Consider the following 115343-nt stretch of genomic DNA (forward strand, 5'->3'; position numbering starts at 1 on the left):
CAAGCACAATTGAGTGGGAATAATCGTATAGAATGAAGTAACCCCTTAGGCATAGGCTTAAGGGATTGTTTTTGTGGATTTGAAATTATAAAAACCAAATTAAAATTTTCTGACCACGTATATATTACAAAAGTCGCTATCTAGCTAAAATATCCTATGTAAATAAGTAGTGACACAAATGATATGCCAGCTAATACAAAGAAGAATGCTTCGACGTAGATGCGTAGTTTAGACATCGGTTCTACATTATAATGTTTTCTTTTATGATTATGGTGTTTGAGTGTTAATTTCATACCGATATAAGTATAAAGAATAACAAAAATAATTCCCAAGACAATCGCAATTGGTATTGGTAAATGTATGAATAGTCACCTTTTTTATCTAAGCGTAGTATAAAGATAATATGTTGTTAACAATACAATGAACATCTGTTTAAAAAGTGATTAAGTAAAATTGTTGAAAAATAACCATTAAAATAGCCGTTTTCAAAAAACTATTATGGATAGTTTTAATGTTGAGTGCAATGTAAACGGATTAGAAATATGTTATTGTAAACTTAATAATTTGATAAGAGGGGTTGGCTGCTGTTATGAAAAAGACTATTATTGCTACATTTGCCGTGAGTCTATCAGTTCTATTAGCAAGTTGTAATAACGAAGCTTCAGAAAATAACGAACCTAAAGAAAAAAGTGAAAATACAGATAACACGAGCAACTCAGATAAAGACAAATCGGAAAAGAACAAAGACAACAGCAAACAAAATGAACAAAAAACAGAGCAACAAAATACCAATACAAACAATGATGGACGTAATCAGTCTGCTCAAGACAAGAATGAAACAACTGATGAAGACGAAGGTGCTTTAAATCAATACAATAATGAAGAAATTGAGTATGCTCGCGTGTGGAATCAACTAGGACCACTGAAAAATAATATGGATGGTATGGATTCATTAAATGTAGAAAAATTGCCAAAAGGTTCTAAAGTAAATCCACAAGCTGAGGACAGTGCTGTCTTTAAAGAAGACGTTGTAAAATTAAAAGCTCCTATGGGTGTAGGTGGTTCAGTGACATATAGTAGCAATGGTGATGGGTCAATCAATGTATATAAAAATGTTCCATATGATTGGCGTGATTCAAGGACTGATGCAAATATGAAAGAAGCAACAACAAAAGCGATTGAAGAGAATGTTGAAACGGTCACGATTAATCAAGGGGATGACCAGACAATCGCAGATTTAGCTGGAAAAATTAAGTACAGCAATTAATTTAAAATCGCTTTAGATGGGGTATACAGTTTTGTTTGGAAAAGTATAAATTTTAATGAGGTATGGCAAGAAAGCTTAACCATTAAGGTTATTAATTCAACGCGAGTGATTAATTAATAGTAAGTGGGTGTTTATATGAGTATATTAAAAATGATATTATACGTGGCATTGCTCGTTTCATTTTGTATTTTAATGTTCCAATCCATCTATTTTGTACTTGTATTTTGGAAATTGAAAAATAAGAAAATTAGCGAATATGATTATGAGCAATATAAACAAAAATATGAAAAACCAATGTTTATCAACTTAGGAGTTTTAATGGCTGTAACAGCGTTATTTAACTTATTAGAATGATGTACTTGGTGATTTCATTGAATGAGTAAAAAGCGTCTTTTCGAAATTAAAAAGCGCTTTTTGATTCATAGATTACAAGTGTTAATCAGTAGTCTTGTATTTTTTCTTAACAAACAAATAGTTCAAAACCCCAAGTATAATCAAGGCAATTAAGACCGTGATTAGGGGGTACTTAGATATTAAATCAAAGTTTGTGTTTGACGGCCCTAAATACCTTGTGAGAATTGAAATGACTAAAAAATAAATGAACCAAGTGCAAGTTCTAGACAATGTTTCTAAAATGATTAAACGCTGTTTTTCACTGTAACGTGTCTTATCACGTTTATTACCAGTTGCTGCATCCGGTAAATAGTTAATGATAATCATTGACCAAATCATTGAAAATACAAAAATTGTGACGAAGAATAATGCTGTTTTCAATATAAATACTCCTAAATATTTTATAAATGAAATTTAACGTATTTATATATAAAGTGTCAAACTGTGCAAAGGCATCATAATGAAGTGCGTCAAGAATCATTCAAGATCTATTTGTTTATTCACTTGATTAAAGATAGCAGATTTTATATCATCTGCAATTGGTTTGAGTTCTGGTAAATAATTATTAGCAAAGCCAATGATAATTTTATGTTTGATATGAAGTGATAAGTCTCGTGGCATCTTGTCTTCTATTAAAACTAGTAAATTCTTATATGAGATAGCTTCTCCTTTATGCCTGCTCACATATTGTATGAATGCTAGAAATAGTTTGTCAAAGTATTCATGTTCGATATCTAGATCTAAAAATATGAGATTAATAGATTTAGTTTCAAACTGATTATCTCCCATTTCTGCTGCAAGTTCACTAATAGCTTGATAGAGTAATGTAAAACTTTCTTTGTTTTCTATCAAGATACCCCTCCTTAAATATTTATACACTATATTTTAAAAATAACATATATTCAAAAGTAATTTAAATAACATCAAACCAACCATGTATATCATGAAATGAGGTAGCATGATTTTACAAAATCACGTTTATATTTATTCAATATTAGGCATTTAAATAAACAAATAAGCCTGAATTTTGATGATTATTTTATTACTGTTCACAAATTTGTTCACAATTAAAAAATGACCTTTAAAATACTTATATATGCGCAAATAACCTTTGGTGACAGGGTTTATCAGTTTATAATCCCTTTCAAAATAATTTATAAATTCTTAATTGAATGTCTGCATAAAATTAAAAATCATAAATAATTTTAAAAGCATGTAAATTTAATATATGAGTGGAATTTTGTTTATGATAAAATATATTTTGTAGAAAACTAGCATTTGGACAATGTTAGGTTGAAAAAGGGGATGAACAAGAGTGAAAGTTATCAAAAAAATAAACTTACCGACACAAATTATCATAGCATTAGTGCTAGGGATAATTTTAGGAAGTATATTACATGGAAATAAAGATGTAATTAATTATATACAACCTTTTGGCGATGTATTTATAAATTTAATTAAAATGTTAGTCGTACCTATCGTATTCTGTTCTTTAGCGTTATCGATCTCAAATGTAGGGGATACAAAAACGATTGGACGTTACGGTGGTAAGACATTATTATACTTTGTTATTATGACAAGTTTCGCGATATTTATGGGCTTGATTTTTGGTAATTTATTCAAACCAGGTGTTGGACTAAATCCTGATTTGCTTCCAAAAGGTGATATTTCTAAATATGAATCAACTGCAAAAGCTGCAGAACAATCTACATATGGCAATCACTTGATCGATACAATTGTAAATATTATACCAACGAATATCTTCGAGGCATTTGCTTCTGGAGAATTATTACCAGTTATATTCTTCTCAGTATTTTTTGGTTTAGCATTAGCGGCAATTGGACAAAAAGCACAACCGGTTAAAGACTTTTTAGGCGGTGCACTAGAAGCAGTATTCTGGATGATTGGAAAAGTATTATTATTAGCACCAATTGCAGTATTTGCATTTATTACTACAACGATTATTACTTTCGGATTATCTGCATTAATTCCATTGTTCAAATTGTGTTTAACTGTGGTAATTGCAATGCTATTCTTTATTTTCATTGTATTAGGCATTGTTTCAAGAGTTTGTGGTGTAAGAATTACACAAGTTATCAAACTATTAAAGAACGATTTAATGTTGGCATTCTCGACTGCAAGTTCAGAAGCAGTATTACCTACAGTAATGAAAAAAATGGAGCGTTTTGGTGTGCCGAGAGATATTGCATCTTTCGTACTACCAACCGGCTATTCATTTAACCTTGATGGTGCGGCCATGTACCAATCTATTGCGGCGCTATTTGTTGCTCAATTATATGGTGTTGATTTAAGTATTGGTGAACAGATCTTATTAATGATTACATTAATGTTAACGTCTAAAGGTATGGCGGGTGTACCAGGAGCCTCAATCGTAGTATTACTAACTACATTAGGATCTGTAGGATTAAACCCACAAGGTTTAGCATTGATTATCGGTGTAGATAGAATACTTGAAATGCTTAGAACATGTGTAAACGTATTAGGAAACTCAGTAGCTACAATCTTTATCGCTAAAACAGAAGGTGTTTATGATAAAAAACAAGGCGAAGAGTATCTGAAAACAATTTAACAAAATAATAAATCTACAAGCACGCCTTATAAATAAAAATAAGGTGTGCTTTTTTCTGTAAAAAATGGATGATATACTGCAATTATTAAACTCATTTTAAATAGGGTATACAAATAAAACGTTTATAAATTGGAGGAAGATAAAATAAGTAATATAAGAGGTATTAACCATATTGGCATGACAGTGCCTAATATTGAAGTAGCATTTAAATTTTTTGTAAGATGCCTTTGATGCGAAATATGCATATGATGGCTTAACTTACGATGATGAACCTAGAAAAGGTCCAGAAGTAGAGCGCATGTTAGGCCTATCTAAGGGGTCTGCTATTGTTAAACAACGTATGATTGTGATTGGCAATGGTCCGAATATTGAGATGTTTGAGATAGAAAGTGACGATAAAAGGGAACCACTTGAGTTGGAAGATAATGGGTATCATCATATTTCGTTATTTGTCGACGATATGGATCGTGCAATTCAACAAGCTGTTGATGCAGGAGCGAGCCCTTTATCTGAGAAACATGATAACTCTAGATATGAAGACAGTGAAGGTAGCAGTAGTGTATATTTAAAATCGCCATGGCATAGTCTGATAGAGTTACAATCAATTCCAAATGGTTATTATTATCCTGAGGATAGTGAAAGTAATGTATTTATTCCATAATTTCGAGTTGTTGTATGTACTTAAGCACTGAATTTTATACTTTTAATTAAAAAAGGTATGAACCAAAAGTAAATAAAAACCAGTAGACATCGTCACATTTAGAAAAAACATGAAACGAAACTGTTCCCCTGTCATTGGTTCAGTGCGATGTTTTTCAGCTTTTTTATTAACCTTCTGTCGTGTAGAAATGGTGTTGTTCCAAGAACTGATACTGACGAAAAGTATACCTAAAAGGATTTTTAATAGTAAGTTGATTTTCGAAACACCTTCCAGCATTTAATAACTTAAATAATATATGTTATTAAAAGTTATATTATGTTACTTTGTAAATAAGATAACATGCTGTTTTAAAATTGAAAAATGTTAAAATGAATGTCCTTGTACTGTAATAAGTGCGAGGATATTTTTAAATTAAGAAAACTAAAAGTATTAAATTAAGCACATAATTAAAATGATTTGGTATTGAGAAACATAATGTAACAACAATGAAAATGGAGTGGACTGAAATAATTATAGGGAGAGCAAATTAGTGAAACAAAAACTTAAGCATAACTTAAATAAATATGTAGAAAAAGTAAGTTAGAACAAGGCTAGTATAAAGTAAGTGATAAAATTAGAGACAAAAAAGGAAAAGATTATTCTAAGTATGTTAGCAAGATCATGAATTTTATAAGAAAAAAGTGTGATGATATAGGTTCTGGTTGTATCATTACAAATTAAACGAAAATAAATTGTGTAATTCGGAGTTAAAATACCACTATTTTATAGCTTATGTAATAATATGCAAAGCAAGTATAAATTAAACAATGGGGTGTCAGGATGACAACAATTTTTCCTTATTTGAATTTTGAAAATACAAAAGAAGCATTAGCATATTATGAAGAAGTATTTGGTGCTACAAATATTACAAGATTACCAGTTGGTAAAGATCAAGCAGCTCATTTTAATATGAGTGAAGCAGAAGCAGCTAATGCAACAATGCATGCGCAATTTGATATTGCTGGTACTACAGTGCTTGCATCTGATTCATTTGGTAGAGCAGAAAGAATTAACAATGGTATTTCATTATTAATAGACTATGATATTAATAATGAAGATGACACAAGAGAAGTTGAAGCGTTATATCGTCGTGTTAAAGAAGCGGTAGATGTTGAAATGCCTTTAGAAGAACAATTCTGGGGTGGTAAAATGGGCGCATTTACGGATAAGTACAATGTACGTTGGATGTTACACGGTCAGGATTATACAAAAATCAACAAATAGCGCTCAGGCGGTTACGGATTAAACTTAAGAAAGTGTGGACTTATAGATTAAGTTGCCTTTCTTTTTATATTGTGAACTCATAAATCATAAAAATTGTCTTGATCTTTAAATTAACTGAGAACAATGCATGAATCGTGTGAAAATTAAGTCGGTCAATACAATATAATGACGAGAATGATTAAATAATAAAAGTTATTTTCAATTAGGGGTGTACAAACGCAGAAGTAAACGCTATAATAGGTATTAAGTAATTTAGTTCGTGAAATTGATTTGTAGTTTTATTCTTTTGAATTTACTCCTTTTGATTTTTTAAGACAGATTACAAATATTCGTGCAAAAGCACATATGGAGGAATTTAATATGAATAACGGTACAGTTAAATGGTTTAATGCAGAAAAAGGTTTTGGTTTCATCGAAGTTGAAGGTGGAAACGACGTATTCGTACACTTCTCAGCAATCGCTCAAGAAGGCTACAAATCATTAGAAGAAGGACAAGCTGTTGAATTCGAAATCGTTGAAGGCGACCGCGGTCCTCAAGCAGCTAACGTTGTTAAACTATAATAACGGCTAAAAGACGAGTATAACTCGTCTTTTTTTATGCCCAAAATACAAATATTGAATAATTAACCCCTTCATGTAGTGAAAACATATGAAGGGGTTTTTGCTTTTTATGAAGTTATTTCAAACTGCTTAAGCTCCCTGTTTCTTAAGTAGATAAATAAAATATTTATCATACAGGCCAGTATGCCAATAAAGATAACAAAATTCGATCCTAAACTTGCAATAAATATGCCGCCAAAAAATGTACCTATGGTTGTACCAGAATTCACAGCAGATAGAAAAATACCATTTGATAAATCAGGTGCATCGGGCGCAACTGAGATAATGACATATTGTGTAATATTTGCTGAAATACCTGCGAGTATACCCCAAAGTACTGAAATCATCATCATTGGAATTAAAAATGAGCCAATACCAAACATGGCCACATAAATAATTATCAATGAAAAAGGTAAAAGAAAAATTGCTTTTTTGGGAATCGTTGTTAATAGCTTACCTGCAATGACATTGCCTAAAATATTAGAGGCACCATATAAAAAGAGAATAATAGATACTGCATGACTTGGCGCGTTAGTTACAATATTTAAAAAATCGGTCAAATAACTATAGACACCAAAAACTGCAGCATTAAACAATATAGATACAATAATGGATAGCCAAGTTAAAGGGCGTTTAAGTACACGTAACTGTGTTCCATATGTTACTGCTTTTTTAGCGGGCATTTTAGGTATAAAGATTATAGTGAGAATCAATACAATCATATTAATTAATGCGAAAAATGCTAACGCAGCATATAAATTGAATTGATTTGCCAAGAAATTAACGATAGGCACACCCACGACCATGCCAGCAGAGACACCAATAAATACTCTAGCTACTGCTTTTGGAGCATCTTTTGAATTAACGGAATCAGAAGCAACAGAAAATGCTAACGCAATGTATACAGGATGAAATATGGCCGGGATGATTCTTGCAATGAGTAATATGCTGAAGCTTGTTGTGAATAATGAGACAATGTTACTGATAATAAAGATAACAAGTACAGCAATCATTACTTTTTTACGTTCTATTTTTGAAAGTAATAAAGGCATAATAGGTCCAGATATCGCAATGCCTATAGCAAAAACGGAAACTAACCAACCAGCAGTAGATGTACTTACATTAAAATGTTCAGCAATCTGAGGGATTAATCCAATAAACCCCATTTCAGTATTTAATATACCGAAGACGCCAATAGTTAAGATGAATATGATTAATTTATTATTTTTCATCATTTGTCCCTCCCAAACTTTAATAATTTTAGTTTAGGCGGTAGAATGAGATATGACAAATACTTATTTTAAAGTTTTAGTTATGCTTATTTTGAATAACTCAAAGGAGATGCCTTATGGAACTAAAGACACTTCAATATTTTGTGAGAATAGCTAGGGAAGAAAGTATTACGCGTGCTGCGAATGCGTTACATATCACGCAACCAACATTATCTAGACAAATAAAAGAATTAGAGAAAGAGCTAAATGTGAAACTTTTTAAAAGAAGTAATCATAATATTCAACTAACGGATGAAGGACAACTATTAAAAAATAGAGCTGAAGAATTACTTGAAATGTCTAATAAAATACAAGAAGAATTCAAAGTAATTGATAGGAGTATTGAAGGTAATGTGTATATAGGATGTGGTGAAACAAAAGGTATGGAAGTTATCGCAAATATTTTTAAGGATATTCACAATGAACACCCTAATATTCAATTTCATATTTATAGTGGTAATGCGGACGATATCGCAAATAGGCTTGATAAGGGATTATTAGATTTTGGAATTCTGATTCAACCAGTAAGTTTAAATAAATATAAGACATTGTATTTACCTACTTCAGATCATTGGGGTGTTGTGGTTAAAAAAGGTGATCCATTGTCACAAAATAAATATATTACTAATAAGTATCTAGTAGATAAACCATTAATATGTTCAAGACAAGTATTAGATACAACATTGGATAAAAATGATTTTGCAGAATGGTTTGGTACACAATTTGACGATTTAAATATCGTTAGTACTTTTAATTTGGCTTACAATGTTGGGTGGATGGTAAAGGCTGGATTGGGTTATGCGATTACATTGGACAGTATTATTGATACGTCTACAGAAAGTGAACTTACTTTCATTCCATTGAAACCAAAATTAGTTTCGAAACATAATTTAGTATGGCGTAAGGATCATACATTTTCAAAAGCGGCACAATTATTTTTAGACAAAACCAAAGCAACATGTCAGTAAATACATCATAGACCAAATCAAATGAATCCCCTCACATTACTGATGTGAGGGGATTTTTTATATTAAATTTCACGGCTATTGATTGTTTCTTTTTTAGTGCGAATCATTAAGGTTAAGACGAAACCGATGATCATTAAAATTGCCGTGAAGGCAAATGCAGCATTGATACCAAGCACTGTAGCATGTTGCATGATTTCTGTTTTACTTTGCGAACCACTAACATGTTCAGTGTAATTAGATCTAACAATCGTTAATATTGTAATCATAACTGCTGTACCAATAGCGCCTGCAATGATTCTTAAAGAATTAATAATGGCAGTGCCGTGGGAAATATTTTTTGCTTCTAATGCGTTAATACCAATCGTATTTAACGGCATAATAATGAGTGCTACTGCAAACATTCTGATAGCGTAAATAATGACAACATACCAATAAGGTGTGTCTGTAGTTAAGAAACAATGTAAAATTGTCATAATAATTAATATGATGAATCCAGGTACGGCTAATATTTTCAAACCATATTTATCATAAATTTTGCCGGTATAAACGGACATAAATGCATTGACAATGGCTCCGGGCAAGATGACGAGTCCGGATAAGATAGCCGACAATCCTAGACCAGTTTGAATATACATGGGTATTAATAAAGCCGGACCTACGATACCGATAAATAGTACCATAGATGCGAATGCAGATAGTGAAAAGGTTCTATTTGCAAATACACGCATATTTAATAATGGGTTATCGATTCTAATTTGTCTCATGACAAAGATACCTACGATGATAATCCCAAGTATTAATGAAATGATAACAATGGGTGAAGAGAAACCAAGATTACCGGCACTACTAAAGCCGTAAAGCATTAATCCAAAACCAAATGTTGAATATATTACAGACGTTTTATCTAGTTCTGTACGTTTTGTTTCGTTATTACTTTCGACAAATATAATACCAATAATAAAGGCAATGATAGCAATTGCTGCAACTACGATAAAAGGAGCTCTCCAACTAAAGTTGTCTATGAGAAATCCAGTTAATGTAGGGCCAATTGCAGGTGCTGATTGCGCAACAATTCCTGTAAGACCCATGGCAAATCCTCGTTTTTCAGAAGGAAAGAGGGTGAAGACAGTGAATTGCATTAATGGTAGTAAAATACCTGCCCCAATAGCCTGAATCACTCGAGCAAACATAAGTAAACCAAATGATGGTGAAAAAGCAGCTATAATGGAACCGATTAAGAATGCACTCATTGAAAAAATATAAAGTGATCTTGTATGAAACCGATCCATAAGGAATGCAGTCATAGGAATCATAATTCCGTTAACAAGCATGAATCCTGTAATGAGCCATTGAGCAGTTGTTTCAGTGATTTCAAGACCTGAAATAATGGCAGGAAGTGCAGTGTTGAGCAATGTTTGGTTGAGCATCGCGACAAAAGCACTGCTGAGCATAACTAAAATAATAGTGTTTCGTTTCTTATTTGATATTGTAATTTCCGACATTACGATTACCTCTCCTTTTATAACATCCCAACGATAAATTTTATGCCTTTTAAGTTAGCAAAGCAAACCATTAAGGTTAAAAATCTAATATTTTTTACAATTATTTTTTAAAAAATAAGTATGGTATCAAGTTGTTCGGAATATATTTAAAAGGATATAAAATATAACGGATTGGTAAGCGAAGCATGATAGGGCAATGGTTGTTGATGTATACTATAAAAAAATAGGGAGGAAGTGTGCAATTATGAAAATAGAGGTTCAATCACATCAAAAGCAATGGGTAATGCAATTTGAAAATGAAAAGCAAAAAATCCTTTCGGTATGGGGTGATGAAATTATTGAAATATATCATATTGGTAGTACGTCAGTTCCTGGCTTAAAGGCAAAGCCTATTATAGATATAATGCCTGTTGTACAAGATATAAATAAAATAGATCATTTTAATGAAGCAATAGCAGATATAGGTTATAAAGCATTAGGAGAAAATGGAATAACAGGGAGACGCTTTTTTAAAAAAGGAGAAAATCCTCGAACGCATCATGTGCATGCATTTCAACAAGAAAATCGTTACGAAATTAATCGTCATTTGGCAGTTAGAGACTATTTAAGAACAAATGTGGCAGTGGCACGTGCATATGGAGAATTAAAAGTGGCGTTAGCACAACAGTTTCCATATGATATAGAAGGATATTGTGACGGAAAAGATGCATTTGTAAAACGGATGGAAAGCCAAGCACTTGAATGGTATCTTAAATAAAAGTGTCTGTGATTCAAATTAATAGTAGTAAGTGTGTGTATAAAGCACATGAACCCTCTTAAGTGTTATCTGGACTAATGCGAGTGGTTAGAAATCTGTTCAGAGAATAGAATGATTGTCATTTTAATAAGTCGTATGCGATTAACGACGTCAAAAATTTGTTGTATACTTACATCAGTATATAAGTATCAGTTTATTAAATGAAAATGAGAAAGTTGGTGGAGAATGGCTGAATTAACTCAGAACCATAAAGTTCAAAAAAATTGGATTGTCGTTATAGCAATCATTCTTATTGCATCAACTTTAAGAGCGCCATTAACTTCTGTAGGGCCTGTGATTCATGAAATTAAAGAAGCGATGTCAATCAACGATAGTGTCGCAGGTTTTCTAACAACAATTCCACTCATTATATTTGCAATTGTTTCACCCTTAGTATCTAAAGTTACAATACGTTTGACCATGTCCTATACATTACTTTACTCGACGTTATTGTTAATTGTAGCTTTAATATTACGTATTATGGGTGACTTTAATGTGTTTATTATCGGTACTATTTTATTAGGGGTTGCCATTGCATTTGGAAATGTTGTCCTACCGAGTTATGTAAAGTGGTACTTCCCAATGCAGATAGGACTTATGACTGGCATTTATAGTGGAACGATGAATTTTACTGCAGGATTGGGCGGAGGGTTGAGTCATCCTTTATCTGAAATGACGATATTAGGGTTCAGATTGTCGTTAGTGTTTTGGGTCATATTAGGACTGGCTGCCATAACACTTTGGCTATTAACCGTGCGCAGTGGATCGAATCTCGAAACAAGAACGATTGAAAATGCTGAATTAAACAAAAATAAAAAATTAAATATGATAAAATCCAAAATCGCATGGATGGTCGCTTTAACGATGGGATTTCAGTCAATGATTTTTTATACGATAGTCGCATGGGTGCCCTCTATTTTGATGGACAGAGGTATAGATCCTAATACTGCAGGTTATTTATTGATGTTGAATCAATTTGCACAAGTACCAATGACATTTATATTTCCAGTAATAGCTGCGAAATTAAAAAATCAACGTATTTTAGTGATTATTGTCACATTGCTCTTTTTAATAGGATTTGGATTATTTTTTGCACAATCCTTACCAGTACTTATTATGGGTATGGTTATTGTAGGTTTAGCAATGGGGGCATGTTTTAGCTTATGTATGACTTTCTTTTCAATACGTGCTCGTACTAGCAATGGTAGTATTTCGTTGTCTGGCTTTGGACAGTCTGTTGGTTATTTCATAGCTGCATTTGGTCCATTTTTGATTGGATTGCTTCATGACCTTACAAACAGCTGGGACATTGTCATTATTGCATTTATTATGATGTCTATTTTAGTTTTCATTTTTGGGTTTGCAGCCGCTAAAAATAGAGTGGTGGAAGAAGAAACTTAATACTTTTAAAAAGATATGAATCGAACACAGTGATGATATGAACAGTGACTGTGATTGATTCATATTTATTTTGCTTCAATCGTGTCCTTAAGGGCCTGAGTAAAATCATATAGGGTCATACTCCAATTACTTTGATCAGAACGCGAATTAAATGATAAATCTTGGTTATTAAAGAAAGATTGACGTAAACCTGTAGTCAATTCTAACTGTACACCTGCATTTTCAGCGTTCTTATTAGCAATGTTTTGGCTGGATTCCCCTTCTAGATGACTAGGAGATACCTCTACATTAAAGCCATTTTCAGTTAGTTCATTTTCAATTGAATCTTTAAGTGTTTCATCTTTGCCCCCAATGTATATTGTGGCATCATTACCATCTGCCCCGTGAATCATTACAGAACTGGAAACCTTTTGTTGCATTGATTCAATGATAGGTTCATCAAAATTTGTGGAAGTTACATGGAGATCAGAATTGTCTGATGGTCGAATACCTTCAAACGCATAGTAGCGATATGCGCCTTTATTCGCAGTTAATTTTGCGGCTTCAGAAGTTCCAGCTTCAATGTTACCACCGTGAATAGCACCGATAAGTGTGTCACTATTATTATCGTTATAACTGAGTTCCCAATCTGTACCTTCGTTTGTATTATCCATTAAGTCAGTCATAGACTGATAAGTATCTTCAGCTCTTAAATCTGGAGAGAAAATAATTAAAAGCAACATTAACAAGATAGTTATAACAGAGAGACGGAAATTGTAAATTTTGATGAATAAGCGTAATTTATTATTTTTAAAAGACATATATTGCTACTATAGATATTAATAAAAATTATATAAATATAATATTATCATTTTATAATGATAAAAATAAAATATTTATATAATTTAAGAGGAGAATGTATAGATGTTTTTAGTGAAATTGAAAAGACAATCAAAAATAATGGCTATGAATCAGATTTAAATGTAAAAATATCATATCAACATAATGTAAGTCGAAAAACACAAGTACTGTATTTAAATGGTATTATTGATAGCTTTAATGTTTATAATGATGAATCTATTTATGAATTACAGTTTTTCAGTAAGAATTAAGCATAGGAAATTGAATTTGTAGTACTTCCTTTTAAAGTGATATGTTGTGTCTATCATTTTGAAAGGAAGTTTTTTAATTGTATGATTAAAATGAAAGATTTTGTTGGACAAGTTCTTTTCAATTACAATACATAAGGAAACTAAAATTTGGAGTGACAAATAATGATAAATGTGAAGGCACCGAATCCAATATTTTTGGAACATGAAGCGTCTGAAAAGGCGATATTATTGCTTCATTCTTTTACAGGAACCGTACGAGATGTAAAACTATTAGCAACAAAATTACATGAAGCGGGATTTACCTGTTATGTACCGGCATACAAAGGACATGGTTTAATGCTTGATGAATTAATGGCATTTGATGTTGATGATTGGTTAGCAGATGCAACGGCCGGTTACCAATTTTTAAAAGATAAAGGATATTCAGAAATTAGTGTGTGCGGTATTTCGCTAGGTGGTATCTTGTCATTGAAATTGGCAGAAAGCAAAGAGATAAGTTCAATAGCGATTATGTCTACACCTTATAGAAAAAGTGATGCGGGTCTTTCCGGTAGACTTGAAGTTTATGGACAGCGTATGGGGAGTTTAGTTGGTCTTGAACAAGCAGATATTGACCAACAGTTGGCTGAAATTGAAAATTATAGTCCTCAGCTATATAAGTTTCAATTATTGGTAGAAAATGTCATGGCGGATTTAAAGGATATTACTGCACCGATTGCAATTAAATATGGCGAGCAAGATGATGATGCTTATGAAACGAGTGCACATTATATTTATGAGCGCATCCAACACGAAGACAAAGAAATGAAAGGCTATGGCCCCTCTAAACATTTGATGACTTATGGTGAGGGTCATCTGGAAGTAGAACAAGACATCATCGCATTTTTTGAAGATTATTAGATAAAATATTCAAAAGGGTGGTATGTGTCAATGAAACAAGTAGAGAGAAGACTTGATAAGTTCGATAAAATTGCACTTGTGATATCGGTAATACTTTTTATCGTGAACGGGGTGTTCATGTTTAATATCATATCTGTTCATAGAGGCGTCTCGTCACTTGTTTTAGCACTATCCATGATAGTACTTTATTATGTCATAGTTAAGAAACAATCGAAAAAACTAGGATACTTGTATCTAATCTGCGCTATTTTATTTTTAATATCTGGAATTATGGCTTTTATATAAAAATAGAACCTATAAACATTTGCTTTAGCCATTCAAAAAATATTTCCAATTTATTATTAAAATGATAGTGAAATATTTAAATAACTGATATGAAGTGATTTTACTGAATAAATAGAATCATGAACAGAACCCCCTCACTGGAAAACTAGCTGAGGGGGTCTTGTATGCGGTTTTCGTCTTTAGTGAATCAGCACAAAAAAGAAAGATGTATTTTTCAAATTATGGTCTCCAGAATGTATCACAATTGGATTTATCCTCTATATTGTATTGAATTATAGCTTTTAGTAATGCGTAATCTATGTCTTGGCTCCATTTTATTCGAAAAAGGTTATTGGTCTGCGAATAACCAGCTGCCTCAATTTGTTGTGCATATTCATTTAAGGCTTTAGCTTCAGGAGCGATTGAAAAATGTTGTTTCGCAACGCTAAATCCAATGATAAACGTGCCGTGATCCGTAAACATAGGCTGATTCCATTTTATCGTTGTTTCCAAGTTAGGAAATGTATCTGCAATCCAGTTCAGAACTTCAGACAATGTTGTTCTGTGTTTGTCGTTATCAATTGTTTCTAAAAATGTATTGAATGTATCCATGACAATGCTCCATTCTATATGTTTTATTAATCATATGACAATTGCATGTATTTGCTTATACTGATTATAACAAATGACAATAATATATATATCCTTGTAGCTAAAAAAGAGTATTCGTCTACCTCATTTAATCTAGGTAACGAATACTCAATGAATTTTAAATCATGTATTTAAGTATGGCATGTCAGACTATTTAGATGTCCTGACGGTTTTATTTTTTAAGAAATAATCAATGATTAATCCAATAAATAATAAAATAATGAATGGAAGCAACCAGCTTAATTGTATATCTGATAATGGTAGTACTTTATATAATGAAATTAATGGCTGGAACAGGTTAAAATCATTAAATATTTGTAACAACGAAATGAATAGTGTTATAAGTGTTGGTAATATAAATGCATATTTCATCTCAAATGGGATGAAAATACTTACCAATGATATAAGGACTAATACAATCGATGTTGGATAAATAAATGTTAAGAGTGGCACAGCGATTTGTAAAATCAATTCTAATCCTAATGTCGAAACTAAAAAGCCTAATAAAGAAAAAATTAAAACAAACATCTTATAGGATATTTTTGGTAATTTCTTCATAGCAAAAGCTGCGCAAGCATTAACTAAACCAATACATGTTGTTAAACATGCCAAGATAACAATAATGCCAAACAATAAGTTTCCAATTGAACCAAATACGCGTAACGAATTGAATGTTAATATACCAGTTCCATCTTTAAAGCCTTCATGACTTGTAGTCGCGCCCACATATGCCAGTGCAAAATAGATAATTAATAATAATATGGCTGAAATCAGTCCGGATTTAATTACATTTTTTACAAGCGTCTTATGATCGTTTACACCGCTCATTTTAAACATTTGAACGATGACTACAGAAAAGGCTAACGCCGCTACTAAATCCATGGTGAAGTAACCTTCTAAAATACCTGACACGATGGGTGTTTGAGCATATTCGCCACTCGCTTGTCCGATTGAACCCTCGGGATTAATAATTACTAAAATACATAAAACTGCAATAATAATAATTAATATCGGCGTTAAATATTTTCCAAGGTTATCAATAATACGATTTGGATAAAGCGCAATTAGATAAACAACTAGGAAAAAGATAAGCGAGAATATAATTAAAGTGAAATGATTATGTACCGGTAAAACATGGTTGGTTCCGATTTCATAGGCAACGTTAGCCGCCCTTGGAATACCATAAAGTGCTCCGATAGATAAATAAATACAGATAGCAAAAACAGTACCAAAGATTGGGTGTACTTTATTCCCAATACTTTCAACGCCACCGTTCATATATGCCACAACGATTACAGTTATGTAAGGAAGTAAAATACCTGTAATAGCGAATCCAGTCATAGAAACCCACATATTTTCTTGAGCTGTATAACCTAACATAGGTGGAAATATTAAATTTCCGGCCCCGAAGAAAAATGAAAATAACATAAGACCAGAAATTAGTATGAGTTTATTCATTCTTAATACCTCGATTTCAAGGAGATTGTCTTGTACAAAACACATGCTACTTTATCATAAATTGAATATATATTCAATGAAATGTCAGATAATTTATAATATTTAAAGTATTTTTCATATGAAAGTTCATGAAACATTCATATGTTATTATAGCTTGCTATGACTGGTGTCATGGTTTTAATAAGGAAATCATGTGTAAAAATATATTGAGTCAGTCGTAAAAAAATGTTATAGTAGATGCTATGTCACGCGAACGCTTTAACGCAATAAAGCTTTGTAAAATATAAAGGATGTAAAAATAATGAATAAACAATCACAATGGAAATCCTCGACAGGATTTATTTTAGCAAGTGCTGGCTCTGCTATCGGACTAGGAGCTATGTGGAAATTCCCATATATGGCTGGCATATATGGTGGTGGTGCGTTTTTACTAATGTTTCTAGTATTTACGATATTTGTAGGATTGCCACTACTTATAATGGAATTTACTGTAGGTAAAATGGGGAGAACCTACACAACTAAAATATATGAAAAATTAACGAAAAAGCGTTGGCTTAATGTCATTGGCTGGAACGGTAATTTAGCAGTATTTATATTATTTGGTTTTTATAGTGTCATTGGTGGCTGGATCGTTATATATATCATCAATGTAGCGTTTCAAATATTAACTTTTAGTAATGATCAATTAGGAAGTATAGCATTTGAGACGATTATAGGAAATCCTTGGTTAACCATTACGGGTCAAGGTATCTTTATTTTATTAACAATGATTATTGTTATGATGGGTGTCGAAAAAGGCTTAGAGAAAGCATCTAAATTTATGATGCCATTACTGTTTATCTTTTTAATTGTGATTGTGATTAAATCACTTTCTTTAGAGGGTTCAATGGAAGGCTTGAAGTTTATCTTAGAACCACGTTTAGAAGATATATCCATGGAAGGTGTCTTATTTGCACTTGGACAATCATTCTTCACTTTATCTTTAGGAACAACGGGCATGATTACTTATGCTAGTTATGCTTCGAAAGAAATGACTATTAAGACTTCTGCAGTTTCAATTGTTGCTATGAATATTTTGGTGTCGGTATTAGCAGGAATGGCGATATTCCCAGCAATCGCTGCATTTGGTTACAGTCCAACTGAAGGTCCTGGCTTATTATTCAAAGTATTACCAAAAGTATTTGATCAAATGGCTTTTGGACAAGGATTCTATTTAATTTTTCTAATTTTATTCTTGTTTGCAGCACTGACTTCTTCTATATCATTACTTGAATTAAACGTCTCAAACTTTACTAAAAATGATAATTCAAAACGTAAACCTGTTGCTTTTTATGCTAGTTTATTAGTGTTTATGATTAGTATACCTGCTACATTGTCATTTAGTAGTTTAAGTGGTATTCAATTTGGCGCAGGTTCAATATTTGATAATATGGATTTTTTAGTTATTAACATATTAATGCCTTTAGGTGCATTAGGGACAACGTTAGTGGTAGGCCAATTGCTAAACAAAGATGATTTAAAAGCCCATTTTGGAAAAGATAAATTTAAATTATTTATGCCGTGGTATTATCTAGTGAAATTTATTTTACCGGTCATCATCGTACTAATATTTATTGCTCAATTTATCTAAAATGTACTCGTCGTTATTTGGCGAGTGCTTTTTTGATTGCGCAAAATTAAATTGCACTCTATCATTGACTTGAGAGCAGTTTTTAGTAAAATCTAATTAAATTATTTATTAAAAGTTTTAATTTTTTAGATACGATGTATGGACTTAATATCTTAAATTATTCTTTTGATAAATAAAAATTTTCGAAAACGATGTAAGCGTTTTCTTTTAAAGGGGTTGAATCGTATGAAAGCTTTAATTGGTAAGTTTTTTGAACTGATACCACGTTTTATCGTTAATCTTTTCATATAGTTTTATTTGAATGTGTATAAAATCATTAACCAAGAGGTGTTGAACATGGATAAAAGACAAAACAAGTACAGTATACGTAAATTTACTTTCGGCGCTTCTTCAATTTTAATAGGTTCATTACTATTTTTAGGTGTAGGGACAGCTCAGGCTACTGAAGAAGACCATCATACTGAAACAAAGGTACAACAATTGAGTGGGAATCAATTGGGGAATGATAAATAAGAAAAATTAGTGAATGAAACATCAGCAATACCGGTTGAAAATGATCATACACAAGCGAATGATGAAAAAATACGAATAATACAAGCTTACATACTGAACAACAATCCGATCAAACAAAAGCAATTGATAATAAAAATACAGTAGATCCGAAATACAACGCAAAAGATAAAGTACAACAAGAGCAAGCAGACGAAGTAGACCCGGAATATAACCAAGCAGACAAAAATAAGCTGACGGAAAATACGGATACGTTATCAACTGAGCGCCCATCTCCTAACAAAGAAGCGGCTGTTACTACAGATAAGTCAGGACTATCGTTTGATAAATTAAATGGTGAAAAAGCGGCAAATACCAATTCAGATGACGAACGTAAAGATAATCAAGATAAATCACTAAAAGCATTAAAAGAAAGCGCGGTAGCAACACCGAAAAATCAAACTCAGCAAGCTGTTAACAAAACAGCTGAACAACCAAATAAAACTGCTAAACAAGGACAGTATAAAAACCAAGACCCAATCATTTTGGTTCATGGCTTTAATGGTTTCACAGATGATATCAATCCATCTGTTTTATCGCATTACTGGGGTGGCGACAAATTAGATATTCGCCAAGACTTAGAAAGTAATGGATATGAAACATATGAAGCAAGTATAGGTGCATTAAGCAGTAACTATGACCGTGCCGTTGAACTTTATTACTACATAAAAGGTGGTACTGTGGACTATGGTGCAGCACATGCTGAAAAATATGGACATAACCGATACGGAAAAACATATGAAGGTGTGTATAAAGATTGGCAGCCAGGACAAAAAGTACATCTAGTAGCGCATAGTATGGGTGGACAAACGGTAAGACAATTAGAAGAACTGTTGCGTAACGGCAACAAAGAAGAAATAGAATATCAAAAAGCGCATGGTGGTGAAATTTCACCATTATATCAAGGTACGAATGACAATATGATTAATTCTATTACGACTTTAGGTACGCCACATAATGGTACAATTGCCGCAGATAAATTGGGTAATGAAGCCTTTGTAAGACAGTTGGCCTTTGATTATGCGAAATTCAAAGGTAATAAAAACTCTAAAGTAGATTTTGGATTTGGACAATGGGGACTTAAACAAAGAGAAGGGGAATCATATGTTAAATATGTACAACGTGTACAAAATAGTGCACTTTGGACAACGCAAGATAATGGTTTCTATGATTTAACACGTGAAGGCGCAGAAAAGTTAAATAAAAAAACGTCCCTAAATCCTAATATTGTATATAAAACCTATACTGGTGAATCTACAAGACCGACATTATTAGGTAAGCAAAAATCTGATATCGGCATGTTCTTCCCATTCACTGTTACAGGTAATGTGAGTGGGAAAGCAGCAGAAAAAGAATGGCGTGAAAATGATGGTCTGATTTCTACAATTTCAGCACAACATCCATTTAATCAGCCATATACAGAAGCAACAGATCAAATTCAAAAAGGTATATGGCAAGTAACACCTATCAAACATGGTTGGGATCATGTAGATTTCGTTGGTCAAGATGCATCGGATTATAGCCATCCAACAGAAGAACTACAACAGTTTTGGCATGGTTTAGCCGATGATTTAGTACGTAACGAACAATTTGATGCATAATTTGTGCGATAAATTTTGCGAAGGAGGTTATGATGATGTCAGGTGACTTATTCGATTTATTAGGTTCTTTCTTCAGAGTAATAAAATCTTTATTCTTTTAATAAAATAGTAAAATATGATATCAGTTCGCTAAGATGATTTGAACATCTAAGCGTAAGTTAGTTATTTATGAGAGATTTATTAAGTAAAATTGCTTTTATAAGCTATATATCACAAGCTCTTTCTTAAAGTAGGCACGCAATATGTGTAAACTTTTTAGGAAGAGCTTTTTTATGGATGAAAGTATATTTATTAAATAATCATGCGTATAATACGTACTAATAGTTGGGAGGCGTTTCAATGATTCCATTTTCAAAAGGTGAATTAGTAGCCATAGACGATGCTATAATTGATGAAATTTATTATTGGAAGTATGAAGAAAAGCAACAAGCAGCTAAAAAATGGAATGGACTGTATATTAATGAACCCAAAATAGATAAATCTACATTTTTTGAGCGAACGAAACAAGGGCGTTACATTTATCCCAATGTAGAAAGTACGTTAGCTATTATGGCTGATGGTCAATTTATAGGTACAGTTGGATCGTACTGGGTGGATAAAAATACAAATTGGTTAGAAATAGGTATTGTCATCTATGATACAAAGTTTTGGGAAAGTGGTATTGGTTCTGAAGTATTTAAATTGTGGGTAGATTATTTATTTGAACAGAACTTTGTACATCGACTTGGTATTTCCACTTGGTCTGGTAATAAACGGATGATAAAACTTGCAAAGAAAGTTGGTATGAAAGAAGAAGCTTGTATTCGTCAAGCAAGAATTGTAGAAGGCCAATTATATGATGCGATTAAAATGGGCATACTGCGAGATGAATGGACATACTTAAATGATTAACATGGAAAAGGTTAAAAAGGAGTGAGCGCTTGCACCTATGTTCTAATAAAAAAGGGGCTTGAGACAACTATTTATGTCCCAAACCCATCAAATAATTTTTGAAAATTATTTACCTGTGAATAAACTAACGAATTTTTTAATGATATCAATGAAAAAGGTCATCTAACTCACCTCGCTTTGTTTTGTTACCCTTTCTTTAATATAATTGTGCTCAATTGTGTTGAGTAATCCCTAAGTAGTGAAAAAGCATTCGCAAATGGTATAGCGAGGAAAAATAAAAACAATTGCGCATGCTAAAGTGTCTTGAATGGAATTGTTTTATTTTTGAGCAAAATGAATAGGCCGAAACTTCATTTGGAGTTTCGGCCTATTCAATCATATACACAGTAGTTAGCTGTTTTTTAAATGTAAAAGACAAGTTCACGAAATAGATTGCTAGTATAACTAGAACATGACATTAAAATCATTTAGTCATGTTTCAAATGTGGTTCTAATGCTAGAAATAACTATTAATAACAAGCGACATTACGCTGCTACTTGCCTATAAAGAAAATTTAGTCTGTGATAGCTCCTTTTGAAGCGGAGGAAACAAGTTTAGCATACTTAGCTAGCGTACCTCGATTGGCTTTTAAAGGTGGTGCTTGCCATTGTTTGTTACGACGCTCAAGTTCTTCATCTGATACATCAAAACTAATTTCAAGTTTTTCTGCGTCAATGGTAATCGTGTCGTTTTCTTCTAATAATGCCATCGGACCGCCAACTTGTGATTCTGGCGCTGCGTGTCCGATAACAAGACCATGAGAACCGCCAGAGAAACGGCCATCTGTGAGTAACGCTACAGATTCACCTAATCCTTTACCAACAAGAATGGATGATGCAGATAGCATTTCAGGCATGCCAGGTGCACCTTTAGGGCCAGCATATCGAATAACGACCACGTCACCTGGTTTGATTTCGTCATTTAAGATGGCTTTGGTAGCCTTGGACTCGGAATCAAATACGCGTGCGGGTCCTTTGATATAAGTTACGCTTAGACCTGAGATTTTTGCAACGGCGCCTTCTGGAGCAAGGTTCCCTTTCAAGATGACAAGCGGTCCAGTAGCGTGTTTTGGATTGTCAAAATCAATGATAGATTTATTATCGGTTAGGTCAGGTTGTTGTTCAAGGTTTTCAGCAACAGTCTTGCCAGTTACGGTCAAGCAATCTCCATGGATTAAGCCTTTGTCATGTAATAATTTCATAACTGCTGGAATACCACCGACTTCATCAAGATGTGCCATGACGTATTTACCACTTGGTCTCAAGTCAGCGATATGTGGGACACGCTTACGAATTTTTTCGAAATCATCAAGTGTTAAATCGACTTCGATTGTATGTGCAATAGCAAGTAAATGTAAAATCGCATTGGTAGATCCTCCAAGTGCCATGACTACAGTAATTGCATTTTCAAATGCTTCTTTAGTCATAATATCTTTTGGATAGATGCCTTTTTCTAATAGTTTATAAACGGCTTTACCTGCTGCTCTGCTGTCTTTGGATTTATTTGTAGAAACTGCTGGATGCGAAGCACTTCCTGGTAAACTCATGCCCATGGCCTCAATAGCAGATGACATCGTATTGGCAGTGAACATACCGCCACAAGCACCTGCACCTGGACAAGCGGCACATTCTACTTTGTGAAGTGCCTCTTTATCTATTTCGCCATTATTATACTGTCCGACGCCTTCAAAGGCAGAAACAGCATCTAAATCTTTACCATCCAATTTCCCAGGCAATATTGTGCCGCCATAAACAAAGACGGCTGGTAAATTAAGACGAGCGATACCAATCATACATCCCGGCATGTTTTTGTCACAACCACCAATAGCGACAAGTGCATCTAAATTTTCAGCACTGACAACTGATTCTATAGAATCCGCGATAATTTCACGACTTGGTAAAGAGAAGCGCATACCGTCTGTTCCCATTGAAATACCATCTGATACTGTAATGGTATTGAAAATAAGTGGCGAAGCCCCTGCCTCACTAATGCCTTGTTTTGAAGCACGAGCTAAACCATCAATATGCATATTACATGGCGTGACTTCACTCCAAGTACTTGCAACACCAATCATTGGTTTTTGAAAATCTTCATCTTCAAAGCCGAGTGCCCGTAAATAAGCTCGATTGGGTGTACGACTGACACCCTCACTAATTACTTTGCTGCGAATACGTAAATCTTTTGGTTGTTCGCTGTGTTCTTTAGTCAAATAATTACCCCCATTAAAATAGTTTGATAGATATTGAAATATGAATTTAAAAGTTTGAAAAATCAGAAAAATTGAATTGATAACCTATAACAACTTTAAAAACATCGAATATACACCGTATCTCTTTATTAGTCTAGTGTCAAATCTATCAATACATATATGTATTGTCTTACCCGTTTTTGTTATTTGCAAATAATAAAAATTGAAAAAATCGATAAATGTGTAATGTATATAAATTGTATTAGTCTAGCAAAATTTATTAAAATGAATTGTATTAGGGAGTATTTTAAATTTAAAAAGGGTGAAGACAATGACGGATTTTAAATCATTAGAAGATTACTTAAATATTAATACAGAAAAGTATCGTGACAATGATTTAACAACACTAAATCATTATATATATCAATATGTTATTAATGTACCTTTTGAAAATATCAATGTGCAAAATAAGCAACCGATTGCTTTAGATGATGAGACGATGATTCATAAAATTGTTTCAGAACACAGAGGTGGTTATTGTTACGAACAGAATCGTTTGTTCCATAGTTGGATAACGTCCAAAGGGTTTGATGCTTATATGATATCAGCAACAATCAATACGGGTTATGGGTGGGCCATGGCCGGTTCTCATATGGCATTAATTGTACAAATAAATCAAGAAAAATATTTAGTGGATGTGGGTTATGCCGATGTACCTAAACAAGCGATGCCATTAAAAAATGAACCGGAAGTGATTGAGGATGTGAATGGATATTTTCAAGCGTCGTGGATTGATACGCAAACGATTGATATGAGTAAATATAAAGATGAGGCTTGGGAAATTCAATATCGCGCGATTGACAAAGCGCAAGCAATCATGGATTTCGATGAAGCGATTCATTTTAATCAGTATGATGCGCATTCTATATTTGTAAAAAAATTAATTGTTAGTAAAGCAAAGTTGTATGGACGCGTAACATTATCTAATAATCATTTAACGATTACGGATCATGGGGAAAAAGAAAAAATTCCTGTAACACAAAGTAATTATCAGACACTATTAAAAGCATATTTTGGTATAGAAAATATAAAATTACGACCTTTTGAATAAATCTTAGTTGTTTTGCGGTTTAATTTGAACGCAACCGAGTTGTTCTCTTTTGTAATGATAATGTCATATAATTAATATACTCATTTACAGGTCGAGGGTGTATAATGAACAGGTGAGTATAGAGATGAAGCGAAAAAAGAGAATATTTGGGAGGTTTACATAAATTGCGTAAAAAAATTATTGCAACTGTAATCGGGACAAGCGCATTAGCTGCAGTTACTTCGACAAACGCAGATGCTGTAACAACTTATAAAGTTAAGAGCGGCGATTCATTATGGTCTATAGCGAATAAATATAATATGTCAGTGGCTAAGTTAAAGTCGCTTAATAATTTAACGTCAAACGTTATTTTTCCGAATCAATCGTTAAAAGTATCTGGTTCAACAAGTTCTAGTACATCGTCAAATACATCTACAGGATCAACATACACGGTTAAATCGGGTGACACTTTATCAGGGATTGCTGCAAAATATGGCACAACGTATCAAAAAATTATGAGCCTAAATGGTTTATCAAATTTTAATATTTACCCGGGACAAAAATTAAAAGTATCAGGTACAGCGTCTTCAAGTAGCTCAAATACTTCAGGGAATACAAGTAGTGGCAGCACAACAACCTATACAGTTAAATCGGGTGACTCATTATCAGCGATTGCTGCAAAATATGGCACAACGTATCAAAAAATCATGAGTTTAAATGGTTTAACTAACTTTAATATTTATCCAGGTCAAAAATTAAAAGTATCAGGTAAAGCATCTACAGGTGGTTCAGGATCAAGTTCTACTGGATCTGCTGGGTATAAGACACCTGTCTTTAATCATTCAAATTTATATGACTGGGGTCAATGTACGTGGCATGTATTCAATAAACGTGCCCAAATTGGTAAAGGAATTAGTACATATTGGTGGAATGCCAATAACTGGGATACAGCTGCTGCAGCGGATGGTTATACAATAGACCGCAAAGCGACTGTTGGTTCTATCTTACAATCTGATATGGCATATTATGGTCATGTAGCATTTGTAGAATCTGTAAATGCTAACGGTAGTATAACGATTTCTGAAATGAACTATAGTGCATCACCAGGTATTGTGACTTATAGAACAATTCCTGCTTCACAAGTAAGTTCTTATGTATATATTCATTAATAATAAATTAAAAAAAAGACTCGAATCATGGTATGGATGTCCATATTGTGATTCGAGTTTTTTTAAATAGAACTTGGGTTGGTTTGTTGGTGACTAGATACTTACTTCACCTTTACGAACAGATTTTAAACGTTTTACTGTTGAAAATAGTGTGCTCGCAAGTGTGAAAGTTGAAAATACTTTTGCGAATTTACGTGGTGATTTTAAAGCTGTATAAAAGTCTAATACAGCCCCAACACTAGTGATGGCAATGCTTGCGTAAATTAATTTTTTATTTCTTGATTGATAGGCATACCAATTAAAGCCTTCTACAGCAATGCCTACAAAATTAAGTGTGTTGGAAATGCGATTTATTTTAGTTTTTTTAGCCATTTATCGTAAAGCCTCCATTTTTGAAAATAGTTATCTTGTTTCGTATTATACCATTAATATACATTCAATTAAGATTGTCTGAAATTTGATGTGTATGGATAATAAAATATGATAACATAAGCGTTGATGGTATAAAACCAGTTTGATTCATTAATATAAAGTTAGTATGGAACGGAAATTGATGCTGTGGGGTGTTGAGTAATGATTAAATGTGTGTGTTTAGTAATTGAAGAACAAGAGAAATTATTGCTTGTTCAGTCAAGGAATAGAGAAAAGTATTATTTTCCAGGCGGCAAGATTGATATAGGAGAGACGTATAAACAAGCGTTACAAAGAGAATTAAATGAAGAACTACAATTAGATATACCTGAGTCATCTTTAATTTATATGCATACCGTTGTTGGCGAAGCCTACCCACAAAAAATATGAAAACAGAACTCAATTGTTTTTATACGACGGCAGATATAGATTGGTCTACCTTGGTACCAAGTCAAGAAATCACTGATTTACAATGGATAGATAAAAAGGATGAACATAAAATTGCGCCTGCCGTTATTACATGGATAGAAGAACGGCAACATTTTGAAAATATAGAACGAGAGATACCTTTCGTTGAGCTTGTTCCCTATACTGAGAAATTGATAAGTGATGTGAAACATATAGCGTTAGACATTTCTGATCGTCAATTTACTAAAACACCTGTTGAAAATATCAAACTCGCGGTGGATGATAGCGAAAGGCATCCTACGCTCATTTATAACCATAAGCAACAATGTGTTGGCTTTTTTACTTTACATGAGGGGCAAGGCGTGGCGCCATATACTACAAATAAAGCCGCAATATTTTTTAGGTCATTTAGCATTGATAAAAACCAACGTGGGAAAGGTTACGCCAAAAAAGTCATGGATGCATTACCAGCCTACTTGAGTAAACAATTTTCAGATATAGATGAAATTTATCTCACTGTTAATAATGACAATATCGTAGCACAAGCATTGTATAAACAGGCCAATTATGAAAATGCGGGAACATCTACTTTAGAAGGTCGATCTGTTTATATTTTAAGGCGGACAATTAAATAGTTATGATATGGAATGCGTTAGAAAAGGTAACATAAAGTGTTATTTTTCCTGACGCATTTTTGCTATTTATATGGAATGGGTTTATGCTCCGGTATAAAGGAGTGAGTGCTATGAATATGAATGATACATTATTTTTGTTTCTTTGTACGTTACTAGTGTGGTTAATGACACCGGGGTTAAGTTTGTTTTATGGGGGATTGGTTCAATCTAAAAACGTATTGAATACAGTCATGCAAAGTATGTCGGCAATTGTTATAGTAACGTTTGCATGGATTTTATTTGGATTTAGCTTTAGTTTTGGATCTGGGAATTCATTTTTTGGAGATTTTACATATATAGGTTTAGCTCATGTTGGTTTTAGTACACAATCAGCAATTTCACCGCATATACCTTTAGCGCTGTTTATGCTATTTCAGTTGATGTTCTGTACCATTGCAGTTTCAATTTTATCAGGATCAATAGCTGAAAAAATGAAGTTTATACCTTATTTAATTTTTGTGTTTTTATGGGTTATCTGTGTATACAGTCCTGTTGCACATTGGGTATGGGGTGGAGGTTGGATTGATCAATTAGGTGCGATTGATTATGCAGGTGGAACAGTTGTGCATATAACGTCTGGTATATCTGGTTTGGTCTTAGCAATTATGATTGGTGCAGGGAAAAACTTTGATAAAAGACCGCCACATAACCTTATTATTACACTTATTGGCGCAATTTTCGTTTGGATTGGGTGGTATGGATTTAATGTAGGGAGCGCATTGTCGTTTAATAAAATAGCGATGATTTCATTTGTGAATACGGTGCTCGCAGCGAGTGCAGGTGCCTTAGGTTGGTCAATGATAGAGTATTGCATGAAGAAAACGACGAGTTTGATAGGTATGTTGTCGGGCATGCTTGCAGGATTAGTTGCTATTACACCGGCTGCCGGTTTCGTAGGATATATGAGTGCTGTGGTGATTGCGCTTATAGGCGGTGTGTGTTGTTACTTCGTCATTAATTACATTAAAGGGAAATTACATTATAATGATGCTTTAGATGCATTTGGCATACACGGTGTAGGGGGTGTGGTCGGTGCACTTTTAACTGGTGTATTTCAGTCACATCATATTAATGGCGATGTGGTAAATGGGCTTTTATTAGGCGGAGGTATGATGCCCGTAATCAATCAGTTGATAGCTGTAGCTATTACCATTGTATTTAGTGGGATCATGACTTTTATTATTGCGAAAGTGATTGCCCAATTTAGTGAACTAGGGACAGATACAGAAGAAGAGGCACAAGGCTTGGATTATGTTGTACATGGGGAGCGCGCTTATTTTAGTGGCGAATTAAATAAATTAAATAGACGTAAATAAATATAAAAAACCAGTCTGAAACAATCGTTGATGTTTCAGACTGGTTTTTAGTTAGTTATGAGATGGCAGCACTGAACATACAATTTATGACGTCTATGATTACATCCACAGTGCAACATAATATGAGGTAGGATGATGCTTTGAAACAATACAAAGAAGAACTGTGGATACGCTGTCCTTAAAATTAACGATGGGTGTCTGGTGCTTTTTGATTTTTGATTAATAATGCTGTTAACCATGCAGTAATTGGGATGCTTATAGCAACTGCGATACCGCCAAGAATAATAGAAATGAATTCTTGTGCGAAAATTTTAGAATTTATAATGTGCCCAAAGGAATAGTTAAGCTTGAAAAACCAGAAAAACAATGTCAATTGACCACCGAAATAAGCGAGATATATCGTATTGGCTGATGTTGCTAATATTTCACGACCGACCCGCATACCTGAATGAAATAATTCTTTTTGTGTTAAATTAGGATTTGTTTCGCTTAATTCATACATTGGAGAACTGATTGTAATAGCTAAATCAATAACAGCGGCGATCACAGCAAGTACGATGGTAAATACCATAAATTTCACCATATCTATACCGATATTCATAGAAAAGATATAAGTTTCGTCCTGTTGTTCGGTTGTAAACCCTTGTAAATGTCCGATTGAAACGGATAAATATATAGCTGCGATTAATATGACTGTCGTAACGATTGTAGCGTAAAATGCAGCTTTTGTTTTTGTATTATAGCTATTTAGTACAAACAAATTACAGGCTGCAATAACAATGCAGAATATAAGTGTAACTAGATAAATAGGTACACCGAATATGATGAGTATAATTGAAATAAATAAAATGACAAAATTTAAAAACAGTGTCAGATAAGAAATCAATCCCTTTTTCCCACCAAAGATCGACATTAATATAAATAATATGAGACCTAATAATGTTATCGCACTCATGATTTAACACCTCGCAATTTAAACCAAACTTGCATCAATAGAATGGTGATGGGAATTGTTAAGACAATGCCAATACCACCCGTGATTGCCCGGGAAATTTCCAATGACCAATTCATAGAAATTGTATACGTAATGGTGTTTGCATTTTTTAAGTAAATTAGGAGCATAGGCAAACTTCCGGATAAATATGAAAATAGTAATATATTTGTCATTGTTCCCATAATGTCTTGTCCGATGTTACGTCCTGCAAGTGCCCAACGTCTCATACTGATATCAGGTGTACGACGTAGAATTTCAGCCATACCACTGGCAATTGTAATAGCAACATCCATGACAGCGCCTAGTGAACCAATCATGACAGAAGCTAAGAATACTTCCTTTGGTGGCAAGGTTAGAAAACTCATAGTTTCGAATTTTAAACCAGAGCCATCAGTTATTTGAATGATGCATTGCGTAATACCTACGCATAAGAATGTGCCAAGTAAAGTGCTGATAATGGTGATGAGTGTCCGCCATTGCCAGCCTGTGACGAGGACTAGCGTTAATGTCGTAGAAATGAAGATGCCGATGCTCATTAGGCCGAACAGACTGATATTTGGCGATTGATTATGAATATAAATCGCTAATAATACAATACATGTATTGAGCGCAAGAGATAGAATCGATTGTAAACCTATTTTTTTACCTACTAGTAACACGGTTAATAAAAATATACCAGTTATCGCAACGACTAAACTATCGCGTTTCTTTTCCGTTATATAGGCGGTGCTGAGATTTTTGTCAACGTGCAATAAGACTTTATCATTTTTTGAAAATGCTTCACTGTCTGCTTGTGACTCGGTATATTCATGTGTGATTGTAGTTGTTTTACCTTCGAATTTACCATTTAAAATATGAATATGTAATGTTTCTTTATGCTTAGTATCTTTGTTGTGATGTTCATCTGACACTTGTGTTGATTGAGTATTGTTTATTTGTGTAATTTGCCCAATCGGTGTGTCATAGAATTTAGCATTAAAAAAAGTGAATATGAATAATCCAACAAAAATAATGCAAAAGGTAAGTACAACCCAATTGAAGGGGCGTGTTAATAATGTTTTAACAGACTTCAAAATATATTCAGTCCTCTCTTTATAGACAATGCGATTATACGCGCATCGAGAACTGAACTCAAAGATTTATGAAAAAGTATTTAATGATATGTGGCGCTACGACTTAGTAACTGGTCAATCGTAGATAACATGAGTTGAATATCATTTTTTCTATTATCACGACGAATGATGCTACATATGGTACGTTTTAACTCTGTGTGTTCTAATGAGATATCTATCCATTTTTGGGGATTTTTATCTAAGAGTTGATAAGATGGTGCGATGATATAGCCTCGACCTTTATTTAATAAGTATTGAGCTAACTGTGTACTAGTTACTGTGCGAATAGGCGTTTCTACGACATTGGCTAATGTTTGTTTGATGTGTAGTGGCAAAGCATAGAGTTCATAAATCGATTTGTTTGAAAATTGTATTAAAGGTGGGTTCGTTGCCATGGTAATTGGATCATCTTTAGGGACATAGATATGAAAATTTTCTTCAAATAACGGATTTATTTTTAATGATGTATTTTGTTTGATTTTTTGTGTTAAATCCATAAAGGCGATATCGATTTGGTTTGTAATGAGAGCGTTTAATATTTCGCTTTCTTTCATTAGAATAGGTTCAATAATAGAATCACTGTTATTTTCAAATGCTTGTATCAATAAAGTGAGTACTTGAGAAATATAACATTCAACATAGCCGATTCGTATAATGAAGTGGTTTGACTCTGATTGATTGTGGAACAAACGGATTGTTTCATCAAGTTGGTCGATAATTTTGGTTGCTTCAGAGAAAAACTGTCTTCCTTCATCTGTTAAATAAATATTTCGACCTTCTCTTTTGAATAAGGTAACTTGGAGTTCATTTTCAAGATGAGCAATTTGGCGACTGATTGCTGATTGTGCAATATTTAATTCTAATGCTGCTTCTGATAAATGTTCTCTTTTTGCAACTTCTATAAAATATTTCAATTGTTTAATTTCCATGTATAACCCTCTTTTCAACAATTGTTCTAATAATTAGAATGATATCATCTATTTTATATATTGAACAGATTAATCAACTGCTATATAGTTTACTTACTTATTTAATTTTCAGAATTTTCGTAAAAGAGGTGAAGATCATGGTCGAGTATAAAGAGAAATTGGGGTTATATGATAGTCGCGAGGAACATGACGCTTGTGGTATAGGATTTTACGCCAATATGGATAATAAAAGAAGTCATGATATCGTGGAAAAATCATTAGAAATGTTACGTAGATTAGATCATCGTGGTGGTATAGGTGCAGATGGTGTCACAGGTGATGGTGCAGGCATCATGACCGAAGTACCATATGCATATTTTTCACGTCACCTTGATTTTGATATACCTGAAGAAGGTCAATATGCAGTAGGTATGTTTTTTACAAACGAAAAAATTAAAGGTTCTCAACATGAAGCGCAGTTTAACGCGCATTTTGAAGCGGAAGGTCTAACTGTGCTTGGCTATAGAGAAGTGCCTGTAGATATTAACGCGATTGCAGCACATGTAGCAGAAACAATGCCGTATATTCAGCAAGTATTTGTTGCGTTAAATGATACTTCACATATAGAGCGCACATTATTTTTAGCGAGAAAACAAATTGAAAATTATGCAAATCAACAACAATTGGATTTGTATTTCACGAGTTTATCGCATAAAACAATTGTATATAAAGGTTGGTTGCGCTCGGATCAAATTAACGCATTATATGAAGATTTGAATCATGAAGATTTCGTGTCAAAACTAGGTCTGGTTCATTCTCGTTTTAGTACAAATACTTTCCCGAGTTGGAAACGTGCACATCCTAATCGATTGTTAATGCATAACGGTGAAATTAATACAATTAAAGGTAATGTAAACTGGATGCGTGCAAGACAGAATGAGCTTATAGCTACCATTTTTGGTGAAGATAAGGATAAAGTCAAAGATATTGTAGATGAAGATGGTAGTGATTCTGCAATTGTTGATAATGCATTAGAATTTTTATCTTTAGCTATGGAACCAGAGCGAGCGGCAATGCTGATGATTCCAGAACCTTGGTTATACAATAAAGCAAACAACGCTAATGTACGTGCGTTTTATGAATTCTATAGTTATTTGATGGAACCATGGGATGGACCGACAATGATTTCATTCTGTAACGGCGATAAGATTGGTGCGCTAACAGATAGAAATGGTTTGAGACCAGGTCGCTATACCATTACTAAAGATAATTATATTGTCTTTTCATCAGAAGTAGGTGTAGTAGATGTACCAGAAGACAATGTTGCATTTAAAGGCCAATTAAACCCAGGAAAATTACTATTAGTTGATTTTAATGCACATAAAGTGGTTGAAAATAATGAATTAAAAGCACGTATTGCAGATGAACATCCATATGAGAGTTGGTTGAGTCAATTTAAAGTTGATTTGAATTTAGAGCATGTGTCTTATCAACCATCTTCTTGGAATGAAGCAACATTAACACGTATGCAAAAACAATTTGTCTATACCAAAGAAGAAATAGATAAATATCTTACAGAATTGGTTGAAAGTAAGAAAGATCCTATTGGTGCGATGGGTTATGATGTGCCGATAGCAGCATTAAATGAACAGGATGAATCACTCTTTAATTATTTCAAACAATTATTTGCACAAGTTACTAATCCTCCTATTGATGCTTATCGTGAAAAGATTGTAACGAGTGAGTTGTCTTATTTAGGTAGCGAGGGGAATTTGTTACAACCGAGTGAAGATGCGTTAAATCGTATTCAATTAAAACGCCCTGTCATGACGGAAGCGCAGTTAAATGTCATTGAAGAAAGCCGATTTAATCTCGCGCGTTTATCAACGGTATATCATGATGATTTAGAAGACGCGCTAGATGTACTTGGTAATAAAGCTATTCAAGCAGTAAAACGTGGAGAAGAAATTTTAGTTCTCGATGATAGTGTTTTAGTTTCAGAAAAAGGTTACGCGATGCCGATATTATTAGCTGTGAGCCATGTTCACCAATTGTTGATCAAAGAAGGATTGCGTATGCGAACAAGTATTGTTGCTTTGTCGGGCGAAGCAAGAGAGGTTCATCACATTGCCTGTTTGCTAGGTTATGGTGCTAATGCGGTTGTGCCATATTTAGCGCAACGAACAATTGAAGAATTAGTGCAAAATGAACGTTTAGAAGGGGATATTTCTGAAAATGTTCAAACTTATACAGATACATTGTCTGAAGGTGTAATTAAAGTAATGGCTAAAATGGGTATTTCAACAGTTCAAAGTTATCAAGGGGCACAAATCTTTGAAGCAGTTGGATTATCAGATGAGGTTGTTGAAAGATATTTCACTGGAACGCAAACAAAATTATCTGGCATATCACTTGAGATGATTGATAAAGAGAATAAATCTAGACAGACACCAAAAAGTGAGTACATTGAATCGGGGAGTACATTCCAATGGCGTAAGCAAGGTCAACGCCATGCTTTTAACCCTACATCTATTCATTTATTGCAACATGCGTGTCGATTGAATGATTATGAAAAATTCAAAGCATTTTCAAACGAAGTTAACCATAAGCGTACGGATCATATTCGTCACTTGATGACATTTAAATCATCGCAAACACCAATCGATATCAGTGAAGTAGAACCTGCAAGTGCAATTGTTCAACGTTTTAATACAGGTGCAATGAGCTATGGTTCTATTTCTGAAGAAGCCCACCAAACATTAGCAGAAGCAATGAATCAAATGGGTGGTAAAAGTAATAGCGGTGAAGGCGGAGAAAATCCAGAGCGCTTTATAGTTGATGAAGAAGGACGTAATCGTTCAAGTGCGATTAAACAAGTGGCATCCGGTCGTTTTGGTGTGACAAGTGACTACTTACAACACGCAAAAGAAATACAAATTAAAGTTGCGCAAGGCGCTAAACCAGGGGAAGGCGGACAATTACCAGGAACCAAAGTATATCCATGGATAGCTGAAGTAAGGGGCTCAACACCAGGTATTGGCTTGATATCACCACCGCCGCATCATGATATTTATTCGATAGAAGACTTAGCACAGTTAATACACGATTTAAAAAATGCCAATAAAGATGCCAATATAACAGTTAAGCTCGTATCTAAAACAGGTGTTGGTACCATTGCAGCGGGCGTAGCAAAAGCCTATGCCGATAAAATTGTTATTAGTGGTTACGATGGTGGTACAGGGGCATCACCGAAGACGAGTATTCAACATGCAGGCGTGCCATGGGAGATTGGATTAGCTGAAACGCATCAAACATTGATGATGAATGACTTGAGATCACGTGTGAAGGTAGAAACAGATGGTAAGTTACTCACCGGCAAAGACGTAGCCTACGCTTGTGCGTTAGGCGCTGAAGAATTTGGCTTTGCGACTGCACCATTGGTTGTTTTAGGATGCATCATGATGCGTGTTTGTCATAAAGATACATGTCCGGTTGGTATTGCAACACAAAATAAAGACCTACGCGCACTATTTAATGGTAGAGCAGATCATGTTGTGAATTTTATGCATTTTGTTGCTGAAGAATTGAGAGAGATTCTTGCGGAACTAGGATTGAGAACAGTGGATGAATTAGTAGGTAGAACGGATTTGTTAACGCGTAAAACCAATCTTGCAACGCGTCAACCTAAAGCTGCATCTATGAATGTTGAAGCATTATTGTATCAACATGATGGAGATAGATATAAGAAGATTGAACAAAATCATCATTTAGATATAGGATTTGACTTAACTGAATTGTATCCTGATGCACAAACAGCGATAAGATCTGGCCAATCATTCGAAGGTCAATATCGCTTAAACAATGAACAGCGTGATGTGGGTGTTATTACTGGCAGTATGATTACAAGAGCGCATGGAGCAGAAGGATTGAGTGAAGATACGATATATGCACAAACGACGGGTCATGCAGGTCAAAGTTTAGCTGCGTATACACCAAGCGGACTGACAATTCATCATACAGGTGATGCTAATGACTATGTTGGAAAAGGCTTATCGGGCGGAAAAATAATTGTTAAAGCACCTAATCAACAACGTGAAAATGAAATTATCGTAGGTAATGTTTGTTTTTATGGCGCATCTCACGGTAAAGCTTTTATTAATGGTAAAGCTGGCGAGCGTTTCTGTATTCGTAATAGTGGTGTCCATGCCGTCGTGGAAGGTATCGGAGATCACGGTCTTGAATACATGACTGGAGGCAGAATCATTATATTAGGAGACGTAGGTAAAAACTTTGGTCAAGGTATGAGTGGTGGCGTTAGTTATGTTTTTCCATCTGATGTAGCGCAATTTAAAGCGCAGAATGAACTTGAGAGTTTAGACTTTGATGCGATAACAGTAGATGAAGAACGCAACGTCGTCAAAGATATGTTAGAAGCACACGTTAAATATACCGACAGTACTAAAGCGAAAGAGGTATTAGCAGATTTTAATCATATTGCAGATAAGGTAGTAAAAGTGATACCAAAAGATTATAAATTAATGATGCAAAAGATAGATTTGCAAAAACAACAGACGGATGCTTTGGATGAAGCTTTATTAAATGCCTTTAATGATAAGCGTACGCACTTAATGTCAGAACAACAAAAAACAGCCGTATATTAAATCGTAAAGGAGGGATTGTCATGGGTGAATTTAAAGGATTTATGAATTATGACAAACAACAATTACACGAATTATCTTTAGTTGATCGTTTGAAAAATCATGACGCATTCCAGCAAAGGTTTACAAAAGACGAAGCTGCACAACAAGGTGCACGTTGTATGGATTGTGGTACGCCATTTTGTCAGACAGGTGAACCATTTGGCAGAGAAACGATTGGTTGTCCTATTGGTAACTATATACCTGAATGGAATGATTTAGTTTATAGACAAGATTTTAAGACGGCATATGAGCGATTAAGTGAAACGAATAATTTTCCAGAATTTACAGGTAGAGTATGCCCAGCGCCATGTGAACAATCATGTGTTATGAAAATAAATCGTGAATCAGTAGCTATTAAAGGTATTGAAAGAACGATTATTGATGAAGCATATGAAAACGGTTGGGTTAAACCAATTGTGCCAGAACAACGTAAAGATGAGTCTGTAGCCATCGTTGGTAGTGGCCCAGCAGGATTAACGGCAGCAGAAGAACTTAATAAATTAGGTTATCATGTAACGGTATATGAACGTGCGCATGAAGCGGGCGGTCTACTGATGTATGGCATACCTAATATGAAATTAGATAAAGATGTCGTGCGTCGTAGAATATCTATTATGGAAGCTTCGGGCATCCGATTTGAAACAGATACAGAGATTGGTGTCGACGTGAGTAGAGAAGCATTAGAAGAGAAACATGACGCAATCATCTTATGTACAGGATCTCAAAATGCGAGAGATTTACCATTAGAAGGGCGTATGGGATTCGGCATACATTTTGCGATGGATTATTTGACGGAGCAAGGTCAGTATTTGAATGGTGAAATCAAGGAACCAACGATTTCTGCAGAAGGTAAAAATGTGGTCGTTATTGGAGCGGGAGACACGGGAGCCGATTGTGTTGCAACAGCACTTCGTGAAAACTGTAAGTCTATCGTCCAATTTAATAAGTATACGAAACAACCTGAAGCGATTGAATTTGATGAAAATACCTATTGGCCATTAGCAATGCCAGTATTCAAAATGGATTACGCGCATAAAGAATATGAACAGCGCTTTGGATTTGAGCCGCGTGCTTATGGTGTGCAAACGATGCGTTATGATGTTGACCGTATTGGTAATGTGAAAGGTGTTTATACTCAAATTCTGGAAGAAACAGACGAAGGCATGGTGGTCGTAGATGGAACAGAACGCCATTGGCCTGCAGATCTAGTATTGTTATCGATTGGTTTCATAGGTACAGAAACAACAGTACCGCATGCTTTTAATATTCAAACAGAAAGAAACAAAATTGTAGCTGACAACAAAGATTTTAGAACCAATCAACCGAACATTTTTGCTGCTGGAGATGCTAGAAGAGGTCAAAGTCTTGTGGTATGGGCTATTCAAGAAGGAAGAGCTGTCGCAAATGCAGTGGATGAATATTTAAAAGAAAAAACATTAGTATAAGGTAATGATTTTAATTGACTTTTGTCATGGGCTATAATATTATAAATATTGTGTTTGGAGGAATACCCAAGTCCGGCTGAAGGGATTGGTCTTGAAAACCAACAGGGGCTTAACGGCCCGCGGGGGTTCGAATCCCTCTTCCTCCGCCATTATATTTAAAATACCAAGACTAATGATATAGATAAAGCAAGTATTCAATGAAAAATTTGGATGCTTGCTTTTTTAATGCGCTTTTCTACATATTCGAAATTTAAGTTAGGCTAAGTACTTTTATATAGAAAAAAGATGTAAGGTCATTTCCGTAAATTTATTAAAGAAGTACATGATTATGATGTAACCATCTATAATTTGAGCCCCCTAATAACGCCAACTCATTGTTATAGGTGGTTTTAAATATTTGGATTGTAGCCCTGTAGTCGACGAGCAAAACACCCTTTTATGAAAACCTTTACAAAACTTGTATAGACAAGTTATACTTCTAGTAATATCTAAAGTTTAATTATAAGGGAGTGAATCATCATGGCTGTTAAAAAGAAAGATGTACAAGATATCGTCGAAGCTATTGGGGGCAAAGACAACTTGGACACAGCAACACATTGTGTGACACGTCTAAGACTGGTCTTGAAAGATGATGATAAAGTAGATAAAGATAGATTGAGCAATAATGATTTAGTGAAAGGACAATTTAAAGCAGACAACCAATACCAAATCGTTATTGGACCTGGCACAGTAGATGAAGTTTACAAGCAATTCATCCAAGAAATAGGTGTCAGTGAAGCATCTAAGGATGATGCAAAAGCGGCAGCGGCGAAGAAAGGAAATCCGATTCAAAGGTTGATTAAGTTATTGGGAGATATCTTTATACCGATTTTACCTGCAATCGTAACTGCTGGTTTACTGATGGGGATTAATAACTTACTGACGATGGAAGGGTTATTTGGTCCAAAGCCACTGGTAGAACAATTTCCGCAGCTAGGTGATATTTCGAATATTATTAATGTCATTGCAAGTACAGCGTTCATATTCTTACCCGCGTTAATCGGTTGGAGTAGTATGCGTGTGTTTGGTGGGAGTCAAATTCTCGGTTTGGTTTTAGGCTTGATTTTAATGAATCCACAGCTTGTATCACAGTACGATATAGCAAAAGGTCATATTCCAACCTGGGATATACTTGGTTTAGAAATTAAGCAATTAAACTATCAAGGACAGGTATTACCGATCTTGCTTGCTGCATATGTATTAGCGCAGATTGAAAAATTCTTAAATAAATTTGTGCATGATTCAATTAAAATGTTGGTCGTTGGACCTGTAGCACTATTGATTACAGGGTTCTTAGCATTTATTGTTATTGGTCCTGTTGCGTTATGGCTAGGTACTGGCATCACAAATGGCGTAACATTTGTGTTTGAACATGCTGGTTGGTTAGGTGGTGCCATCTATGGTTTGTTCTATGCACCATTAGTTATTACTGGTTTACACCATATGTTCTTAGCAGTTGATTTCCAATTAATGGGTAGTCAGCTTGGTGGCACATATCTGTGGCCAATTCTTGCAATTTCTAATATCTGCCAAGGTTCTGCAGCATTTGGTGCTTGGTTCGTTTATAGAAGACGTAAAATGGTCAAAGAACAAGGTTTAGCAATGACTTCAGGCGTTTCAGGTTTCTTAGGTGTCACAGAACCTGCACTATTTGGGGTGAATTTACCACTGAAATATCCATTTATCGCCGCGATTTCAACTTCTTGTATCTTAGGTGCAGTATTAGGTGCGACGCGTGTGCTAGGTAGTGTTGGTGTTGGTGGTCTTCCAGCATTTATTTCAATAAAAAGTGAATACTGGGGAGTATATTTAGTAGTGACAGCTATAGCATTTGTAGTTCCTGCCATATTAACAGTATTCCTATCAAGATTTAGTAAAGAAGAAGCGAAAGAAATGGTTGAAGAATAGGCGTCAACGACAGAGAAGTACAATTAAACTCGCTAAAATTACTTAGCGGGTTTCTTTTTTAAAATATTAAAAGTAGAGGTGGCAATAATATGCAACAAAATGATTGGAGAAAATCAGTCGTTTATCAAATTTATCCGAAGTCATTTAATGATACGACAGGTAGTGGTGAAGGTGACTTACAAGGAATTATTGAAAAATTAGATTATATACAATATCTCGGTGTGGACTATATTTGGCTAACACCGGTATATGAATCGCCTATGAATGATAATGGTTATGATATTAGCAACTATTATAAAGTGAATGAGAAGTTTGGGACAATTGAAGATTTAGAAATGCTAGTGGCTGAAGCGCATAAAAGAGATATCAAGGTTATGATGGACATCGTGATCAACCATACGTCAACAGAGCATGAATGGTTTAAGCAAGCATATGCTGATAAAAATAGTCCTTATAGAGATTATTATTTCTTTAGAAGATCGGCAAATGAAGAACCACCTACGAATTGGGAATCCAAATTTGGTGGAAATGCCTGGAAATATGATGAAAAAACGGATGAATATTATTTACATTTATTTGATGTGACACAAGCAGATTTGAACTGGGATAATCTTGAAGTCAGACGTGTGCTATACGACATCATTAATCACTGGATTGATTTTGGAATAGATGGTTTTCGATTCGATGTCATTAACCTCATTTCAAAAGGTGAATTTAAAAACTCCGAAAAAATCGGCAAAGAATTCTATACAGATGGTCCACGTGTTCATGACTATTTACACGAAATGAATCAGCAAACATTTGGTGATAAACAATTAATGACTGTTGGCGAAATGTCTTCGACAACCATAGATCATTGTGTGAAATATACTTCGCCTGAACGACAAGAATTAAGTAGTGTGTTTAATTTTCATCATCTTAAAGTAGATTATGTAGACGGAGAAAAATGGTCGAATGCTAAATTAGATTTTCATAAGTTGAAAGACATTCTAATGGAGTGGCAACTTGGTATTTATGAAGGTGGCGGTTGGAACGCGATATTTTGGTGTAATCACGATCAGCCTCGTGTCGTTACGCGTTTTGGTGATGACACATCTGAACCACTACGTAAACAAAGTGCTAAGATGCTAGCGACTGTACTGCATATGTTGCAAGGGACGCCATATATTTACCAAGGCGAAGAAATTGGTATGACGGATCCAGGCTTTAATGACATTAAACAGTATCGTGATGTTGAATCTTTAAATGCTTATGACAAAATGAAAGCAGCAGGATATGAGGAGCAAGAAATTTTAACTATTCTTGGACAAAAATCACGTGATAATTCTAGAACGCCTGTTCAATGGACAGCAGGTGAACATGCTGGTTTCACTTCAGGTACACCATGGATTGATATCCCTAATAATTTTGATAAAATAAACGTTGAAGCAGCTGTTGAAGATGAACAATCCATACTTCAGACATATCGACATTTAATTCAATTACGCCATGAGCATGACATTATTACTTATGGAAGTATTGAACCACTATACATGGATCACAATGAATTGTTTATATATAAACGTCATTATAAAGGTGAAACTTGGATAGTGCTTGCAAACTTTTCAAAAGAACGCATAGAAATACCAGAAGGATTAAAGTTAGATGGCGAAGTCATAGTGCAATATGGCCAGTTGATAGATGGAAAGATTGATGGATTTGGCGTCATAGTAGTTGCACATTAATCTATAAAAGGCAGTGAGCGAAACGATGACACAGAAGAAATTTATTACGATATATGAAACATTGCGGAAAGATATTATTGAATCACGTATATCGTATGGTGCTCAATTGCCATCGGAACATGAATTGGTAGAATCTTATCAGGCATCACGTGAAACTGTACGTAAAGCGCTAAATTTACTCGTTAGAGAAGGCATGATACAAAAGATTCGAGGGAAAGGTTCTATTGTTATTTATCAAGGTGTAACAGAATTTCCTTTTGCTGACTTAACCAGTTTTAGAGAAGTGCAACGCGGACTAGGTTTACAGCATGACACAGAAGTGAAGATGATCGAAAGCATTACTGCGGGCGATGTTCCGAGAGTCAAAGAAGCTTTAAATATTAGTATGAATACTGTCTTATGTCATGTGGTACGTACTAGAAAAATAGATGATAGAGTAAAAATCATTGATGAAGACTATCTAATAGAAGAAATTGTGCCGAATGTTACAGCGGAAATTGCTACAAACTCTTTATATCAATACATTGAGGAAACATTAGGGTTGGAAATTAGTTATTCAAACAAATCCATAACATTTGAACCGTTTGGAGAGATGGAGTATGAAGTGTTTGGTGAAATCAATCCAGCCTATACAGCGACGGTACGTGGCATTGTTCATTTAAAAGACACTACGATATTTCAGTATAATATTTCTAAACATTTAGCGACCGAATTTAAATTCAATGATTTTTCTAGACGTCATAAACTATAAATGTACAATGATAAGACTGATGTTTGAAGGATTTGTAAAGGTTTTACTAGCCATGCAAAAGGTAATACTTGCATTCTAATATGAGATTATAGTATGATATATCTTGCCGTGCTAGGTGGGGAGGTAGCGGTTCCCTGTACTCGAAATCCGCTTTATGCGAGACTTAATTCCTTTGCTAAGGGTGCGTTTTTGTGAAGTCTGCCCAAAGCACGTAGTGTCTGAAGATCTCGGTCCTATGCAATATGAACCCATGAATCATGTCAGGTCCTGACGGAAGCAGCATTAAGTGGATCATCGTATGTGCCGTAGGGTTGCCGAGATTTAGCTGTCGACTTTGGTAACGTTTGTGATACGCATTCGAAGCGAAGGTGCACGGTTTTAATTTTTAAAACTAATGAAATCATATACATATATAAAGAGTGACTTATCTTTTGATAGCGGTCACTCTTTTTTTATATTAAAATATAAACAATACTTTGATGGCATATTGGAACCGTCTTAAAACTTGTTGGAAATCGATGTTATGACATTAAAGTCTTGAACTGAACGTTTGGGGGGAAACCAATGCAAATATATTTAAGTACGCTAACTGAAAATGATTATGACACAAGCTTGAAAGCAATCGAAGCAGCATTTGCAGATGTTACAGAGTCGAATCATGATGAACAAAATTTGGTAGCTAAACTGAGGAACGCACCTGAGTATAATTATGAGCTTGAAGTGGTAGCTAAAAATAATGACGGTGATGTGGTCGGTCACATTATGCTATCTGAAATAACAGTCATTAATGGAACGAAGCGATATACTGTTCTGGCATTAGCCCCACTATCAGTATTGCCGGAATATAGAAATAAAGGCTTGGGTAAGGCGTTGATACAAGCTGTAGAAGAACGTGCGAAAACACAAGACTATACAACCATTATAGTGCTAGGTGACCCAAAATATTATAATCAGTTTGGATACGAACCAGCAGCAGATTATGACATAACATGTCCATTTGACGTGCCTTCAGAATATTTCATGGTAAAATTCCTGTGGGATCAACTATTAGAACAGCCTCAAGGTGATGTCGTGTACTCAGAAGCTTTTAATTGATATTCAAAGTACGAAGTTCAATGCTATAATAGTTTGTGAATGCAATTGGAGGTGCGAAAGTGAATTATCAAGCTTTATATAGAATGTTCCGACCGCAGAGTTTCGAAGATGTTGTAGGTCAAGAACATGTAACTAAAACACTACGCAATGCAATTTCAAAAGAGAAACAATCCCATGCATACATTTTCAGTGGTCCAAGAGGGACAGGTAAGACAAGTATTGCGAAAGTGTTTGCGAAAGCAATTAACTGTCTTGAACGTTCAGATGGTGAACCGTGTAATGAATGCGCAATTTGTAAAGGGATTACACGAGGGACTAACTCAGATGTGATTGAAATTGACGCTGCGAGTAATAATGGTGTAGATGAGATTAGAAATATTAGAGATAAAGTAAAATATGCGCCGAGCGAATCAAAGTTTAAAGTTTATATTATTGATGAAGTGCATATGCTAACTACAGGTGCTTTCAATGCATTGCTTAAAACATTGGAAGAACCACCAGCACACGCTATATTTATCTTAGCAACGACAGAACCACATAAAATACCTCCGACAATAATATCAAGAGCTCAAAGATTTGATTTTAAAGCGATAAGCCAGGAAGAAATTGTGGAAAGATTAAAGTTTGTAGCGGAATCGCAAGCGATTGAATATGATGAAGCGGCATTAAACTTTATCGCCAAAGCATCCGAAGGTGGTATGCGTGATGCATTGAGTATCATGGACCAAGCAATTGCTTTTGGAGATGAACATTTAACGTTAGAAGATGCATTGAATGTTACTGGTAGTGTAGATGCGAAAGCTTTAAATGAATTATTTAAGGAAGTTGTAGAAGGTGATGTGAGAAACGCATTCTCTACGTATCATCAATTCATCTCACAAGGTAAAGAAGTAAATCGTTTGATTAACGATATGATCTACTTTGTCAGAGATACAATCATGAATAAGACATCTAATGAAGAAACTGAATATGATGCGCTGATGCATTTTGATTTAGAAGTACTTTACAAAATGATTGATATCATTAATGATACACTCGTTTCTATTAGATTTAGCGTAAACCAAAGTGTGCATTTTGAAGTCTTGTTAGTAAAAATCGCAGAAATGATAAAAGAAAAACCAGAAAGTGTTCAAACATTAGCGACTACAAGTGTAGCAACAGAACCAAACAATGATGTGTTACTGCAAAGAATGGAACAATTAGAAAGTGAATTAAAAACACTTAAAGCGAATGGTGTAACAACGAGTGCGCAACCACAACAATCAAAACGTTCTACAACTAAAAGTAGTCAGTCTAAAAATGCATTTTCTATGCAGCAAATTGCTAAAGTATTAGATAAAGCTAATAAAGATGATATCAAGCAGCTTAAAGATCACTGGCAAGAAGTGGTTGATCATGCTAAAAGTAATGATATGAAGTCATTGGTCAGTCTTTTACAAAATTCTGAACCGGTGGCTGCAAGTGAAACACATGTACTAATTAAATTAGAAGAAGAAATTCATTGTGAAATCGTGAATAAAGACGATGAAAAACGTGAAAATATCGAAAATGTTGTTTGTAATATTATAGATAAAACCGTTAAAGTGGTTGGCGTACCTGCAGACCAGTGGATGCGTGTGAGATCAGAATACCTTCAAAATAGGAAGCAAGGTACATCAGAAGATACACATAACAATGGTACGGATACAACAGAACCTGAAGAAGTAGACTTAGTTCAGAAAGCGAAAGACCTATTTGGTGAAAGTACGGTAAATATCATAGATGAAGAGTGATACATGACAATGATTAAAAAGGCATGTATAATGAAACGAAAGATGAATGATATTCAATATAATATATAAGTTTTAAGGAGGATATATTTATGCGCGGTGGCGGAAATATGCAACAAATGATGAAACAAATGCAAAAAATGCAAAAGAAAATGGGCGAAGAGCAAGAAAAGCTTAAAGAAGAAAAAGTACAAGGTACAGCTGGTGGCGGTATGGTTACTGTAACAGTTTCTGGTCATAAAGAGGTGCTTGACGTGGAAATTAAAGAAGAAGCGGTAGACCCTGATGATATTGAAATGTTACAAGACTTAGTAATTGCTGCAACGAATGAAGCAATGAATAAAGCTGATGAACTTACACAAGAACGTTTAGGTAAGCATACGCAAGGCTTAAACATCCCTGGAATGTGATCATATGCACTATCCTGAACCAATTTCGAAACTAATTGACAGTTTCATGAAACTGCCAGGCATTGGGCCAAAAACAGCTCAACGTCTGGCGTTTCATGTATTAGATATGAAAGAAGATGACGTTGTACAATTTGCTAAGGCATTAGTAGATGTGAAACGAGAACTTACTTATTGTAGTGAGTGTGGGCATATTACAGAACAGGATCCTTGCTATATATGTCAGGATAAACAACGAGATCGCTCGGTTATTTGTGTAGTCGAAGATGATAAAGATGTTATTGCAATGGAAAAGATGAGAGAATATAAAGGTTTATATCATGTCTTGCATGGATCTATTTCGCCGATGGATGGTATTGGACCAGAAGACATCAATATCCCTAGTTTGATTAACCGACTCAAAGATGAAGAAGTTAAAGAACTTATATTAGCGATGAACCCTAATTTAGAAGGTGAATCGACAGCGATGTATATATCTAGATTAGTAAAACCTATTGGAATTACTGTCACTAGATTAGCTCAAGGTTTGTCTGTTGGTGGCGATTTAGAATATGCTGATGAAGTTACATTATCTAAGGCTATCATGGGCAGAACAGAGATGTAATATGGTTAAAATACAATATGAAGTAAGCGATAAAGCTATCTTAAACAGATAGCTTTATTTTTTTGTAAATAAAATTAAAAAAATGTAAAAGAAATCAAAGTATGGTTATTGAGCAGTAAATCTATGATAAGTGTAGTGTTACAATCTTTAAATTGTCTAAAACCGTACTTTAACAAATATATGTATAAGGAGGTTTGCTTTTTGATGAAAACGTAATGAAACCACGGAGTTATAGTGTAAATTTTACCGTTGTTAAAAGTAAATTAAGCGTGTATAGTATTATCTTGTCGGACGAAACAAAACGACAAACACAAAAACGAAATGAAAAACACAACGAAAAATAATTTTTAAAAGTTCTTGACTTTCTGAGTCAAAGCGAGTAAAATTAATTCTTGTGATTGAAGAAATGAACATTGAAAACTGAATTGCAATATGTCAACGTTAATTCCGAACGCAACATTAAATTGTTGGTTCAAAACAAGTGTTAGAGATAACACAAATTAGTATTTTATGAGCTAATCAAACATCATAATTCATTTATGGAGAGTTTGATCCTGGCTCAGGATGAACGCTGGCGGCGTGCCTAATACATGCAAGTCGAGCGAACAGATAAGGAGCTTGCTCCTTTGACGTTAGCGGCGGACGGGTGAGTAACACGTGGGTAACCTACCTATAAGACTGGGATAACTTCGGGAAACCGGAGCTAATACCGGATAACATTTGGAACCGCATGGTTCTAAAGTGAAAGATGGTTTTGCTATCACTTATAGATGGACCCGCGCCGTATTAGCTAGTTGGTAAGGTAACGGCTTACCAAGGCGACGATACGTAGCCGACCTGAGAGGGTGATCGGCCACACTGGAACTGAGACACGGTCCAGACTCCTACGGGAGGCAGCAGTAGGGAATCTTCCGCAATGGGCGAAAGCCTGACGGAGCAACGCCGCGTGAGTGATGAAGGGTTTCGGCTCGTAAAACTCTGTTATTAGGGAAGAACAAACGTGTAAGTAACTGTGCATGTCTTGACGGTACCTAATCAGAAAGCCACGGCTAACTACGTGCCAGCAGCCGCGGTAATACGTAGGTGGCAAGCGTTATCCGGAATTATTGGGCGTAAAGCGCGCGTAGGCGGTTTCTTAAGTCTGATGTGAAAGCCCACGGCTCAACCGTGGAGGGTCATTGGAAACTGGGAAACTTGAGTGCAGAAGAGGAAAGTGGAATTCCATGTGTAGCGGTGAAATGCGCAGAGATATGGAGGAACACCAGTGGCGAAGGCGACTTTCTGGTCTGTAACTGACGCTGATGTGCGAAAGCGTGGGGATCAAACAGGATTAGATACCCTGGTAGTCCACGCCGTAAACGATGAGTGCTAAGTGTTAGGGGGTTTCCGCCCCTTAGTGCTGCAGCTAACGCATTAAGCACTCCGCCTGGGGAGTACGACCGCAAGGTTGAAACTCAAAGGAATTGACGGGGACCCGCACAAGCGGTGGAGCATGTGGTTTAATTCGAAGCAACGCGAAGAACCTTACCAAATCTTGACATCCTTTGAAAACTCTAGAGATAGAGCCTTCCCCTTCGGGGGACAAAGTGACAGGTGGTGCATGGTTGTCGTCAGCTCGTGTCGTGAGATGTTGGGTTAAGTCCCGCAACGAGCGCAACCCTTAAGCTTAGTTGCCATCATTAAGTTGGGCACTCTAGGTTGACTGCCGGTGACAAACCGGAGGAAGGTGGGGATGACGTCAAATCATCATGCCCCTTATGATTTGGGCTACACACGTGCTACAATGGACAATACAAAGGGCAGCTAAACCGCGAGGTCATGCAAATCCCATAAAGTTGTTCTCAGTTCGGATTGTAGTCTGCAACTCGACTACATGAAGCTGGAATCGCTAGTAATCGTAGATCAGCATGCTACGGTGAATACGTTCCCGGGTCTTGTACACACCGCCCGTCACACCACGAGAGTTTGTAACACCCGAAGCCGGTGGAGTAACCATTTATGGAGCTAGCCGTCGAAGGTGGGACAAATGATTGGGGTGAAGTCGTAACAAGGTAGCCGTATCGGAAGGTGCGGCTGGATCACCTCCTTTCTAAGGATATATTCGGAACATCTTCTTACGAAGATGCAGGAATAACATTGACATATTGTATTCAGTTTTGAATGCTCATTGGAGTATTCATTGCATTATTTTGTACATTGAAAACTAGATAAGTAAGTAAAATTTATGATTTTACCAAGCAAAACCGAGTGAATTAGAGTTTTTTAACAAGCTTTGAATTCAAAAAGAAATAATCGCTAGTGTTCGAAAGAACACTCACAGATTAATAACATTTTGGGTTTTCAACCGACTTGTTCGTGTTGAAAGTCAAAAAAGATTAAGTTATTAAGGGCGCACGGTGGATGCCTTGGCACTAGAAGCCGACGAAGGACGTTACTAACGACGATATGCTTTGGGGAGCTGTAAGTAAGCTTTGATCCAGAGATTTCCGAATGGGGAAACCCAGCACGAGTTATGTCGTGTTATCGATATGTGAATACATAGCATATCTGAAGGCAGACGCGGAGAACTGAAACATCTTAGTACCCGCAGGAAGAGAAAGAAAAATCGATTCCCTGAGTAGCGGCGAGCGAAACGGGAAGAGCCCAAACCAACGAGCTTGCTTGTTGGGGTTGTAGGACACTCTATACGGAGTTACAAAAGAACAGACTAGACGAATCATCTGGAAAGATGAATCAAAGAAGGTAATAATCCTGTAGTCGAAAGTTTGTTCACTCTTGAGTGGATCCTGAGTACGACGGAACACGAGAAATTCCGTCGGAATCTGGGAGGACCATCTCCCAAGGCTAAATACTCTCTAGTGACCGATAGTGAACCAGTACCGTGAGGGAAAGGTGAAAAGTACCCCGGAAGGGGAGTGAAATAGAACTTGAAACCGTGTGCTTACAAGTAGTCAGAGCCCGTTAATGGGTGATGGCGTGCCTTTTGTAGAATGAACCGGCGAGTTACGATTTGATGCAAGGTTAAGCAGTGAATGTGGAGCCGTAGCGAAAGCGAGTCTGAATAGGGCGTTGAGTATTTGGTCGTAGACCCGAAACCAGGTGATCTACCCATGACCAGGTTGAAGTTCAGGTAACACTGAATGGAGGACCGAACCGACTTACGTTGAAAAGTGAGCGGATGAGTTGTGGGTAGCGGAGAAATTCCAATCGAACCTGGAGATAGCTGGTTCTCTCCGAAATAGCTTTAGGGCTAGCCTCAAGTGATGATTATTGGAGGTAGAGCACTGTTTGGACGAGGGGCCCTTATCGGGTTACCGAATTCAGACAAACTCCGAATGCCAATCAATTTAACTTGGGAGTCAGAACGCGGGTGATAAGGTCCGTGTTCGAAAGGGAAACAGCCCAGACCACCAGCTAAGGTCCCAAAATATATGTTAAGTGGAAAAGGATGTGGCGTTGCCCAGACAACTAGGATGTTGGCTTAGAAGCAGCCATCATTTAAAGAGTGCGTAATAGCTCACTAGTCGAGTGACACTGCGCCGAAAATGTACCGGGGCTAAACATATTACCGAAGCTGTGGATTGTCCGTAAGGACAATGGTAGGAGAGCGTTCTAAGGGCGTTGAAGCATGATCGCAAGGACATGTGGAGCGCTTAGAAGTGAGAATGCCGGTGTGAGTAGCGAAAGACGGGTGAGAATCCCGTCCACCGATTGACTAAGGTTTCCAGAGGAAGGCTCGTCCGCTCTGGGTTAGTCGGGTCCTAAGCTGAGGCCGATAGGCGTAGGCGATGGATAACAGGTTGATATTCCTGTACCACCATTATTCGTTTTAAGCAATGGGGGGACGCAGTAGGATAGGCGAAGCGTACGATTGGATTGTACGTCCAAGCAGTGAGATTGAGTGTTAGGCAAATCCGGCACTCTTAAGATTGAGCTGTGATGGGGAGAGGAAATTGTTTCCTCGAGTCGTTGATTTCACACTGCCAAGAAAAGCCTCTAGCTAGAATTGTGGTGCCCGTACCGCAAACCGACACAGGTAGTCAAGATGAGAATTCTAAGGTGAGCGAGCGAACTCTCGTTAAGGAACTCGGCAAAATGACCCCGTAACTTCGGGAGAAGGGGTGCTCTTTAGGGTTAACGCCCAGGAGAGCCGCAGTGAATAGGCCCAAGCGACTGTTTATCAAAAACACAGGTCTCTGCTAAACCGTAAGGTGATGTATAGGGGCTGACGCCTGCCCGGTGCTGGAAGGTTAAGAGGAGTGGTTAGCTTCTGCGAAGCTACGAATCGAAGCCCCAGTAAACGGCGGCCGTAACTATAACGGTCCTAAGGTAGCGAAATTCCTTGTCGGGTAAGTTCCGACCCGCACGAAAGGCGTAACGATTTGGGCACTGTCTCAACGAGAGACTCGGTGAAATCATAGTACCTGTGAAGATGCAGGTTACCCGCGACAGGACGGAAAGACCCCGTGGAGCTTTACTGTAGTCTGATATTGAAATTCGGCACAGCTTGTACAGGATAGGTAGGAGCCTGAGATACGTGAGCGCTAGCTTACGTGGAGGCGTTGGTGGGATACTACCCTCGCTGTGTTGGATTTCTAACCCGCACCATTTATCATGGTGGGAGACAGTGTCAGATGGGCAGTTTGACTGGGGCGGTCGCCTCCTAAAGAGTAACGGAGGCGCTCAAAGGTTTCCTCAGAATGGTTGGAAATCATTCATAGAGTGTAAAGGCATAAGGAAGCTTGACTGCGAGACTTACAAGTCGAGCAGGGTCGAAAGACGGACTTAGTGATCCGGTGGTTCCGCATGGAAGGGCCATCGCTCAACGGATAAAAGCTACCCCGGGGATAACAGGCTTATCTCCCCCAAGAGTTCACATCGACGGGGAGGTTTGGCACCTCGATGTCGGCTCATCGCATCCTGGGGCTGTAGTCGGTCCCAAGGGTTGGGCTGTTCGCCCATTAAAGCGGTACGCGAGCTGGGTTCAGAACGTCGTGAGACAGTTCGGTCCCTATCCGTCGTGGGCGTAGGAAATTTGAGAGGAGCTGTCCTTAGTACGAGAGGACCGGGATGGACATACCTCTGGTGTACCAGTTGTCGTGCCAACGGCATCGCTGGGTAGCTATGTATGGACGGGATAAGTGCTGAAAGCATCTAAGCATGAAGCCCCCCTCAAGATGAGATTTCCCAACTTCGGTTATAAGATCCCTCAAAGATGATGAGGTTAATAGGTTCGAGGTGGAAGCATAGCGATATGTGCAGCTGACGAATACTAATCGATCGAAGACTTAATCAAATTTTAAATGTTTTGTTTGGTTGAATCATATTTTACTTACTATCTAGTTTTGAATGTATAATTTCATACATTTCATTGTCTGGTGACAATGGCAAGGAGGTCACACCTGTTCCCATGCCGAACACAGAAGTTAAGCTCCTTAGCGCCGATGGTAGTCGGACTTACGTTCCGCAAGAGTAGGACGTTGCCAGGCAATCAGAGACCCAAGCGGGTCTCTTTTTTTATGTTAAAAAAGCTTAACTTCCAGTTCGAAGAACTGAAAAACCTAAAATAAGCTATTATGAGAAAGCGTTTGAAGCTAATGAACATACGAGTCAAAACTCGTATGTAAGAATATTTAGTTGAATATAATGACTATAGAGAAGTCGCTAGGGACATGTTAAAATATAGGGACATATAAAATAGAATTTCAGTTTGAAAAGTAGGGGATTTAATGACATTACCATTAACAGATCGGCTCAATCATTTATTGAATAAGCAACCAATTTCCATGCATGTACCTGGCCATAAAAATATGACGATAGGCTATTTAAATGAGTTGAAAATGGAAATGGATATGACAGAAATTACAGGATTGGATGATTTGCATCAAGCTGAAGATGTTATTGGGCAAAGTATGCAACATATCAACAAGCATCCTGATTATGATGCTTACTTTTTAGTCAATGGAACGACATCCGGTATATTAGCAGTGATACAAAGCTTTGCTAAAGTAAAGGGAGAGTATATCATCGCAAGAAATGTACATAAATCTGTTTTTCATGCTTTGGATTTAGCGCGTGCTTCTAGTAAATTATTAAAAACGAGCATAAGTAGTAAGACAAAACAGTATGTTGGTCCAGACGAAGTGTCACTAAAAACTCAGGTAGATAAAGCGAAATTAGCAGTTTTCACTTATCCTAATTATTATGGCGAGTGCTTTGATGTAGCGTCTACGATTAAGTATATGAAAGCATGTCAAATTCCTACATTAATAGATGAAGCTCATGGTGCGCATTTCAATTTAATGGGTTTTCCAAATTCTACATTGAATATGGGGGCGGATTATGTTGTGCAGTCTTATCATAAAACGTTGCCATCACTCACGATGAGTTCTATTATTTTTATACATAAAAAGGCGCCGTTACGTGAAGATATATTGAAATATTTAACTTACTTTCAATCTTCAAGTCCATCCTATCTTTTGATGAGTAGTTTAGAATTAGCACATGACTTTTATAAAAGCTATGATAGTAGTCTGTTTTTTGAAAAAAGATCACAGTTAATTAAAGTGTTAAAAGATAAAGGTATGCGTATTATTGCTGTAGAAGATCCACTCAAATTGAATATTCAGTGTAATGGTTATACAGGAATCGAACTTCAAACACTTTTTGAAAACCAAGAGATTTATGTAGAGCTTGCGGATGACTATCAAGTTTTACTAGTCCTACCTTTATGGCATAAAGGCGATCAATTTCCATTTGATGATTTGTTAGCAAGAATAAGCGCAATAAATATAGAAACAAGAGTTGCGTTTGAAGTAACGGATGTACCCTTTTACAATGAAGAAGGTACGTATGATTATAGAGAAATAGATAAGGTTAAGAAGATAGATATAGATAAAGCATATAATAAAATATTGGCGACGCATTTAACTCCTTATCCTCCGGGTATTCCAATCATGCTAAGAGGAGAAATTATCACTAAAAATATGATAAAATTAATGAATTATTGGTGTAATCATCAAATTAGAGTTGAAGGTATGAAAGATAATAAAATAGAAATTAAGGATGAATAAGATGTCTGCATTTATAACTTTTGAAGGGCCGGAAGGTTCAGGTAAAACTACTGTGATACAACAAGTAGCACAAAAATTAGAAAATCAATACAGTGTTGTGCTCACAAGAGAGCCCGGTGGCGTAAAGACGGGAGAGCAAATTCGTGAGGTATTACTTGAGGGTGACGACATGGATGATCGTACAGAAGCATTATTATTTGCAGCTTCAAGACGAGAACATCTTGTGGGTAAAGTCATTCCATCTTTAGAAAATGGGAAATTAGTATTGTGTGATCGATATATAGATAGTTCTTTAGCATATCAGGGCTATGCACGGGGTATAGGAATAGAAGAAGTAAAGTCTATTAATGAATTTGCAATAAATGGTTTATATCCTGATATTACAATTTATTTAGATGTGAGTGTAGCTGTAGGTCGGGAACGTATTTTGAAAAATCAACGAAATCAAAATCGTCTTGATCAAGAAGACGTAAAATTTCATGAAAAAGTAGTTGAAGGATATAAAAAAATTATTCATAATGAGTCTGAACGCTTTATCGTGATAGATGCAGATAGAAGCATAGATGAAGTTGTGAACGCAACATATGAATCTATAAGCAAATACTTAGAAAAATTATGATATAATACTGGGAAGAGGTGTTTAGTATGAAAATGATTATAGCAATTGTACAAGATCAAGATAGTCAAGAGCTTTCAGACAAACTTGTTAAACATAACTTTAGAGCAACGAAACTTGCAACAACCGGTGGATTTTTAAGAGCGGGTAATACAACATTCCTATCAGGTGTCGAAGATGACCGTGTAGACGAAATGTTGAAAGTGATTAATGACACTTGCGGTAATAGAGAACAACTTGTATCACCTATAACACCAATGGGTGGAAGTGCAGATTCTTATATACCTTACCCAGTTGAAGTAGAGGTTGGAGGAGCAACGGTATTTGTAATGCCTGTTGAAGCTTTCCATCAATTCTAGAATTATGGTTGCTATATATGGTAACCTTTCAAATTACATTTTTGTTTAGGACACATATAAGATGGTCTTAAGAAATGTGCTTTGTAAGGCAACTATGTATGAGCAGCCTTTTTATATAAAGGAGTAACTTTATGATGGATGAACAAGAAAGACTGACGAAAGCGTATCAATCAAACAAATTGTCGCATGCTTACTTATTTGAAGGCGATGATGGCCAAACAATGCAGCAAGTCGCTATTGATTTTACGAAACTTATTTTATGTAATGGAGATTATCAATGTCAGTTAAAGGTAGAAACATTTAATCATCCTGATTTTATGTATGTATCATCTGAAGAAACAACAATAAAAAAGGATCAAGTTGAACAATTAGTACATCACATGAATCAACTTCCAATCGAAGGCGATTATAAAGTGTACATTATTGAATCTTTTGAGAAACTAACAGTTCAAGGCGAAAATAGCATTTTAAAGTTTTTAGAAGAGCCTCCAGAAAACACAATAGCCATCTTATTAACTACAAAACCAGAACAAATTCTAGATACGATACATTCTAGATGCCAACATGTTTATTTTAAACCAATTGATAAAACCAAGTTTATTAATCGATTAGTTGAGCGAGAAATTGCTAAACCAGTAGCTGAATTGTTAAGTACATATACAACGCAAATTGAAGTCGCTGTTACGCTTAATGAAGAAACCGATTTAATGGCTCTACGCAAGAGTGTTGTTAAATGGTGCCAATTATTGTTAACCAATCGTTCAATGGCTTTGATAGCTATTGTGGATTTATTAAAACAAGCTAAAAATAGAAAATTGCAGTTAGTGACATTAGCAGCAGTTAATGGTTTCTTTGAAGATGTCATGCATGCTAAAGTAGGTATGGATCAAGATATGATATATCATGATTTAAAGGAAGATATCAAAGCATTTTCGAAAAAACTAACATACAATCAAATTATTTTGATGTATGATCAAATAACAGAAGCACATAAAAAATTGAATCAAAATGTTAACCCGATGTTAGTATTTGAACAAATTGTAATAAAAGGGGTGAATTAATAATGCAAAATATAGTCGGAATAGATTTTCAAAAATCAGGTAAAATGGAATATTATTCACCAAAGGGTTTTGATTTAGACGTTGGCGACTGGGTAGTCGTAGAATCAAAAAGAGGATTAGAAATGGGACGCGTGAAATATGCACCATTAGATGTTGCGGATCAAGATGTCACATTGCCATTAAAAGAAATTGTTCGTCTCGCTACAGAAGATGATTTGCTACAATATGAAAAAAATGAGTATGATGCGGATGAGGCAATGGCATTATGTAAAGAGACGATACAACAACACGAGTTAGAAATGAGGTTGGTAAATTGTGAATACACACTAGATAAATCAAAAGTTATCTTCAATTTCACTTCTGATGAACGTGTCGATTTTCGAAAGTTAGTTAAAGTATTGGCGCAGAAGTTAAAAACACGTATTGAGTTAAGACAGATTGGTGTCAGAGACGAAGCTAAATTACTAGGTGGTATAGGGCCATGTGGCCGTTCACTGTGTTGTTCTACGTTTTTAGGTGATTTTGAACCAGTTTCTATTAAAATGGCAAAAGATCAAAATCTATCTCTCAACCCCACTAAAATATCTGGAGCCTGTGGTCGCCTAATGTGCTGTCTTAAATATGAAAATGATTATTATGAAGAAGCACGCGCGCAATTACCAGATGTCGGAGACGCTATTGAAACGCCTGAAGGTAATGGAAAAGTCATAGGTTTGAATATTTTAGATATTTCTATGCAAGTTAAAGTCGAGGGCCTAGAGCAGCCACTTGAATATAAAATGGAAGAATTAGAAACATTAAATTAGGAGGCTAATACAACATTGAATCGTAACGACATATTTGAAAAATTAGCAAATCTAGAAGCCAATATAAACCAAATCAACAGTGATATGGGAAATTTAAAAAAACTTACCGTTGAAGTGATTGAAGAAAATGTCGCCTTACAAATAGAGAATGAAAATTTAAAAACTTTAATAGACAAAGAAGAAAAACCTAAAGCGGTTGAAAATGGGAAAAAGCTACCAAAGAAACAACCGCTACGTAGCAAAGATAATTTAGCAATGCTTTATAAAGAAGGTTTTCATATTTGTAATGGAGAATTATTCGGTAAACACAGAAAAGGTGACGATTGTTTATTTTGTCTTGAAGTATTAAGTGAATAATCGAACTGATTTAAATGGTTAATGTATAATGATGACATGTGATTGAGGATGAGGTGTAGCGATAGGCTTGATTATTAAGCATCGTTATCTCGTCCTCTTTTTTTAGGGAGGAAAGGGAAATGTTGTTAGAGAATGAGAGGTTAGACTATTTATTAAAAGAAAACCTTAGAATTATACAAAATGATAATGTATTTTCTTTTTCGACGGATGCGTTATTACTTGGTCACTTTACCAATGTGAAAAAGCGCGATAATATAATGGATTTGTGCTCTGGTAACGGCGTAATTCCTTTAGTAATATCGAATAAAGGGCAACAAATGATAGATGCTGTCGAAATTCAAGAGCAATTAGTAGACATGGCTAGAAGAAGTATTACATATAACCAACTAGAAGAGAGAATCCATATGTATCAAATGGACTTGAAAGAAGCACATAGATATTTCAAGCCGTCTCAATATGATTTAGTCACTTGTAATCCTCCTTATTTTAAAACAAATCAGCAACACCAACATCAAATAGATGCGCATAAGATAGCGAGACATGAGATAATGTGTACATTAGCAGATTGTTGTTATGCTGCAAGGCATTTGTTAAAGCAAGGTGGTCGATTTATCATGGTTCATAGGGCGGAACGTCTAATGGATGTCTTAAGTCATATGAGAACTTATCAAATTGAACCTAAAAAAATTTATTTTATATACAGTAAACTGGATAAAGCGGCTCAAACGATTGTTGTTGAAGGTAGAAAAGGCGGGAATCAGGGCTTAGAAATTCAACCACCATTCTACATATATAACAAAGATGGCACTTATACCGAAGAAATGAGAGAAATATATTATGGATAAACATTATATATATATTGTTAAGTGTAAAGATGGCAGTCTATATACAGGATATGCAAAAGATATAGAAAAAAGAATTATCAAACATAATAATGGTCAAGGTGCCAAATATACAAAAATAAGACGTCCTGTACAATTAGTTTACCAAGAAATGTTTGATACCAAATCTGAAGCATTGAAACGTGAATATGAAATCAAGACATTTTCACGTCAAAAAAAACTTAAATTAATAAGTGAGGGATAGCTTATGTCAACGTTATATTTAGTAGGAACGCCCATCGGTAACTTAGCAGATATTACTTATCGTGCAGTAGATATATTACGGAATGTAGATTTGATAGCTTGTGAAGATACGAGGGTGACAAAAAAATTATGTGCGCATTATGAGATACAAGCACCACTCAAGTCCTATCATGATCACAACAAAGAACAACAAACAGATTATTTAATTGAACAATTACAAGAAGGTGTGGATATTGCACTCGTATCAGATGCAGGCTTACCACTTATTAGTGACCCGGGATATGAACTTGTTGTAGCTGCAAGAGAAAAACAAATTAGAGTAGAAACAGTACCTGGACCTAATGCGGGTTTAACTGCACTGATGGCAAGTGGGTTGCCTTCTTTTACTTATACATTTTTAGGATTTTTACCTAGAAAAGAAAAGCAAAAACATTCGATATTAGAACAGCGTATGTATGAAGATAGCACGTTGATTATTTATGAATCACCGCATCGTGTGAAAGATACCTTAAAAACAATTCTAAACATAGATGAAGCGCGTAAAGTATCAGTTGGAAGAGAACTTACTAAGAAGTTTGAGCAAATTGTCACAGGCTATGTAAGCGAAGTGATTGAGCAACTTGAAGATGGAAATATTCCGTTGAAAGGTGAGTTCGTTGTCCTTGTTGAAGGTGATGAACATGTAGAGGATACTTCGTGGTTTGAGGATATGTCTATAAAAGAACATGTAACGTATCATATAAATCAAAATATGAAACCTAAAGCAGCTATAAAAGTTGTTGCGGAAGCACGTCATATGAAAACGAGCGAAGTATACGACATTTATCATGTGGTTAATTAATCATTTTATAAGTCTTCAAAAGAGACGTGAAAGTGACTTAATATAAAATCATATATAAACAATAAAAAAGTGTTGAAAAACTCCCATAACATGCGTGATTTATGGTAATGTAGATAAGATAGAGATTATTAACCATTATTAAATCATATCAGTAAAAAAGTGGAAAAAACGCATATGAATCGTACACTATCCATATAATTCATTAATATGAAATGCATATAAAAACAGTACAGAAGCATACGTCTACTTTATTGAAAACAATATTAAATTTAGATATATTTATGATGTAAGAAACGAGGAGGAACATTGATGGCGAAAGAAACATTTTATATCACTACACCAATATATTATCCAAGTGGGAATTTACATATCGGTCATGCTTATACGACAACAGCTGGTGATGTAATCGCACGTTATAAAAGAATGCAAGGCTATGATGTTCGTTATTTAACGGGAACGGATGAACATGGACAAAAAATTCAAGAAAAAGCACAAAAAGCTGGGAAATCAGAAATCGAGTACCTTGATGAAATGATTGCTGGTATTAAAGATTTATGGGGAAAACTAGAGATTTCAAACGACGATTTTATACGTACAACAGAAATTAGACATAAAGAAGTTGTACAACAAATATTTGAACGTTTATTGGCTCAGGGAGATATTTATCTTGGTGAATATGAAGGTTGGTATTCTGTTCCGGATGAAACGTATTATACTGAAACACAATTAGTCGATCCAATTATGGAAAACGGAATGATTGTTGGAGGTAAGAGTCCTGATTCTGGTCATGAAGTAGAATTAGTAAAAGAGGAAAGTTATTTCTTCAATTTATCTAAATATACAGACCGTTTATTAGAATTTTATGATGAAAATCCTGAATTTATTCAACCGCCTTCACGTAAAAATGAAATGATTAATAATTTCATTAAACCAGGACTTGAAGATTTGGCAGTATCAAGAACATCATTTGATTGGGGTATTCGTGTTCAATCAAATCCTAAGCATGTTGTTTATGTTTGGATAGATGCGCTTGTAAATTATATTTCTTCATTAGGTTATCTATCAGATGATGATAGTCTATTTAAGAAATATTGGCCTGCAGACATTCATATTATGGCTAAGGAAATTGTACGATTCCACTCTATTATATGGCCGATTTTATTAATGGCACTAGACATTCCATTACCTAAAAAAGTTTTCGCACATGGTTGGATACTTATGAAAGATGGGAAAATGAGTAAATCTAAAGGTAATGTTGTAGATCCTAACGTATTGATTAATCGTTACGGTTTGGACGCAACACGTTACTACTTAATGCGTGAATTACCATTTGGCTCTGACGGTGTATTTACACCAGAAGGATTTGTAGAACGTACAAATTATGACTTAGCAAATGACTTGGGTAACTTAGTTAATCGAACAATTTCAATGGTGAACAAATATTTTGATGGTGAACTACCAGCATATCAAGGTCCTAAACACGAATTAGATAAAGATATGGAACAAATGGCACTAGATACTGTCAAAACTTTCCATGAAAATATGGACGACTTACAATTCTCAGTAGCACTTTCAACTATATGGAAATTCATTAGTCGTACTAATAAATATATCGATGAAACGTCACCATGGGTTTTAGCTAAAGATGAGGATCAAAAAGAAATGCTTGGTAACGTAATGGCACACTTAGTAGAAAATATTCGTATTATTGCGGTATTATTAAGACCATTCCTTACACATGGACCAAAACAAATCTTCAGCCAATTAAATATTAATGCACCAGAACTTTTTGAATTAGAAAGTATTGAACAGTATGGCGCATTAACTGAACCGATTATGGTGAGTGGTAAACCCGAACCAATCTTCCCACGTTTGGATAGCGAGGTTGAAATTAGCTATATCAAGGAATCAATGCAACCAGACAAGATTGAAGAAGAAGTTGAGGAAGAGTTGCCTAGCAAAGCGCAAATTGATATCAAAGATTTTGATAAAGTAGAAATCAAGGCTGCAACAATTATTGACGCCGAGCAAGTGAAAAAATCTGATAAGTTATTAAAAATTCAAGTTGATTTGGATAGTGAACAACGTCAAATCGTTTCAGGTATTGCAAAATTCTATCAACCTGAAGATATTATTGGCAAAAAGGTAGCAGTTGTCACTAATTTAAAACCAGCTAAATTAATGGGTAGAAAATCAGAAGGTATGATACTTTCTGCTGAAAAAGATGGTGTACTTACACTTGTAAGCTTGCCTAGTGCAATTCCAAATGGTGCAATAATTAAATAATCACAAATTGAGGGAGCGGAATTAATATGCTAATCGATACACATGTTCATTTAAATGCAGATCAATATGATGAAGATTTAGAGGAAGTCATTGAACGCGCAAGAGAGAATGGTGTGGATCGTATGTTTGTTGTTGGTTTTGATACGCCGACAGTAGAACGTACGATGGAGCTCATTGACCAATATGAATTTATCTATGGCATTATTGGTTGGCACCCTGTAGATGCGATTGATTGTACTGAAGAGCGTTTAGAATGGATTGAAAAACTTGCAGCACACCCTAAAGTGATTGGCATTGGTGAAACCGGATTAGACTATCATTGGGATAAGTCGCCCAAAGATGTTCAACAAGCATTGTTTAGAAAGCAAATTGCATTAGCAAAACGCGTAAATTTACCAATTATCATTCATAATAGAGAAGCGACACAAGATTGTGTAAATATTCTTAAAGAAGAACACGCTGAAGAGATTGGTGGCATTATGCACAGCTTTAGCGCGTCACCTGAAATTGCTAACGATGTTATCAATAAATTGAATTTTTACGTATCATTAGGTGGTCCTGTTACATTTAAAAATGCAAAACAACCAAAAGAAGTTGCAAAGCATGTGCCTTTTGATAGACTGTTAGTTGAAACGGATGCACCATTCCTATCGCCACATCCCTATAGAGGCAAAAGAAACGAACCTGTCCGCGTAACATTAGTTGCGGAACAAATTGCTGAATTACGTGGTGTGAGTTACGAAGAAGTGTGTAAACAAACAACTGAAAACGCAGAACGATTGTTTAAATTAAAAGCATAATCATATTTCAAAAAGGTATCGGTCTGAGATAGAGCTTAGTTGATATAAGGCATACTAAGTGGTAATCACAATTAAAACCGATACCTTTTTTATTTTTATCTAAAATGAATTAAAGTAACGAAAGGTGAAGCAATAAATGAAAATAAATGAATTTATTGTAGTTGAAGGTAGAGATGACACTGAACGCGTAAAAAGAGCTGTTCAATGTGATACGATTGAAACAAATGGTAGCGCCATTAACGAATCAACGTTAAAGGTAATTGCACAAGCCTATGAAACAAGAGGTGTTATCGTATTAACTGACCCTGATTTCCCGGGTGATAAAATCCGCAACACGATACAAAAACAGATTCCCGGTGTGAAACATGCATATATTGATAAAGAAAAAGCTAAAAATAAACGTGGAAAAATTGGCGTAGAGCATGCACAATTAAGTGATATTAAAGAAGCTTTAATGAATGTGAGTACACCTTTTGAAGAAGGTCATGAATCAATAAGTAAAGATGTTTTAATCGATTTAGGATTAATCGTTGGTAAGGACGCACGTCATAAAAGAGAAAAGTTAGGTCGCAAACTGCATATAGGCCATTCTAATGGTAAACAGTTAATCAATAAGTTGAATGCATTTGGCTATACAGAAGAAGATGTTAGGTCTGCTTTAAGTGATGAAGAAGGAAGTGAATCGTAAATGGATTATAAAGATATTGCCACACCAACACGTACGAAAGCTTTACTTAATCAATATGGCTTTAATTTTAAAAAAAGTCTCGGTCAAAACTTTTTAATTGATGTGAATATTATTCATAATATTATTGACGCAAGTGATATTGATGAACAGACAGGTATAATAGAAGTGGGTCCTGGTATGGGGTCATTGACAGAACAATTAGCAAAAAGTGCTAAAAAGGTTATGGCATTTGAAATAGACCAACGTTTAATACCTGTATTAAAAGATACGATGGGACCTTACGATAATGTAACCGTGATCAACGAAGATATACTTAAAGCAGATATCGCACATTATGTAACAGAACACCTGGCTGATTGTGAAAAGATTATGGTTGTCGCAAACTTACCTTATTATATTACGACGCCAATATTATTAAATTTAATGCAGCAGAAATTACCAATTGATGGCTATGTAGTCATGATGCAAAAAGAAGTTGGAGAACGACTTAATGCCCAAGTTGGTACAAAAGCCTATGGCTCACTCTCAATCGTTGCACAATATTATACAGAAACAAGTAAAGTATTAACGGTGCCTAAATCAGTTTTTCTTCCGCCACCTAATGTAGATTCCATTGTTGTAAAATTGATGAAACGTCCAACACCTATCGTTGATATTGACGACGAAAATAAATTTTTCAAAATGACAAAAGCGGCATTTAGTCAAAGACGTAAAACAATCAATAATAATTACCAAAGCTTATTTGTAAACGGTAAAGTGAATAAAGAAAAAATATTGGAATGGTTAGAAGCGGCTGGCATCGATCCTCGAAGACGTGGAGAGACACTTTCAATAAAAGAATTTGCAAATTTATACAATGAATTGCAAAATTTCACAGAATTAGAATTTTAAATTATTGACAAGCGCGTCCGACATTGCTAAAATTGATATTTTATTTGACAAAAACCTCCATTTTGTGTTATTATACAACTTGTAGCGAGGTGGAGCAATATGCCAAAATCTATTGGAGACATCAAAAATTCACTTGATTGTCAATTAGGAAACAGAATTGTACTTAAAGCGAACGGTGGACGTAAAAAAACAATTGAACGTAGTGGTGTGTTAAAAGAAACTTACCCTTCTGTTTTTATTGTGGAACTAGATCAAGATATTTATAATTTTGAACGTGTGTCTTATACATACACTGACGTTTTAACTGAAAACGTACAAGTTTCTTTTGAAGATGATAATCATCAAGAAGCAATTGCACACTAAATAAAAGTAATTAAAGTCATGTTTGATTGTCAGAATCTTACTTTCACAATAGACTTTAATATTCGAACGATTGATATAAAAAGGTATGTTGGTGTATAGCGCCGACATACCTTTTTTTGATTTTTATACATATAAAAGAAAATTATTTTATCTAGTAAACACGTTATTGTAAAATAGTGAATTAAGAAATGATTTGATTTTTCGACATAGTTGAAAGTTTATTTTTAAATTTTTATTTATTTGTATTTTGGCGCAATATATTAACTTTTGAAAAAACCGACAACACAATGATAACAATATGTTAAAATCATTTTATTACCATATCGAAATTGAAAGAGGGTGGGAATATGATTTATGAAACTGCGCCAGCTAAAATTAACTTAACGTTGGACACACTCTTTAAACGAGATGATGGTTTTCATGAAGTTGAAATGATAATGACAACGATAGATTTAAACGATCGCTTATCATTTGAACTGCGTAAAGACAAAAAAATAGTTGTTGACGTAGAACAGACTTATGTTCCCTCCGATAATAAAAATTTGGCATATAAAGCTGCAGAACTAATGAAAAAGACCTATAATTTACAACAAGGTCTGACCATTACGATTGATAAAAACATACCCGTGTCAGCAGGGTTAGCAGGTGGATCGACAGATGCTGCAGCTACGATGAGAGGCATGAATCGTTTATATAAGTTAAATAGACCGTTAGAGGAACTATGTGCATTAGGAATACAAATTGGAACGGATATTCCTTTTTGTATATTAGGTAAGACTGCTTTGTGTAAGGGCAAGGGCGAAATAATCGAATATTTGGATAAACCGCCTTCTGCTTGGGTTGTGGTTGCTAAACCTGATTTAGGTATATCGTCACCATATATATTTAAGAAATTAGATTTAACACAACCGCATACAGTGCATACTGAAGCATGTGAAAATGCTTTAATTTCTGGAGATTACGAACAATTATGTAAAAGTCTTTCAAATCGCTTGGAACCTGTTTCGGGAAAGATGCATGATGAAATATTAAAAATAAAAGCCAATATGTTAGCAAATGGTGCGGATGGTGCTGTTATGAGTGGTAGTGGCCCGACAGTTTATGCGTTAGCTAGGAAAGAGAGACAAGCAAGACACATATATAACGCGGTTAATGGTTGCTGTAATGAAGTACATATTGTAAGATTGTTAGGCTGAAAAAGAAGGGATGAAATGAATGCGCTATAAAAGAAGTGAACGTATTGTGTATATGACACAATACTTAATGAATAATCCAAACAAATTAATACCACTAACATATTTTGTACAAAAGTTTAAACAAGCTAAATCTTCAATTAGTGAAGATGTACAAATTATTAAAACAACTTTTCAAAAAGAAAAGCTTGGCACGGTTATTACTACGGCAGGTGCTAGCGGTGGTGTGACCTATAAACCAGAAATGAGTAAAGCGGAAGCGACGGAAGTGATTGATGATGTTATTGCTCAACTTCAGGAGAAAGATCGTTTATTACCAGGTGGATATTTATTCTTATCCGATTTAATGGGGAATCCTACTTTACTTAATCGTGTTGGTAAATTAATTGCAACACTGTATATGGATGAAGAGATAGATGCCATTGTAACGATTGCAACTAAGGGGATCTCATTAGCCAATGCAGTAGCGAATGTATTGAACTTGCCAGTAGTTGTTATTAGAAAAGATAATAAGGTTACTGAGGGATCAACAGTTTCTATTAACTATGTCTCAGGCTCATCTAGAAAAATTGAAACGATGGTGCTTTCTAAGAGAACATTACCAGAAAATTCTAACGTGCTCGTGGTTGACGATTTTATGCGTGCTGGAGGTTCAATCAATGGTGTTATGAATTTGATGAATGAGTTTAAAGCTCATGTTAAAGGGGTATCGGTACTAGTAGAATCAAAAGAAGTTAAGCAAAGATTAATTGAAGATTATACATCCTTAGTTAAACTATCTGATGTAGATGAATACAATCAGGAGTTTAAGGTGGAACAAGGCAACAGTTTAACTAAATTTTCTTAAAAGGAGCGATTTCGACATCATGAAAGTTATTAATACTGAAAAGGCACCTGAAGCATTAGGGCCATATTCGCATGCAACAGAAATTAATGGACTTGTGTTCACATCAGGACAAATTCCTCTAAATTTAGAAGGACAAATTGTTAGCGATGATGTAAAAGAGCAAACGAAACAAGTCTTAGAAAATTTAAAAGTTGTGTTAGACCAAGCTGGATCAGATTTAGATTCAGTAATTAAAGCTACTATTTTCATTGCTGATATGAATGAATTTCAAAATATAAATGAAATTTATGGCAAATACTTTAGTAATCATCAACCAGCGAGAAGTTGTGTTGAAGTGGCAAGATTGCCGAAAGATGTTAAAGTTGAAATAGAGTTAATTGCAAAAGTGAAATAAGGATTTATAATTTTTAATAAAATTGTTAAGCTTCTAACAAAGAGATACTAGGGGGGCTCACTACATGAAAGTGACAGATGTAAGACTTAGAAAGATACAAACAGATGGAAGAATGAAAGCGCTTGTTTCAATTACGTTAGACGAGTCATTTGTTGTACATGACTTACGCGTAATTGAAGGCAACACAGGTCTATTCGTCGCAATGCCGAGTAAACGTACACCAGATGGTGAATTCCGAGACATTGCTCATCCAATTAACTCAGAAATGAGACAAGAAATACAGGATGCAGTAATGAAAGTATATGAAGAGACTGATGAAGTCATCCCTGACAGAAATGCGCAATCATCAGACGATTCTGAAGAAGCTTAAATAAAATACGTTCAGCTATTTGAGGGAAAATAGTTGTTATATACACGACCGAATAGGGCGGAAAATTTATTTTCAAAATGATTTTTTTGCTCTATTTTAGTAGATGTGACTATTTAAATGGATAACTTAGCTAAAGTGATGCATAAGTGTGACTGATTTTTTATGTGAATATGCAGTAGTTTATGGAAAAGTTATTTTATAATTTCGATATAGTCATTTAACGTCTAATTGATATAAACCAGACCGAAACATATATGTTCGGTCTGGTTTTTTGCATACTTATCGCTTTAAAAATAAAAAGTGTTGATTTTAAAAAGGTGACAGAAATGATTTGTTTTAGGGAATGGAAAATAAATGGGAATAAAATGAATATTGGTTAATTTTAAATAATATAAAAATAAGAAATACAAGTGTGACTATGTTGATATTTTCGTAAATAAAAAATTATATTATATTAGAGATATTATAGATTTCGCATAAATTTTGAAGCGTTTCCATAGGTATTCAATGATGACAAATAGGGTTATGCAATTTTTTAATATTAGTAATAAAAATATTTCTATTATATAACATTGGTGCTTTGAGCCTTGAAAGTGTGACTAGCGTTAAATTATAATAGGTAGGAAGTGTATATTTTAATGGAGGGTTAACATACATGCAAAGACATGCAATAGTACTTGCAGCAGGCAAAGGTACACGTATGAAATCAAAGAAATACAAAGTACTTCATGATGTAGCAGGTAAAACGATGATCGAACATGTTGCAGATAATGTGAAGCAATCTGGAATAGATCAGCTTGTTACCATTGTTGGACACGGTGCAGATAGTGTCAAAGAGACACTTGGAGACACATCGCTTTATAGTTTTCAAGAAGAACAATTAGGTACAGCACATGCTGTTAAAATGGCAAGTGAGCATTTAAGTGAAAGTCAAGGGACGACGTTAGTGGTTTGTGGAGACACGCCATTGATTACGACAGCAACATTGAAATCATTGGTTGAACATCACGAGAACAATCAAGCACATGCAACAGTTTTATCAGCGACAGCAGAAAATCCATTCGGTTATGGACGTATTTTACATGACTCAGAAGGACGTTTGGTGAGTATTGTTGAGCAAAAAGATGCAACAGATGCAGAGCAACAAATTAATGAAATTAGTTCAGGTATTTTTGCGTTTGATAATCAAGTCCTATTCGAAAAACTAGAATTAGTCAAAAATGACAACGCACAGAGCGAATATTACTTGCCTGATGTACTTTCTTTAATTTTAGAAGATCGTGGTATTGTTGAAGTTTTCCATACGAATGATTTTGAGGAAATCATGGGCGTGAATGATAGAGTAATGCTTAGCGAAGCTGAAAAAGCTTTTAGAAAACGCATTAACGAACAGCATATGAAGAACGGTGTAACAATTATTGACCCTGCGACGACTTATATCGGAGCTGATGTTAGAATTGGTGAAGATACAGTAGTTGAGCCTGGTGTGAAACTCTCTGGCAATAGCGTGATTGGTGAAGATACTGTTATTGGACAATATACGGAAATTACGAATAGTAAAATAGGTTCAAATGTCACAATTAAACAATCTGTCATTAATGAAGCGATAGTGGATGATTATGCTACGATTGGTCCGTTTGCACAACTTCGTCCAGGTGCAGATATAGGTAAAAAAGTAAAAGTTGGTAACTTTGTTGAAGTTAAAAAATCAGTGGTGAAAGCAGGAGCCAAATTACCTCACTTAAGTTATATTGGTGATGCTGAAATAGGTGAAAGAACGAATGTTGGATGTGGTTCTATCACAGTTAACTATGATGGGATTAATAAATTTAAGACGGTCATTGGTGATGATTCCTTTATCGGATGTAATACGAATCTCGTTGCACCAATTACTTTAGGTAATCGTTCATTTATAGCCGCAGGATCAACAATCACTGATAATGTACCAGAAGACAGTTTAGCGTTAGCGAGAGCTAGACAAACGACTAAAGAAGGTTATTTGAAAAAATAAACACAAATGTTTAGACAAGCTTACTTAAACTGTTAAAATCAATATAGTTAAAGATAATCATAACAATTATTTATGTTGCTGAGCGATATAAGTTTTGCCTTGTCTACAAACCAAAACGAATTGAAAGAATTAATTGGAGGACTATAAATGTTAAACAATGAGTATAAGAATTCTGCTTTGAAAATATTTTCTTTGAAGGGTAATGAACCGTTAGCCCAAGAAGTGGCAGATCATGTTGGAATTGAATTAGGGAAATGTTCTGTAAAACGTTTCAGTGATGGAGAAATTCAAATCAATATTGAAGAAAGTATTCGTGGTTGTGATGTTTTTATTATTCAACCAACATCAAATCCAGTAAATTTACATTTAATGGAATTGTTAATCATGATAGATGCTTGTAGACGTGCTTCAGCAGCGAACATTAATATCGTTGTTCCATATTATGGCTATGCACGCCAAGACAGAAAAGCGCGCAGTCGTGAACCAATCACAGCAAAACTTGTTGCAAACTTAATTGAAACTGCTGGCGCAGACCGCATGATTGCATTGGATTTACATGCACCTCAAATACAAGGTTTCTTCGATATGCCAATTGACCATTTAATGGGTGTGCCGATTTTAGCGCAATACTTTAAAAATGAGACAGATATCGACCCTGAAGAGTGTGTTGTTGTATCACCAGACCACGGTGGGGTGACAAGAGCTCGTAAACTTGCAGATATACTTAAAACGCCAATCGCGATTATAGATAAACGTCGTCCGAAACCAAATGTTGCAGAAGTGATGAATATTGTTGGTGAAATTGAAGGTCGAACAGCAATTATTATTGACGATATTATAGATACGGCTGGTACGATTACTTTGGCTGCCCAAGCGTTAAAAGACAAAGGTGCGAAAGATGTTTATGCTTGTTGTACGCATCCCGTACTATCAGGTCCTGCAAAAGAACGTATTGAAAACTCAGCGATTAAAGAACTTGTAGTTACAAACTCCATTCAATTAGATGAAAAACGTAAACCAGAGAATACTAAAGAATTATCAGTAGCAGGGTTATTGGCTCAAGCAATTATACGTGTATATGAACGCGAATCAGTTAGTGTGCTATTTGACTAATAGCCTTTAACAATGTATAATAATTTCGTTCGTGAAATATCACGATAAATAAACATTTGCAAGCAACAGATTGTTGATGGGCAAATGAGGAGCTCTTAGATAGAGCATTTATGAAAGGTGGAAACTGAATATGGCTTCATTAAAGTCAATTATTCGTCAAGGTAAACAAACGCGTTCAGACCTTAAAACACTAAGAAACACTGGTAAAGTACCAGCAATCGTTTATGGTTACGGTACAAAAAATACTTCAGTTAAAGTAGACGAAGTAGAATTTATCAAAGTTATCCGTGAAGTTGGACGTAACGGTGTAATCGAATTAGGCGTAGGTTCTAAAACAATTAAAGTAATGGTTTCAGACTACCAATTCGACCCACTTAAAAACCAAATCACTCATATTGACTTCTTAGCAATCAATATGACTGAAGAACGTACTGTAGAAGTACCAGTTCAATTAGTTGGTGAAGCTGTAGGAACTAAAGAGGGCGGCGTTGTTGAACAACCATTATTCAACCTTGAAGTTACAGCTACTCCAGATAACATCCCTGAATCAATCGAAGTTGATATCAGTGAATTAGAAATAAATGATAGTCTTTCTGTTGAAGATATCAAAATTTCTGGTGATTTCACTATTGAAAACGAAGCTAGTGATTCAATCGTAACAGTAGTTCCTCCAACTGAAGAACCTACTGAAGAAGAAATCGAAGCAATGGAAGGCGAAGCAGCTACTGAAGAGCCAGAAGTTGTAGGCGAAGAAAAAGAAGATGAAAGTGACGAAGACCAAAAAGAAGAAGAATAATCTTTCTTTTTGAGTTGATGTCATGTGTTGATGTATCAACGCAATATTATCTTATAAAAAGCACCATGCTTAATACGTTAAGCGGGTGCTTTTTTATGTTATTATAGTGAATGATACAAAATACATAACTTGTAAAGCATATAATTTATATAAATATTAGATAATGAGCATACAGAGAGTGGAGGTAACGTAATGAAATGTATTGTAGGCCTAGGCAACATAGGTAAACGCTTCGAACAAACAAGGCATAATATTGGCTTTGAAGTCATAGATTTTATGTTAGAGCAAAATAGATTTTCTTTAGATAAACAAAAGTTTAAAGGTGCGTACACAATAGAGCGTTTAGCTGGAGAAAAAGTAATGTTCATAGAACCTATGACAATGATGAATTTGTCAGGTGAGGCAGTGGCACCTTTGATGAAATACTATGACATTGATATAGAGGATTTAATTGTCTTATATGATGATTTAGATTTACCTCAGGGTGAAATTAGACTCAGACAAAAAGGTAGTGCTGGTGGACACAATGGCATGAAATCCATTATTCAAATGTTAGGAACAGACCAGTTCAAACGAATTAGAATCGGCGTTGATCGACCTTCAAATGGCATGGCCATCGTAGACTATGTCTTGCAAAAATTTTCAAATCAAGAAATGGAAACGATGAATAAAGTAATAGAACATTCTGCACGAGCGATCGAAGCTTATATAGAAAGTAATCGATTTGACCGTGTAATGAATGAATATAATGGTGAGATTAAGTGAAATCAATAATTACAGAATATATAAATGAAGACAAACGATACCAAGAGTTAAACGAAGTATTTGGTAAAGAAAATGTTTTAGTAACCGGACTATCTGGTGCCGCAAAAGCAACGATTATAGCTGAAAAATATTTGAAGAGTGAGCAGCAACTACTTGTTGTTACAAACAATCTTTATCAAGCAGATAAGTTAGAAAGTGACTTACTGCAATTTGTAGAAGATAGTGAAATATATAAATATCCGATGCAGGATATTATGACAGAAGAATTTTCAACACAAAGCCCTCAATTTATGAGTGAACGCGTGCGAACATTAACGGCACTTGCTCAAGAAGAGAGAGGGTTATTTATCGTACCTTTAAACGGATTGAAAAAATGGCTCACGCCGGTAGATATGTGGAAATCGCATCAATTAACGCTAAATGTAGGCGACGATATTGACATTGACGAATTTTTAAATAAGCTTGTAAATATGGGATATCGTAGAGAAAGTGTCGTTTCACATATAGGAGAATTTTCATTACGTGGTGGGATTGTAGATATCTACCCATTAATTGGTAAGCCAGTACGTATTGAATTTTTCGATACTGAAGTAGACTCTATACGTGATTTTGATGTAGAATCTCAACGTTCTGAAGGCAATATCGAACATGTTGATATCACAACTGCTAGTGACTATATCATTACCGAAGATGTGCTTAAACATACAAAGCATAAACTAAAGCAAGCATATGAAGACACACGTCCAAAAATTGAAAAGTCTGTGCGAAATGAATTAAAAGAAACTTATGAAAGTTTTCAATTATTCGAAGCAGAAATGTTTGATCATCAAGTGCTTCGTAGACTAGTAGCATTTATGTATGAACAGCCAGCAACGATTATGGATTACTTTAAAGAGGATGCCATTATTGCTGTAGATGAATATAATAGAATTAAAGAAACTGAAACAACTCTTGTAACTGAAATAGATGAATTTATGCAAAATTTAATTGAAAGTGGAAAAGGTTTTATTGATCAAAGTTTTCTACAATATGAAGGTTTTGAAAATTTATTAAAACCGTTTGCGGTTACCTACTTTACATTGTTTACAGCAACGATGCCTGTTCAATTAAATGAAATCATTAAATTTTCATGTAAACCAGTACAACAGTTTTATGGACAGTATGATATTATGCGTTCTGAATTCCAAAGATTTATTCAAAATGATTACACGATTGTTGTACTTGCAGAAACGGAAACGAAAAAAGAACGCATTCAATCTATGCTAAATGAAATGCATATACCTACCTTTATTGATACACCAAGTCGTCGAAATGAAGGTGGCAGTGCCATTATTACAGAAGGTAGTTTGTCAGAAGGTTTTGAGCTACCTTACATGCAATTAGTTGTTGTCACAGAGAGAGAATTATTTAAATCAAAACAAAAGAAAAAACCAAAACAGCATAAAACGTTAACGAACGCTGAAAAAATCAAATCTTACCAAGACTTGAAAGTTGGCGATTATGTCGTTCATGTCCATCATGGTGTTGGTAGATATTTAGGTGTTGAAACACTTGAAGTAGGTGGCGTGCATAAAGATTATATTAAATTACAATATAAAGGCACCGACCAGTTATTTGTTCCCGTTGATCAGATGGATCAAGTGCAAAAATATGTTGCGTCAGAAGACAAATCTCCTAAGTTGAATAAGCTTGGCGGAACAGAATGGAAAAAAACAAAAGCCAAAGTACAACAAAGTGTTGAAGATATGGCTGATGAATTGATAGAGCTATATAAAGCACGTGAAATGTCTGTGGGATATAAATTTGGACCTGATACAGCAGAACAAAATGATTTTGAAATTGATTTTCCATACGAACTTACACCCGACCAAAGTAAATCGATAGAAGAAATCAAACAGGATATGGAAATTGAGCGTCCTATGGATAGATTACTATGTGGTGATGTAGGTTACGGTAAGACAGAGGTTGCTGTACGTGCAGCATTTAAAGCAGTTATGGAAGGTAAACAAGTAGCATTTCTTGTGCCGACGACGATACTTGCACAACAACACTATGAAACGTTGATAGAGCGTATGCAAGACTTTCCGATAGAAGTACAACTCATAAGTAGATTTAGAACTACAAAAGAAGTTAAAGAAACGAAAGAAGGACTAAAGTCAGGATTCGTTGATATCGTTGTAGGAACACATAAATTGTTAGGTAAAGATATTCAGTATAAAGATTTAGGCTTGCTTATAGTAGATGAGGAACAACGTTTTGGTGTACGTCACAAAGAGCGTATTAAATCACTGAAGAACAATGTAGATGTACTCACATTAACAGCGACACCTATTCCACGTACATTGCATATGAGTATGCTAGGTGTGAGAGATTTATCCGTTATAGAAACACCACCAGAGAACCGCTTCCCAGTACAAACTTATGTTTTAGAGCAAAATACGAATTTTATAAAAGAGGCATTGGAACGGGAACTATCAAGAGATGGCCAAGTATTTTACCTATCCAATAAAGTGCAATCTATTTACGAGAAAAGAGAACAGCTGCAAATGCTTATGCCTGACGCGAATATCGGTGTAGCACATGGTCAAATGAATGAACGTGATTTAGAGGAAACGATGCTCAGCTTTATTAACCATGAATATGACATCATTGTTACTACAACAATTATAGAAACAGGCGTCGATGTACCAAATGCTAACACGCTGATTATTGAAGACGCTGATCGTTTCGGACTCAGCCAATTGTATCAATTAAGAGGACGTGTAGGACGTTCAAGTCGTATAGGTTATGCTTATTTCTTACATCCTACCAATAAAGTGTTGTCTGAAACTGCTGAGGACCGCTTACAAGCGATAAAAGAATTCACTGAACTAGGTTCAGGTTTTAAAATTGCCATGCGAGATTTAAATATTCGTGGTGCAGGTAATTTATTAGGTAAACAACAACACGGTTTCATTGACTCTGTTGGTTTCGATTTATATTCTCAAATGTTGGAAGAAGCAGTTAATGAAAAACGTGGCGTAAAAGCAGAAAAACAAGATGCACCTGAGATTGAAATAGAACTTAATATCGATGCTTATTTACCAGCTGAATATATACCAAATGAACAATCTAAAATTGAAATCTATAAAAAATTGCGTAAAATTGAAAGTGAAACACAATTAATGGATGTTAAAGATGAATTGATCGATCGCTTCAATGACTATCCAATAGAAGTAGAAAGATTATTAGAAATGATGGAAATTAAAGTTCATGCGTTACACGCAGGTGTGACGTTAATCAAAGATATTGGTAAGCAAGTAGAAGTCTACCTGTCAGAAAAAGGTACAACAGATATCAATGGTGAAACATTATTTAAACAGACACAGCCACTTGGTCGTACGATGAAAGTCGGAGTTCAAGAAGGCAAAATGAAAGTAACGTTAAATAAAACAGGTAACTGGTTAGACAGTCTAAAATTCCTAACGAAAAGTTTAGAAGAAAGTATGGTTATAACTGATGAAATCTAAAACGGATAAGTCATCTGCTTTTAACGGAGTAGTTGTGCTTACATTAGCACTCATCATAGTTAAAATATTAAGTGCAATCTATCGAGTACCTTATCAAAATATCTTAGGTGACGAAGGACTGTATGCGTATCAACAAGTTTATCCAATTGTTGCTTTAGGTGTTATTTTGACAATGAATGCCATACCGAGTGCTGTTACTCAAATGTTTGGAGCAGACGGTCATCCTCGCCAATATATGAAGGTTTTAGTCGGATTGCAGATTGTCAGTACTAGTTTTTTCTTAGTTTTGTTAATCTGTGCAAAATGGATTGCTACCTTAATGGGTGATGTTAACCTCGCACCAATGTTAAGCGCATCGAGTTTTAGTTTCTTATTTGTTAGTATATTGGGTATTTATAGAGGCTACTATCAAGCGCATCAAAATATGAATATACCTGCAATTTCCCAGGTTATAGAACAGTTTGTTCGTGTTGGCATTATCATTATCGCCATTGTTCTATTTATGACACAACAATGGTCACTGTATGCGGCTGGGACATTGGCGATTATTGGTTCAGCTTTTGGATTTTTAGCATCTAGTATATATCTTGTGTTGAAACGACCTTTCAAATTAACCGCATTTAAAGCGCAAAATATTGAACATAATAAGGTTGTTGCATGGCGACAATTGGCATTAGCCATTGTGATTTTTGCTGTAAGTCAACTTATTGTGATTGTATGGCAAGTTGTGGATAGCTTTACCGTTATCCATGCTTTGCGGAATACAGGATTGAGTTTTCAAGAATCTACAACGCAAAAAGGCATTTATGATCGTGGTGCATCTTTTATTCAAATGGGGTTAATCGTCACTACCACATTTTGTTTTGTCCTTATTCCATTGCTGACAGATGCGATTAAAGTTAAGAATCATGTACTTATCAATAGATATGCGAATGCTTCTATTAAAATTACTATGCTATTTAGCATTGCTGCGGGTATCGGTTTGATTAATTTACTACCTATCATGAACCATGTATTTTTTAAAAATGATAGCCAAACCGGAACTTTAGCAGTGTATATGCTAACTGTTATATTTGTGTCTTTAATTATGATGGATATTGCATTGTTACAAGTGAAGAATCAAGTGCGACCTATATTTCAAGCGTTTATTACTGGTGTAGTGAGTAAAGCGATTTTAAATGTAGTATTGATACCGCCATTTTTCATGTTAGGTGGTAGTTTAAGCACAGTGTTATCATTAATCTTATTTGCTGCCATTTTGCATTATCACGTATTGAAACATTATCAATTCCGTAATATGAAAAAATATGTCGCAAAATTAATTTTTACAATGCTGATATTATCCGTTGCCGTTCAACTAACAATGTGGTTACTTCCTACACAGGGACGCGTCGCAGGTATTGTTGAATTGGTCGTTGCTGCAGGTGTAGGCGTTATCGTCATCATCATTGCAATTGTTCGTACTGAGCTATTAAGTTTTAAAGAGTTAAAGCATTTACCATTGGGTGATAAACTCATCCATATGAAAAGAGGGAAACGATAATGACTGGAAAAATTATAATTGTTGGATTGGGTAATTATGGCATTGATGAATTACCCTTTGGAGTATATAAATTTTTGAAGCATCACCCCTTCGTTTATACGCGTACGTTAGATCATCCAGTTATAGAAATATTGACTTCTGAGGGTGTCGTATTTCAAAGTTTTGATGAAGTTTATGAATCAAATAGTGGGTTTAATGAGGTTTATGAAGACATTGTATCTCAACTTATGACTAAAGCACGAAATTCAGACACAGATATCGTCTATACAGTTCCGGGGCACCCTCGCGTTGCTGAGACAACCACTGTTAAGTTAGAGGCCTATGCGCAACAAGATGATGATATTGAAATTAAAGTCTTAGGGGGCAAAAGTTTCATTGATGATATCTTTGAAGCGGTTAAAGTTGACCCTAATGATGGCTTTACATTACTTGATGCTACTTCTTTAAGCAGCGAACAGTTGAATATTCGAACGCACACACTGATTACTCAAGTGTTTAGTTCCATGACTGCTGGAGATTTAAAAGTCACATTGATGTCGCGTTACGATGATGAACAAATTGTATTCATTATTGATGGTGCGCATGCTAACGGTGCCAATGTCATTGAAACACCCTTATACGAATTAGATCACCATCCAGACATTTTCAGCAACTTAACCAGTGTATTTATTAAGCGCGTTGAAAATGATGCCACATATATGAGTGATTTTGACTATGCGACAGGAATTATCGACAGACTTGTAGATGATGAAATTGGATGTCCTTGGGATAAAATTCAAACACACCAAACGTTAAAACGTTATTTACTGGAAGAAACGTTTGAATTGTTTGAAGCGATAGATAATGAAGATGATTGGCATATGATTGAAGAACTTGGTGACATATTATTACAAGTGTTATTACATGCAAGTATTGGTAAAAAAGAAGGCTATTTTGATATAAATGAAGTAGTACAAAGTTTATCCGAAAAAATGATACGCAGACATCCACACATTTTTGGAGAGGCGCATGCAGAAACTGAAGAAGATTTAAAACACATTTGGGCAGACGCCAAAGCAAAAGAAGGAAAAGTCCAACGCGTGAAATTCGAAAAAGTGTTTGCAGAGCATTTCATGAAGTTGTATGATAAAACAAAAAATATGTCGCTAGATGAAGCTGCTTTAAAAGATTATTTAGAGCAAGGAGGAGATAAATCATGAGACTGGATAAATATTTAAAAGTATCAAGACTGGTAAAACGTCGTACATTAGCGAAAGAAATTAGTGACCAAGGTCGTATCACTGTAAATGGTTCAGTTGCTAAAGCTGGAACAGATGTTAAAGTAACGGACGAACTTGTCATTCGTTTTGGACAAAAAATTGTAACAATAAATGTAACAGGGTTAAGTGAACATGCAACTAAAGAAAACGCAAAAGGCATGTATGAGATTGTTAAAGAAGAAAAAGTTGGCGGAGAATAATAGAGGAGGTGGCAAGCATTGAGTAAAAAAGTTGAAAATATCGGAAATACGTTCACCTCTTCTGAAAATAAAAAGAAACAAAAGCAAAAAATGAGAAGACGTGTGATACGCAGACGTATCACTTTGTTTGGTGGGATACTGCTCGCGATTATTATTATTTTGTGTATCATGCTTGTCACTCAAAAGCAAAGTAATAATGACGATGCTGTAGAACGACAACAAAAAGAAGAAAAATATCAAAAGCAACAAGATGAGGAATTAGCATTAAAAGAACAACTTAACAACTTAAATGATAAGAGCTATATAGAAAAAGTAGCAAGAGATGATTACTATTTAAGTAATGATGGAGAAGTTATATTTAAGTTACCGAGTGATAAATCGGATGCAGGTTCAAAATCTTCTAAAGAAGATAAATAGCGAAAATTATTTTTTTGCATCATAATACCATTGTTAATTTATGCAAACAGGCATATAATAAGGTTAAAATCGAAACAAATCGGGAGGATTTATTTACAATATGTCAATCGAAGTAGGAAACAAGCTTAAAGGTAAAGTCACTGGTATTAAAAAGTTTGGCGCTTTCGTCGAACTTCCAGAAGGAAAAAGTGGCTTAGTTCACATAAGTGAAGTTGCAGATAATTACGTTGAAAACGTAGAAGATCATTTATCTGTTGGAGATGAAGTTGAAGTTAAAGTGCTATCTATTGCTGATGACGGTAAAATTAGTCTATCTATTAAAAAAGCAAAAGATCGTCCGCGTAGACCTCAAAGTAAACCTAGTCATAAACAACCACAACCCAAAGGTGAAGACTTTGAAAAGAAATTAACAAACTTCTTAAAAGATAGCGAAGATAAATTAACTTCCATCAAACGTCAAACTGAATCAAGACGCGGTGGCAAAGGCGCTAGACGCTAATAATAGATAATACAACTGTTTTATATATAACTAACTGATTTATTGAGAACAACGTACAATCAATGATTCCAATATTAAGTTTGAGCGTAACAATCTAAGACTGTTTTCTTAATTGAGGAAACAGTCTCTTTTTATTGTAATATGGGATGATTCCAAAGTGATTAGGCTAATTGTTGGAAGATTTAGAGTGAGTGGAGGTAGATGAAGCTGAACGTTAATACTGAGGGTTGGACGAAAGATAAGCACATTGTATTGGCGGTTTCTACAGGTGTTGATAGCATGGTGTTATTACATGAGTTAATCACAAGATTGAAAGATTCATACACAAAATTAACCTGCTTACATGTAAATCACAACATCCGCCCGATAGCGAAGGAAGAAGAATATTTTCTCAAACAATTTTGTAAAGCACATCATGTTGAGCTTTACGTTAAGCACTTAGATTTATCAGATGTTATTGAAAAAGGGAATAGTATTGAAAATGACGCAAGAGTAGCACGTTACCAATGGTTTGATGAGATGATGTATGAATTAAAGGCAGATATCTTACTGACCGCCCATCATCAAGATGATCAGATAGAAACTATTTTTTATCGAGTAATGACTGGACGTTCCACAAGAAGTAGTTTAGGTATGGCTTATCAAACTGCACGCGCATCTTATCAGATATGTAAACCATTATTATCGACAACAAAAAATGAAATTCGTGATTATCAGGTTATGCATCGTGTACCTTATTATGAAGATGAAACAAATACACAAAATCATTATGTGAGAAATGACATTCGTAATCGTATTTTGCCTGAAATAAATGAAAATGCACAACTTGCTACAGATCAATTAATCAAACTAAAAGAGTGGCATGATGAACAACTTGAAGTGATAAATAAAGAAGCCGTCGCATTTATAAAACAGGATATACGTAAAAGTGTTAAAACACAGAAGTATACGATAGCAAGATCACAATTTTTAAATTTAAGGCATAGTGTCAAGATGGCAGTGTTAGATAACCTGTTTGAACAACTTCAAATCACTCGCTCAATAACTGAAAAAACTTATAATGAGTGGTTTCAAAAATTAGAAGGAAATTTGACGCAATGCACATTATACACGACAGATAAATGGATAATTCATATCGCTTATGATAAATTTATAATAATGGCAAATTATGATGTGAAACATTTTCCGATTCAGATTACTCACCCTGGTATATACAACTATAGTCATTATCAAATTGACGTTAAACATGACTTTCCTGTTGGGGACTTTCCGTTAGTTATTCGTACACGAAGAGATGGAGATAAATTCGAGTTGAATGGTATGGAAGGACATAAAAAAATAAGTAGGTTGCTTATTGATCATAAAATCGTTCAATCCGAACGCAATCAATTACCAGTCATGGTTAATGCCCAAAATGAGATTATTGCTGTTGGCACATTATATTTAAAAAATAAATACGAACAATCAATTTTTATACGAGATATGGGAGAGGAATAAAAACATGCGAGATGATTTAAAAGAAATATTATTATCAGAGGAAGATATTCATCAGATTTGTAAAGATTTAGGTGAAGAGATTACACGAGCTTATAATGGGAAACCGCTTGTATGTATCGGCATATTAAAAGGTTCGGTCATGTTTATGGCAGACTTAATAAAATATATTGATACGCATTTAGCTATTGATTTTATGGATGTTTCAAGTTATCACGGTGGCACAGAATCTACTGGAGAAGTTCAAATTTTAAAAGATTTGAGTTCGTCAATTGAAAATAAAGATGTGTTAATTATTGAAGATATTTTAGAAACTGGAACAACATTAAAATCAATCACTGAGTTATTGGAGTCACGTCGTGTTAATTCACTTGAAATTGTAACATTACTTGATAAACCAAATCGTCGTAAAGCTGATATTGAAGCTAAGTACGTTGGTAAAAAGATTCCGGATGAATTTGTGGTTGGATACGGTTTAGATTATGCTGAACACTATCGTAACTTACCGTATATAGGGACACTTAAATCAGAAATTTATTCAAAGTAAGCAATACAATTTTATGAAACTGAAAATTATTATATAATGTAAGTCTAAGCGTAAATATATTAATCAGTATGTCTATGTGTTCGCTTTAAAAAGTATTTTTCATACATAAAACGAACGTGACTTAAATTGTAAAATATTGAATTTTGTAACTTATGTGCACTAGGGACAATTTAAATTTAAAATAGAGCATTGAAAATTGTAAACATAGTACAAAAGTTGAAATACTAGCCGTAAACTCATGTATTGTGTTACAATTTTTGTTAGTTTTATTATTGAAGTAGGAGGAAACGACGCATGCAGAAAGCCTTTCGTAATGTGCTTGTTATCGCAATTATTGGCGTTATAATATTTGGTTTATTTTCATTTTTAAATGGAAATGGTAATATGCCAAAACAACTTACATATAACCAATTTGTGAAACAGCTAGATAAAGGTGATTTAAAATCACTTGAGATACAGCCTGAACAAAATGTATATATGGTAAGCGGTAAAACCAAAGATGATAAAGAATATTCTTCAACTATTTTATATAACAACGATAAAGAATTAGAAAAAATAACTGATAAAGCACAAAACCAAGACGGATTGAAATTTACAGTTAAAGAAGAAGAAAAACAAAGTGTATTTGTAAGTATTCTAACTACACTAATTCCTGTATTAATTATTGCATTATTATTTATTTTCTTCCTAAGCCAAGCTCAAGGTGGCGGCGGCGGTGGCGGTCGTATGATGAACTTTGGTAAGTCCAAAGCTAAAATGTACGATAGCCAGAAGAAACGTGTTCGCTTCTCTGATGTAGCAGGCGCGGATGAAGAGAAACAAGAATTGATTGAAATTGTCGATTTCTTAAAAGACAATAAACAATTTAAACAAATGGGATCAAGAATTCCAAAAGGTGTTTTATTAGTAGGACCTCCAGGTACAGGTAAGACTTTACTTGCACGTGCGGTTGCTGGTGAAGCAGGCACACCATTCTTCTCAATTAGTGGTTCTGACTTCGTTGAGATGTTTGTTGGTGTCGGTGCAAGTCGTGTGCGTGATTTATTTGAAAATGCTAAGAAAAATGCACCATGTATTATTTTCATCGATGAAATTGATGCAGTGGGTCGTCAGCGTGGCGCTGGTGTTGGTGGCGGACACGATGAACGTGAACAAACGCTTAACCAATTACTAGTTGAAATGGACGGATTTGGCGAAAATGAAGGTATCATTATGATTGCCGCTACGAACCGCCCTGATATTTTAGACCCAGCATTATTACGTCCGGGTCGTTTTGATAGACAAATTCAAGTTGGTCGTCCAGATGTTAAAGGACGTGAAGCCATTTTACATGTTCACGCTAAGAACAAGCCACTTGATGAAACAGTAGACTTAAAAGCAGTTTCTCAAAGAACACCAGGCTTCTCTGGTGCAGATTTAGAAAACTTACTTAACGAAGCATCTTTAGTTGCTGTTCGTGAAGGTAAGAAAAAAATCGATATGCGTGATATAGAAGAAGCTACTGACCGTGTTATTGCAGGTCCAGCTAAAAAATCTCGTGTTATTTCAGAAAAAGAACGTAATATTGTTGCCCACCATGAAGCTGGTCATACAATTATTGGTATGGTGCTTGATGAAGCCGAAGTTGTTCATAAAGTAACGATTGTTCCACGTGGACAAGCGGGCGGTTATGCAATGATGTTACCTAAACAAGATCGCTTCTTAATGACCGAACCAGAGTTGCTAGATAAAATTTGTGGCTTACTTGGTGGACGTGTTTCAGAAGATATCAACTTTAATGAAGTTTCTACGGGTGCTTCTAATGACTTTGAACGTGCAACGCAAATTGCGCGTCAAATGGTTACAGAATACGGTATGAGTAAGAAACTTGGACCTATTCAATTCTCAAGCAGTAGCAATGGCCAAGTGTTCTTAGGTAAAGATATGCAAGGTGATCCTGAATACTCTGGACAAATTGCTTATGAAATTGATAAAGAAGTACAACGCATTATTAAAGAACAATATGAGCGTTGTAAAGACATTCTGTTAGAACATAAATCACAATTAATTTTAATTGCTGAATCATTACTAACAGAAGAAACATTAGTTGCTGAACAAATACAATCATTATTCCATGATGGTGTGTTGCCAGAAGTTGACTATGATGGAGCTAAAGTCGTAGAAGAAGACAAAAATGACTTCGAAGATGGTAAATACGGTAAATCATATGAAGATGTGCGTAAAGAACAATTAAATCGTAGTGACGATGATCAAAAAGACGATCATGAAGATGAAGAATCTGGTGACAATGAAAAAGACGGTGAAAATTCAGAGCCAACTGGCCATGAACAAGCACCTGACATTGACAGACCAGGTAATTCAAACGACCCTGATCGTCGAAACTAAAGACTGAATTTTAAACTTCTTTCTGCTATGATACAAATAGTAGAAAGAAGTTTTTTTATGGTTCATATAATTGCAAACAGATGTTTCGCAATTTTTGGTGCGAAAGCTTAAAATAAATTGCGTTATTAAAAAGTAACCCAAAATAGACATGAAAATGAAATGTTTTATAATAAACACAGTTAATATTAAAGGAGAAATTTTAAAAATGACAAATGATTATATAGTTAAAGCTTTAGCTTTTGGAGGACAGATTCGTGCTTACAGTGCCTTGACAACTGAGAGTGTGCAAGAAGCACAAACAAGACATTATACTTGGCCGACTGCTTCTGCAGCACTTGGGCGCACAATGACTGCGACATTAATGATGGGCGCAATGCTAAAAGGAAATCAGAAGTTAACAGTTACAGTAGATGGCCAAGGACCAATTGGCAAAGTTATTGCTGATGCAGACGCTAAAGGAAATGTACGAGGTTATGTCACAAACCCACAAACCCATTTTCCTTTAAATGATCATGGCAAGTTAGATGTTAGCCGTGCAGTAGGAACGAATGGTTCATTAACAGTTGTTAAAGATGTAGGATTGAAAGATTATTTTTCTGGTTCTAGTCCACTTGTTTCAGGTGAACTCGGCGATGATTTCACATACTATTTTGCAAAAAGTGAACAAGTTCCTTCATCAGTAGGATTGGGTGTATTGGTTAATCCAGATAATTCAATTAAAGCTTCTGGAGGATTTTTAATACAAGTTATGCCAGGCGCAGAAGACGAAACGATTAATAAACTAGAAGATGCGATTAATCATATGACACCTGTTTCTAAACTCATTGATCAGGGTTTAACACCTGAAGAATTACTTTTTGAAATATTAGGTGAAGAAAATGTACAAATATTAGAAAATGTTCCAGCACACTTTGAATGTAATTGTGGACATGACAAATTTTTAAATGCGATTAAAGGTTTGGGAGAAGCTGAAATTCAAAATATGATAAATGAGGATCATGGTGCTGAGGCGGAATGTCATTTCTGCAGAAATAAATATCAATTTTCTGAAGAAGAGTTACAGCAATTATTAGATAATATTAAATAAACCCGCTAGAATGAAACTAGACAGATAAGTATGTTAGGTTAAAGTTGGAAGAATAAGTTTTTGCAGTTGTATTTACAGAAAAATCTGATAAAATAGAATGTATATCCGATTGAAAAAGTAGGTTTTAAACTTTTTAACGAAAAGGAGCAATACTTATGACAAATAAACCAGTAGATAACATTGTAGAAGTAATTGGTAACACACCAGTAGTTAAATTAAATAAGGTAGTAGACGAAGACATTGCAGACGTATATGTTAAACTTGAATATCAAAATCCAGGTGGTTCTGTAAAAGATCGTATTGCATTAGCGATGATTGAAGAAGCTGAAAAAGCAGGCAAAATCAAACCAGGTGATACGATTGTTGAACCAACAAGTGGTAACACTGGTATTGGTTTAGCATTTGTTTGTGCTGCTAAAGGTTATAAAGCCGTTTTCACTATGCCTGAAACAATGAGTCAAGAGCGTCGTAATTTATTAAAAGCATATGGCGCAGAATTAGTATTAACGCCTGGTTCAGAAGCTATGAAAGGCGCGATTAAAAAAGCAAAAGAATTAAAAGAAGAACATGGTTATTATGAACCTCAACAATTTGAGAACCCTGCTAATCCTCGTGTTCACGAATTAACAACAGGTCCAGAATTAGTTCAGCAATTTGAAGGTAAAACAATTGATTCATTCTTAGCTGGTGTTGGTACTGGTGGTACATTAAGTGGTGCTGGTAAAGTATTGAAAGAAAACTACCCAGACATTAACTTAGTTGCGATTGAACCAGAAGATTCACCTGTATTAAGTGGTGGCGAACCTGGTCCACATAAACTACAAGGTTTAGGTGCAGGATTTATTCCAGACACTTTAGATGAAAATATCTATGACGAAGTAGTTCAAGTAGGTAATGAAACTGCAATGGACATGGCGCGTAAAGTTGCTAAAGAAGAAGGTATCTTATGTGGTATTTCTTCAGGTGCTGCTATTTATGCGGCTATTGAAAAAGCGAAACAATTAGGAAAAGGTAAAACAGTAGTGACTGTATTACCAAGTAATGGTGAACGTTACCTTTCTACTCCTTTATTCGCATTTGATGACTAATCCAATATAATGTGAAATTGAGCCGGGCACATATAAATGTGCACCGGCTTTTTGTTTTGCAGTGCCTTTTAATATGTTCAAGGATAATGTTAAATTTTAGGTTGGTATATGTATGGATTAAGCGCTGATTACTGAAAAATATAGCAAATAACGTTATTATAGAAATAAGATAACAACTTAAAGATAAAATCATTTTATAAGTGAAAGGAAGCAAAATGATTATGACACATACAAAAATTATGGGCATATTAAACGTTACACCGGATTCATTTTCAGACGGCGGTAAATATAATACAGTCGATCGTGCAGTGAAAAGGGCAGAGGAAATGGTAGAAGAGGGTGTGGATATTATAGATGTTGGTGGTATATCTACAAGACCAGGATTCGAAGAAATTACTGTAGAAGAGGAATTGGACCGTGTATTACCGGTAGTGAAGGCATTGAGTCACTTAGACGTTCAACTATCAATCGATACATATAGAAGTGAAGTAGCAGAAGCAGCGATGAAATTAGGTGCAACGATGATAAATGATCAATGGGCTGGACTAAATGATGCACGTATATTTGATATTGTTGCAAAATACGAGGGAGAAATTGTGTTAATGCACAATGGCGATGGTCAAAGATCAGAACCAGTTGTTGATGAAATGTTAGTGTACTTGCTTAAACAAGCAAATAAAGCTGAAATGGCTGGCATTCCTCAACATAAAGTTTGGCTCGATCCAGGTATTGGGTTTGCAAAAACTAGAGAGGAAGAAAAAGAAGTCATGGCACGATTAGACGAACTTGTAGCTACAGGTTACCCAGTACTATTGGCAACAAGTAGAAAAAGATTTATTAAAGAAATGATTGAGCAAGAGACTACACCTGTTGAACGAGATGAAGCAACAGCTGCTACTACAGCCTATGGTATAATGGAAGGCGTAAAAGCGGTTAGAGTTCATAATGTCGCGCTGAATGTTCGTTTAGGACAAAGCATGGATTATTTAAAGGAGAATGATAATGAGCGACACAATATTTCTTAATGGTATGAGATTTTATAGTTATCATGGTGCGCTACCAGCTGAAAATGAAATTGGCCAAATATTTATCGTTGATATTACGATGAATGTTGATTTGAGCACAGCAGGTCAGTCAGATGATGTTAAGGATACGGTACACTATGGTGAAGTATTTAAAGATGTTAAAGCAATTATGGAAGGTGAGCCGGTAAATTTATTGGAGCATCTAGCGGAACGTATTGCAAAACGTATAAATTCACACTATAATCGTGTAGTGGAAACGAAAGTCAGAATCACTAAAGAGAATCCACCCATACCAGGTCATTATGATGGTGTAGGTGTAGAAATAGTGAGGGAGAGTCGCGCATGACATACGCATATTTAGGTTTAGGAAGTAATGTTGGGGAGCGGTTGACTCAGCTTGAAGCGGCCATATCGATTTTAAATGATAAAGAGGGCATTACAGTTACACAGAAGTCACCGATTTATGAGACGGACCCAGTAGGTTATGTAGATCAACCGCAATTTTTGAATCAATGTATTGAAGTTCAAATCACATTGGAGCCTAACGAATTATTGAAAGCCTGTTTGGATACTGAGCAACAACTACATCGAGTGAGAGATATACGTTGGGGGCCAAGAACCGTAGATGTTGATATCTTATTATATGGAGATCAAATTATTAATGAATCTGAGTTAATAGTGCCACATCCACGTATGTTGGAACGTTCGTTTGTACTTATTCCATTGAATGACATTGCAACGAATGTCATTGAACCTAATTCAAATAAGGAAATAGGGCATTTAGTGATACCAGATGAGTCAGTTAAAAAATATGAATTTTAATAAATGTGCGTAAATGCGTATTTTTGAAGCGGTTATGTGCACGTACATTATATGGATTGAATTTAATGAGTTACTGTCAGTCGTGTGAGTACATGTGGAGCGATTTAGGCATATAAAATATATGCATGCACCCATTGACGTGTATAACTTAGTGCTTTTTATGAAGAACTGCATATGTAACTATCAGTATTTAATCACTGGCCGCGTGTCAGTTGCACGATTATCTATTTGAAATTAAGTATTTATAAGTGAATCAATAAAATTCAGAAAAAAGTTTAAATAACTTTATTCCGTTTGCATCGTCTAGTAGAATTGAAGAGTGAGAAAGTTGGAATGTGAGAAGTACATATGAATGTGTTTAGCTATCCTTAAGGATACTCACTTCTAAGAATAAACAAAGCAGAAAATGTTTTGTTAAGTTGAAATTCGGTAATAAATGATCATTTTTATTTAAATATTTCAATTAGAAGTCCAAGCAATAGAAAGTGAAAGTAGAACAAGAAGCATAAAGGAGAGAAAGTTATGTCAGAAGAAATGAATGACCAAATGCAGGTCCGTCGCCAAAAATTACAAGAACTATATGATTTAGGAATAGATCCATTTGGTCAAAAATTTGATCGTACTTCAATGGCAACCCCATTACATGAAGACTGGGATCAATTTAGCAAAGAAGAATTACATGAAAAAGAAGAAGAAAGTCATGTAAGTATTGCTGGACGTTTAATGACGAAACGCGGAAAAGGTAAAGCGGGCTTTGCACACGTTCAAGATTTAAGTGGTCAAATACAGATTTATGTAAGAAAAGACCAAGTAGGTGAAGATCAATTTGCTATTTGGAATTCTGCAGATCTTGGAGATATAGTAGGCGTGGAAGGCGTAATGTTTAAAACTAACACTGGTGAACTATCAGTTAAAGCACAGTCATTCACTTTATTAACAAAAGCCTTACGTCCACTCCCAGATAAGTTCCATGGCTTACAAGATATAGAACAACGTTATCGTCAGCGTTATTTAGACTTAATTACTAACCAAGATAGTACACAAACATTCATTAAACGTAGTAAAATATTGCAAGAGATGCGTAACTATTTAAATCAACAAGGATTTTTAGAAGTAGAAACACCTATGATGCACCAAATCGCAGGTGGAGCAGCTGCACGTCCTTTCGTTACACATCATAATGCGTTAGACGCTACCTTATATATGAGAATTGCGATTGAATTACATTTGAAACGTTTAATTGTTGGTGGATTAGAAAAAGTTTATGAAATAGGTCGTGTATTTAGAAATGAAGGTGTGTCTACAAGACATAATCCGGAATTTACTATGATTGAATTATATGAAGCTTACGCTGATTATCATGATATTATGGATATTACAGAAAATATGATTAGACATATATCTGAAAAAGTATTAGGGACTGCGAAAGTAACGTATGGAGAAGAAACAATAGATTTAGAATCTAAATGGAAACGAATCCATATGGCCGATGCCGTTAAAGAAGAAACGGGTGTCGACTTCTTCAACATTCAAAGTGACGAAGATGCGAAAATAGCTGCTAAAGAACACGGCATAGAAATTACAGATAATATGAAATATGGTCATATATTAAATGAGTTCTTTGAACAAAAAGTTGAAGAAACACTCATTCAACCAACATTTGTATATGGTCACCCAATTGAAATCTCTCCATTAGCTAAGAAAAATGCGGAAGATCCAAGATTTACAGATCGCTTTGAGTTGTTTATTGTTGGAAGAGAACACGGTAATGCATTTACTGAATTAAATGATCCAATCGATCAAAGAGCAAGATTTGAAGCGCAATTAGTAGAAAAAGAACAAGGCAACGATGAAGCACATGAAATGGATGAAGACTTTATCGAGGCGTTAGAATATGGTATGCCTCCTACAGGTGGATTAGGAATCGGAATTGACAGATTGGTTATGTTACTTACAGATTCTGCCTCTATTAGAGACGTATTACTGTTCCCTTATATGAGACAAAAATAATAGCGATAAATATAATAGAACTGGATCAATCTTTATACATCATATAATTGATGTGTGAAGATTGATCTTTTTTTATGCTATTTACAAGGCGTGTTTATCGCGAATATAATATAACTTAGAAGAAAATCAGTACATGAATTTAATTCTTTAAAGTAATAAGATACATTTAAGTAAGATGCTGCTATAAAAATATAAAAATAAACTGAAAAAAGGATGGAAAAGTCAGTTTCTATATGGTAAGATAGTTCAAGTCGAGTTAAAGAAACGAGATACGGCTTAACAAATGCAACAAAATAATTTAAGTAAATGTTTGAAAAGCTATTGACTTAAATGTTAAAACGTTGTAATATATAAAAGTCGTCAAAAACGAGTTATTACATAACAAATATTCAAGTGAAGATCTTGTAAAGAAAATTTAAAGATAGTGTAAAATTGACCATTGCAAATAATCGTTAAACAATGTATCATTAATTAAGTAAGTTATTTTGTCTGGTGGCAATAGCAAAGAGGTCACACCTGTTCCCATGCCGAACACAGAAGTTAAGCTCTTTAGCGCCGATGGTAGTCGGACTTACGTTCCGCAAGAGTAGGACGTTGCCAGGCTTAGTAATCGAATTGATTTTATGTGGAGGATTAGCTCAGCTGGGAGAGCATCTGCCTTACAAGCAGAGGGTCGGCGGTTCGAACCCGTCATCCTCCACCATTTCAAATGAATAGCCGGCCTAGCTCAACTGGTAGAGCAACTGACTTGTAATCAGTAGGTTGGGGGTTCAAGTCCTCTGGCCGGCACCATTTCATGAGCCATTAGCTCAGTTGGTAGAGCATCTGACTTTTAATCAGAGGGTCAGTGGTTCGAGCCCACTATGGCTCATCCAGTTTCATTTTGCAGAAGTAGTTCAGCGGTAGAATACGACCTTGCCAAGGTCGGGGTCGCGGGTTCGAATCCCGTCTTCTGCTCCATTATTTTTGCCGGGGTGGCGGAACTGGCAGACGCACAGGACTTAAAATCCTGCGATAAGTGATTATCGTACCGGTTCGATTCCGGTCCTCGGCACCATCATTTTAATATAGCGCCCGTAGCTCAACTGGATAGAGTACTTGACTACGAATCAAGAGGTTACAGGTTCGACCCCTGTCGGGCGCACCATTTTAAAATGCATGTTAATTATATATACGGGAAGTAGCTCAGCTTGGTAGAGCACTTGGTTTGGGACCAAGGGGTCGCAGGTTCGAATCCTGTCTTCCCGACTCTTTTTGAAAATAGTATGGGGGCTTAGCTCAGCTGGGAGAGCGCCTGCTTTGCACGCAGGAGGTCAGCGGTTCGATCCCGCTAGTCTCCACCATATTGATTATTATTGAAGAAATGAACATTGAAAACTGAATTGCAATATGTCAACGTTAATTCCGAACGCAACATTAAATTGTTGGTTCAAAACAAGTGTTAGAGATAACACAAATTAGTATTTTATGAGCTAATCAAACATCATAATTCATTTATGGAGAGTTTGATCCTGGCTCAGGATGAACGCTGGCGGCGTGCCTAATACATGCAAGTCGAGCGAACAGATAAGGAGCTTGCTCCTTTGACGTTAGCGGCGGACGGGTGAGTAACACGTGGGTAACCTACCTATAAGACTGGGATAACTTCGGGAAACCGGAGCTAATACCGGATAACATTTGGAACCGCATGGTTCTAAAGTGAAAGATGGTTTTGCTATCACTTATAGATGGACCCGCGCCGTATTAGCTAGTTGGTAAGGTAACGGCTTACCAAGGCGACGATACGTAGCCGACCTGAGAGGGTGATCGGCCACACTGGAACTGAGACACGGTCCAGACTCCTACGGGAGGCAGCAGTAGGGAATCTTCCGCAATGGGCGAAAGCCTGACGGAGCAACGCCGCGTGAGTGATGAAGGGTTTCGGCTCGTAAAACTCTGTTATTAGGGAAGAACAAACGTGTAAGTAACTGTGCATGTCTTGACGGTACCTAATCAGAAAGCCACGGCTAACTACGTGCCAGCAGCCGCGGTAATACGTAGGTGGCAAGCGTTATCCGGAATTATTGGGCGTAAAGCGCGCGTAGGCGGTTTCTTAAGTCTGATGTGAAAGCCCACGGCTCAACCGTGGAGGGTCATTGGAAACTGGGAAACTTGAGTGCAGAAGAGGAAAGTGGAATTCCATGTGTAGCGGTGAAATGCGCAGAGATATGGAGGAACACCAGTGGCGAAGGCGACTTTCTGGTCTGTAACTGACGCTGATGTGCGAAAGCGTGGGGATCAAACAGGATTAGATACCCTGGTAGTCCACGCCGTAAACGATGAGTGCTAAGTGTTAGGGGGTTTCCGCCCCTTAGTGCTGCAGCTAACGCATTAAGCACTCCGCCTGGGGAGTACGACCGCAAGGTTGAAACTCAAAGGAATTGACGGGGACCCGCACAAGCGGTGGAGCATGTGGTTTAATTCGAAGCAACGCGAAGAACCTTACCAAATCTTGACATCCTTTGAAAACTCTAGAGATAGAGCCTTCCCCTTCGGGGGACAAAGTGACAGGTGGTGCATGGTTGTCGTCAGCTCGTGTCGTGAGATGTTGGGTTAAGTCCCGCAACGAGCGCAACCCTTAAGCTTAGTTGCCATCATTAAGTTGGGCACTCTAGGTTGACTGCCGGTGACAAACCGGAGGAAGGTGGGGATGACGTCAAATCATCATGCCCCTTATGATTTGGGCTACACACGTGCTACAATGGACAATACAAAGGGCAGCTAAACCGCGAGGTCATGCAAATCCCATAAAGTTGTTCTCAGTTCGGATTGTAGTCTGCAACTCGACTACATGAAGCTGGAATCGCTAGTAATCGTAGATCAGCATGCTACGGTGAATACGTTCCCGGGTCTTGTACACACCGCCCGTCACACCACGAGAGTTTGTAACACCCGAAGCCGGTGGAGTAACCATTTATGGAGCTAGCCGTCGAAGGTGGGACAAATGATTGGGGTGAAGTCGTAACAAGGTAGCCGTATCGGAAGGTGCGGCTGGATCACCTCCTTTCTAAGGATATATTCGGAACATCTTCTTACGAAGATGCAGGAATAACATTGACATATTGTATTCAGTTTTGAATGCTCATTGGAGTATTCATTGCATTATTTTGTACATTGAAAACTAGATAAGTAAGTAAAATTTATGATTTTACCAAGCAAAACCGAGTGAATTAGAGTTTTTTAACAAGCTTTGAATTCAAAAAGAAATAATCGCTAGTGTTCGAAAGAACACTCACAGATTAATAACATTTTGGGTTTTCAACCGACTTGTTCGTGTTGAAAGTCAAAAAAGATTAAGTTATTAAGGGCGCACGGTGGATGCCTTGGCACTAGAAGCCGACGAAGGACGTTACTAACGACGATATGCTTTGGGGAGCTGTAAGTAAGCTTTGATCCAGAGATTTCCGAATGGGGAAACCCAGCACGAGTTATGTCGTGTTATCGATATGTGAATACATAGCATATCTGAAGGCAGACGCGGAGAACTGAAACATCTTAGTACCCGCAGGAAGAGAAAGAAAAATCGATTCCCTGAGTAGCGGCGAGCGAAACGGGAAGAGCCCAAACCAACGAGCTTGCTTGTTGGGGTTGTAGGACACTCTATACGGAGTTACAAAAGAACAGACTAGACGAATCATCTGGAAAGATGAATCAAAGAAGGTAATAATCCTGTAGTCGAAAGTTTGTTCACTCTTGAGTGGATCCTGAGTACGACGGAACACGAGAAATTCCGTCGGAATCTGGGAGGACCATCTCCCAAGGCTAAATACTCTCTAGTGACCGATAGTGAACCAGTACCGTGAGGGAAAGGTGAAAAGTACCCCGGAAGGGGAGTGAAATAGAACTTGAAACCGTGTGCTTACAAGTAGTCAGAGCCCGTTAATGGGTGATGGCGTGCCTTTTGTAGAATGAACCGGCGAGTTACGATTTGATGCAAGGTTAAGCAGTGAATGTGGAGCCGTAGCGAAAGCGAGTCTGAATAGGGCGTTGAGTATTTGGTCGTAGACCCGAAACCAGGTGATCTACCCATGACCAGGTTGAAGTTCAGGTAACACTGAATGGAGGACCGAACCGACTTACGTTGAAAAGTGAGCGGATGAGTTGTGGGTAGCGGAGAAATTCCAATCGAACCTGGAGATAGCTGGTTCTCTCCGAAATAGCTTTAGGGCTAGCCTCAAGTGATGATTATTGGAGGTAGAGCACTGTTTGGACGAGGGGCCCTTATCGGGTTACCGAATTCAGACAAACTCCGAATGCCAATCAATTTAACTTGGGAGTCAGAACGCGGGTGATAAGGTCCGTGTTCGAAAGGGAAACAGCCCAGACCACCAGCTAAGGTCCCAAAATATATGTTAAGTGGAAAAGGATGTGGCGTTGCCCAGACAACTAGGATGTTGGCTTAGAAGCAGCCATCATTTAAAGAGTGCGTAATAGCTCACTAGTCGAGTGACACTGCGCCGAAAATGTACCGGGGCTAAACATATTACCGAAGCTGTGGATTGTCCGTAAGGACAATGGTAGGAGAGCGTTCTAAGGGCGTTGAAGCATGATCGCAAGGACATGTGGAGCGCTTAGAAGTGAGAATGCCGGTGTGAGTAGCGAAAGACGGGTGAGAATCCCGTCCACCGATTGACTAAGGTTTCCAGAGGAAGGCTCGTCCGCTCTGGGTTAGTCGGGTCCTAAGCTGAGGCCGATAGGCGTAGGCGATGGATAACAGGTTGATATTCCTGTACCACCATTATTCGTTTTAAGCGATGGGGGGACGCAGTAGGATAGGCGAAGCGTACGATTGGATTGTACGTCCAAGCAGTGAGATTGAGTGTTAGGCAAATCCGGCACTCTTAAGATTGAGCTGTGATGGGGAGAGGAAATTGTTTCCTCGAGTCGTTGATTTCACACTGCCAAGAAAAGCCTCTAGCTAGAATTGTGGTGCCCGTACCGCAAACCGACACAGGTAGTCAAGATGAGAATTCTAAGGTGAGCGAGCGAACTCTCGTTAAGGAACTCGGCAAAATGACCCCGTAACTTCGGGAGAAGGGGTGCTCTTTAGGGTTAACGCCCAGGAGAGCCGCAGTGAATAGGCCCAAGCGACTGTTTATCAAAAACACAGGTCTCTGCTAAACCGTAAGGTGATGTATAGGGGCTGACGCCTGCCCGGTGCTGGAAGGTTAAGAGGAGTGGTTAGCTTCTGCGAAGCTACGAATCGAAGCCCCAGTAAACGGCGGCCGTAACTATAACGGTCCTAAGGTAGCGAAATTCCTTGTCGGGTAAGTTCCGACCCGCACGAAAGGCGTAACGATTTGGGCACTGTCTCAACGAGAGACTCGGTGAAATCATAGTACCTGTGAAGATGCAGGTTACCCGCGACAGGACGGAAAGACCCCGTGGAGCTTTACTGTAGTCTGATATTGAAATTCGGCACAGCTTGTACAGGATAGGTAGGAGCCTGAGATACGTGAGCGCTAGCTTACGTGGAGGCGTTGGTGGGATACTACCCTCGCTGTGTTGGATTTCTAACCCGCACCATTTATCATGGTGGGAGACAGTGTCAGATGGGCAGTTTGACTGGGGCGGTCGCCTCCTAAAGAGTAACGGAGGCGCTCAAAGGTTTCCTCAGAATGGTTGGAAATCATTCATAGAGTGTAAAGGCATAAGGAAGCTTGACTGCGAGACTTACAAGTCGAGCAGGGTCGAAAGACGGACTTAGTGATCCGGTGGTTCCGCATGGAAGGGCCATCGCTCAACGGATAAAAGCTACCCCGGGGATAACAGGCTTATCTCCCCCAAGAGTTCACATCGACGGGGAGGTTTGGCACCTCGATGTCGGCTCATCGCATCCTGGGGCTGTAGTCGGTCCCAAGGGTTGGGCTGTTCGCCCATTAAAGCGGTACGCGAGCTGGGTTCAGAACGTCGTGAGACAGTTCGGTCCCTATCCGTCGTGGGCGTAGGAAATTTGAGAGGAGCTGTCCTTAGTACGAGAGGACCGGGATGGACATACCTCTGGTGTACCAGTTGTCGTGCCAACGGCATCGCTGGGTAGCTATGTATGGACGGGATAAGTGCTGAAAGCATCTAAGCATGAAGCCCCCCTCAAGATGAGATTTCCCAACTTCGGTTATAAGATCCCTCAAAGATGATGAGGTTAATAGGTTCGAGGTGGAAGCATAGCGATATGTGCAGCTGACGAATACTAATCGATCGAAGACTTAATCAAATTTTAAATGTTTTGTTTGGTTGAATCATATTTTACTTACTATCTAGTTTTGAATGTATAATTTCATACATTTCATTGTCTGGTGACAATGGCAAGGAGGTCACACCTGTTCCCATGCCGAACACAGAAGTTAAGCTCCTTAGCGCCGATGGTAGTCGGACTTACGTTCCGCAAGAGTAGGACGTTGCCAGGCAATTCCATTTTGACCTTTGGGTCGTTTTTTTATGGAAGTTTTAACAAAATAAATTTGAAAAAGTTCTTGACTTTATAAGTCAAAGCGAGTAAAATTAATTCTTGTGATTGAAGAAATGAACATTGAAAACTGAATTGCAATATGTCAACGTTAATTCCGAACGCAACATTAAATTGTTGGTTCAAAACAAGTGTTAGAGATAACACAAATTAGTATTTTATGAGCTAATCAAACATCATAATTCATTTATGGAGAGTTTGATCCTGGCTCAGGATGAACGCTGGCGGCGTGCCTAATACATGCAAGTCGAGCGAACAGATAAGGAGCTTGCTCCTTTGACGTTAGCGGCGGACGGGTGAGTAACACGTGGGTAACCTACCTATAAGACTGGGATAACTTCGGGAAACCGGAGCTAATACCGGATAACATTTGGAACCGCATGGTTCTAAAGTGAAAGATGGTTTTGCTATCACTTATAGATGGACCCGCGCCGTATTAGCTAGTTGGTAAGGTAACGGCTTACCAAGGCGACGATACGTAGCCGACCTGAGAGGGTGATCGGCCACACTGGAACTGAGACACGGTCCAGACTCCTACGGGAGGCAGCAGTAGGGAATCTTCCGCAATGGGCGAAAGCCTGACGGAGCAACGCCGCGTGAGTGATGAAGGGTTTCGGCTCGTAAAACTCTGTTATTAGGGAAGAACAAACGTGTAAGTAACTGTGCATGTCTTGACGGTACCTAATCAGAAAGCCACGGCTAACTACGTGCCAGCAGCCGCGGTAATACGTAGGTGGCAAGCGTTATCCGGAATTATTGGGCGTAAAGCGCGCGTAGGCGGTTTCTTAAGTCTGATGTGAAAGCCCACGGCTCAACCGTGGAGGGTCATTGGAAACTGGGAAACTTGAGTGCAGAAGAGGAAAGTGGAATTCCATGTGTAGCGGTGAAATGCGCAGAGATATGGAGGAACACCAGTGGCGAAGGCGACTTTCTGGTCTGTAACTGACGCTGATGTGCGAAAGCGTGGGGATCAAACAGGATTAGATACCCTGGTAGTCCACGCCGTAAACGATGAGTGCTAAGTGTTAGGGGGTTTCCGCCCCTTAGTGCTGCAGCTAACGCATTAAGCACTCCGCCTGGGGAGTACGACCGCAAGGTTGAAACTCAAAGGAATTGACGGGGACCCGCACAAGCGGTGGAGCATGTGGTTTAATTCGAAGCAACGCGAAGAACCTTACCAAATCTTGACATCCTTTGAAAACTCTAGAGATAGAGCCTTCCCCTTCGGGGGACAAAGTGACAGGTGGTGCATGGTTGTCGTCAGCTCGTGTCGTGAGATGTTGGGTTAAGTCCCGCAACGAGCGCAACCCTTAAGCTTAGTTGCCATCATTAAGTTGGGCACTCTAGGTTGACTGCCGGTGACAAACCGGAGGAAGGTGGGGATGACGTCAAATCATCATGCCCCTTATGATTTGGGCTACACACGTGCTACAATGGACAATACAAAGGGCAGCTAAACCGCGAGGTCATGCAAATCCCATAAAGTTGTTCTCAGTTCGGATTGTAGTCTGCAACTCGACTACATGAAGCTGGAATCGCTAGTAATCGTAGATCAGCATGCTACGGTGAATACGTTCCCGGGTCTTGTACACACCGCCCGTCACACCACGAGAGTTTGTAACACCCGAAGCCGGTGGAGTAACCATTTATGGAGCTAGCCGTCGAAGGTGGGACAAATGATTGGGGTGAAGTCGTAACAAGGTAGCCGTATCGGAAGGTGCGGCTGGATCACCTCCTTTCTAAGGATATATTCGGAACATCTTCTTACGAAGATGCAGGAATAACATTGACATATTGTATTCAGTTTTGAATGCTCATTGGAGTATTCAAAAATAAATGGGCCTATAGCTCAGCTGGTTAGAGCGCACGCCTGATAAGCGTGAGGTCGGTGGTTCGAGTCCACTTAGGCCCACCATTTTTTGTACATTGAAAACTAGATAAGTAAGTAAAATTTATGATTTTACCATGCAAAACCGAGTGAATTAGAGTTTTTTAACAAGCTTTGAATTCAAAAAGAAATAATCGCTAGTGTTCGAAAGAACACTCACAGATTAATAACATTTTGGGTTTTCAACCGACTTGTTCGTGTTGAAAGTCAAAAAAGATTAAGTTATTAAGGGCGCACGGTGGATGCCTTGGCACTAGAAGCCGACGAAGGACGTTACTAACGACGATATGCTTTGGGGAGCTGTAAGTAAGCTTTGATCCAGAGATTTCCGAATGGGGAAACCCAGCACGAGTTATGTCGTGTTATCGATATGTGAATACATAGCATATCTGAAGGCAGACGCGGAGAACTGAAACATCTTAGTACCCGCAGGAAGAGAAAGAAAAATCGATTCCCTGAGTAGCGGCGAGCGAAACGGGAAGAGCCCAAACCAACGAGCTTGCTTGTTGGGGTTGTAGGACACTCTATACGGAGTTACAAAAGAACAGACTAGACGAATCATCTGGAAAGATGAATCAAAGAAGGTAATAATCCTGTAGTCGAAAGTTTGTTCACTCTTGAGTGGATCCTGAGTACGACGGAACACGAGAAATTCCGTCGGAATCTGGGAGGACCATCTCCCAAGGCTAAATACTCTCTAGTGACCGATAGTGAACCAGTACCGTGAGGGAAAGGTGAAAAGTACCCCGGAAGGGGAGTGAAATAGAACTTGAAACCGTGTGCTTACAAGTAGTCAGAGCCCGTTAATGGGTGATGGCGTGCCTTTTGTAGAATGAACCGGCGAGTTACGATTTGATGCAAGGTTAAGCAGTGAATGTGGAGCCGTAGCGAAAGCGAGTCTGAATAGGGCGTTGAGTATTTGGTCGTAGACCCGAAACCAGGTGATCTACCCATGACCAGGTTGAAGTTCAGGTAACACTGAATGGAGGACCGAACCGACTTACGTTGAAAAGTGAGCGGATGAGTTGTGGGTAGCGGAGAAATTCCAATCGAACCTGGAGATAGCTGGTTCTCTCCGAAATAGCTTTAGGGCTAGCCTCAAGTGATGATTATTGGAGGTAGAGCACTGTTTGGACGAGGGGCCCTTATCGGGTTACCGAATTCAGACAAACTCCGAATGCCAATCAATTTAACTTGGGAGTCAGAACGCGGGTGATAAGGTCCGTGTTCGAAAGGGAAACAGCCCAGACCACCAGCTAAGGTCCCAAAATATATGTTAAGTGGAAAAGGATGTGGCGTTGCCCAGACAACTAGGATGTTGGCTTAGAAGCAGCCATCATTTAAAGAGTGCGTAATAGCTCACTAGTCGAGTGACACTGCGCCGAAAATGTACCGGGGCTAAACATATTACCGAAGCTGTGGATTGTCCGTAAGGACAATGGTAGGAGAGCGTTCTAAGGGCGTTGAAGCATGATCGCAAGGACATGTGGAGCGCTTAGAAGTGAGAATGCCGGTGTGAGTAGCGAAAGACGGGTGAGAATCCCGTCCACCGATTGACTAAGGTTTCCAGAGGAAGGCTCGTCCGCTCTGGGTTAGTCGGGTCCTAAGCTGAGGCCGATAGGCGTAGGCGATGGATAACAGGTTGATATTCCTGTACCACCATTATTCGTTTTAAGCGATGGGGGGACGCAGTAGGATAGGCGAAGCGTACGATTGGATTGTACGTCCAAGCAGTGAGATTGAGTGTTAGGCAAATCCGGCACTCTTAAGATTGAGCTGTGATGGGGAGAGGAAATTGTTTCCTCGAGTCGTTGATTTCACACTGCCAAGAAAAGCCTCTAGCTAGAATTGTGGTGCCCGTACCGCAAACCGACACAGGTAGTCAAGATGAGAATTCTAAGGTGAGCGAGCGAACTCTCGTTAAGGAACTCGGCAAAATGACCCCGTAACTTCGGGAGAAGGGGTGCTCTTTAGGGTTAACGCCCAGGAGAGCCGCAGTGAATAGGCCCAAGCGACTGTTTATCAAAAACACAGGTCTCTGCTAAACCGTAAGGTGATGTATAGGGGCTGACGCCTGCCCGGTGCTGGAAGGTTAAGAGGAGTGGTTAGCTTCTGCGAAGCTACGAATCGAAGCCCCAGTAAACGGCGGCCGTAACTATAACGGTCCTAAGGTAGCGAAATTCCTTGTCGGGTAAGTTCCGACCCGCACGAAAGGCGTAACGATTTGGGCACTGTCTCAACGAGAGACTCGGTGAAATCATAGTACCTGTGAAGATGCAGGTTACCCGCGACAGGACGGAAAGACCCCGTGGAGCTTTACTGTAGTCTGATATTGAAATTCGGCACAGCTTGTACAGGATAGGTAGGAGCCTGAGATACGTGAGCGCTAGCTTACGTGGAGGCGTTGGTGGGATACTACCCTCGCTGTGTTGGATTTCTAACCCGCACCATTTATCATGGTGGGAGACAGTGTCAGATGGGCAGTTTGACTGGGGCGGTCGCCTCCTAAAGAGTAACGGAGGCGCTCAAAGGTTTCCTCAGAATGGTTGGAAATCATTCATAGAGTGTAAAGGCATAAGGAAGCTTGACTGCGAGACTTACAAGTCGAGCAGGGTCGAAAGACGGACTTAGTGATCCGGTGGTTCCGCATGGAAGGGCCATCGCTCAACGGATAAAAGCTACCCCGGGGATAACAGGCTTATCTCCCCCAAGAGTTCACATCGACGGGGAGGTTTGGCACCTCGATGTCGGCTCATCGCATCCTGGGGCTGTAGTCGGTCCCAAGGGTTGGGCTGTTCGCCCATTAAAGCGGTACGCGAGCTGGGTTCAGAACGTCGTGAGACAGTTCGGTCCCTATCCGTCGTGGGCGTAGGAAATTTGAGAGGAGCTGTCCTTAGTACGAGAGGACCGGGATGGACATACCTCTGGTGTACCAGTTGTCGTGCCAACGGCATCGCTGGGTAGCTATGTATGGACGGGATAAGTGCTGAAAGCATCTAAGCATGAAGCCCCCCTCAAGATGAGATTTCCCAACTTCGGTTATAAGATCCCTCAAAGATGATGAGGTTAATAGGTTCGAGGTGGAAGCATAGCGATATGTGCAGCTGACGAATACTAATCGATCGAAGACTTAATCAAATTTTAAATGTTTTGTTTGGTTGAATCATATTTTACTTACTATCTAGTTTTGAATGTATAATTTCATACATTTCATTGTCTGGTGACAATGGCAAGGAGGTCACACCTGTTCCCATGCCGAACACAGAAGTTAAGCTCCTTAGCGCCGATGGTAGTCGGACTTACGTTCCGCAAGAGTAGGACGTTGCCAGGCAATCAGAGACCCAAGCGGGTCTCTTTTTTTATGTTAAAAAAGCTTAACTTCCAGTTCGAAGAACTGAAAAACCTAAAATAAGCTATTATGAGAAAGCGTTTGAAGCTGACGAACTGAGCAAAAGACGAAGCGAGCTACAAGTTAATTTCGAATAAACAAGTGCTAAAGCACTTGCATAAGTGTTACTAATTTCAATAAATTGAAAAGTAACACTTTATCGAAATGGTGAAAAAAATGTTAGGGAAATTTGAGCAATAAAAAATTAATAATCATATTATAGACATAGACTATTTATTAATGCGTTGGTATGATCATTTAATTCTGAAAAGGGTATCCCTCCAAAACCTAAAATAAATTTCACAGATGTTTGGTTTTTATCATAGTGATAAAAAGGTAGAATTTTCAATTGGTTGTTTGCAGCGTTTTTAAGGCACTGATCCATTGAATAGCCGTTTTTTACAGTTAAAGTGAAGTGCATGCCAGCAAGTGCACCATCTATTTGTAATTGATCTTCATACGGTTTTAGTTTTTCTAGAATGAATTTTAGTTTTCTGCTATATACTTTTCTCATTTTGTTAAGATGCCTTTCGAAACTACCTGATTCCATAAAATTAGCTACTATTTTTTGTAAATGTGCAGGTACGGTGTTACCTTCTTTGTTTTTTAAATGTTCATATTGTGCTAACAATTTTTTTGGTAAAACTAAATAAGCTATTCTACAACTTGGGAAAAGGGATTTAGAAAATGTACTTATATAGATCACTTTGTCTTTGGTATCTAAACTCTGTAACGCAGGTATTGGTTTTCCGAAGTAACGAAATTCGGAATCGTAGTCATCTTCAATAATATATCTATATTCATTTTGATGTGCCCAATTTATAAGTTGGGTTCTTTTTTTTAAATTCATTACGTAGCCTGTAGGGAACTGGTGAGACGGTGTGACATAGGCAATATTATTATTGGTTTGGCTAAAATAGTTTAAGTCAATCCCTGTTTTATTAACAGGTGTCTGAAGATAAGGGATTTGCTTCTTATCGAGTACTTGTTTGATTGGTGGGTAACTTGGGTTTTCAATAATAAACTGTTCTTTACTTAACATATCTGTGAGCAAATTAATAAGCTGTTCTGTTGAGGAACCAATGATAATTTGCTCTGGATGACAAGTAACACCACGACTGTTAAAAAGGTAATGAGCGATTTCTTGACGCAATGACCACTCTCCTTTGGGATTTGTGTGTTGTAGTAAACCGAGTTGATCATCTTCAAAGACATCACGTGCATACTTTCTAAATTGCAGCATGGGAAAGTATTCGGCATCAATTTCAGATAGATTAAAAGCATATTGATATGATTGGTCATTATGACGATTGTTAGAAATCATGTCTAAAGATGGTCCATTTAACTGACTATGATTTCTTTTAATGATAGGTAATGTTTCAATATCTGAAACGAAATAACCAGAACGTGGTTTGGAATATATATAGCCTTCATCTAATAAAAATTGATACGCGTGCTCGATTGTTGTATTACTTACGGATAAATGTTGGCCAAGGGCACGTTTAGAAGGAAATTTATCACCAGATTGATATTGTCCTTCTATAATTTGTTGCTTCAAGTTTTCATATAATTCTATATATAGATGTCGTTTTTCCATAAAATCTGACCCCTTAAATTATTTTGGAATTGTACCTTTTTAAATACCAGTTTATCTCTTAAAATGAATTTAATCAACTAAGTAAAGGGGTAATACAGATATGTCTAAAGTTACTGGATCAGAGAGAGTTAAAAGAGGCATGGCAGAAATGCAAAAAGGCGGCGTCATTATGGACGTTGTAAATGCAGAGCAAGCTAAAATTGCGGAAGAAGCAGGAGCGGTTGCTGTCATGGCGTTAGAACGTGTACCATCTGACATTAGAGCAGCAGGTGGCGTAGCGCGTATGGCTAATCCAAAAATTGTAGAGGAAGTAATGAATGCTGTTTCAATACCAGTCATGGCGAAAGGACGTATCGGTCATATTACGGAGGCACGTGTACTTGAGTCTATGGGTGTAGATTATATCGATGAGTCTGAAGTATTAACACCTGCTGATGAAGAATATCATTTAAGAAAAGATACATTTACAGTACCATTTGTCTGTGGATGTCGTAATTTAGGTGAAGCAGCTCGTCGTATTGGTGAGGGTGCAGCGATGTTACGTACGAAAGGTGAACCTGGTACTGGTAATATTGTGGAAGCAGTAAGACATATGAGACAAGTTAATTCTGAAGTAAGTCGTTTAACTGTTATGAATGACGATGAGATTATGACAGAAGCTAAAAATATTGGTGCGCCATATGAAGTATTAAAAAATATTAAAGAAAATGGTAAATTACCAGTAGTTAATTTTGCAGCAGGTGGTGTTGCGACACCTCAAGATGCCGCTTTAATGATGGAATTAGGCGCAGATGGTGTGTTTGTAGGATCAGGTATTTTTAAATCTGAAGATCCAGAAAAATTTGCAAAAGCCATTGTTCAAGCAACAACACATTATCAAGATTATGAATTAATTGGTCGTTTAGCAAAAGAGCTAGGTATAGCGATGAAAGGTTTAGATATCAATGACCTGTCTTTAGAAGAACGTATGCAAGAGCGTGGTTGGTAATATGAAAATTGGTGTATTAGCACTTCAAGGTGCAGTCAGAGAGCATATACATCACATAGAATTAAGCGGTCACGAAGGCGTTGCAATTAAGCGAATTGAACAATTAGAAGAGATTGATGGTCTGATCTTACCTGGTGGAGAATCCACAACATTGCGTAGATTAATGAATTTATATGGTTTCAAAGAAGCCTTACAGCAATCAACATTACCAATGTTTGGCACATGTGCAGGTCTTATTGTAATGGCTAAACAGATTTCTGGGGAAGATGGCTACTTAGATAAACTCGATATCACAGTTCAAAGAAATTCATTTGGACGACAAGTAGATAGTTTTGAAAGTGAATTAGATGTAAAAGGCATTGCGGAAGATATCGAAGGCGTATTTATCAGAGCACCTCATATTGAAGCGACACATGGTGATGTTGATGTACTTAGTACAGTTGGTGATAAAATTGTTGCCGTTCAAGAAGGACGTTATTTAGGTGTATCATTCCATCCTGAATTGACAGATGATTATAGAGTGACACAGTATTTTATTGAAGCAATTGTCAAACCGACACTTACTGAAAAAGTTTAAAAATAAATATAGTAAAAAGCAGTCATGTATTTTAAATATACATGACTGCTTTTATGTTTAAATTAGATAAAGAATCCTGCAATAGCTGCTGAAATAAATGAAACTAAAGTTGCACCGAATAATAGTTTTAATCCGAAACGTGCAACCATGTCACCTTTTTCATTGTTCAATGATTTGATAGCGCCTGAGATGATACCGATTGAACTGAAGTTCGCAAATGAAACGACGAAGACTGAAATAACACCTTTCGCATGTTCACTCATATCTTTCACTTGGCTTAAGCTTTGCATGGCAACGAACTCGTTAGATAATAATTTTGTCGCCATAATAGAACCAGCTTGTACAGCATCGTTCCAAGGAACACCAACTAAGAAGGCAAATGGTGCAAATACGAAACCGATAAGTGTTTGGAAGTCCCAAGTAATGCTACCTCCAGAAATACCAGTGAATATTGCACTGACAAGACCGTTAAGTAACGCGATAATTGCTATGTAACCAATTAACATTGCTCCTACAATAACTGCTACTTTAAAACCGTCTAAAATATACTCGCCTAACATTTCGAAGAAAGATTGCTTCACTGCTTCACTTTCTTGAACGATTAGTTTATCCTCTTTGGCATCTACTTTATAAGGATTAATGATAGAAGCGATAATGAAACCGCCAAATAAGTTCAATACGACTGCCGTAACAACGTAACGTGGCTCGATTAAGGTGAAATAGGCACCAATAATGGAAGCTGATACTGTAGACATCGCTGAAGCCGTCAAAGTATAAAGGCGTTGTTTAGGTATATGAGCTAATTCTTTCTTTAATGAAATAAACACTTCAGATTGTCCTAAAATGGCTGCCGCAACAGCATTGTAAGATTCTAAACGACCCATACCATTTATTTTAGAAATAGCTAAACCAAGTACATTAATAATCCATGGTAGGATTTTCGTATATTGTAAAATACCAATTAATGCAGAAATAAATACGATTGGTAATAATACATTAAAGAAGAATGGAGGGTTCTTTGGATCTACAAATTCAAAACCACCAAAGACAAAGTTTACACCTTCTGCTGCTTTTGCTAATAAATAGTTAAAGCCATCTGATATGCCGCCAATGACTGTGATACCGAATTTCGTTTTAAGTAAAATAAATGCGAATACAAGTTGTATGACTAACAATAGTCCGATATATTGCCATCGGATATTTTTTCTATCTGAGCTAAATAGAAACGCTAATGCAAGAAACACTACTATCCCAATTAAACCGATAATTATATGCATAAGTTATTCATCCCTTTTAAATTTTCTTAACTTCTATAATACAATAAAATTGATAGCACTTACATGTTTAATTTAAAAATTTTAAAACATATTGGTTGAAAAAGGTCAAAGTTGGTCATATAATATAGTCAAAGAAGGTCAAAAGAGGTGATAATCATGCACAACATGTCCGACATCATAGAACAATACATTAAAAAATTATTTGAAGACACCAATGAAGACGTTGTTGAAATTCAACGAACCAATATTGCGCAGCGCTTTGACTGTGTGCCTTCTCAGCTTAATTATGTAATCAAAACACGTTTCACAAATGAACATGGCTATGAAATTGAAAGTAAAAGAGGTGGCGGTGGTTACATTCGAATCACTAAAATTGAAAATAGAGACGAAACAGGTTACATTAATCACTTACTTCAATTAGTAGGGCCATCTATTTCACAGCAACAGGCATATTACATTGTGGATGGTTTGTTAGATAAATCATATATTAATGAGCGAGAAGCAAAAATGATATACGCTGTAATAGATAGAGAAACATTGAAGATGGATATACTATCTAGAGATATTATCCGAGCAAATATAATTAAAAGATTGTTACATGTTATAAATTATTATTAAAGCGAGGTGTTGCGTCGTGCTATGCGAAAATTGTCATTTGAATGAAGCAGAAGTGAAATTGGCAGTGAAAGGGCAAGATGGTATAAATGAAAAATGGGTATGTTCCACGTGTGCACAAGGCGGTAATCCTTGGACACAAAATCAACAAATCCAAGCCCAAGATGATATCGAAGGTGCGTTTGTAGTCAAACAAATCTTGCAACATCTAGCTGCTAAACATGGTATCGATTTTGATGAAATTGCTTTTAAAGAAGAGAAACGCTGTCCAACTTGCCATATGACATTAAAAGATATTGCACATGTTGGTAAATTTGGTTGTGCAGACTGCTATGCGACATTTAAAGATGACATAGTCGATATTGTACGACGCGTACAAGGTGGTCAAATTGAGCACATTGGAAAAACACCGAGATCTTCACATAGAAAATTGGCTTTAAAAAAACAAATTGAGGAAAAATCTTCTTATCTAAATCAATTGATAGAAGAGCAAAATTTTGAAGAAGCTGCCGTTGTTCGTGATGAAATCAAGGCATTAAAAGAGGACAGCGAGGTGAAACATGATGAGTAAAAATGATATTAGTGCATATATGAGTGAATGGATGAGAGATAGAGAAGAAAGTCCCATCGTTATGTCATCAAGGATTCGTTTAGCACGAAATCTTGAAAACCATGTGCACCCACTCATGTTTCCGTCTGAACAAGATGGTTTTAGAATTATTAATGAAGTACAAGATGCGCTTCCCGATTTAGCTGTCCAACGATTAGACGCAATGGATCAGCAAAGTAAATATAAACTTGTCGCGAAACATCTTATTAGTCCAGAATTAATCAGACAACCTGCATCGGCAGTGCTACTGAACGAGGATGAATCGTTAAGCATTATGGTAAATGAAGAAGACCATTTGCGTATTCAAGCGATGGGAAATGATTTATCTTTATCTTCATTATATGAAAAAGCTTCAGAGATTGACGATAAACTAGACAGTGAATTAGATGTAAGTTTTGATGAAACTTTAGGCTATTTAACAACTTGTCCAACAAACATTGGTACAGGCATGCGAGCAAGTGTTATGTTGCATTTACCAGGCCTAACGATTATGAAACGAATGAATCGAATTGCACAAACAATCAATCGTTTCGGTTTTACAATTAGGGGCATTTATGGAGAAGGTTCGCAAGTTTATGGTCATATCTATCAAATTTCAAATCAACTTACATTAGGAAAAACTGAAGAAGACATCATTGAAAGTTTATCAGAAGTCGTTCAACAAATTATTAATGAAGAAATGCAGATTCGTGAACGCTTAAACCGACATAACTATACTGAAACATTAGATAGAGTGTATCGTTCGTTAGGTATATTAAAATATAGTAGACTGATATCTATGGAGGAAGCTTCACTAAGATTAAGTGAGGTCAAACTGGGTATTGATTTAGAATACATTGAATTAGAAGACTTCAAGTTTAATGAACTGATGGTTGCGATACAATCACCATTTTTATTAGATGATGAAGATGATAGAACTGTTAATGAAAAAAGAGCAGATATATTAAGAGAACATATAAATTAGGAGGTTGCGCTATGCTATTTGGAAGACTTACAGAAAGAGCACAACGTGTATTAGCACATGCTCAAGAAGAAGCAATTCGTTTAAACCATTCAAATATAGGAACAGAACATCTACTTTTAGGTTTAATGAAAGAACCTGAAGGTATTGCTGCCAAAGTTTTAGAAACTTTTGAGATTACTGAAGAAAAAGTTGTTGAAGAAGTAGAAAAATTAATTGGCCATGGTCAAGAACAAATGGGTGCATTGCACTACACACCTCGTGCGAAAAAAGTTATAGAATTATCAATGGATGAAGCAAGAAAATTACATCATAACTTTGTTGGAACAGAGCATATTTTGCTTGGTCTAATCAGAGAAAATGAAGGTGTCGCAGCACGCGTATTTGCAAACTTAGATTTAAATATAACAAAAGCACGTGCACAAGTTGTTAAAGCGTTAGGTAGCCCTGAAATGAGCAACAAAAATGCACAAGCAAACAAATCAAATAACACACCAACATTGGATAGTCTTGCACGTGACTTAACTGTTATCGCTAAAGACGGTACGTTAGATCCAGTGATTGGCAGAGATAAAGAAATAACAAGAGTCATTGAAGTGTTAAGTCGTCGTACTAAGAACAACCCTGTATTAATTGGTGAACCAGGTGTTGGTAAAACAGCAATTGCGGAAGGTTTAGCACTAGCAATTGTTAATAATGAAGTACCTGAAACATTAAAAGGAAAACGTGTAATGTCATTAGATATGGGAACAGTAGTGGCTGGAACGAAATATCGTGGTGAATTTGAAGAACGTTTGAAAAAAGTTATGGAAGAAATACACCAAGCAGGTAATGTGATATTATTCATTGATGAATTACACACACTAGTTGGTGCTGGTGGCGCAGAAGGTGCGATTGATGCTTCAAATATTCTTAAACCAGCCTTAGCACGTGGCGAGCTACAATGTATCGGTGCGACAACATTGGATGAATATCGTAATAATATTGAAAAAGATGCAGCACTTGAACGTCGTTTCCAACCTGTTCAAGTAGATGAACCTACAGTAGAAGACACTATTGAAATCTTAAAAGGTTTACGTGATCGCTATGAAGCACATCACCGTATCAATATTTCTGATGAAGCATTGGTATCAGCTGCTAAATTGAGTCATCGCTATGTTTCAGACCGTTTCTTACCAGATAAAGCGATTGATTTAATTGATGAAGCTAGTTCAAAAGTAAGACTGAAAAGTCATACAACACCACCAAACTTAAAAGAAATTGAACAACAAATTGAACAAGTCAAAAATGAAAAAGATGCTGCAGTACATGCTCAAGAATTCGAAAATGCGGCAAATCTTCGTGATAAACAAACTAAATTAGAAAAACAATATGAAGAAGCTAATACGAATTGGAAGAATACTCAAAACGGTGATAACACATCATTATCTGAAGAAGATATCGGTGAAGTGATCGCTGGTTGGACAGGTATTCCATTGACTAAAATTAATGAAACAGAATCAGATCGTCTGCTTAACTTAGAGGATACACTACACAATAGAGTGATTGGACAAAAAGACGCAGTGACATCCATTAGTAAAGCAGTGAGACGTGCAAGAGCTGGATTGAAAGATCCTAAACGTCCAATCGGTAGCTTTATTTTCTTAGGACCTACGGGTGTAGGTAAGACTGAGTTAGCACGTGCGTTAGCAGAGTCTATGTTCGGTGAAGACGATGCTATGATCCGCGTTGACATGAGTGAGTTCATGGAAAAACATGCTGTCAGCCGTTTAGTTGGTGCTCCTCCAGGCTATGTAGGACATGACGATGGTGGACAATTAACTGAAAAAGTAAGACGTAAACCTTATTCTGTTATTTTATTTGATGAAATCGAAAAAGCACATCCAGATGTATTTAACATCTTGCTACAAGTGTTAGACGATGGTCATCTAACAGATACCAAAGGTCGTCGTGTTGACTTCCGTAATACGGTAATTATTATGACATCAAATGTTGGCGCGCAAGAATTACAAGATCAACGTTTTGCTGGTTTTGGTGGCGCTACAGAAGGTCAAGATTATGAATCAATTCGCAAGACAATGATGAAAGAATTGAAAAATGCTTTCCGTCCAGAGTTCTTAAACCGTGTTGATGATATCATTGTATTCCACAAACTTTCTAAAGATGAGTTGAAACAAATTGTGACAATGATGGTTAACAAACTTACTAATCGACTTTCTGAACAAGATATTAATATATCGGTTACAGAAGCGGCTAAAGAGAAAATTGCCGAAGAAGGTTACGATCCAGAGTATGGTGCAAGACCACTTATTCGTGCTATTCAAAAAACAGTTGAAGATAACTTGAGTGAATTGATTTTAGACGGTAACCAAATTGAAGGTAAAGAAGTTAAAATTGATCACGATGGTAAAGAATTCAAATATGATATTACGGAAAGACAAGATTCAGCTAAAGATAAAGAAACATCTGAATCATAATATCAATAAAGTTAATGTTAGGACCTAGGACATCATCGCATGTCCTAGGTTCTTTTTCTGTATAAAGGGTTAAATTATTAAATTATCATTGGAAACTAACTTACAACATGATGCATTCATACTATTATTTGTAAATTCAAGCTATAATATGATTGGTACTTAAACGTTAGACGTGGTATTTTATAAAAATAGCTTATATCAATATGAGAAACGTTGAAATGATACATAATTTTAATTTAAGAAATATACATATTAATTGAGAGAATTATTATTGCTGAGAATAAAATTTGTTTTTAAATAGTCAGAGGTTTAAAATAGATTTGTTCAATGAAAGGTGGAGGTGCTGTTTTGGCTAAAAAGAAAGTGATTTTTGAATGTATGGCATGTGGTTATCAGTCACCGAAATGGATGGGGAAATGCCCAAACTGTGGTGGTTGGAATCAAATGGAAGAAATTGTCGAACAAAAGGCAGCCAGTCCAAAACATGGCGTACGCAGTCGAGACAATGTATCTAAAGTACAAAAATTAAATGAAATTAAACATGAAACAACACCTAGGGTTAAAACAAATTCAAACGAATTTAACCGCGTACTAGGTGGAGGTATTGTTAATGGTTCACTTGTCTTAATTGGTGGTGATCCTGGTATTGGGAAATCGACATTACTATTACAAATTTGTGCATCATTATCCCAATCTAAAAACGTATTATATATCACTGGTGAAGAATCATTGAGTCAAACGAAATTAAGAGCGGAAAGATTAGATGAAGATTCTAGTGAATTAAATGTATTTGCCGAAACAGATTTAGAAGTAATCCATGAAACGGTTAAACAAATTAAACCAGATTTACTTGTTGTGGATTCTATACAAACAATATTCCACCCTGAAATCAGCTCGGCACCAGGCTCGGTGTCACAAGTTAGAGAAAGTACGCAGAGCTTAATGAATATAGCTAAACAGATGAATATTGCGACGTTTATTGTCGGACATGTAACAAAAGAAGGTCAAATCGCTGGGCCGCGTTTACTTGAACATATGGTGGACACAGTGCTTTACTTCGAAGGTGATGAACACCACGCATATCGTATTTTAAGAGCTGTGAAAAACCGTTTTGGTTCTACAAATGAAATGGGTATCTTTGAGATGAAGCAAACAGGTTTGAAAGGCGTTAAAAACCCTTCGGAAATGTTTCTTGAAGAACGTTCAGCCAATGTACCAGGTTCCACGATTGTTTCTACCATGGAAGGTACGAGACCTTTATTGATTGAAGTACAAGCATTAGTGACACCGACAACTTTTAATAATCCGAGACGTATGGCAACGGGCATAGATCATAATCGATTGAGTTTGCTCATGGCCGTATTAGAAAAGAAAGAAAATTATCTCCTTCAGCAGCAAGATGCTTATATCAAAGTTGCGGGTGGTGTGAGACTTACTGAGCCAGCAGTAGATTTAGGTATCATTATTGCGACGGCTTCAAGCTTTAAAGATTTAACGGTGGACGGCTTGGACTGTTTCATCGGTGAGGTAGGTCTTACTGGAGAAGTCAGACGTGTTTCTCGAATAGAACAACGTGTCCAAGAAGCTGAAAAATTAGGGTTCAAACGTGTGATTATCCCTGAGTCCAATATTGGGGGATGGCAATTTCCTGAAGGTATAAAAGTAATTGGGGTTAAAAGTGTTCATGAAGCTTTAAAATACGCATTAACAAAACATTAAAAATAATTATGCTTTAATAATATAAGGTTGAATAATTGTCGGAAGAAAGGAGCGTTAACTTGTGAACATGATAAGACTTATTGTTATCTTGTGCTATATCATTTTAGGTGCAAGTATAGGTGTATACCTTTTGCCAGAAATCTTTGATGATATAGGGCTAGGTAATATATCATTATTAACTAATACGTATTTTAATGGACTACTAGGTATTATAATTTTCTTTTTAATATTTGGTTGGTTTATTAAAAAAGCAACACTTGCTTTAAAAGAATTAGAACGAACAATTATGCGTCAAAGCGCAGTAGAAATTTTATTTGCTACAATTGGACTAATGATAGGCTTACTGATTTCAGTTATGATATCTTTTATATTCCAAATTATCGGCAACAACATCATCAATCATTTTGTACCAATCATTATTACAATTATTTTAGGTTATTTCGGCTTCCAATTTGGTTTGCGAAAACGTGACGAAATGTTGCTATTTTTACCAGAAAATATGGCGCGTTCTATGTCTATCAATGCACGAAACGCAGTGCCAAAGATTATAGATACAAGTGCAATTATAGATGGCCGAATTTTAGACATTATTGAATGTGGATTTATTGATGGTGAAATATTAATTCCTCAAGGTGTAATCAACGAACTTCAAGTCGTTGCGGACGCCAATGATAGTGTGAAACGTGAGAAAGGTCAACGTGGTTTAGATATATTAAACTCTTTATATGATACAAATCATCCGACTAGAATTATTCATCCGACGAAAACGCATAGCGATATTGATGCAATGTTAATTAAATTAGCGCAACATTATAGAGCGCACATTATAACGACAGATTTTAATTTAAATAAAGTATGTCATGTGCAAGGAATCCAAGCACTTAATGTGAATGATTTATCTGAAGCAATCAAGCCCTCTGTACATCAAGGTGACCGATTCAGTCTATTACTTACAAAAATGGGTAAAGAGTCTGGGCAAGCAGTTGGTTATTTAGACGATGGAACGATGGTTGTTGTGGATAACGCTAAAAAACACATTGGCGAACATATCGATTTAGAAGTGATTAGCTTATTACAAACTTCATCGGGTAGAATTATTTTTGCGAAAAAATTAAATTAAAACGTAGGGTTTCATGTGAAACTGTAGCAAATGTTGTTACAGTTTCGTGTGGAGCCTTTTTTATATTTAAAAATATAGACAAAGTCATGGTTAATTTAAGCACAGCAATATCATATTAGCGGTTAAAGTGCTACAATAGATAGCGAAATTGTATTTCTAAAAAAGGAATGTCACATAATCAATTATTGTGTGATGCTTGGAGCAGACTTTGGTAAGAGATACTTTAAAAAATAATAAGCTATGGTATGATTAATAAGCGATAAATAATAAACTTATTAATGGTTGAGCGGTATTTTTTTATAAATGATAAGTAGATAAAAGATATGCGTTCGGCTTATTTATTGCGTTTGTGAAACGCATTTTACATTAATAACGTATGTTGAAAATAATTAATATGATAAAACGGGAGTGAACATAATGAGTGATCGTGTAAGAGTGAGATACGCACCAAGTCCAACTGGATATTTGCATATCGGTAATGCAAGAACTGCATTATTTAACTATTTATTTGCTAAACATTATGATGGTGATTTTGTAATTCGTATTGAAGATACGGATAGTAAGCGTAATTTAGTTGATGGAGAATCATCGCAATTTGATAACTTAAAATGGTTAGGTATCGAATGGGATGAATCTGTTGATAAAGATAAAGGTTATGGACCGTATCGTCAGTCTGAACGTGCAGAAATTTATAATCCGCTGATTCAACAATTATTGGATGAAGACAAAGCTTACAAATGTTATATGACTGAAGACGAATTAGAAGAAGAGCGTCAACAGCAAATCGAACGTGGTGAAATGCCGCGTTATGGTGGTGAACATGCACATTTAACTGAAGAAGAACGTCAACAATTTGAAGCGGAAGGTCGCAAACCTTCAATTCGTTTCCGTGTACCTAAAGATACGACATATTCATTTGATGATATGGTTAAAGGTGAAATTTCATTTGATTCAAATAACATGGGTGACTGGGTCATTGTTAAAAAAGATGGTATCCCAACGTATAACTTTGCGGTAGCTATCGATGACCATTACATGGAAATTTCAGATGTTATTCGTGGTGATGACCATATTTCAAACACACCAAAACAATTAATGATTTATGAAACATTTGGTTGGGAAGCACCAAGATTTGCACATATGTCACTTATCGTAAACGAAGAACGTAAAAAATTAAGTAAACGTGACGGTCAAATCCTACAGTTTATCGAGCAATATCGTGATTTAGGATATTTACCTGAAGCATTATTTAACTTTATTACATTGTTAGGTTGGTCACCAGAAGGCGAAGATGAAATTTATTCTAAAGAAGACTTTATTAAAATCTTTGATGAAAAACGCCTATCTAAATCGCCAGCATTTTTCGATAAACAGAAACTTGCATGGGTTAATAATCAATATATGAAACAAAAAGATACTGAAACAGTATTTGAATTAGCTTTACCTCACTTAATTAAAGCTGAATTGTTACCGGAAAATCCAAGTGAAGCGGACCTAGATTGGGGACGTAAACTTGTTTCACTTTATCAAAAAGAAATGAGCTATGCTGGAGAAATTGTACCGTTATCGGAATTATTCTTCCGTGATGAACAAACATTAGGTGACGATGAGCAAGAAGTTATTGCAGGTGAGCAAGTACCAGAATTGATGAACCATTTATATAGTAAATTAGAAGCACTTGAACCATTTGAAGCTGCTGAAATTAAAAAAACGATTAAAGAAGTTCAAAAAGAAACGGGTATCAAAGGTAAACAATTATTTATGCCTATCCGTGTTGCTGTTACTGGTCAAATGCATGGCCCAGAATTACCAAATACAATTGAAGTATTAGGTAAAGATAAAGTATTATCACGTTTGAAAAAATATGTATAAATAAGCGTTGAGTATTGTAAAGGTTGTGTTAAATAGATAACACTTGAAAAATTACAATAAACAACCTATGATTAACATTGAAATCAGCAAAGGATTAGTATGTGATGGACGGTGTCAAGAGAGTGTGCGGTAGCTGTGAGCACATCACTTAAATTACAGAATGCACCTTTGTGCAAATAAAGTGAATAACTTAAATGAGAATTATAAGGAATAGACTTGATATCAATCAGTACAAAGTTTGATTTAGGCAATTACTTATATAAAATGAGAGTGGAACCGTGCAAAAGCACCTCTAACAATAAAGTTAGGGGTGCTTTTTTATAAGGAGGTAGCAACCTTGTTTAAGATGTTGAAAAGAATAAAAGACGATGTGAATATGGTGTTTGAACAAGATCCTGCAGCACGTACAACTTTAGAAGTTGTTACTTCATATGCAGGCGTGCATGCGGTCTGGAGTCATTTGATTGCACATGAACTATATAAAAAGAAAAAATATGTCTTAGCGAGATTAATTTCACAAATTACACGCTTTTTTACAGGTATTGAAATTCACCCAGGCGCCCAAATCGGTAGACGTTTATTCATTGACCATGGCATGGGCGTAGTGATTGGAGAAACTTGTCGAATTGGAGATAATGTAACGATTTATC

General features: G+C 36.3%; 87 protein-coding genes, 10 tRNA genes, 10 rRNA genes, 1 other RNA gene and 3 pseudogenes (2 of these 111 cut by a window edge). 97 read left to right on the forward strand and 14 right to left on the reverse strand.

The genetic code is table 11. The annotated features are described in order from the left end of the window. From guaA to ACM595_RS10555, 3 genes are all read left to right on the forward strand, one after another. Positions 1-23, forward strand: the 3' end of a protein-coding gene (gene guaA / locus ACM595_RS10545; RefSeq protein ID WP_002484263.1) for a glutamine-hydrolyzing GMP synthase. The gene continues 1519 nt to the left of window position 1, outside the view; 23 of the gene's 1542 nt are visible here — the last part of the coding sequence; the start codon falls outside the window, past its left edge; it ends in the stop codon at positions 21-23. A 566-nt stretch (positions 24-589) separates the two neighbouring features. Continuing rightward, positions 590-1267: a hypothetical protein gene (locus ACM595_RS10550; RefSeq protein ID WP_037539130.1), complete on the forward strand. Its 678-nt coding sequence runs from the start codon at positions 590-592 to the stop codon at positions 1265-1267. Positions 1268-1402: 135 nt separating this feature from the next. After that, positions 1403-1621 carry a hypothetical protein gene (locus ACM595_RS10555; protein ID WP_037539129.1) on the forward strand — a complete coding sequence of 73 codons (219 nt, stop codon included), beginning with the start codon at positions 1403-1405 and terminating at the stop codon, positions 1619-1621. Positions 1622-1702: 81 nt separating this feature from the next. Here ACM595_RS10555 and ACM595_RS10560 read toward each other — a convergent pair whose 3' ends face one another. Further along, positions 1703-2041, reverse strand: coding sequence for a hypothetical protein (locus tag ACM595_RS10560; protein ID WP_041079848.1), 339 nt, complete (start codon positions 2039-2041; stop codon positions 1703-1705). Between the two features lie 96 nt (positions 2042-2137). Beyond that, positions 2138-2512, reverse strand: coding sequence for a hypothetical protein (locus ACM595_RS10565; protein ID WP_041079849.1), 375 nt, complete (start codon positions 2510-2512; stop codon positions 2138-2140). A 463-nt stretch (positions 2513-2975) separates the two neighbouring features. Here ACM595_RS10565 and ACM595_RS10570 point away from each other — a divergent pair, with 463 nt between their 5' ends. The 4 genes and pseudogenes from ACM595_RS10570 to cspD all read left to right on the forward strand — a co-directional run bounded on the left by ACM595_RS10570 (position 2976) and on the right by cspD (position 6735). Beyond that, positions 2976-4250, forward strand: a complete 1275-nt coding sequence (locus ACM595_RS10570; RefSeq protein WP_037539127.1) for a dicarboxylate/amino acid:cation symporter — start codon at positions 2976-2978, stop codon at positions 4248-4250. A gap of 144 nt (positions 4251-4394) precedes the next feature. Beyond that, positions 4395-4911, forward strand: a pseudogene (locus ACM595_RS10575) (VOC family protein). 819 nt (positions 4912-5730) lie between these two features. Beyond that, complete coding sequence (locus ACM595_RS10580) at positions 5731-6174, forward strand: VOC family protein (protein WP_002484257.1); 444 nt, start codon at positions 5731-5733, stop codon at positions 6172-6174. A 360-nt stretch (positions 6175-6534) separates the two neighbouring features. Beyond that, positions 6535-6735 carry a cold-shock protein CspD gene (cspD, locus tag ACM595_RS10585; protein ID WP_011303913.1) on the forward strand — a complete coding sequence of 67 codons (201 nt, stop codon included), beginning with the start codon at positions 6535-6537 and terminating at the stop codon, positions 6733-6735. Between the two features lie 107 nt (positions 6736-6842). Here the strand turns inward: cspD and ACM595_RS10590 are convergent, their stop codons facing one another. Further along, on the reverse strand, positions 6843-8006 hold the full coding sequence (locus tag ACM595_RS10590) for an MFS transporter (protein WP_037539125.1): 1164 nt from the start codon (positions 8004-8006) through the stop codon (positions 6843-6845). Between the two features lie 116 nt (positions 8007-8122). Here ACM595_RS10590 and ACM595_RS10595 point away from each other — a divergent pair, with 116 nt between their 5' ends. Then, the gene (locus tag ACM595_RS10595) at positions 8123-9013 is read left to right on the forward strand and encodes a LysR family transcriptional regulator (protein ID WP_002484254.1); all 891 of its coding nucleotides are present in this window, start codon (positions 8123-8125) and stop codon (positions 9011-9013) included. A gap of 62 nt (positions 9014-9075) precedes the next feature. On the opposite strand, the gene ACM595_RS10600 is transcribed toward ACM595_RS10595, so the two are convergent. Further along, a complete protein-coding gene (locus ACM595_RS10600; RefSeq protein ID WP_037539124.1) occupies positions 9076-10515 on the reverse strand; it encodes an MDR family MFS transporter in 1440 nt (479 codons plus the stop codon). Positions 10516-10759: 244 nt separating this feature from the next. Between ACM595_RS10600 and ACM595_RS10605 the strand changes: the two genes are divergently transcribed. Both ACM595_RS10605 and ACM595_RS10610 read left to right on the forward strand, forming a co-directional pair. After that, a complete protein-coding gene (locus ACM595_RS10605; protein WP_037539123.1) occupies positions 10760-11272 on the forward strand; it encodes a GrpB family protein in 513 nt (170 codons plus the stop codon). 225 nt (positions 11273-11497) lie between these two features. Further along, the gene (locus ACM595_RS10610) at positions 11498-12712 is read left to right on the forward strand and encodes a CynX/NimT family MFS transporter (RefSeq protein WP_002484251.1); all 1215 of its coding nucleotides are present in this window, start codon (positions 11498-11500) and stop codon (positions 12710-12712) included. Between the two features lie 65 nt (positions 12713-12777). On the opposite strand, the gene ACM595_RS10615 is transcribed toward ACM595_RS10610, so the two are convergent. Continuing rightward, a complete protein-coding gene (locus tag ACM595_RS10615; RefSeq protein WP_419744292.1) occupies positions 12778-13377 on the reverse strand; it encodes a poly-gamma-glutamate hydrolase family protein in 600 nt (199 codons plus the stop codon). A gap of 237 nt (positions 13378-13614) precedes the next feature. Here ACM595_RS10615 and ACM595_RS10620 point away from each other — a divergent pair. Beyond that, a pseudogene (locus ACM595_RS10620) lies at positions 13615-13803 on the forward strand (hypothetical protein); the annotation flags it as partial. Between the two features lie 162 nt (positions 13804-13965). Then, positions 13966-14703: an alpha/beta hydrolase gene (locus tag ACM595_RS10625; RefSeq protein ID WP_069821781.1), complete on the forward strand. Its 738-nt coding sequence runs from the start codon at positions 13966-13968 to the stop codon at positions 14701-14703. A gap of 504 nt (positions 14704-15207) precedes the next feature. On the opposite strand, the gene ACM595_RS10630 is transcribed toward ACM595_RS10625, so the two are convergent. Together ACM595_RS10630 and brnQ are read right to left on the reverse strand one after the other, a co-directional pair. After that, positions 15208-15579, reverse strand: coding sequence for an iron chaperone (locus ACM595_RS10630; protein WP_069821782.1), 372 nt, complete (start codon positions 15577-15579; stop codon positions 15208-15210). Positions 15580-15768: 189 nt separating this feature from the next. Continuing rightward, complete coding sequence (brnQ, locus tag ACM595_RS10635; RefSeq protein ID WP_069820379.1) at positions 15769-17076, reverse strand: branched-chain amino acid transport system II carrier protein; 1308 nt, start codon at positions 17074-17076, stop codon at positions 15769-15771. A gap of 298 nt (positions 17077-17374) precedes the next feature. On the opposite strand from brnQ, the gene ACM595_RS10640 reads away from it, so the two are divergent. The 3 genes and pseudogenes from ACM595_RS10640 to ACM595_RS10650 all read left to right on the forward strand — a co-directional run bounded on the left by ACM595_RS10640 (position 17375) and on the right by ACM595_RS10650 (position 21747). Beyond that, positions 17375-18706, forward strand: a complete 1332-nt coding sequence (locus tag ACM595_RS10640; RefSeq protein WP_172969229.1) for a sodium-dependent transporter — start codon at positions 17375-17377, stop codon at positions 18704-18706. A gap of 336 nt (positions 18707-19042) precedes the next feature. Continuing rightward, positions 19043-20856: pseudogene (gene lip, locus ACM595_RS10645) on the forward strand (YSIRK-targeted triacylglycerol lipase). Positions 20857-21195: 339 nt separating this feature from the next. After that, positions 21196-21747: a GNAT family N-acetyltransferase gene (locus ACM595_RS10650; RefSeq protein ID WP_002484244.1), complete on the forward strand. Its 552-nt coding sequence runs from the start codon at positions 21196-21198 to the stop codon at positions 21745-21747. Between the two features lie 554 nt (positions 21748-22301). On the opposite strand, the gene ilvD is transcribed toward ACM595_RS10650, so the two are convergent. After that, complete coding sequence (gene ilvD, locus ACM595_RS10655) at positions 22302-23996, reverse strand: dihydroxy-acid dehydratase (RefSeq protein WP_002484243.1); 1695 nt, start codon at positions 23994-23996, stop codon at positions 22302-22304. A gap of 310 nt (positions 23997-24306) precedes the next feature. Between ilvD and ACM595_RS10660 the strand changes: the two genes are divergently transcribed. Continuing rightward, on the forward strand, positions 24307-25086 hold the full coding sequence (locus ACM595_RS10660) for an arylamine N-acetyltransferase family protein (protein WP_419744293.1): 780 nt from the start codon (positions 24307-24309) through the stop codon (positions 25084-25086). Positions 25087-25250: 164 nt separating this feature from the next. Continuing rightward, entirely contained in the window at positions 25251-26234 is a 984-nt protein-coding gene (locus tag ACM595_RS10665) for a LysM peptidoglycan-binding domain-containing protein (RefSeq protein WP_037539117.1), read from the forward strand. 93 nt (positions 26235-26327) lie between these two features. Here the strand turns inward: ACM595_RS10665 and ACM595_RS10670 are convergent, their stop codons facing one another. Beyond that, positions 26328-26606: a hypothetical protein gene (locus tag ACM595_RS10670; RefSeq protein WP_002484239.1), complete on the reverse strand. Its 279-nt coding sequence runs from the start codon at positions 26604-26606 to the stop codon at positions 26328-26330. Positions 26607-26807: 201 nt separating this feature from the next. Between ACM595_RS10670 and ACM595_RS10675 the strand changes: the two genes are divergently transcribed. The 3 genes from ACM595_RS10675 (at position 26808) to ACM595_RS10685 (ending at position 29043) form a co-directional block, all read left to right on the forward strand. Continuing rightward, positions 26808-27035, forward strand: a complete 228-nt coding sequence (locus ACM595_RS10675) for an NUDIX domain-containing protein (protein ID WP_270908751.1) — start codon at positions 26808-26810, stop codon at positions 27033-27035. Then, the gene (locus ACM595_RS10680) at positions 27032-27688 is read left to right on the forward strand and encodes a bifunctional NUDIX hydrolase family protein/GNAT family N-acetyltransferase (RefSeq protein ID WP_419744294.1); all 657 of its coding nucleotides are present in this window, start codon (positions 27032-27034) and stop codon (positions 27686-27688) included. Before ACM595_RS10675 ends, ACM595_RS10680 begins: the two co-directional genes overlap by 4 nt. Positions 27689-27798: 110 nt before the next feature. Beyond that, a complete protein-coding gene (locus ACM595_RS10685; protein ID WP_069838092.1) occupies positions 27799-29043 on the forward strand; it encodes an ammonium transporter in 1245 nt (414 codons plus the stop codon). A gap of 184 nt (positions 29044-29227) precedes the next feature. On the opposite strand, the gene ACM595_RS10690 is transcribed toward ACM595_RS10685, so the two are convergent. The 3 genes from ACM595_RS10690 to gltC all read right to left on the reverse strand — a co-directional run bounded on the left by ACM595_RS10690 (position 29228) and on the right by gltC (position 32078). Further along, positions 29228-29998: a YibE/F family protein gene (locus ACM595_RS10690; protein WP_041079862.1), complete on the reverse strand. Its 771-nt coding sequence runs from the start codon at positions 29996-29998 to the stop codon at positions 29228-29230. Continuing rightward, positions 29995-31110 carry a YibE/F family protein gene (locus tag ACM595_RS10695; protein WP_002484234.1) on the reverse strand — a complete coding sequence of 372 codons (1116 nt, stop codon included), beginning with the start codon at positions 31108-31110 and terminating at the stop codon, positions 29995-29997. Before ACM595_RS10695 ends, ACM595_RS10690 begins: the two co-directional genes overlap by 4 nt. An 80-nt stretch (positions 31111-31190) precedes the next feature. Next, positions 31191-32078, reverse strand: coding sequence for a glutamate biosynthesis transcriptional regulator GltC (gene gltC / locus ACM595_RS10700; protein ID WP_069821784.1), 888 nt, complete (start codon positions 32076-32078; stop codon positions 31191-31193). Positions 32079-32215: 137 nt separating this feature from the next. Between gltC and gltB the strand changes: the two genes are divergently transcribed. From gltB to rrf (ACM595_RS11035), 67 genes are all read left to right on the forward strand, one after another. Beyond that, positions 32216-36718 (forward strand): glutamate synthase large subunit, encoded by a 4503-nt coding sequence (gltB, locus tag ACM595_RS10705; RefSeq protein ID WP_069821785.1) that lies wholly within the window; start codon positions 32216-32218, stop codon positions 36716-36718. Between the two features lie 20 nt (positions 36719-36738). Next, positions 36739-38202 carry a glutamate synthase subunit beta gene (locus ACM595_RS10710; protein ID WP_002484230.1) on the forward strand — a complete coding sequence of 488 codons (1464 nt, stop codon included), beginning with the start codon at positions 36739-36741 and terminating at the stop codon, positions 38200-38202. 56 nt (positions 38203-38258) lie between these two features. After that, positions 38259-38351 (forward strand) — tRNA-Ser (locus tag ACM595_RS10715). Positions 38352-38721: 370 nt separating this feature from the next. Next, the gene (treP, locus tag ACM595_RS10720; RefSeq protein WP_041079865.1) at positions 38722-40149 is read left to right on the forward strand and encodes a PTS system trehalose-specific EIIBC component; all 1428 of its coding nucleotides are present in this window, start codon (positions 38722-38724) and stop codon (positions 40147-40149) included. An 89-nt stretch (positions 40150-40238) separates the two neighbouring features. Beyond that, positions 40239-41873 (forward strand): alpha,alpha-phosphotrehalase, encoded by a 1635-nt coding sequence (treC, locus tag ACM595_RS10725; protein WP_002484228.1) that lies wholly within the window; start codon positions 40239-40241, stop codon positions 41871-41873. Between the two features lie 25 nt (positions 41874-41898). Continuing rightward, positions 41899-42624, forward strand: coding sequence for a trehalose operon repressor (gene treR, locus ACM595_RS10730; RefSeq protein ID WP_011303885.1), 726 nt, complete (start codon positions 41899-41901; stop codon positions 42622-42624). A 106-nt stretch (positions 42625-42730) separates the two neighbouring features. Next, an RNA gene (gene ffs / locus ACM595_RS10735) (signal recognition particle sRNA large type) lies at positions 42731-43000 on the forward strand. A gap of 188 nt (positions 43001-43188) precedes the next feature. Next, positions 43189-43719 (forward strand): GNAT family N-acetyltransferase, encoded by a 531-nt coding sequence (locus tag ACM595_RS10740; RefSeq protein ID WP_002484226.1) that lies wholly within the window; start codon positions 43189-43191, stop codon positions 43717-43719. Between the two features lie 59 nt (positions 43720-43778). Then, positions 43779-45491 carry a DNA polymerase III subunit gamma/tau gene (gene dnaX / locus ACM595_RS10745; protein WP_037539115.1) on the forward strand — a complete coding sequence of 571 codons (1713 nt, stop codon included), beginning with the start codon at positions 43779-43781 and terminating at the stop codon, positions 45489-45491. An 89-nt stretch (positions 45492-45580) separates the two neighbouring features. Next, a complete protein-coding gene (locus tag ACM595_RS10750; RefSeq protein ID WP_002484224.1) occupies positions 45581-45898 on the forward strand; it encodes a YbaB/EbfC family nucleoid-associated protein in 318 nt (105 codons plus the stop codon). Positions 45899-45902: 4 nt separating this feature from the next. Continuing rightward, a complete protein-coding gene (recR, locus tag ACM595_RS10755; protein ID WP_002484223.1) occupies positions 45903-46499 on the forward strand; it encodes a recombination mediator RecR in 597 nt (198 codons plus the stop codon). A gap of 536 nt (positions 46500-47035) precedes the next feature. Further along, a 16S ribosomal RNA gene (locus ACM595_RS10760) occupies positions 47036-48588 on the forward strand. 284 nt (positions 48589-48872) lie between these two features. After that, positions 48873-51795, forward strand: a 23S ribosomal RNA gene (locus tag ACM595_RS10765). Positions 51796-51873: 78 nt separating this feature from the next. Next, positions 51874-51988 (forward strand): 5S ribosomal RNA (gene rrf, locus ACM595_RS10770). The 16S, 23S and 5S rRNA genes sit together here, the layout of an rRNA operon. Positions 51989-52228: 240 nt before the next feature. Beyond that, positions 52229-53572 (forward strand): aminotransferase class V-fold PLP-dependent enzyme, encoded by a 1344-nt coding sequence (locus ACM595_RS10775; RefSeq protein ID WP_419744295.1) that lies wholly within the window; start codon positions 52229-52231, stop codon positions 53570-53572. A gap of 1 nt (position 53573) precedes the next feature. Then, positions 53574-54191: a dTMP kinase gene (gene tmk / locus ACM595_RS10780; protein WP_002484221.1), complete on the forward strand. Its 618-nt coding sequence runs from the start codon at positions 53574-53576 to the stop codon at positions 54189-54191. Positions 54192-54217: 26 nt separating this feature from the next. Continuing rightward, positions 54218-54547, forward strand: coding sequence for a cyclic-di-AMP receptor (locus ACM595_RS10785; RefSeq protein WP_002484220.1), 330 nt, complete (start codon positions 54218-54220; stop codon positions 54545-54547). 134 nt (positions 54548-54681) lie between these two features. Continuing rightward, complete coding sequence (locus tag ACM595_RS10790; RefSeq protein WP_041080854.1) at positions 54682-55608, forward strand: ATP-binding protein; 927 nt, start codon at positions 54682-54684, stop codon at positions 55606-55608. 2 nt (positions 55609-55610) lie between these two features. Beyond that, on the forward strand, positions 55611-56414 hold the full coding sequence (locus ACM595_RS10795) for a PSP1 domain-containing protein (RefSeq protein ID WP_115340748.1): 804 nt from the start codon (positions 55611-55613) through the stop codon (positions 56412-56414). A 15-nt stretch (positions 56415-56429) separates the two neighbouring features. After that, on the forward strand, positions 56430-56771 hold the full coding sequence (yabA, locus tag ACM595_RS10800; protein ID WP_041080841.1) for a DNA replication initiation control protein YabA: 342 nt from the start codon (positions 56430-56432) through the stop codon (positions 56769-56771). Between the two features lie 119 nt (positions 56772-56890). Further along, positions 56891-57616 carry a tRNA1(Val) (adenine(37)-N6)-methyltransferase gene (locus ACM595_RS10805; protein WP_069838111.1) on the forward strand — a complete coding sequence of 242 codons (726 nt, stop codon included), beginning with the start codon at positions 56891-56893 and terminating at the stop codon, positions 57614-57616. Beyond that, positions 57609-57857: a GIY-YIG nuclease family protein gene (locus ACM595_RS10810; RefSeq protein WP_011303879.1), complete on the forward strand. Its 249-nt coding sequence runs from the start codon at positions 57609-57611 to the stop codon at positions 57855-57857. The genes ACM595_RS10805 and ACM595_RS10810 overlap by 8 nt, the downstream gene beginning before the upstream one ends. Before the next feature lie 3 nt (positions 57858-57860). Next, a complete protein-coding gene (gene rsmI / locus ACM595_RS10815; protein WP_419744296.1) occupies positions 57861-58697 on the forward strand; it encodes a 16S rRNA (cytidine(1402)-2'-O)-methyltransferase in 837 nt (278 codons plus the stop codon). 309 nt (positions 58698-59006) lie between these two features. Beyond that, positions 59007-60983, forward strand: coding sequence for a methionine--tRNA ligase (gene metG / locus ACM595_RS10820; RefSeq protein WP_041080844.1), 1977 nt, complete (start codon positions 59007-59009; stop codon positions 60981-60983). Positions 60984-61009: 26 nt separating this feature from the next. Continuing rightward, a complete protein-coding gene (locus ACM595_RS10825; protein WP_002484212.1) occupies positions 61010-61783 on the forward strand; it encodes a TatD family hydrolase in 774 nt (257 codons plus the stop codon). A gap of 136 nt (positions 61784-61919) precedes the next feature. Then, the gene (gene rnmV / locus ACM595_RS10830; RefSeq protein ID WP_011303876.1) at positions 61920-62471 is read left to right on the forward strand and encodes a ribonuclease M5; all 552 of its coding nucleotides are present in this window, start codon (positions 61920-61922) and stop codon (positions 62469-62471) included. After that, the gene (gene rsmA / locus ACM595_RS10835; protein ID WP_002484210.1) at positions 62472-63362 is read left to right on the forward strand and encodes a 16S rRNA (adenine(1518)-N(6)/adenine(1519)-N(6))-dimethyltransferase RsmA; all 891 of its coding nucleotides are present in this window, start codon (positions 62472-62474) and stop codon (positions 63360-63362) included. It abuts the gene before it with no gap. 99 nt (positions 63363-63461) lie between these two features. Then, positions 63462-63725, forward strand: a complete 264-nt coding sequence (gene veg, locus ACM595_RS10840; RefSeq protein WP_002484209.1) for a biofilm formation stimulator Veg — start codon at positions 63462-63464, stop codon at positions 63723-63725. A 347-nt stretch (positions 63726-64072) separates the two neighbouring features. Further along, positions 64073-64921 carry a 4-(cytidine 5'-diphospho)-2-C-methyl-D-erythritol kinase gene (gene ispE / locus ACM595_RS10845; protein ID WP_041080845.1) on the forward strand — a complete coding sequence of 283 codons (849 nt, stop codon included), beginning with the start codon at positions 64073-64075 and terminating at the stop codon, positions 64919-64921. A gap of 19 nt (positions 64922-64940) precedes the next feature. Continuing rightward, positions 64941-65765 carry a pur operon repressor gene (gene purR, locus ACM595_RS10850; protein ID WP_002484207.1) on the forward strand — a complete coding sequence of 275 codons (825 nt, stop codon included), beginning with the start codon at positions 64941-64943 and terminating at the stop codon, positions 65763-65765. Positions 65766-65784: 19 nt separating this feature from the next. Beyond that, positions 65785-66159 carry a RidA family protein gene (locus ACM595_RS10855; RefSeq protein WP_002484206.1) on the forward strand — a complete coding sequence of 125 codons (375 nt, stop codon included), beginning with the start codon at positions 65785-65787 and terminating at the stop codon, positions 66157-66159. A gap of 64 nt (positions 66160-66223) precedes the next feature. After that, positions 66224-66529, forward strand: coding sequence for a septation regulator SpoVG (gene spoVG / locus ACM595_RS10860; protein ID WP_011303873.1), 306 nt, complete (start codon positions 66224-66226; stop codon positions 66527-66529). Positions 66530-67184: 655 nt separating this feature from the next. Further along, positions 67185-68540, forward strand: a complete 1356-nt coding sequence (gene glmU / locus ACM595_RS10865; RefSeq protein ID WP_002484204.1) for a bifunctional UDP-N-acetylglucosamine diphosphorylase/glucosamine-1-phosphate N-acetyltransferase GlmU — start codon at positions 67185-67187, stop codon at positions 68538-68540. Between the two features lie 147 nt (positions 68541-68687). Beyond that, positions 68688-69653, forward strand: a complete 966-nt coding sequence (locus tag ACM595_RS10870) for a ribose-phosphate diphosphokinase (RefSeq protein WP_011303871.1) — start codon at positions 68688-68690, stop codon at positions 69651-69653. 130 nt (positions 69654-69783) lie between these two features. Next, positions 69784-70449: a 50S ribosomal protein L25/general stress protein Ctc gene (locus tag ACM595_RS10875; RefSeq protein WP_041080848.1), complete on the forward strand. Its 666-nt coding sequence runs from the start codon at positions 69784-69786 to the stop codon at positions 70447-70449. A 192-nt stretch (positions 70450-70641) separates the two neighbouring features. After that, on the forward strand, positions 70642-71214 hold the full coding sequence (gene pth, locus ACM595_RS10880; protein ID WP_002484201.1) for an aminoacyl-tRNA hydrolase: 573 nt from the start codon (positions 70642-70644) through the stop codon (positions 71212-71214). Further along, positions 71211-74723, forward strand: coding sequence for a transcription-repair coupling factor (gene mfd, locus ACM595_RS10885; RefSeq protein WP_419744297.1), 3513 nt, complete (start codon positions 71211-71213; stop codon positions 74721-74723). Before pth ends, mfd begins: the two co-directional genes overlap by 4 nt. Continuing rightward, positions 74713-76266 carry a polysaccharide biosynthesis protein gene (locus ACM595_RS10890; RefSeq protein ID WP_069826009.1) on the forward strand — a complete coding sequence of 518 codons (1554 nt, stop codon included), beginning with the start codon at positions 74713-74715 and terminating at the stop codon, positions 76264-76266. The genes mfd and ACM595_RS10890 overlap by 11 nt, the downstream gene beginning before the upstream one ends. After that, entirely contained in the window at positions 76266-77465 is a 1200-nt protein-coding gene (locus ACM595_RS10895; RefSeq protein ID WP_037539114.1) for a MazG nucleotide pyrophosphohydrolase domain-containing protein, read from the forward strand. The genes ACM595_RS10890 and ACM595_RS10895 overlap by 1 nt, the downstream gene beginning before the upstream one ends. Next, positions 77462-77725, forward strand: a complete 264-nt coding sequence (locus tag ACM595_RS10900; RefSeq protein WP_002484197.1) for an RNA-binding S4 domain-containing protein — start codon at positions 77462-77464, stop codon at positions 77723-77725. Before ACM595_RS10895 ends, ACM595_RS10900 begins: the two co-directional genes overlap by 4 nt. An 18-nt stretch (positions 77726-77743) precedes the next feature. Then, a complete protein-coding gene (locus tag ACM595_RS10905) occupies positions 77744-78142 on the forward strand; it encodes an FtsB family cell division protein (protein ID WP_011303866.1) in 399 nt (132 codons plus the stop codon). A 100-nt stretch (positions 78143-78242) separates the two neighbouring features. Beyond that, positions 78243-78641 (forward strand): S1 domain-containing RNA-binding protein, encoded by a 399-nt coding sequence (locus ACM595_RS10910; protein WP_002484195.1) that lies wholly within the window; start codon positions 78243-78245, stop codon positions 78639-78641. A 201-nt stretch (positions 78642-78842) separates the two neighbouring features. Continuing rightward, positions 78843-80138 carry a tRNA lysidine(34) synthetase TilS gene (gene tilS / locus ACM595_RS10915; RefSeq protein ID WP_002484194.1) on the forward strand — a complete coding sequence of 432 codons (1296 nt, stop codon included), beginning with the start codon at positions 78843-78845 and terminating at the stop codon, positions 80136-80138. A 4-nt stretch (positions 80139-80142) separates the two neighbouring features. Further along, positions 80143-80682 (forward strand): hypoxanthine phosphoribosyltransferase, encoded by a 540-nt coding sequence (gene hpt, locus ACM595_RS10920; RefSeq protein WP_002484193.1) that lies wholly within the window; start codon positions 80143-80145, stop codon positions 80680-80682. 294 nt (positions 80683-80976) lie between these two features. Next, positions 80977-83067 (forward strand): ATP-dependent zinc metalloprotease FtsH, encoded by a 2091-nt coding sequence (ftsH, locus tag ACM595_RS10925; protein WP_002484192.1) that lies wholly within the window; start codon positions 80977-80979, stop codon positions 83065-83067. 205 nt (positions 83068-83272) lie between these two features. After that, positions 83273-84154, forward strand: coding sequence for an Hsp33 family molecular chaperone HslO (hslO, locus tag ACM595_RS10930; protein ID WP_002484191.1), 882 nt, complete (start codon positions 83273-83275; stop codon positions 84152-84154). 155 nt (positions 84155-84309) lie between these two features. After that, positions 84310-85242: a cysteine synthase A gene (cysK, locus tag ACM595_RS10935; protein WP_002484190.1), complete on the forward strand. Its 933-nt coding sequence runs from the start codon at positions 84310-84312 to the stop codon at positions 85240-85242. Positions 85243-85463: 221 nt separating this feature from the next. Beyond that, on the forward strand, positions 85464-86267 hold the full coding sequence (gene folP, locus ACM595_RS10940; protein WP_011303862.1) for a dihydropteroate synthase: 804 nt from the start codon (positions 85464-85466) through the stop codon (positions 86265-86267). Further along, the gene (gene folB / locus ACM595_RS10945; RefSeq protein WP_419744298.1) at positions 86245-86613 is read left to right on the forward strand and encodes a dihydroneopterin aldolase; all 369 of its coding nucleotides are present in this window, start codon (positions 86245-86247) and stop codon (positions 86611-86613) included. Before folP ends, folB begins: the two co-directional genes overlap by 23 nt. After that, positions 86610-87089: a 2-amino-4-hydroxy-6-hydroxymethyldihydropteridine diphosphokinase gene (gene folK, locus ACM595_RS10950; protein WP_115343930.1), complete on the forward strand. Its 480-nt coding sequence runs from the start codon at positions 86610-86612 to the stop codon at positions 87087-87089. Before folB ends, folK begins: the two co-directional genes overlap by 4 nt. Before the next feature lie 522 nt (positions 87090-87611). Continuing rightward, on the forward strand, positions 87612-89099 hold the full coding sequence (gene lysS, locus ACM595_RS10955) for a lysine--tRNA ligase (RefSeq protein ID WP_011303859.1): 1488 nt from the start codon (positions 87612-87614) through the stop codon (positions 89097-89099). 488 nt (positions 89100-89587) lie between these two features. Beyond that, positions 89588-89702: ribosomal RNA gene (rrf, locus tag ACM595_RS10960) — 5S ribosomal RNA — on the forward strand. Positions 89703-89726: 24 nt separating this feature from the next. Further along, positions 89727-89802, forward strand: a tRNA-Val gene (locus ACM595_RS10965). Between the two features lie 13 nt (positions 89803-89815). Beyond that, a tRNA-Thr gene (locus ACM595_RS10970) sits at positions 89816-89891 on the forward strand. Positions 89892-89897: 6 nt separating this feature from the next. After that, positions 89898-89970, forward strand: a tRNA-Lys gene (locus ACM595_RS10975). A 14-nt stretch (positions 89971-89984) separates the two neighbouring features. Further along, positions 89985-90059, forward strand: a tRNA-Gly gene (locus ACM595_RS10980). Positions 90060-90067: 8 nt separating this feature from the next. Further along, positions 90068-90156, forward strand: a tRNA-Leu gene (locus ACM595_RS10985). 13 nt (positions 90157-90169) lie between these two features. Then, positions 90170-90246 (forward strand) — tRNA-Arg (locus ACM595_RS10990). Positions 90247-90273: 27 nt separating this feature from the next. Beyond that, positions 90274-90347, forward strand: a tRNA-Pro gene (locus tag ACM595_RS10995). A 19-nt stretch (positions 90348-90366) separates the two neighbouring features. After that, a tRNA-Ala gene (locus tag ACM595_RS11000) sits at positions 90367-90442 on the forward strand. A gap of 150 nt (positions 90443-90592) precedes the next feature. After that, a 16S ribosomal RNA gene (locus ACM595_RS11005) occupies positions 90593-92145 on the forward strand. 284 nt (positions 92146-92429) lie between these two features. Beyond that, positions 92430-95352: ribosomal RNA gene (locus ACM595_RS11010) — 23S ribosomal RNA — on the forward strand. 78 nt (positions 95353-95430) lie between these two features. Next, a 5S ribosomal RNA gene (gene rrf / locus ACM595_RS11015) occupies positions 95431-95545 on the forward strand. Positions 95546-95790: 245 nt separating this feature from the next. Continuing rightward, positions 95791-97343: ribosomal RNA gene (locus tag ACM595_RS11020) — 16S ribosomal RNA — on the forward strand. 99 nt (positions 97344-97442) lie between these two features. Then, positions 97443-97519, forward strand: a tRNA-Ile gene (locus ACM595_RS11025). A gap of 188 nt (positions 97520-97707) precedes the next feature. Further along, positions 97708-100630 (forward strand): 23S ribosomal RNA (locus ACM595_RS11030). A 78-nt stretch (positions 100631-100708) separates the two neighbouring features. Then, positions 100709-100823 (forward strand): 5S ribosomal RNA (gene rrf, locus ACM595_RS11035). A gap of 274 nt (positions 100824-101097) precedes the next feature. Here rrf (ACM595_RS11035) and ACM595_RS11040 read toward each other — a convergent pair. Continuing rightward, positions 101098-102477 (reverse strand): PLP-dependent aminotransferase family protein, encoded by a 1380-nt coding sequence (locus ACM595_RS11040; protein WP_075340143.1) that lies wholly within the window; start codon positions 102475-102477, stop codon positions 101098-101100. Between the two features lie 100 nt (positions 102478-102577). Between ACM595_RS11040 and pdxS the strand changes: the two genes are divergently transcribed. Together pdxS and pdxT are read left to right on the forward strand one after the other, a co-directional pair. Further along, positions 102578-103465: a pyridoxal 5'-phosphate synthase lyase subunit PdxS gene (gene pdxS / locus ACM595_RS11045; protein ID WP_011303857.1), complete on the forward strand. Its 888-nt coding sequence runs from the start codon at positions 102578-102580 to the stop codon at positions 103463-103465. A 1-nt stretch (position 103466) separates the two neighbouring features. Beyond that, complete coding sequence (gene pdxT / locus ACM595_RS11050) at positions 103467-104042, forward strand: pyridoxal 5'-phosphate synthase glutaminase subunit PdxT (RefSeq protein ID WP_011303856.1); 576 nt, start codon at positions 103467-103469, stop codon at positions 104040-104042. A 62-nt stretch (positions 104043-104104) separates the two neighbouring features. Here pdxT and ACM595_RS11055 read toward each other — a convergent pair whose 3' ends face one another. After that, positions 104105-105319, reverse strand: a complete 1215-nt coding sequence (locus ACM595_RS11055) for a NupC/NupG family nucleoside CNT transporter (RefSeq protein WP_037539112.1) — start codon at positions 105317-105319, stop codon at positions 104105-104107. A gap of 156 nt (positions 105320-105475) precedes the next feature. On the opposite strand from ACM595_RS11055, the gene ACM595_RS11060 reads away from it, so the two are divergent. The 8 genes from ACM595_RS11060 to cysE all read left to right on the forward strand — a co-directional run. Further along, positions 105476-105937 (forward strand): CtsR family transcriptional regulator, encoded by a 462-nt coding sequence (locus tag ACM595_RS11060; RefSeq protein ID WP_002484181.1) that lies wholly within the window; start codon positions 105476-105478, stop codon positions 105935-105937. Positions 105938-105953: 16 nt separating this feature from the next. Continuing rightward, entirely contained in the window at positions 105954-106505 is a 552-nt protein-coding gene (locus ACM595_RS11065) for a UvrB/UvrC motif-containing protein (protein ID WP_011303853.1), read from the forward strand. Further along, positions 106498-107508, forward strand: a complete 1011-nt coding sequence (locus tag ACM595_RS11070) for a protein arginine kinase (RefSeq protein WP_069819507.1) — start codon at positions 106498-106500, stop codon at positions 107506-107508. Before ACM595_RS11065 ends, ACM595_RS11070 begins: the two co-directional genes overlap by 8 nt. A gap of 11 nt (positions 107509-107519) precedes the next feature. After that, entirely contained in the window at positions 107520-109982 is a 2463-nt protein-coding gene (locus ACM595_RS11075; protein ID WP_002484178.1) for an ATP-dependent Clp protease ATP-binding subunit, read from the forward strand. Positions 109983-110330: 348 nt separating this feature from the next. After that, a complete protein-coding gene (gene radA, locus ACM595_RS11080; RefSeq protein WP_037539109.1) occupies positions 110331-111701 on the forward strand; it encodes a DNA repair protein RadA in 1371 nt (456 codons plus the stop codon). Positions 111702-111762: 61 nt separating this feature from the next. Beyond that, positions 111763-112821, forward strand: coding sequence for a PIN/TRAM domain-containing protein (locus tag ACM595_RS11085; RefSeq protein WP_037539107.1), 1059 nt, complete (start codon positions 111763-111765; stop codon positions 112819-112821). 417 nt (positions 112822-113238) lie between these two features. Continuing rightward, positions 113239-114693 (forward strand): glutamate--tRNA ligase, encoded by a 1455-nt coding sequence (gltX, locus tag ACM595_RS11090; protein ID WP_041079565.1) that lies wholly within the window; start codon positions 113239-113241, stop codon positions 114691-114693. A 346-nt stretch (positions 114694-115039) separates the two neighbouring features. After that, on the forward strand, positions 115040-115343 hold the beginning of the coding sequence (gene cysE / locus ACM595_RS11095; protein WP_041079568.1) for a serine O-acetyltransferase. Its footprint extends 338 nt past the window's final position; the window shows 304 of its 642 coding nt (coding positions 1-304); the start codon lies at positions 115040-115042; the stop codon falls past the right edge of the window.

Source organism: Staphylococcus sp. LKG3-1 (genome assembly GCF_048568385.1).
Taxonomy (GTDB): Bacteria; Bacillota; Bacilli; order Staphylococcales; family Staphylococcaceae; genus Staphylococcus; species Staphylococcus saprophyticus.

Bases quoted from the DNA above. Each gene is read 5' to 3' on its own strand.
- ACM595_RS11040 (WP_075340143.1), bottom strand. From the start codon at position 102,477: ATGGAAAAACGACATCTATATATAGAATTATATGAAAACTTGAAGCAA.
- ACM595_RS10810 (WP_011303879.1), top strand. From the start codon at position 57,609: ATGGATAAACATTATATATATATTGTTAAGTGTAAAGATGGCAGTCTA.
- ACM595_RS11070 (WP_069819507.1), top strand. From the start codon at position 106,498: ATGAGTAAAAATGATATTAGTGCATATATGAGTGAATGGATGAGAGAT.
- ACM595_RS10595 (WP_002484254.1), top strand. From the start codon at position 8,123: ATGGAACTAAAGACACTTCAATATTTTGTGAGAATAGCTAGGGAAGAA.
- metG (WP_041080844.1), top strand. From the start codon at position 59,007: ATGGCGAAAGAAACATTTTATATCACTACACCAATATATTATCCAAGT.
- ACM595_RS10825 (WP_002484212.1), top strand. From the start codon at position 61,010: ATGCTAATCGATACACATGTTCATTTAAATGCAGATCAATATGATGAA.
- ACM595_RS10790 (WP_041080854.1), top strand. From the start codon at position 54,682: ATGGATGAACAAGAAAGACTGACGAAAGCGTATCAATCAAACAAATTG.
- ACM595_RS10580 (WP_002484257.1), top strand. From the start codon at position 5,731: ATGACAACAATTTTTCCTTATTTGAATTTTGAAAATACAAAAGAAGCA.
- ACM595_RS10890 (WP_069826009.1), top strand. From the start codon at position 74,713: ATGAAATCTAAAACGGATAAGTCATCTGCTTTTAACGGAGTAGTTGTG.
- gltX (WP_041079565.1), top strand. From the start codon at position 113,239: ATGAGTGATCGTGTAAGAGTGAGATACGCACCAAGTCCAACTGGATAT.
- hslO (WP_002484191.1), top strand. From the start codon at position 83,273: ATGACAAATGATTATATAGTTAAAGCTTTAGCTTTTGGAGGACAGATT.
- ACM595_RS10685 (WP_069838092.1), top strand. From the start codon at position 27,799: ATGAATATGAATGATACATTATTTTTGTTTCTTTGTACGTTACTAGTG.
- ACM595_RS10600 (WP_037539124.1), bottom strand. From the start codon at position 10,515: ATGTCGGAAATTACAATATCAAATAAGAAACGAAACACTATTATTTTA.
- cysK (WP_002484190.1), top strand. From the start codon at position 84,310: ATGACAAATAAACCAGTAGATAACATTGTAGAAGTAATTGGTAACACA.
- ACM595_RS10875 (WP_041080848.1), top strand. From the start codon at position 69,784: ATGGCTTCATTAAAGTCAATTATTCGTCAAGGTAAACAAACGCGTTCA.
- ispE (WP_041080845.1), top strand. From the start codon at position 64,073: ATGATTTATGAAACTGCGCCAGCTAAAATTAACTTAACGTTGGACACA.
- ACM595_RS10710 (WP_002484230.1), top strand. From the start codon at position 36,739: ATGGGTGAATTTAAAGGATTTATGAATTATGACAAACAACAATTACAC.
- tilS (WP_002484194.1), top strand. From the start codon at position 78,843: ATGAAGCTGAACGTTAATACTGAGGGTTGGACGAAAGATAAGCACATT.
- ACM595_RS10660 (WP_419744293.1), top strand. From the start codon at position 24,307: ATGACGGATTTTAAATCATTAGAAGATTACTTAAATATTAATACAGAA.
- gltC (WP_069821784.1), bottom strand. From the start codon at position 32,078: ATGGAAATTAAACAATTGAAATATTTTATAGAAGTTGCAAAAAGAGAA.
- ACM595_RS10590 (WP_037539125.1), bottom strand. From the start codon at position 8,006: ATGAAAAATAATAAATTAATCATATTCATCTTAACTATTGGCGTCTTC.
- brnQ (WP_069820379.1), bottom strand. From the start codon at position 17,076: ATGAATAAACTCATACTAATTTCTGGTCTTATGTTATTTTCATTTTTC.
- ACM595_RS10555 (WP_037539129.1), top strand. From the start codon at position 1,403: ATGAGTATATTAAAAATGATATTATACGTGGCATTGCTCGTTTCATTT.
- treR (WP_011303885.1), top strand. From the start codon at position 41,899: ATGACACAGAAGAAATTTATTACGATATATGAAACATTGCGGAAAGAT.
- rsmI (WP_419744296.1), top strand. From the start codon at position 57,861: ATGTCAACGTTATATTTAGTAGGAACGCCCATCGGTAACTTAGCAGAT.
- hpt (WP_002484193.1), top strand. From the start codon at position 80,143: ATGCGAGATGATTTAAAAGAAATATTATTATCAGAGGAAGATATTCAT.
- folK (WP_115343930.1), top strand. From the start codon at position 86,610: ATGACATACGCATATTTAGGTTTAGGAAGTAATGTTGGGGAGCGGTTG.
- ACM595_RS10550 (WP_037539130.1), top strand. From the start codon at position 590: ATGAAAAAGACTATTATTGCTACATTTGCCGTGAGTCTATCAGTTCTA.
- veg (WP_002484209.1), top strand. From the start codon at position 63,462: ATGCCAAAATCTATTGGAGACATCAAAAATTCACTTGATTGTCAATTA.
- pth (WP_002484201.1), top strand. From the start codon at position 70,642: ATGAAATGTATTGTAGGCCTAGGCAACATAGGTAAACGCTTCGAACAA.
- ACM595_RS10870 (WP_011303871.1), top strand. From the start codon at position 68,688: ATGTTAAACAATGAGTATAAGAATTCTGCTTTGAAAATATTTTCTTTG.
- glmU (WP_002484204.1), top strand. From the start codon at position 67,185: ATGCAAAGACATGCAATAGTACTTGCAGCAGGCAAAGGTACACGTATG.
- folB (WP_419744298.1), top strand. From the start codon at position 86,245: ATGAGCGACACAATATTTCTTAATGGTATGAGATTTTATAGTTATCAT.
- treC (WP_002484228.1), top strand. From the start codon at position 40,239: ATGCAACAAAATGATTGGAGAAAATCAGTCGTTTATCAAATTTATCCG.
- treP (WP_041079865.1), top strand. From the start codon at position 38,722: ATGGCTGTTAAAAAGAAAGATGTACAAGATATCGTCGAAGCTATTGGG.
- purR (WP_002484207.1), top strand. From the start codon at position 64,941: ATGCGCTATAAAAGAAGTGAACGTATTGTGTATATGACACAATACTTA.
- recR (WP_002484223.1), top strand. From the start codon at position 45,903: ATGCACTATCCTGAACCAATTTCGAAACTAATTGACAGTTTCATGAAA.
- cspD (WP_011303913.1), top strand. From the start codon at position 6,535: ATGAATAACGGTACAGTTAAATGGTTTAATGCAGAAAAAGGTTTTGGT.
- lysS (WP_011303859.1), top strand. From the start codon at position 87,612: ATGTCAGAAGAAATGAATGACCAAATGCAGGTCCGTCGCCAAAAATTA.
- ACM595_RS11075 (WP_002484178.1), top strand. From the start codon at position 107,520: ATGCTATTTGGAAGACTTACAGAAAGAGCACAACGTGTATTAGCACAT.
- ACM595_RS10740 (WP_002484226.1), top strand. From the start codon at position 43,189: ATGCAAATATATTTAAGTACGCTAACTGAAAATGATTATGACACAAGC.
- ACM595_RS10775 (WP_419744295.1), top strand. From the start codon at position 52,229: ATGACATTACCATTAACAGATCGGCTCAATCATTTATTGAATAAGCAA.
- ACM595_RS10625 (WP_069821781.1), top strand. From the start codon at position 13,966: ATGATAAATGTGAAGGCACCGAATCCAATATTTTTGGAACATGAAGCG.
- ACM595_RS10900 (WP_002484197.1), top strand. From the start codon at position 77,462: ATGAGACTGGATAAATATTTAAAAGTATCAAGACTGGTAAAACGTCGT.
- ACM595_RS10670 (WP_002484239.1), bottom strand. From the start codon at position 26,606: ATGGCTAAAAAAACTAAAATAAATCGCATTTCCAACACACTTAATTTT.
- spoVG (WP_011303873.1), top strand. From the start codon at position 66,224: ATGAAAGTGACAGATGTAAGACTTAGAAAGATACAAACAGATGGAAGA.
- ACM595_RS10750 (WP_002484224.1), top strand. From the start codon at position 45,581: ATGCGCGGTGGCGGAAATATGCAACAAATGATGAAACAAATGCAAAAA.
- ACM595_RS10910 (WP_002484195.1), top strand. From the start codon at position 78,243: ATGTCAATCGAAGTAGGAAACAAGCTTAAAGGTAAAGTCACTGGTATT.
- ACM595_RS11055 (WP_037539112.1), bottom strand. From the start codon at position 105,319: ATGCATATAATTATCGGTTTAATTGGGATAGTAGTGTTTCTTGCATTA.
- ACM595_RS10610 (WP_002484251.1), top strand. From the start codon at position 11,498: ATGGCTGAATTAACTCAGAACCATAAAGTTCAAAAAAATTGGATTGTC.
- ACM595_RS10855 (WP_002484206.1), top strand. From the start codon at position 65,785: ATGAAAGTTATTAATACTGAAAAGGCACCTGAAGCATTAGGGCCATAT.
- ftsH (WP_002484192.1), top strand. From the start codon at position 80,977: ATGCAGAAAGCCTTTCGTAATGTGCTTGTTATCGCAATTATTGGCGTT.
- ACM595_RS10690 (WP_041079862.1), bottom strand. From the start codon at position 29,998: ATGAGTGCGATAACATTATTAGGTCTCATATTATTTATATTAATGTCG.
- ACM595_RS10785 (WP_002484220.1), top strand. From the start codon at position 54,218: ATGAAAATGATTATAGCAATTGTACAAGATCAAGATAGTCAAGAGCTT.
- rnmV (WP_011303876.1), top strand. From the start codon at position 61,920: ATGAAAATAAATGAATTTATTGTAGTTGAAGGTAGAGATGACACTGAA.
- ACM595_RS10615 (WP_419744292.1), bottom strand. From the start codon at position 13,377: ATGACTGACTTAATGGATAATACAAACGAAGGTACAGATTGGGAACTC.
- ACM595_RS10605 (WP_037539123.1), top strand. From the start codon at position 10,760: ATGAAAATAGAGGTTCAATCACATCAAAAGCAATGGGTAATGCAATTT.
- pdxT (WP_011303856.1), top strand. From the start codon at position 103,467: ATGAAAATTGGTGTATTAGCACTTCAAGGTGCAGTCAGAGAGCATATA.
- ACM595_RS10795 (WP_115340748.1), top strand. From the start codon at position 55,611: ATGCAAAATATAGTCGGAATAGATTTTCAAAAATCAGGTAAAATGGAA.
- ACM595_RS10805 (WP_069838111.1), top strand. From the start codon at position 56,891: ATGTTGTTAGAGAATGAGAGGTTAGACTATTTATTAAAAGAAAACCTT.
- folP (WP_011303862.1), top strand. From the start codon at position 85,464: ATGACACATACAAAAATTATGGGCATATTAAACGTTACACCGGATTCA.
- ACM595_RS10895 (WP_037539114.1), top strand. From the start codon at position 76,266: ATGACTGGAAAAATTATAATTGTTGGATTGGGTAATTATGGCATTGAT.
- ACM595_RS10650 (WP_002484244.1), top strand. From the start codon at position 21,196: ATGATTCCATTTTCAAAAGGTGAATTAGTAGCCATAGACGATGCTATA.
- gltB (WP_069821785.1), top strand. From the start codon at position 32,216: ATGGTCGAGTATAAAGAGAAATTGGGGTTATATGATAGTCGCGAGGAA.
- pdxS (WP_011303857.1), top strand. From the start codon at position 102,578: ATGTCTAAAGTTACTGGATCAGAGAGAGTTAAAAGAGGCATGGCAGAA.
- ACM595_RS10630 (WP_069821782.1), bottom strand. From the start codon at position 15,579: ATGGATACATTCAATACATTTTTAGAAACAATTGATAACGACAAACAC.
- tmk (WP_002484221.1), top strand. From the start codon at position 53,574: ATGTCTGCATTTATAACTTTTGAAGGGCCGGAAGGTTCAGGTAAAACT.
- ACM595_RS10675 (WP_270908751.1), top strand. From the start codon at position 26,808: ATGATTAAATGTGTGTGTTTAGTAATTGAAGAACAAGAGAAATTATTG.
- rsmA (WP_002484210.1), top strand. From the start codon at position 62,472: ATGGATTATAAAGATATTGCCACACCAACACGTACGAAAGCTTTACTT.
- ACM595_RS10680 (WP_419744294.1), top strand. From the start codon at position 27,032: ATGAAAACAGAACTCAATTGTTTTTATACGACGGCAGATATAGATTGG.
- ACM595_RS11060 (WP_002484181.1), top strand. From the start codon at position 105,476: ATGCACAACATGTCCGACATCATAGAACAATACATTAAAAAATTATTT.